The organism is Polaribacter sargassicola (assembly GCF_021991835.1).
GTDB classification, from domain to species: Bacteria; Bacteroidota; Bacteroidia; order Flavobacteriales; family Flavobacteriaceae; genus Polaribacter; species Polaribacter sargassicola.
Map to the genome: position 1 here is coordinate 1 of NZ_JAHDAU010000003.1, position 115343 is coordinate 115343.

Sequence of the window (115343 nt, forward strand, 5' to 3'; positions counted from 1 at the left end):
TAATTAATTTTTACTTCTTTCTAAAATCAAACAAACTCTCAATGAACGATACTAACCTACTCGTATTTCCGTTAGCGGGTGCAAATATACACCTCTTTTTAATAATCACAACACCTTTTTTAACTTTTTTATCCCAAAATGAAATATAAATGTATAAGGTGTTGGAATTGAAATCCTTATAGATTAAAATTTTTTATTTACTATTTACCAAAAAAAACATAAAGAGAACAAATAAAGCTTTAGCAGCTCTTTTATCCCTTTTAGATTAAATCATCTATACTTTAAAAATCTTTGATTATACTATCATATACTGACAAACTAATCAGTTAATAATGTAACTTCTTACAAGTCAAAAAAAATATAATTAATTAAACAACTATATATTGTGTGAAAAATTGTTTTCTAATATCTTTGCTCCCTCAAAATACAATACATTAAATGATTAAAATTACTTTACCAGACGGAAGTATTAAGGAGCTTGCTAAATATAGCACTCCTATCGATGTTGCAAAAAGCATTAGTGAAGGATTCGCAAGAAATGTTATATCCGCAAATTTTAACGGAACAACCGTTGAAACCTCTACCCCACTAACCACCGATGGTTCTTTAATTTTATATACATTTAATGACGCCGCTGGTAAAAAAGCTTTTTGGCATTCTTCTGCTCACGTTTTAGCAGAAGCTATTTTAAGTTTTCACCCGAATGCAAAGTTAACTATTGGTCCTGCTATTGATAATGGATTTTATTATGACTTAGATTTAGGTGATGAAACGCTTTCTGAAAAAGATTTTTCTGCTATAGAAAAGAAATTTTTAGAAATAGCCCGTGGCAAGCACGAATTTAAAATGCGTGAAGTTTCTAAAGCTGATGCTTTAGCTAAATATAAATCTGAAAACAACCCATATAAGGTTGAATTGATTGAAAACTTAACTGATGGAGATATCACTTTTTGTGATCATAGCAATTTTACAGATTTATGTAGAGGAGGCCACATACCAAACACAGGTATTATAAAAGCAATAAAAATAATGAATGTTGCTGGTGCTTATTGGAGAGGTGATGAAAAGAACAATCAATTAACTCGTGTTTACGGAATTAGCTTCCCTAAACAAAAAATGTTAACTGAATATTTAGATTTACTAGAAGAAGCTAAAAAACGTGATCATAGAAAACTAGGAAAAGAGTTAGAATTATTTACTTTTTCTCAGAAAGTTGGTGCAGGTTTACCTTTATGGTTACCTAAAGGAGCCGCTTTAAGACAACGTTTAGAAGATTTTTTAAAGAAAGCTTTAAAAAAAGGAGGCTATGAAATGGTTGTAACTCCACATATTGGTCAAAAAGAGTTATATGAAACATCTGGTCACTATGAAAAATATGGAGAAGATAGTTTTCAACCTATTAAAACTCCAAAAATGGATGAGGAGTTTTTATTAAAACCTATGAACTGTCCTCACCATTGTGAAATTTACAACTTCAAACCTTTTTCTTACAAAGATTTACCTAAACGTTACGCTGAATTTGGAACTGTATACCGTTATGAGCAATCTGGAGAATTACATGGTATGACTCGTGTACGTTCTTTTACACAAGATGATGCACATATTTTTTGTACACCAGATCAATTAAAAGATGAATTTAAAGCTACTATTGATTTAGTCTTGTATGTATTTAACTCTTTAGGTTTTAATGATTTTGTTGCTCAAGTATCTTTACGTGATCCAGAAAAACCAGAGAAATATATAGGTAAAGATGAAAATTGGGTAAAAGCAGAAGCTGCTATTATTGAAGCTGCCGAAGAAAAAGGCTTATCTACAGTTGTAGAAACAGGAGAAGCTGCTTTTTACGGACCTAAATTAGACTTTATGGTTAAAGATGCTTTAGGTAGAAGTTGGCAATTAGGAACAATACAAGTAGATTATAATTTACCAGAACGTTTTGACTTAACATATAAAGGCGCTGATAACGAAAATCACAGACCAATTATGATACATAGAGCTCCTTTTGGTTCTATGGAGCGTTTTATAGCTGTGTTATTAGAACATACAGGTGGTAATTTTCCACTTTGGCTAACTCCAGATCAAGTTATCTTATTGCCAATCAGTGATAAATATCAAAAATATTCAGAAAAAGTTTTAGAATCGCTAGAAAATTCCGAAATTCGCGCCTTGGTAGATAACCGAAGTGAGAAAACTGGTCGTAAGATTCGTGATGCGGAAATTAGTAAAATTCCGTTTATGGTGATTGTAGGTGAAAAAGAAGAACAAGATGGCACAGTTTCTGTAAGAAAACATGGAGAAGGTGATATCGGTACTTTTACTATTGAAGAATTTATTTCTTTAATTAAAGAAGAAGAAAGTAAGACATTAAAGAATTTTTAACTAATTTTGAAAGTTCTTAAAAAAATAAAAGGTTGGAAAACAACTATAAGTTAAATTTAAAATTTATAAGTCATAGCAATACGTAGAAGCAGGTCTAGAAGACCATTAAGAGTAATCAAAGAAGATCAACATAGGATTAATGAAAAAATAAAATATGTTGATGAAGTTCGTCTTGTGGGCGAAAACATAGAAGTTGGTGTATACCCTTTAGCAAAAGCAAAGGAATTAGCCAGAGAACAAGAGTTGGATTTGGTTGAAATTTCACCAAAAGCAAAACCACCTGTTTGTAAAATTATTGATTACAAGAAATTCTTGTATGAGCAAAAGAAACGTGAAAAATCTTTAAAGTCTAAAGCATCTAAAGTGACTATTAAAGAGATTCGTTTTGGACCTCAAACTGATGAGCATGATTATGAATTTAAAAAGAAACATGCTATTAAGTTTTTACAAGAAGGAGCTAAATTAAAAGCATTTGTGTTCTTTAAGGGACGTTCTATTATTTTTAAAGAACAAGGGCAAATTTTATTATTAAAATTAGCACAAGAACTAGAAGAATATGGTAAAGTAGAGCAATTACCTAAATTAGAAGGAAAACGAATGATTATGTTTATTGCTCCCAAAAAAGTAAAATAAGTATTAGAGTTTTTTAGATTAATATCTATAAACTTTAAAACTAAAAATATTAAGCAAGATAAAAACGAAGGAGAAATGCCTAAAATGAAAACAAAATCTAGCGCCAAAAAACGATTTAAAGTTACTGGTACTGGAAAATTAAAAAGAAAGCACGCGTTTAAAAGTCACATCTTAACAAAGAAGTCTAAAAAACGTAAATTAAAGTTAACTCATGATGGTTTGGTACACAAATATGATGAAGCTAACATTAAGCAACAATTAAACTTAAAATAAGTTTAACAAGGGAATTTAATTATTAACCATGGAGTTAGGCCTAAATAAAAGTATTCTTAACAGAATCGCCTACTACAAAACACATTGAAATTATGCCAAGATCAGTAAATTCAGTAGCCTCAAGAAATAGAAGAAAAAAAATCTTGAAGGCAGCAAAAGGTTACTTTGGACGTAGAAAAAACGTTTATACAGTAGCAAAAAATGCGGTTGAAAAAGGTATGCTTTATGCATATAGAGACCGTAAAAACAATAAGAGAAACTTCCGTTCTTTATGGATTACACGTATTAACGCTGCAGCTCGTTTACACGGAATGTCTTACTCTCAGTTTATGGGAAAAGTTAAAGCTAACAATATCGAATTAAACCGTAAGGTTTTAGCAGATTTAGCTGTTAACAATCCAGACGCTTTTAAGGCTGTTGTAGAGAAAATAAAATAAGAATAATAATACTTGCTTATATTAAAAACCCAAACATTTTGTTTGGGTTTTTTTTGTAAATTTACAGCCCAAATATAACATATGAAATTTAAAATATTATTAGCCTTTTTATTAGTAAGTACTTATTCTATATTTTCACAAGAAGTACAAGAAAAAGAAGACAATTCTATAAAAGGACAATTTGATAAAATATATAGAACATCAACAACATACCAAGCTTATAAAGTTATTGATAAAGAAAAGTATCAACTTTTAAAATCAAATGTTCTAGACTCTTTAGATAAATCGCAGAAATTAATTTCTGAAAAAGAAAATTTATTAAAAATTGAGAAAAATAATATTGAAGAAACTAAAAATACTTTAAATAAAACTCAATTAGAATTAAACGCTGCTTTAAAACAAGTTAGTTCTATTTCTTTGTTAGGTTTTGAACTAAGTAAAACCACATACAACCTTGTTTTATGTAGTATTATTGCATTATTAGTATTAGCTTTAACTTATTTTATATTTAAATTTTCTAAAAGTAATGTAATAACTAAAGAGTCTAAAAGTAATCTAGCTGAAATAGAACAAGAATTTGAAAACCACAGAAAAAAGTCTATTGAAAGAGAGCAAAAACTGCGTAGACAATTACAAGACGAGATAAATAAACAAAGAAATATTTAACAAGAATCTCATTTTAAAAGTAGTTCCTATTAATTATTTAACAAAAACCATCTTTTATTAAACTTTTGTAAATAATATATTTCCTGATTAATAATAAATATAATTTTTGTAAATTTAGCTTGAAACAAAAAATTATATTTTGGACATACTACATGTAAGCGCAGAGTGTTATCCTATTGCTAAAGTTGGCGGTTTAGCAGATGTTGTTGGGGCTTTACCTAAATATCAAAAAAAGCTAAATACAACTAGCAGCGTTATAATGCCATATTATAACAATCCCTTTACCCAAAAAAATAATTTTAACGTAGTTTATGAAAATAAGCTTGAAATGGGTAAAGAGTTATTTAGTTTTAGGGTATTAAAACTTTCTAGTAACTCTCTTGAGTTTGATTTATACTGCGTAGACATACCCGAATTTTTATACACAGATTATGTATACTCTTCAAGTGACACAGAAAGATTTTTAGCTTTTCAAATAGCAACTTTAGATTGGGTTTTATCATTAGAAAGAAAACCAGATATAATTCATGTACATGATCATCACACAGGACTAATACCGTTTATGGTTTCTCAATCCTATAGATATGAAACCTTAAAAAATATACCTACAATATTTACAATACATAATGCCCAATATCAAGGTTGGTTTTCCCATAATAAAGTATACTTAATTCCTGAATTTAACTTTACTAATGTTGGTTTATTAGATTGGAATAGTAATATAAACCCTTTAGCTGCAGCAATAAAATGTGCTTGGAGAGTTACAACTGTTTCTCCTTCTTACATGGAAGAGTTAAAACTAAAAGCAAACGGTTTAGAAGATTTATTAATGCATGAAAGCAAAAAATGTATTGGTATTTTAAATGGTATAGATTGGAATGTTTGGAACCCCGAAACAGACAATTATTTAATTGGTAACTACAATAGCTCTAACCCAATTGATGGAAAAAAAACCAATAAACAGTGGTTGTGTAAGGAATTTAATTTAGATGAAAACAAACCACTTTTTGCTTTTATAGGTAGACTTGTTGGTGAGAAAGGAAGTGATTTATTTCCTAAAATATTTAAAAAAGCTCTAAAAGAGAATAATATTTCTATTCTTTTATTAGGTTCTGGTAATAAAGAAATAGAATTTCAATTAAACCAATTACAAGAAGAAAAAAATTATGGTTCTTTTATAGGATACGACGAAAGATTGTCTCACATAATTTATGCTGGTGCCGATTTTTTGTTAATGCCTTCTAGAGTAGAACCTTGTGGTTTAAATCAGATGTATTCTTTAAGATATGGTACAACTCCTATTGTAAATGCAATTGGTGGTCTTAAAGATACAGTTGTAGACATAAATGCTAATGGTTTTGGTATTTGTCATTACGGTGTTACAATAGAAGAAGTAACAAATGCAATAACAAGAGCAAATTTATTTTATCAAAATCAAACTGAATATATACAAAATTCTAAAAAAATAATGCTCATAGATAATTCTTGGACCAATTCTGCTCAAGAATATATAAACCTTTATAAATCTTTAAAAAAATAAACTATGCTAAACAAAAGTGTACTATCAATCATTTTAGGAGGAGGCCAAGGTTCTAGGTTATATCCTTTAACAGCAGATAGGTCTAAACCCGCAGTACCTATTGCTGGTAAATATAGATTGGTAGATATTCCTATTTCTAATTGTATTAATTCAAATATAAAAAGAATATATGTTTTAACACAGTTTAACTCTGCTTCGTTAAATCAACATATAAAAAACACATATCACTTTAGTTTTTTTAGTCAAGCTTTTGTAGATGTTTTAGCAGCAGAACAAACTATGCAAAGCGACAAATGGTTTCAAGGTACTGCTGATGCTGTTAGGCAAAGTATGCATCATTTTTTACAAAATGATTTTGAATATGCACTTATACTTTCTGGAGATCAATTATACAATATGGATCTAGAAGATATGATAGAAAAACATCAAGAAAGAGGTGCAGAAATATCTATAGCAACTTATCCTGTAAACGCACAAGATGCTACCGGTTTTGGTATCTTAAAAACAGATACAGAAAATACAATTACTTCTTTTATAGAAAAACCAGCTGCAGAGTTATTACCCGACTGGACATCTGATGTTAGTGATGAAATGAAAAGTGAAGGTAGAAATTATTTAGCATCTATGGGAATCTATATTTTTAATAGAGATTTACTTGTTAAATTAATGGAAAACCCAGACACTATAGATTTTGGAAAAGAAATTATACCACAATCTATACATAATCATAAAACAGTTAGTTATCAATATGAAGGTTATTGGACCGATATTGGTACCATAAGATCTTTTTACGAAGCAAATTTAGGCTTAACAGACGATATTCCTAAATTTAATCTTTATGATGAAAATAGAGTTTACACTAGAGCAAGAATTTTACCAACATCTAAAATATCTGGAACCGTTTTAAACAAAGCTGTAGTAGCAGATGGATGTATTATTCAGGCAGATAAAATAGAAAGAAGTGTTATTGGTGTAAGATCTAGAATTGGTAAAGCTTCTATTGTTACCAATACTTATATGATGGGTAACGATACTTATGAATCTTTAAAAGATATAGAAGAAAATAATATAGAAAATCTATTGGGTATAGGAGATAGATGCAACATAAATAACTGTATAATTGATAAAAACTCTAGAATTGGAGACGATGTAACAATAAATGGGGGCTCTCATTTAGAAGATACAGAAACAGAAAATTATCTTATAAAAGATGGTATTATAGTTATAAAAAAAGGAGCTACAATTCCTAAAGGAACAAAAATTTAATAGTTACTTTTTAAAATAAATACATGTCTAAAGTTATAGTTTATAGTTTATTTTCAGATTTTGATATTAGTCTTTTCCAAGCAGGTAAACATTACCGTCTTTACGAAAAATTTGGCTCGCATACTACAATTGTAGATGGTGTAGAAGGAACCTATTTTTCAGTTTGGGCTCCTAGTGCTAAATCCGTTTCTGTAATTGGTGATTTTAACTTTTGGCAAGAGAATGAACATCAATTATATGTACGTTGGGATGGCAGTGGTATTTGGGAAGGTTTTATACCTAACGTTAGTAAAGGTGATATTTACAAATACAAAATTAGAAGCTCTCATAATAATGTAGTAACAGAAAAAGCAGACCCTTTTGCTAGAAGATGTGAGCATCCGCCAAAAACTGCTTCTGTAGTTTGGTCTGATGATTACCAATGGAAAGATAAAAAATGGATGAAAAACAGAAAGAAAAACAATGCATTAGATGCGCCTTTTTCTGTTTATGAAGTTCATTTAGGTTCTTGGAAAAAGCAAATTGAAGAAAATAGATTCTTAAGTTATGTAGAAATGGCCGACGAGTTGGTTAACTACGTAGATGAAATGAATTTTACTCATGTAGAATTTATGCCTATTATGGAATATCCTTATGATCCTAGTTGGGGTTATCAATTAACAGGGTATTTTGCTCCAACAGCTCGTTTTGGTTATCCAGATGAATTTAAATATCTGGTTGATAAATTTCACGAAAAAGGAATTGGAGTACTTTTAGATTGGGTACCATCACACTTTCCTTCTGATGATCATGGACTAGGTTTTTTTGATGGATCTCATCTGTATGAACATCCAGATCAAAGAAAAGGTTATCATCAAGATTGGAAAAGTTTAATTTTTAATTACGGGAGAAATGAAGTAAAAGCTTTTTTAATTAGTAATGCTATTTTTTGGTTAGATCAATTTCATGCAGATGGTTTAAGAGTAGATGCTGTTGCCTCTATGTTATTTTTAGATTATTCTAGAGAAGAAGGGCAATGGGAATCTAATAAATATGGAGGAAGAGAATATTTAGAAGCTATAGATTTTATAAAAGAAATGAATATGGCCGTTTATAAATCTTTTCCTGATGTACAAACCATAGCAGAAGAATCTACTTCTTTCCCTAAAGTGTCTAAACCTATTTATGATGGCGGATTAGGTTTTGGTATGAAATGGATGATGGGTTGGATGCATGATTCTTTAGAATATTTTGCAAAAGAACCTGTTTATAGAAAATACCATCAAAACGACTTAACCTTTAGTTTAAATTATGCTTTTACAGAAAACTTTATGCTACCTCTATCTCACGATGAAGTTGTATATGGTAAAAAATCTATAGTTAGCAAAATGCCTGGTGATGAATGGCAAAGATTTGCAAACTTAAGATTACTTTATAGTTTTATGTTTACACATCCTGGAACAAAACTTTTATTTCAAGGAGCAGAATTTGGGCAAACAAGCGAATGGAGTTTTAAGACAAGTTTAGATTGGCATTTATTACAATATGATATTCATAAAGGAGTACAAAATTTAGTAAAAGAGTTGAATCTACTTTATAAAAAAGAACCTGCTTTACATCAAAAGCAATTTTCTTATGAAGGTTTTGAGTGGATTGATCATGGAGATCACCAAAACTCTGTTTTATCATTTATTAGAAAAGGAAATATTGAAAAAGACGATATTATTATTGTTTTAAATTTAACACCTGTACCAAGAGATGGTTATAGAATTGGTTTACCTAAAGAAGGTACTTTAAAAAATATTTTTAATAGTGATGCTATAAAATTTAACGGAACTGGTAATTATAAAAATCAAAATTTAATTTCAGATCAAAAAATATGGAATAATAGAGAGAATTCTGTTGAACTTAATTTACCTCCTTTAGCAATGATGGCTTTTAAATACAAATAATTTTAATTAAAAAAAGAACTCAACTATTTTAAAAAATATTTTTAATAAAAAAAAGGGTTCATTTTTTTATACATCATAATAAAATACATCAATTTTATGAGTTTATAAATTCTTTTATTTTTTTTATAAAAGAATTTATATTCAGCTAATTATTAAATAAATAAGCAATATTTTTGGTTATAGCAGATATTAAAAGTTTTATAATAAGTTAATTCTTTAATATTTAATCATTTTACAAATTTTTTATAAGCTAAAAAACTAACATTTATGATTGTTAATACAGAACTAGAACAAAAAGGCAATTTATTTCCTTCAGAAATAATTGATTATAAAAAGGACGTAGACACCTTATATTTTACAACTAAGAATAATGTTATTTTACAAGTAACCGTTGTTAGAGATAGCGTTATTAGATTTAGATATACTACTACAGGTAAATTTGAAAATGATTTTTCTTACGGTGTTACAATTCATGCCTCTAGAGGTTATAACTTTTTAGAAATATCAGAAGATGAATCTCATTATATAATTACAACTTCTAAATTAATTTGTAAAGTAGAAAAAAGAAGCCTGCAAGTTAGCATATTTGACGCTCTAGATTTAAAATTAATTAATGAAGATGAAATTGGTTTTCATTGGGAAGAAAGTTATGAATACGGTGGAGACATTGTAAAAATGAGTAAAATTTGCCAAAAAACAGAAAGCTACTATGGTTTAGGTGATAAACCTGTAGAAGTTAATATGAAAGGAAAGCGTTTTGAAAACTGGGCTACAGATTCTTATGCGTTTGGTAAACACACAGATCCTATTTATAAAGCAATTCCTTTTTATACAGCTATACAAGACAACAAATCTTACGGTATATTTTTTGACAATACCTTTAAAACGTTTTTTGATTTTGGACAAGAAAGAAGAAATGTAACAAGTTTTTGGGCACAAGGTGGTGAAATGAATTACTACTTTATTTACGGTCCTAAAATGGAAGATGTAGTTGCTAACTATACCGATTTAACAGGTAAACCACATGCTTTGCCTCCATTATGGGCTTTAGGATTTCATCAATGTAAATGGAGTTATTACCCAGAAAGTAATGTTAAAGAAATAACAAAAACATTTAGAGATTTACAGATACCATGTGATGCTATTTATTTAGATATAGATTACATGGATGGTTTCCGTTGTTTTACTTGGGATAAAAATCATTTTCCAGATCCTAAAAGAATGGTTAAAGAATTAGAAAATGACGGTTTTAAAACTGTTGTTATTATAGATCCTGGTATTAAGATTGATTTAGAATATGATGTTTTTAAAGAAGCTTTAGATAAAGATTATTTTTGTAAACGTGCAGACGGCCCTTATATGAAAGGTAAAGTTTGGCCAGGAGAATGTTACTTTCCAGATTATACAAGACCAGAAGTTAGAGAGTGGTGGTCTGGTTTATTTCAAGAATTAATTGAAGATATTGGAGTAAAAGGTGTTTGGAATGATATGAATGAGCCTGCTGTAATGGATGTGCCTAACAAATCTTTCCCAAATGATGTTCGTCATGATTTTGATGGAAATCCTTGTTCACATAGAAAAGCACATAATATTTATGGTACGCAAATGGCACGTGCAACATATCATGGTTTAAAAAAATACGCATATCCTAAAAGACCATTTGTAATAACAAGATCTGCTTACTCTGGTGCACAAAGATATACTTCTACTTGGATGGGAGATAATGTTGCTACTTGGGAACATTTATCTATAGCTAATAACCAAGCACAAAGAATGGCAATGTCTGGTTTTTCTTTTGCAGGAAGTGATATTGGTGGATTTGCAGAGCAACCTCAAGGTGAATTATTTGCTCGTTGGATTCAATTAGGTGTCTTTCATGCGTTTTGTAGAGTACACTCTTCTGGAGATCATGGGCACCAAGAACCTTGGGTTTTTGGAGAAGAAATTACAAACATTGTACGAAAATTTGTAGAACTTAGATACCAACTTTTACCTTATTTATATACCGCTTTTTGGAAATATATAAACGAAGGAACACCAATATTAAAATCGTTGGTTTTATACGATCAAGAAGATATTTCTACACATTACAGAAGTGATGAGTTTATTTATGGAGAAAATATTTTAATTTGCCCTATACTAGAACCAAACTCTAAAGGTAGAAGAATGTATATACCAAGAGGAAAATGGTATAACTTTTGGACAGACGAACTTGTAGAAGGTGGAAAAGAAATGTGGGTAGAAGCAGATTTAGATAGTATGCCTATTTTTATTAAAGAAGGTTCTGTAATTCCTAAATATCCTGTTCAACAATATGTTGGCGAAAAAGATTTTGATGAAATTACCTTAGAAGTTTATCACAAAAAAGGAAAAGAAACATCTCAATTATTTGATGACGCCCATGACGGTTATGATTATAAAAAAGGTAGATATAGTTTGCGTTCTTTTAAACTTACAGGTAAAAAGAATGAATTTATCTTACAACAACATAAAGAAGGTTCATTTGACGCTAAGTATAAAAAGTTTAAAGTAAACTTACATAACTTACCTTTTACAATTACATCTATACAAATAGATAATGTAGAAGTAGAAGTTAAATTAAACGATACCAACAACATACAAACAATTACAGTAGATAAAGAATTTACTGAGTTGCATTTATTTGGAGAATAAAATCCTTGTTTTTAAGGAGCCTTATACCCATTTATAGGTATATAAAATACCCTATAAATGGGTATTGTGTAATATTTGATTCCTATATAAATTTGTAGCATAGAATATAAGTATACAATACCTTATTTGAATTTAAAGACAATTATTATTTCCCCCTAATTATTATAATTGTAATGTTATATTCTAATTCCATTTAATATTTAACAAAAAAAACCTCAAAACTATTTATATGTTTTGAGGTTTTTTATTTAGTAATTTTAGCTTACTAGAATCCGTCTCCTAATTCCTTTAATTTCTCTGTATTCTCTGCCAACATCAATTCATCAATAATTTTTTGAATATCTCCGTTTACAATATTTGGCAAATCATATAAAGACAAACCAATTCTATGATCTGTAACTCTACCCTGTGCATAATTATAAGTTCTAATCTTAGCACTTCTATCTCCAGAAGAAACCATAGAACCACGTTTTAGAGCATCTTCGGCATTTTTCTTTGCCAACTCTAAATCATATAAACGAGATCTTAATACTTTAAAAGCTTTTTCTTTATTTTTATGTTGTGATTTTTGATCTTGACATTGCGCAACTAAACCAGTAGGTATATGTGTTAAACGTACTGCCGAATAAGTAGTGTTTACTGATTGACCACCAGGACCTGATGAACAAAAATAATCTATTCTTACATCTTTAGGATTTATCTCTACATCAAACTCTTCTGCTTCTGGAAAAACCATACAAGTTGCTGCAGAAGTATGAACCCTACCTTGTGTTTCTGTCTGTGGTACACGCTGCACACGGTGTACACCAGCTTCAAACTTTAAAATTCCGTAAACATCTTCACCTGTAACCTCAAACTGAATTTCTTTAAATCCACCATTTGTACCTTCAGAATAATCTACAGTAGAAACTTTCCAACCTTTGCTTTCGCAATATTTAGAGTACATTCTAAACAAATCTCCAGCAAAAATACTCGCTTCATCTCCTCCTGCACCAGCACGTAATTCTACTACCGCATTTTTAGAATCTTCTGGATCTTTTGGTATTAATAAAAATTTTATTTCTTCTTCTAATTCAGGAATTCTGGCATTTGCTTCTTCAATTTCCATCTTAGCCATCTCTGTCATTTCTGCATCAGAACCATCAGAAATAATTTCTTTTGCTTCTTCAATATTATTTAACAAAGATTGGTATTCATCACCTTTTTTAACAACAGATCCTAAATCTTTATACTCTTTGCTCAATTGCGCATAACGCTTCTGATCCATAATGATTTCTGGTTGGATAATTAAATCCGAAACCTCATCATAACGTTGTTTAACAATTCTTAATTTATCTAACATCTTCTATCTTTTCTTGGTCTGCGAATTTACAATTTTTATAGCTATATTTGAACAAAGCCTATCTTTTTTATGAAATTAGTATTATTAATCTTTTGTTCTTTTTTAATTATATCTTGTAGTAATAAAAAAGAAAATATTAAACAACCAGATTTTTTAACAGGAAATTGGATCCGTACAAATGATAAAGACAGCGTTAAAACCTACGAAATTTGGCAAAAAAACTTAACAGGTATAGGTTTTTCTTTAAAAGGAAAAGATACTATTTTCTTCGAAAAAATGGATATTGTAAACATTAAAGACACTTTGTTTTTAAAAGTTGATGGCCCAAATGAAGAACCAACTTTTTTTAAATTTATAAACCAAACAGATTCTTCTTTTGTATGTGTAAATACTTTAAATGAATTTCCTAAAAAAATTAAATATTATAAAGAAAACAATCAATTAAAAGCTATTATTTCTAATGATGATTTTAAAATTGACTTTGTATTTGAGAAAATTAAACACTAAACAAATCTCCCTCTAAAAATGAAAACGCAAACAAAACTACTGACATTTTTATTTTTTATTATTTCTACCTTTATTTTTAGTCAAAAAAACTTCAATGAAAAACTTTTAGATAAAAAATTAACAGCTTTACAAGAAGTTACAAAAACTGTTGGTTTTTCTGTCGCAATTGTTAAAGAAAATGAAGTTATTTATTCTAAAGGGTTTGGATATAGTAATTTAGAAAAAAAAATAAAAACAGACGAAAACACCTTATTTGCAATAGGTTCTTCTTCTAAAGCATTTACAGTTGCCTTATTAGGAATTATGGAAGAAGAAAAAGGTTTATCTTTTAATGATAGTCCTAAAAAATACATACCAGAATTAAACTTTTACAATAAAGAACTTAACAATGAGGTTACCATTTTAGATATGATTAGCCATAGAACCGGTTTACCTCGTCATGATTTTTCTTGGTATCTATTTCCTATAGAAAATAAAGATAGTTTATTAGCTCGTGTAAAATATCATAAACCTTTTACAGGCATTAGAAAACAATGGTATTACAACAATTTTATGTACTTAGCGCAAGGTATAATTACTGAAAAACTAACCAATAAAAGTTGGGAAGAAAATATTAGAGAACGTTTTTTTAAACCTCTTAATATGTCTAGATCTAACTTAAATATTAAAGAACTACAAAACACAACTAATGTTTCTAAAGGATATGTTTTAGAAAACTTCACTACCAATAAAGTAATTCCTTATTATAATATTGCGGCAATTAGTCCTGCTGGTAGTATAAACAGTAGTGCTAAAGAAATGTCTAATTGGTTAAAAGTTTGGTTAAACGACGGTAAGTTTAATGACAATCAAATTTTACCAAAAAAATACATCCAAAAAGCGATGAATCCGTTAATGTTAGTTGGTAGCGGAATTGCTGATGAAAAATTTCCTGATCAACATTTAAACAGTTATGGTTTTGCTTGGTTTACCTCTTCTTACAAAGGTCATTATCGATTAGAACACGGTGGAAATATTGATGGATTTTCTGCAAATGTTGCCCTATTTCCTACAGACAAAATAGGAATTGTAGTTTTAACAAACCAAGACAGCTCTGCTTTACCAACTTTAGTAAGAAATGCTATTTCTGATGAAGTTTTAGATTTAGAAAAAACAGATTGGAAAACATACTACGAAGAAAAAATAGACAAACTAAAACAATCTCAGAAAAAAGCAAAAGAAAATGAAAAATCTAGTATCATTTTAAATACAAAACCTTCTCATAGCTTAATTGAATACGCTGGTAAATACAATCATCCTGGTTATGGAGATTTTAAAATAAAATTACAAAACGATTCTTTATTTGCACATTTCACTATAAAAAAAATGTATTTAAGTCATAAACATTATGATGTTTTTATACCTTATATAATTGAAGATAATAAATTAGATACTATTTCTGATTTAGGAATTTATTTCAATTTTCAAACAAACAATTTAGGTGATATTTCTTCTACTAAGTTAAAATTAGAACCAACTTTAGATGACATTATTTTTAAAAGAACTCCAGAAGAAGTTGATATCACAAAAGAAATTCTAAATAAATATGTTGGTCTTTATTCTCTTTCTGGCACAGAGTTAAAAATCTTTTTAAAAGAAGAAAATTTAATGCTTTTTGTTCCTGGTCAACCAGAATACACTTTAACACCTATAAAAGAAAATGAATTTATGATAAAAGGTTTAACAGGGTATAAAGCAAGATTTGAAGTAAATAAAAGCACTTTAAATTTAGTATTAATTCAACCAAACGGAACGTTTACTGCCATAAAAAAATAAGTCTACAAAAAAGCGGATTAGATCTATAAACATGAAATCAGTTACAGTTGTTGGTTGTGGTATTATTGGTTTAACTACAGCAATACTTTTGCAAGAAAGTAATTTTAAAGTTACTATAGTTGCTAAAGAGCGTTTTGATAAAACACTTTCTAATAAAGTTGGTGCTATATGGTTTCCTTTTGAAATTGAACCTAAAGAAAAAGCCAATTATTGGGCAACAATTGCTTACAAACAATATCAGCAAGAAGTTAATAAAGAAAATGGAGTATCATTTATTCCTTTTATAACAGCATATAATGAAAAAAGTAACACGGATTGGGTTAAATTACTCCCGAAAAAAGCTGTTAGAAAAGCAAAAGGTTCAGAATTACCAACAGGAATTGATAATGCTTATATTTCTGAGGTTCCTTTAGCTGAACCTCTTGTGTATCTGCCTTATTTATTTAATATTTTTATTAAAAATGGAGGTAATTTTATAGAGCAAGATATCCAAAATTTACAAGAGTTATCTTCTTTAGATAAATGGGTTATTAATTGTACTGGTTTAGGTGCAAAAAAAATATGTAAAGACAAGCATTTACATCCTATGCGAGGTCAAATTTTGCGTTGTAAGAAAACAAATATTTCTTCTTTTGCCGATTCTACTAAAAAAGGCGCTTTAAGTTATATTATCAATCGAACTACAGATTGTGTTATAGGTGGAACAGATTATGAGAATGATTGGAACCAAAATATAGAAAAATCTGACACGAATTTAATTTTAAACAGAATAAAAAAGGCAGGATTAAAAGACAAATCACCTGAAATATTAGAAGAAATTGTAGGTTTAAGACCTAAAAGAAATGCTGTTCGTTTTGAGTTTGATAAAAATTTTTCCAATGTTTTTCATAATTATGGTCATGGCGGAGCTGGTTTTACTGTAGCTTGGGGTTGTGCTACAGAACTTAGTAAAATATTTATAAAAATTACTGACAACAAAAACAACATCTCTTCTTTATAAACTAAGAGTTAATTTATACAAATTACATGTAAAACATTAATTTCGTATTTTTTAAATACTACATCAAAAATTTAATATCAATTTAAATTACATGAATAAATATTACATCTTCTTTTTAATGATTTTTACACTTTCTTGCGTTAAAGAAAAATCAACAGAAAAAATTACCTCTAAAAAACCCCAACAAAAACAAAGCATAAAAAATACTTCTCTTATTCTTTTAGGAACAATACAAGATGCTGGTTCTCCACAAATTGGTTGCGAAAAAGATTGCTGTAAAGATCTTTTTAAAAACCCAGATTATAAAAGACAAGTTATTTCTTTAGGATTAATTGATAAGCAAAACAATAAAACTTATTTATTTGATGCTACACCAGATATTAAGACGCAAATGAAAATGCTCTCTAAATACAACAATGAAATAAACAAAGAATTAACTGACGGAATTTTCTTAACACATGCACATATTGGCCATTATGCTGGTTTAATGTATTTAGGCAAAGAATCTATAAACTCTAAAAATGTTACTGTTTACGCAATGCCTAAAATGAAAACATTTATTTCTAATAACGGACCTTGGAGCCAATTGGTTAAAAGTGAAAACATAAATTTGAGCGAAATTAAGAATGAAGAAACAATTCAATTATCAAATAAAATTAACGTAACTCCTATTTTAGTACCACACAGAGATGAATATTCTGAAACTGTTGGTTACAGAATTAAAGGACCAAATAAAAGTGCTTTATTTATTCCGGATATTGATAAATGGGAAAAATGGAATAAAAATATTATTGATGAAATTAAAAAAGTAGACTATGCTTTTTTAGATGCTACTTTTTATAGTGGTAAAGAAATTGATAGTAGAGATATTAGTCAAATTCCACATCCTTTTATTATTGAGAGTTTAGAAAAGTTTAAAGATTTAAGTAAAGAGGAAAAGAGTAAAATTATTTTCATTCATTTTAACCATACAAATCCTGTTATAAACCCAAATAGTAAAGAGAGTAAAACTATAATTGAACAAGGTTACAAAATAGGTAGATTTGAAGATATTTTTGAATTGTAAAAAAAGAAAAAATTATTAATAAGAAACATTAAAATAAATTTCAACAAATTATCTCAATAAAGTTTATCTAATTAAGAATAATTACATATTTGATTTAATTTTTAATTTAAAGTTATTATAGGATATATATTTTTATTGTTTTTAAAACATTAACTTCGCTATTATATGATATCATTATAACAGTTAAACACGTGTATATCATTAAAATTGCAAGTAATTTTTAAAAAAAATATTATGAAAAAAATTAAAATTTTTAGTGTCTTAACACTTCTAGTAATTTCTAACACTTTTGCACAAACAGACTGTTCTGATTTGGAACTTAAAAATGAAAAACTTAACTCTGAATTAGCACAAAAAAAGCAGTTAATATCTCTACAAGTTAATGATATCAAAAAATTAAATTCAGAAATACAATATTATAAAGAGAGCTTAAATTTACTAAATACCAAAAATCAAAAAGAAAGTAATAATATTATTTATAGAATTAATTCTGTAAAAGGAAAATATGATAATGGCACTATCATTGTTGAAGGTTCAATTGAAAACAAAGGATTTCCAACAAAATTTGTAGCACAAAGTATTGATATTTTTGATCCAAAAGGAAACAAATATAAAGCTTCAAAATTTCAAATAGGAAATAGTAAATTATTATTTGTTGGAAAATTAGAAAGAAATTTACCTACTAAATTTATATTTGAATTTAAAGGAATTTCAGAAGAGATTCCTGTTTTAAAAGCACTTATTTTCAATCATTATGAACATACTAAAATGAGTTCTGTAACTTTTAACAACTTAAGTGTTAATTGGGAGTAGAGTAATAAATTAAACTACTTAAAAACCTCTAAATACAATAAGTATTTAGAGGTTTTTTAAGTATAAAATAAAAAATTAACCACATTTAGAAGAGCCACATTCTTGGCAAGTTAAACACCCTTCTTGATAAATTAAATCTGTAGAATTACAATTATCACAAGTTTGTCCTTTCGCTTTTGTACCATCTTCAACATATCGTTTTAATGCTCTTTGCACTCCATTTTTCCATGTATTAATAGATTCTGAATCTAATTGTAAACTTTGTATTAAATCGATAACCTTATTAATTGGCATTCCATGACGCATTGTTCCTGAAATTAGTTTCGCGTAATTCCAAAACTCTGGATTAAATTTATAAGATAATCCTTCTATTGTTGTTTTATAACCACGTTTATTTTTGTACTGAAAATCATAACGTCTTTCTCCTAAATTATTTCTATTTTTTATTATTGCTCCTTTTTCTACCCAACGCGGAATTAAAATACCATCTTCATCATCTGCTAATCCTGTAAAAATTTCATATGGTTTTCCTTCAAACAAACCAACAAAAGCAATCCATTTTTCTTTCTGATTTTGAAAACGAACTACATCTGCTTCTAATATAGATGGACGCTTTTTAGGAAAATTAAAACCTAACGTTTTTTCTTCCGCTTTATCATCCGAAGAAATTAAAACTCCAGAACGAGATCCATCTCTGTAAACCGTTACTCCTTTACAACCAACTTGCCATGCTTTTAAATATAATTCTCCAACTAAATCTTCGGTTACATTATTCGGTAAGTTTACAGTTACGCTGATAGAGTGATCTACCCATTTTTGAATTGCACCTTGCATAGTAACTTTACTTAGCCAATCTATATCATTAGATGTTGCTTTATAATAAGGAGACTTTTTTACCAATTCATCAATTTCTTTCTGAGAAAAATTTTTATTTGTATCAATTCCATTAACGTCCATCCATTGTTTAAAACGATAATGAAAAACAACATATTCTTCCCAAGAATCTCCAACCTCATCTACAAAATCTACACGAACTCCTTTATCATTAGGGTTTACTTTTTTTCTACGTTTGTAAACTGGCATAAAAACAGGTTCAATTCCAGATGAAGTCTGTGTCATTAAACTTGTAGTACCCGTAGGAGCAATAGTTAATAAAGCTATATTTCTGCGTCCATATTCTAACATCTCATAATACAACTTACTATTAGCCTCTTTTAGTCTTAATATAAACGGATTGTTCTTTTCTCTATCTGCATCAAAAATAGAAAACGCACCTCTTTCTTTTGCTAATTTTACAGAAGCTCTGTAAGTTTCCATAGCTAAAGTTTTATGCACCTCTGTAGAAAATTTATTACCATCTGCACTTCCGTAACGTATATTTAAAGCTGCTAACATATCTCCTTCTGCAGTAATACCTATTCCTGTTCTTCTACCTTCGTAAGCTTTTTGTCTAATATTTAACCATAAATTTTTCTCTGTAGATTTTACATTATCTTCTTCTGGATCTGCATCTATTTTTGCTAAAATTGTATCAATCTTCTCTAATTCTAAATCTATAATATCATCCATCATTCTTTGAGCTATTACAATATGCTTTTTAAATAATTTAAAATTGAACACGGCTTTGTTTGTAAAAGGTTGTTCTACATAAGAGAATAAATTTATCGCTAATAATCTACAAGAATCATATGGACATAAAGGGATTTCTCCACAAGGATTTGTGGACACTGTTTTGTAACCTAAATCTGCATAACAATCTGGTATAGATTCATTAATGATTGTATCCCAAAATAGAATTCCTGGTTCTGCAGATTTCCATGCATTATGTACTATTTTTTTCCAAATAGCGCTTGCATCTACTTCTTTTGTATATAGCGGATTTTTACTAAATGTGGGATATTTTTGTGTGTATTTCTCATTTTTGATAACAGCTTCCATAAAAGCATCATCAATTTTAACGGAAACATTTGCACCTGTTACTTTACCTTGTTCTAATTTTGCATCAATAAAATCTTCTGCATCAGGATGATTTACAGAAACCGACAACATTAACGCACCTCTTCTTCCATCTTGCGCAACTTCTCTTGTTGAATTTGAATAGCGTTCCATAAAAGGTACAATACCTGTTGATGTTAATGCAGAGTTTTTTACAGGGGAACCTTTAGGGCGAATGTGCGATAAATCATGCCCAACTCCTCCTCTACGTTTCATTAATTGTACTTGTTCTTGGTCTATTTTCATAATTCCTCCATAAGAATCAGATTCTCCATTGTTACCAATTACAAAACAATTAGATAAAGAACCTACTTGATAAGGATTTCCTATACCTGCCATAGGGCTTCCTTGAGGAATAATGTATTTAAAACCTTTAATTACATCAAAAATTTCGGTTTCAGTCAAAGGATTTTTATACCTCTTTTCTATTCTTGCAATTTCTTTTGCAATTCTTTTATGCATATCATCTGGTGAGCTTTCATAAAAATTTCCTTCAGAATCTTTAAGTGCATATTTATTTAGCCAAACAGTAGCAGCTAATTCATCGTTTTTAAAATAGTTTAATGAGTCTTTAAGAGCTTTTTCTCTTGTTAAGGTTACTTTTGCAGGTAGTATTTTATTAGAATTCATTGTAATTTATATAGGTAATTAAATTAAATAAGGATTCTAAAGTTCTTTAAAAATAGAAGTTTAAAAGATGATAAATGTCATTAAAATTTCACAAACCAAAACTAAAACACTAAAAAACAATTAATTATAATTTTATCAACAAAAAAAAGTTAACAAATAATAAGATTATAAAACAAAAAAAGAGACTAGTATTTACAACACTAGTCTCTTAATATTTTTTAAAAAATTGAATTACAACTGAGCTTCTTTTCTTCTAATTCTAATTTTCATTGTACCTTCAATTGGCTCTTCTGAAACAAGTATTAAATAACCTGCACCACCTGCTCCTGCTAATTTCCATGCAGATGCTTTATTACTATATTTTAAGATTTCCTTTTCAATTTTTTCATTTACCATTTTAGGAAACATCTTAATTTGAGCTTTAAAAGATTTTAAAAATCCTTTAGAAAAGCTATCAAAATCTTTCTCTTTAATGGCATCCCAAACTTCTTCTGCAGCTGTAGTTAATTCTTTAACATTTTCTGTATTAATATAAGTTTCAGTTAATAAATCTAAACCTTTTTCTCTTGGCCATAAAGTAACCATACTTATATGCTTTTCTAACCAATTAAGTGTATCTTCATCGTGTACAGATTCAAATTTTTCTGGCCAATAAGCATTATTATAATAATGTCTAACCAAACCTGGCATACAAATACCTATTGCATCTTGTGCTCCTGAAATTATTTCGGAACCAGGTGTATTTTCAAACTTAAATAAAATTTCGGCTAATTTTTCTGGCTTGTCTATTGGTAAATAATATGGCCAAATTTTCTTTGCGGCATTTCTTGTAGATGTAGACATACCACATCTTTCATTATACTCAAAAATTGGTTCTAAAGATAATGTAATTGCCCAACCTGGATTAAATTTGGAAACATACGGTTGATCTATCCAAGTACCTGCCAAGTCTATTCTATAAGGTAAAGAACAATTGTCTCCAGAACGAATTGCTGTTGTAGATCTTTCTGGTAAATCTGCATCTGGTATTCTGTTTAAAACATGTAATTCTATACCTAATTCTTTACATAAAGTTTCTTTTTCTGATGTGTAACCGTCTTCATTTACAATAAAATAATCTGGTTTTAACTTTATTAGATCTTCTTTAAAATCTAAAATTCCAGAACCTGAGTTTACAAAAGATTTTTTGACATACTTTATGGCATTAATCATATAAATTCTTTCTCTTTCAGAATTTATAGTTTTTCTCCCTTTTAAATCATCTACTGTTGCATCAGAACCAATACCTACATATAAGTCTCCATAAGAAGCTGCTTGCTTAAAAAAAGCAACATGACCACTATGTAACATATCAAAACATCCCGAAACAAATACTTTCTTTGCCATTTATTATTTTTTTTAGTTAATACTCAAATATACCAAATTCACTTTTAATAGTTAACTTCTTTTTTTCTGATACATCTACTCTACCTATAATTTTGGCATTTACATTAAATGATTTAGAAATTTTAATAATATCTTCTGCAATATCAGAAGAAACATACATTTCCATTCTATGACCACAATTAAATACTTGATACATTTCTTTCCAATCTGTTTTAGATTGCTCTTGTATTAATTTAAATAATGGTGGAATTGGAAACATATTGTCTTTTACAATATGTAAATTATCTATAAAATGTAAAATTTTTGTTTGTGCTCCACCAGAACAATGAATCATTCCATGTACTTTATCTGAAGAAAATTTAGACAAGATTTCTTTTATAATTGGTGCATAAGTTCTTGTTGGCGATAAAACTAATTTTCCAGCATCAATTGGTGAATTTTCTACCTCATCGGTTAATTTTGTATTTCCAGAATATACTAAATCACTTGGTACAGCATCATCAAAACTTTCTGGATATTTGTCTGCTAAATATTTATGAAAAACATCATGTCTTGCAGAAGTTAATCCGTTAGATCCCATTCCTCCATTGTACTCTGTTTCATAAGTTGCTTGCCCAAAAGATTCTAAACCAACAATTACATCACCGGCTTTTATGTTTGCATTATCAATAACATCGCTTCTTTTCATTCTTGCTGTTACTGTAGAATCTACAATAATTGTACGCACTAAATCTCCAACGTCTGCTGTTTCTCCTCCTGTTGAATGAATCGTAACACCAAAACCTTTTAAATCTTCAATTAATTCTTCTGTTCCGTTAATAATTGCTGATAAAACTTCTCCTGGAATTTTACTTTTATTACGACCGATTGTAGAGGATAACATAATATTATCTGTTGCACCAACACACAATAAATCATCAATATTCATAATTAATGCGTCTTGTGCAATACCTTTCCATACAGAAATATCTCCTGTCTCTTTCCAATACATATATGCTAAAGAAGATTTTGTTCCCGCTCCGTCTGCATGCATTATTAGGCAATAATCATCATCATTGGTTAAATAATCTGGAACAATTTTACAAAATGCTTTTGGAAACAAACCTTTGTCTATATTTTTTATTGCATTGTGTACATCTTCTTTTGATGCAGAAACACCTCTTTGCGCGTATCTTTTAGAAACTTCTTGACTCATATTCTTATTATGTTGTGTGTTGCAAATTTAACCTTTTGATTAAAAAAACCATTCAAAAACAAAATGAATTTAGTTTAAAAAAATGCAATAAAATTTTTATTTCTATTTTGTAAAAAACAATTCTCTGTATTTAGTTAGTGGCCATAAATTATCATCTACCAATGCTTCTAATTGATCGCAGTGATGCCTTATTTTAATTAAAAATGGTTTTACTTTATTACTACAGTGTTCTGCTAGTTTTAAACCAGAATATTTTTCTGATTTTATTTTTTCTGTTTCCATCTTAACAACTAGAGCATTAATTTGTGTAATATGATTAGAAATAATCATTATCAATTCTAATTGTTCTTTAGCTATATTTTTATATTCATCACTAAAAATTTCTTTTAAATTTTTAGTGTTTTCTAATAATGTATTTTGATAAATAATAGCCGTTGGTACAACTTGATTTCTTGCAATATCTACCAAAACACCTGCTTCTATTAATACCTTTTTTGCATAAGATTCTAAATCAATTTCATAACGAGCTTCTAATTCTACTTTACTCATTACGTCCATTTTCTCAAACAAAGAAATTGCCTTATTTGAAATTTTTTCTTTTAAAGCTTCTGGTGTTGTTTTAAAGTTACTTAACCCTCTTTTTACTGCTTCTTTTTGCCAAGAATCGCAATAACTATCACCTTCAAAACGAATAGTTTTAGAGTCTTTTATATATTCTCTAAGAATATTAAAAATAGCTTCGTCTTTTTTTAGGCCCTTTTTATCTATTAACTCATCAACTTCAATTTTAAACTCTTTTAATTGTTTTGCCACAATGGTGTTTAAAACTGTCATTGGTATTGCACAATTTGTTAAAGAACCTACAGCTCTAAATTCAAATTTATTTCCCGTAAAGGCAAAAGGTGATGTTCTATTTCTATCTGTATTATCTAGTAAAATTTCTGGAATTTTACCAATAATATTCAATTTTAAATCTGTTTTTTCTTGAGGTGATAATTTACCTTTTGTTACATTTTCTAACTCATCTAAAACTGCAGATAATTGATTTCCTACAAATACAGACATAATTGTTGATGGAGCTTCATTTGCTCCTAACCTATACTCATTACTTGCTGTTGCAATAGAAGCACTTAAAATTTCTTCGTAATCGCATACTGCTTTAATGGTATTTATAAAAAAAGTAAGAAACTGCAAGTTTTTCATTGGTGTTTTACCAGGACTCAATAAGTTAACACCTTTACTTGTAGATAAAGACCAGTTATTGTGCTTACCAGATCCATTAATACCAGAAAATGGTTTTTCATGAAGTAATACTTTAAACTTATGTCTTCTAGACACTTTTTGCATTACATCCATTAATAAAGAATTATGATCTACTGCTAAATTTGCTTCTTCAAAAATTGGAGCTACTTCAAATTGATTTGGAGCTACCTCATTATGCCTTGTTTTTACAGGAATCCCTAACAACATACATTCTTGCTCTAAATCTTGCATAAAACTCATTGCCCTTGCAGGGATTGTTCCAAAATAATGATCATCTAATTGTTGCCCCTTTGCAGGCAAACTTCCTAACAAAGTTCTTCCTGTTAGTTGTAAATCTGGTCTTGCTAAAATTAAAGCATCATCAATTAAAAAAAATTCTTGCTCCCAACCAAGCGTTGCTATTACTTTATTGGCATTTTTATCAAAATATTTACAAACAGCCGTTGCATATGTATCTATTGCTTGCAAAGCTCTTAACAAAGGAGTTTTATTATCTAAAGCTTCACCTGTATAAGCAACAAAAATTGTTGGAATACAAAGTGTTGTTTCGTAAATAAAAGCTGGTGAAGTTGGATCCCAAGCAGTATAACCTCTTGCTTCAAAAGTATTCCTTATTCCACCATTAGGAAAACTAGATGCATCTGGTTCTTGTTGTACCAATTGTTCTCCATCAAACTTTTCCATTGCCAAACTACCATTTATAGACTCAAAGAAAGCATCATGTTTTTCTGCCGTTGCACCTGTTAAAGGTTGAAACCAATGTGTGTAATGTGTGGCTCCTTTAGAAATAGCCCAATCTTTCATACTTACAGCAACTTGGTCTGCAATTTTTCTATCTATTTTAGTACCTAAATCTATGGCATTCATTACACTTTCATAAGCAGAACGTGTAAGGTACTGTTGCATAGCATGTTTATTAAATACATTCTGTCCGAAAAGAGTGGATCTTTTATCCTTTTGAATCACTTTTATTGGTTTTCTATTAAGTGTTTCTTGTAGTAAACTAAATCTAATCCTTGACATATTAGTAATATTTTCTTTTTTTTTTTAATTTTAAACAAATATACCCTTTCAAAATTAGGGATAAAATTATTTTTTAAGATTTTTAAACATTTAACCCCTCAATTTTTTGATATCTTCATAAAAAAATCCATTTTTGTAAAAGAAACATCACATAAACAATAATATTATGGCAAAAATTAAATTAGAATACATTTGGTTAGATGGATATTATCCTACTCAAAACTTGAGAAGTAAAACCAAAGTAGAAGAGCATGAAGACTTTAAAGGGACTATTGAAGAATTAGGAATGTGGTCTTTTGATGGTTCATCTACTAAACAAGCATCAGGAGGTTCTTCTGACTGTTTATTAAAACCTGTTGCAATCTACCCAGACCCTGCAAGAATTAATGGTTACTTAGTAATGACAGAAGTTTTAAACGCAGATGGTACTCCTCACGTTTCTAATGGTAGAGCTACTATTGATGATGATGATAATGATTTCTGGTTTGGTTTTGAACAAGAATACTTTATTATGGACAAAACTACTCAGTTACCTTTAGGTTTCCCTGTTGGTGGTTATCCTGCTCCACAAGGTATGTACTACTGTTCTGTAGGTGGTAAAAATACTCATGGTAGAGCTTTAGTTGAAGAGCATGCTGACTTATGTATTGATGCTGGTTTAAACTTTGAAGGTATTAACCAAGAGGTTGCTTCTGGACAATGGGAATTTCAATTATTTGCAAAAGGAGCTAAAAAAGCCGGAGATGAAATTTGGGTTGCTCGTTACTTATTAGACAGATTAACTGAAAAATATGGTTACTACATTGATTATCACCCAAAACCATTAGGTAAAGATATGGACTGGAATGGTTCTGGTATGCATGCAAACTTCTCTAACTCTGTTTTAAGAACTTGTGGTTCTGAAGAGACTTATGGAAAAATTTGTGAAGCTTTTAGACCTGTAGTAGATGAGCACATTGCTGTTTATGGTGAGTTTAACGACCAACGTTTAACTGGTTTACATGAAACTGCTGCTATTACTGATTTCTCTTGGGGAGTTTCTGATAGAGGTGCATCTATCCGTATTCCTATTATTGCAGTAGAAAAAGGTTGGAAAGGTTGGTTAGAAGATAGAAGACCAGCTTCTAACGGAGATCCTTATAAAATTGCTGGTAGAATTATTAAAACTGTTAAATCAGCAAACATATAATTTTACACAATTATTAATAAAATTAAAAAACACTTACATTATTGTAAGTGTTTTTTTTGTGAATTATTATTTTCGGATTAGTCTTATCAGAATAGAAATTACAGAACACAACATTCTTATTATCCTATAATATTTCAACAATAAGCATTTTAATAAAATTCTAACTAAATTTTAATTAAAAATAATACTTTACAGAAAAAGGAAGTAAACTTTTAAAGAAATACATTCAGTGAAGTCAATTTGTTAAATGGTTGTTTTAAAAACTAAATAAATAAAAGCACCATAAGCTAAAAATAGAAACAAACCTTTTAATCTATTTAACTCATATTTTTTAGGGATGAAAACTAACGGTATTAAAATTGCCGCAAAACCAAGCATCCAAAAAATATCTCTTGATAATATTTGAGGTTCTGTTACAGGTATTTCTTTAATTATAGCCGTAACACCTAAAACTGAAGCAATATTAAAAACATTAGAACCTATTAAATTACCCAAAGAAATAGCTTTTTCTCCCTTTATTGCTGCAATTACAGAGGCTGCAAGTTCTGGTACACTTGTACCGATTGCAATCATAGTAATAGATATTACACCTTCACTAACCCCCATGTTTTGGGCAATATCTTTTGCTCCATTAACCAAAAACTCTGAACCAAAATAAAGAGCAACACCCCCAATTATTAACCAAAAAAATATTTTTGCATAACCAACTTCAGCAAGAGCATCATCTAACTCTTCTACATTAACTTCTTCTTTTTTTGCGCTTTTTATCAATACCAATAAAAAAACAATTAAACCAATAAAAAGTATTATTCCTTCTAATTGCGTTAATAAGTTATCGTTTTTTAAAAAATAATATAATACTACAGAAAAAAGCATCATTACAGGCCAATTTAGCTTATAAAAATCTTTACTTACAGCTATGGGACCAATTATTGCAGTAACTCCTAAAACTAAACCTATATTAGCTATATTAGAACCTATAACATTATTTATTGCTATTGCCGGCGAACCATCTATTGCTGCTTGTAAACTAACTAACAATTCTGGTGCAGAAGTAGCAAAAGATACAACTGTCATACCAATAACCATTTTTGATATGTTAAATTTAAAAGACAGTCCTATAGAAGATCTAACTAAAAACTCTCCACCAACAACAAGCAGTGTTAAACCAATAATAACGTAAAAAAAACTCATGTATTTTATTTTTTGACGAAGATACATTTTTATCACACTAAGAAAAAAATAAAAATAAAAAGGCTTTAAATATGCTTAAAAGTAACAGAAATTCCTTTAGTTAAGAAAACTAAACAAAAACTAGTCTTAACATCCTTACATTTTTAAATAAAAAACAAGTATTTAAATTATAAAAATAAACTTAAATATAGTAAAATAGCTTACATATTAAAACTAAAAACATTTTTTATATAGTAAATTGAAAATCATTTTGATTAATAAGTTATTAAGTATTATCGGCGAGTATTAGAAACATTATATATTGAAAAAACAATTTCGAAATTGACTAATATTTCTAACCAAAAAACTATAATTATGATTATCATTTTATTTAAAATTATCTTTTCTATCACAGAAATTATATTTCAAATTTTGTTTTAAAAATTATACGCCACACAACTCAATATTTTAAGTATAGAATTGTTTATATTAGTAAAATTGATGATAAACACAAAAATCTATGAAAAAACAGGTTTTTAAAATTCTTGCTAAAATTAACAAACTGGTTTTACCTTCCTTTACAAAAAAAGGATTAGATATTTCTAAAGCCTCAAAAATACAACTAGCAATTATTGGTTGGAGAGCTTTTGTAACTTTAAACTCACTTGATTAAATTAATCTTAAAAACATGAAAAAAGAACACGTTAAAATATTTTCTAACACTTTTATAATTGTAAAAGGATTACAAAATATCTTAGAAGACAACAAAATATCATCTATAATTAAAGATAGATTTGAGTCTGCAAGGCTTGCTGGTTTTGCTGAAAGCACAAGTACTGTAGAGCTCTATGTATTAAATTTAGATTTAGAAAAAGCTGTAGATTTAACAGAAAGTTATAAAAAAGAAATAAATTCTTAAAAAAAGTAATATAGAATTTCTGTTTTTAAAAAATTACGTTATATTTGCACCCGCTTAAAGGCCATGTGGCGCAACTGAATAGCGCACTTGATTACGGCTCAAGAGGTTCTAGGTTTGAATCCTAGCATGGTCACTACTAAAACCAGTACTTTCCATCAATTTTGGAAATTACTGGTTTTTTTATTTCATCAATAATTCTTCTTCATAAAAAAAGAGTAACCTTTTTCTAGTTACTCTTTTAATTATTTTTATAATTAATCATCAGATTTAAATACTCTTTTTCACTTTTACTCTACGTTGTCTATAATCTTCAAGCTTATTTGTAACTAATTCAGTTAAAAATATTGAAAAAATTATTGAAAAAATTGATAGAAATACACTTGTATAAGTGTTAAATAACGGAACATCTATCCATCTTATAAAATTTAAAACGAGTATATGAGACAAATAAACAGGATAAGATAATTCCCCAATATATCTATCTCTTTTCCATCTTTTTGATAAGATAAATATAAACGGAATACTTAAGAATATACAAAATATATAAAACATTGATTTTAATGGAAAATGAGGATATGTTGGAAAACTACCTATATAAGGTATAAAAGAATAGAACAATGAAAACACAAGTATAAAACCATAAATAATTTTTAATGTTGATGTTTTTATATCCATAGTCTTTACTTTTTTGTAAATATTGTATGAAAGTGTACCTAATAGAAAGAAGAAAATTTCTGATGGAAAAAATCTAAATGCCCAAGGATCTTTTTGATAACCATTTAAGTATAAAACAACTCTAATTGCCAAACTGATAAATAATAAAACCGCTATAAATTTTACTTTTCTTCTAACAATAAAAGGAGCCATTAAATAAAAAATCAACTCTAAGCCAACTGTCCAAGCTTGTGGTGCTAATAAAAAATTATATAATGCTGGTTCTGTTTGCCTAAAATCTTTTGTAAAGAACAGACTACCAGTTACAGTATCTAAACCAAGAAACATTACAATGTCTTGAAAAAATATAATGATGTTTGTTAGTATTAAGAAAAGTAAAGTACCAAAATTCATAGAATCATAATAATCTACATAAGGTTGTAACGGACCAAAACTGTTACCTGTAATAAAATACATTATTACAGAAAATAAAATAGTACACAAAGCAACAACCCAATATATAGGGTACAATCTTAATAATCTATTTGTAATAAACAACTTATACGAATTGTTTTGACCTATATATTTTTCATTTAATATTAAAGCCATATAAAAGCCTGATATTACGAAAAATGAATGAAGTGCTGTTTTACCTGTTACAAGTCCAAAACCAAATATAGCACCAGAATGCGCCACTAATACACATAATGCCAATAATAATCTTAATAATCCCATTTCTTTTTTTGCAATTTTTACTTAATCAATTTTAGAGCCAAATATAATCATATGCTTCGAAACGAAATTAAATAATAAAAATTAAAGAGTAAAAAACTTTATTTAAAAAACTTTGGAGATAATAATACCAGTATTGATTGTCTTAAAGACAAAAATTACAGTAAATATTTTATCCTCTCATTTATTTTTATCAAAACAAAAGACAAAGCAAAAGAAATTGAAATTGTTATAATAGCTAGAAAAACACTGTTAATTTTATAATTCATATTTAAAAAATGCATCACCCAAGGGTGAAGTAAATAAATAGATGTAGAAATTAATGAAATACTTTTTGAATTAAATTTTATGTAACATTGATAATTTATTACATAAATAAAAATTAAAGGACAAAGTAAAATCAGTGAAAATAAATTATCATTTCTATCAAATTTAAAATGATAGTGTAAATAACTTTCAATTAATAAAGTAACTGTAAAAATTAAAATAAATAGGATATTGTGTTTGCCACTTATTTTTGTTTGCCAAGATGTTTTACGAATTAAATAACCTAAAATAAAAAAAGGCAAACCTAAAAACAGAAAGTTTCTATGAGAATAAACATCAAAATATAAAATGTGAATATTTTTTAAAAACTGAATAAGACTTCCTAAAAAGAACAGGATAAATGAAATTAAAAAAAGAAATTTTATTTTCATTTTTTTCATCACATATAAAAGCATACCACATAACAAAAGAGCTTTTATGTACCAAAGGTGATGAAAACCAACAAAAAAATTAATTAGAATAGATTTAACATCTAAATGAAACCATAAAGGCGCATAAATTAACATCCAAACAAAATATAAAATAAACACCCTTTTCATCCATTTTACAATCGTTTTTTTCTCTATTACTTGCGTAAAAAAATAACCATTAATTATAAAGAACACAGGAACAGCTGTTCTAAATAATCCGTTTGTTGTTAAATAGTAAACATCTAAGCTAATATCTTTTAAAAAAAAACAATGAATTAAAACGACAAAAACTGCCAAAATAATTTTAAATAAATCAAGAGAAATATTTCTAGATTTCATTTCTATCCATTGTGTTTTTTTCTTTACTAATACATTAACTTAAATACTGTTTTATCATAATACGATGTTCTGGGATACTCTTATCGTAGTTTTCTACCAATAATTCTAAAATTTCTGGAGGATTAACTCCAATATCTTTTTTATTCTTGTATCTAGAAACATATAGATTGTAAGAGTTAATCTCAAATTTTTCGAATATTAAAAAATGAGTTTCATTTAATTCTGTAAAACTAATCTCGTTTCCAGAAAAAGCATCAGATTTATCTACAAAAAAATTAGAAAACTCATAATACTTAAAAACGTTTTCCATAATTAAACTAGTTCTGCAGATAAACCTAATTGCAATAATTTAGAACATCTTGGTTCTAAATCTTTATATTCTCCAGATTTAACTGTACATTTTCCTTTATAATGTACTAAAGTTGCACATTGCTCTGCTTGTACTAAAGTATGATCACATACGTCTATTAAAGATTCTATTACATGATCAAATGTATTTACATCATCATTATGTAAGATAATTTCATGCTGAAATACTTCTTGTTCTAAAACATCTACTTCTTCTTGATTTTTTTCTTTTGTACTCATAATCATAAAGGTATAAAATATTTTTTATTTTTTACTGTATTTTACGGCAACCCAATTGTTTCTTTCTATAAAGGTTTCTAATTTTAAATTATATTTAGAAACTTCTTCATCTATAATAGAAATATCTTCTTTGTAGAAACCACTTAGCAATAGAATCCCATTTTTATTTAAACAATTTGTATAAACTTCCATATCCATTAACAAAATATTTCTGTTGATATTGGCAATAATAACATCGTATTTTTTATTGTTTAAAAGTGATGAATCTCCTTCGTAAACTGATATATTTTTACAATTATTACGAGCTACATTTTCTAAAGAGTTTTCATAACACCAATTATCAATATCAATTGCATCAATAGGATTTGCTCCTTTCATTTCAGCAAAAATTGCTAAAATTCCTGTTCCGCATCCCATATCTAAGGTTTTTTTATTTGCTAAATCTAAATTGATTAAATGCTGTACCATCATGTGTGTAGTTTCATGATGACCTGTACCAAAACTCATTTTTGGCTCTATAACTATATCGTATTTTAAATTAGGATTTTCATGAAAAGGAGCACGAATACTCACTAGATTATCAACCTGAATAGGTGTAAAATTCTTTTCCCATTCTTGGTTCCAGTTAGTTTGCTCAACTTCCTTTTTATTATATTCTATAGAAAACTCATTAGAATTTAAAACAAAAATATCTTTTAAAACATCTTCATTCCATTCTCCTTTTTGAATGTAAGCTGTTACTCCGCTTTCATTTTCTACAAAACTCTCAAACCCAACATTACCTAGTTCTGCAATTAAAATTTCGGTAGCAGGCTCTTTTGGTGTTACTGTAAAATTGTATTCTATATAAATATTATCCATAAATAAATTGCGTATAAAAAATGCATCAAGATTTTAAATCTCGATGCAAATTTATTGTAAATATCTTTAAATACTATAATTTATATAGCTTTAATAATCCCTGTAAAGTCATCAACTTTTAAAGCTGCGCCACCAATTAAACCACCATCTACATCTGGTTTAGAAAAAATTTCTTCTGCATTGGTTGGTTTTACACTTCCTCCGTATAAAATAGAAACTTCTTCTGCTACTTCTTTATTATATTTTTTTTCTATAATACTTCTAATAAATGCATGCATTTCTTGTGCTTGCTCTGCTGTTGCTGTTTCTCCTGTACCAATTGCCCAAACTGGTTCATAAGCTAAAATGATACTTTTCCAAGCACTAGCATCTAAGTGAAATAATGCATTTGTAAGTTGACTTTCTACAACTGCAAAATGGTTTTCTGTTTTTCTATCTTCTAATAATTCTCCAAAACAAAAGATAGTTTCTAATTCATTTTCTAAAATAGCATCTACTTTTGCTGCTAAAGTCTCATCTGTTTCATTAAAGTAAGTTCTTCTTTCAGAATGTCCTAAAATAACCGTTTTAATTCCGATTGCTTTTAACATATCTGCAGAAATCTCACCTGTATATGCACCACTTTTAGCTTGGTGCATGTTTTGTGCAACAACTTCTATTTTAGAATCATCTGCAGCTGTTATAGAAGCAGAAAGATTTACAAATGTAGGAGCAACAATTACACGAGTATTATTTAATTCTTCTTTCTTAATTGCTTTTTTTAAATCTTTGATAAGCTTTTTACTTTGTTTCTTATCATTATTCATCTTCCAGTTACCTGCTACAATTTTTGTTCTCATAATTCTATTTTTTATTTTCTAAAATATTTGATGTTATCTTACTTTAATTATGTCGTAAATTTAAGAAATGGAAAATCAAATATGGTTGAGAAAATCAAATAGTTACTAAATCGTTATATTTTTTTAATCTAAAGCATCTTTAATTCTTTTATCATATGCTTTTGTTACATTAAAAAGGATGATTTTTCCGTTTTCATCAACAACCAAATATCTAGGAATCCAGCTAACATCTAAAAAATCTACCAAATCTCCTTCCTTCATCCCTTTAGGTAAATTATAATGTACTCCTTTAATATTGTAATGCTCTATTGCTTTTTTCCAATAACTTTTTCTTTCATCAACAGATAAAAATAAAAAAACAACATCTGGGTATGTTCTTTGCAGATCTTTTATTCTTGGCATTCCTTTTAAGCAATCTCTGCACCAACCTGCCCAAATATCAATTAAAATCTTTTTTCCTTTATGCTCTTTTAAAACATCTTTAAAGCTAGATGAAACTCCGTTTAAATTATACACTTTTTCATTGAGTGCTTTTTCTGTAAATTCTGTTGGTTTTTCTAAATTACAACTTACAAAAAGTAGTAAAACAGCTAAAATTGTTATTTTTTTGAACATAATTTATTTTTAATTTGAGTCTTATAAATATTTGAATACTTACAACTACAGATGGTAATAAAAACAAAAATACCTACTTTTGCGTAACTATTAGAAAACAAATGACAACACAAGAACTTATTGCTCAGATAAAAAAGAAAAAATCTTTTTTATGTATTGGATTAGATGTAGATTTAAATAAAATTCCACCTCATCTTTTAGACGAAGAAGACCCTATTTTTGAATTTAACAAAGCAATTATTGATGCAACTCATCATTTATGTGTAGCTTATAAACCTAATACAGCATTTTATGAAGCTTACGGTTTGAAAGGTTGGCAATCTTTAGAAAAAACGATTAACTACCTTAATACTAGTTACCCAGAAATTTATACTATTGCAGACGCTAAACGTGGAGATATTGGTAATACATCTACAATGTATGCAAAAGCATTTTTAGAAGATTTAGCATTTGATTCTGTTACCGTTGCACCATATATGGGTAAAGACTCTGTAGAACCTTTTTTAGCGTTTAAAGATAAACATACTATTATGTTGGCTTTAACATCTAACCAAGGTGCTTTTGATTTTCAAACAAAAGAAGTAGACGGAAAAGAATTATACAAACAAGTTTTAGAAACTTCTAAAAACTGGAAAAACTCAGAAAACTTAATGTATGTTGTTGGAGCTACAAAGGCAGAATATTTTAAAGAAATTAGAAAAATTGTTCCTACTTCTTTTTTATTAGTACCGGGTGTTGGTGCACAAGGTGGTAATTTACAGGATGTTTGCAAATACGGACTATCTGAAAATATTGGCTTATTAATTAATTCTTCTAGAGGAATTATTTACGCTTCTAATAATAATGATTTTACAGAATCAGCCGCTAAAAAAGCAGAAGAACTACAAAGCCAAATGGCAGATATTTTAGATGCTAATTTTTAAAAAAGATTAAACAAATTTCTTTTTCTAACATAAAAAAACCACCTCGAATGAGGTGGTTTTCTAATTATATAAGACTATATGCTTCTAATTCTGATCTGCTTCCGTTAAATTTGGATTTGCATCAATCTCTGCTTGTGGAATTTTCCAAATCCAATCATTATTCAAAGATGGTTTTTCTTGGATAAATCCATCTCTGTATAAATTATCATCAGCTCCAGAGTTTGTTAAATCAATTCCTTGGTCCCAACGAATGTAATCATGGAAACTAAATCCTTCTCCATATAACTCAACAGCTCTTTGCCATTTAATATGATCCATTAATGCATCTTGAGAAGCATATACAGATGCATCATAATCTGTATCTCTTGCACTTCCAAATTCTTGAAGAACCGCTTGTGCTCCTGTAATATCAGACAACATCGCTTTAGCTTCTGCTTCAATTAAATACATTTCTGATGCTCTCATATAAATAACATCATCTGGATCAATAGAACCTGGATTCTTTTGTAAAAACTTAACAGCCATATATGGGTGTGTGTTGTGCCCTGTTGTCATTCCGTATTTAGTAATAATAGCTTCCCATGCATTCCAAAAATCATCTGAATTATCATAATTAGGATCTGTAGTATAACTACCACCTTGTCCGTTAGAAGCAGACGAGTTTGTGTTTGGTGCCAAAGGTAAAGCCATATTAATTCTAAAATCTGTAGACGGAATAGCATCGTACACTTCTTTATCTATTAATTTTGGATTTGTTCTGTTTTGACTACCATTAAACGTAGGACTAATAAAGTAAAAGTAAGATTGGTAATAATTAGTTTCTGCATCAATTACAGTTCCTCCCCAAATAACCTCAGATAGCTCTACTGTATTAAAACCAGATAACCAATCAGACTCATCTAATAAAGGAAAACCTGAACGAGCTAATACAGCAGCGTCAGCAGCATCTTGCCATTTACCTTGAGTTAAATCTATTCTCGCTTTTAAACCATAAGCTGCATTTATAGATAAATGAGATTTATTATCTGGACTAGAAGCACCATCAAAAAAGCTGATAGAGTTTTCTATATCTGCATTAATTTGGTCGTAAATTACTTGTACTGTAGATCTAGGCTCACTCGTATAAGGAGCTCCAGCTTCTAATAATAATGGTACACCAGCATCTGAAGATGGATTTCCAATTAAATACCCTTTAGCAAAAGTTGATACTAATTGATGATATGCCCAAGCTCTATACGCATATGCTTGTCCTAATATATTTCTTACATCCGCATCTGCAGTTGCATAACCATTAACTTCTACTAAATTAATTAAATTATTAGATGTAGCTATAATATGGTAACGCATGTACCAAAAGTTGTTTACTGTTGTAAAATTTGCATTTGTATGTGTTAACCATCTTAACTCACTTGTCATCCAACCATTTCCTGGTGATGAATGAATATTAGTTCCTGCCATTGCATCTAAAGCTGGTATGTAAAAACTTTGTCCACTTCTAGCAGAAGTACCTCCTGGCAATGGGTTTTGAGCATACATAACTCTATGCAATCCATTTAATACCAAAAACATATTGTTTACACTTGCAAAAGCATCTGCTTCTGCAATAGCATCTGTAGGTGTTGTTTCTAAGAAATCTTCTGAACAACTAGAAACAAGTACTACTAGTAATCCTATAATTAATAGGTTAATTTTTCGTAACATAATATAATATTTTTAAATTTTAATAATTTTTAGAATGATAAGTTTAACCCTAAAGTAACTACTCTAGAAGGATTATAATCATTTCCTCCTTGTGTACCTGCTAAATTATATTGAGGATTGATTCCTTTTCTAGCTGCTTTAATAAACATATTTTCACCAGTAAGGAAAAGGCGTAAATTACTTACCCCTAATTTTTCTGATATATTTTTATCAAAATTATAACCTAAGTTTACATTTCTTAGAGCAATATAAGAAGCATCTGTTAAGAAACGAGTAGAACTTGCTACTGTTTGGTTTGGATCTTCATTTTCTAAACGTGGTACATCTGTAATATCTCCTGGAGCTCTCCATGCTTTTTCTGCATCTACATGTATAGATCTACCAAAAGTTCCTGGGTGCATTAAGCTAGAGTAACCTCCATCTAATATTTTACCACCAATACCGTAAGTAAATAATAAATCTAAAGAAAACTGCTTATACCTAAAAGTATTAGAAATAGATCCTATTAAATCTGGAATACTACTATCTCCTGTATAAGCTTCTCCTGCTTCTTGATAGTCATTAGTTGTAGCTTGTGTTCCATCATCATTTAAAACAGCAACTCTACCACCATCATCTGTATCTTCGAACATGTAATATAAAGCATCTCCATTATTTACATCTACACCTGCATAATGATAAATATAAAAATCATATCTAGATCTACCAACTTGCCAACGTTTTGTCCCATTATCAGCAGGACTATCAATTTTTGTGATTTCGTTCTTAAGCGTTGATGCCTGTAAAGTTATATCCCAATTAAAGTCTTTAGTATTTATTAAATGACCTGTTAAACCTAACTCTACACCTTCATTATAAATATCTCCTAAATTTGTTGGAGCTTCGTTTAAACCTTCTGAGATTGGAATTGGTAAATTGTATAATAAATCTTGAGAAGTTTTTCTATAATACTCTAAAGAACCTTCTATTACATTATTAAATAAACCAAATTCTAAAGCAACATCCCAACTAATTTGGTTTTCCCATTCTAACTCGGTATTTCCTGTACTACTCCAAATAATACCTGGTGTTCCTGCATTTGGAATAATTTCATATAATGCTTGAGAAGCGTAATAAGAACCTATTCTTTCATTACCAATTTCTCCGTAAGAAGCTCTTAACTTTAACCTATCTATGAAAGAAATATTTTTAATAAACTCTTCTTGATCTAATCTCCAAGACCCACCTAAAGAATAGAATGTACCCCAACGTGCATCTTTAGAAAACCTAGAAGTACCATCTCTTCTTACAGAGGCACTTAAATAATATTTACTATCAAAATTATAGTTTAATCTTGCAAAATAACCTTCAATTCTATGATCTGTACTATTACCATTTACGTTATCTCCTGATGCAAAATTATCAAACTCATAAATACCTGTTACTGTTTGAGTATTTGCAATACCACCCAATATAGAATAATTTCTATCAAAACTTTCGTGACCTAAGGTAACGTCAAAATTATGAACATCTTTAATTGAATTATTATAAGTTAAGATTTGATTAAAGTTTTGGATAACTCTTCTATATCTATCCTCACTATATCTACCTGATGGAGCACCATCTCCAACTGTTTCATTTTCATAACCTTTAATAATACCATCTTGAATATCTGTACCGTAAGTTATTTTAGCTTTTAAACCTTCTATAATACCTACCTCTACATAGTTTTTAAAACCATATAGGTTTTGTTTATTCTCATCTTCATTTAAAATTAACTCAGCAATACCATGTCTACCTGGGTTATATGGCCTTGTTTGAATATTACTATCTGGATAACCTTCCCCTAAATCATATAATGGATTACCTGATGCGTCATTAATAATATTACCATTAATATCTACTTGATAAACAGGGTAAATTGGCCCTAAATTATTTGCCCAACTAAAAGGATTTCCTGTAGAACTACTACCACCACTTGTTGGCCCATGAGATTTTGTAGTTGTTATATAAACACTACCACCAATAGTAAGGTTTTTTATTGGAGTAAAATCTGCATTTAATCTATTTGTAATTCTTTCATAATCACTTTCAATAACATACCCTTCTTCTTTTAAATATGATGCTGAGTAAAATACAGAATGATTTTCTCCACCAGAAGCAACATTTACAGAATGGCTTTCTCTACTACCAGTTCTTTCTAAATAATCTAACCAGTTTAAAGATTGATAAACAAGTTCTGCATCTGGATTTAATTTACCATCTGTACCAACAATTTGATCATTTGGCACATTAAAAGGGTTGTAACCTAACTGATTAAAAATTGTTGCAGAAGCTTCTGCCGCTGCGTCTGCTCCACTAATAGTGTTTTTGTAAGCTTCCCACATTAATTCATAATAAGAACCAGCGCCTACCATTTCATAATTATCTATAGCTCTTGTAATTACACTATATTGTGTTGATGCACTTACAGTAGTTTTATTCTTTTTACCTTTTTTAGTAGTAATAATTACTACACCATTTGCTGCTCTAGAACCATATAATGAGGTTGAAGCCGCATCTTTTAAAACAGTCATAGATGCAATATCATCTTGGTTAATAGAACTTAAAGAACCATCAAACTGAATACCATCTACAATATACAATGGAGTTGTACTTCCGTTAAGAGTACCAACACCACGAATTACGATACCTGGAGAAGAACCTGGCTGACCTGATGATGCTAAAAATTGCACACCTGTTGCTTTACCTTCAATAGCTGCAATAGGTGATGTTACAGCTCTTAAATCTAAGTCTTTTTGACCTATAACATTTGCTGCACCTGTAAAAGCTTCTTTTGTTGTTGTACCGTAAGCTACAACAATAACTTCATCTAACACACTATTATCTTCAGATAAAACTACATTTATAACATTAGAGTTTCCTATAGTTTTTTCAACCATTTGATAACCTAAGTATCTAAATACTAAAATATCTCCTTTAGTTGCTGAGATATTATAATTACCATCAAAATTAGTTTCTACACCTACATTTGTACCTTTAATTAACACACTTACCCCTGGTAACGGACCTGCATTATCGGATACAGAACCTGATACCGAAATTTTTTGAGCATTAACTAGAGTTATTGCTCCTAAGAGAAAAAATAACAATAGTATTTTTTTGTGAATTTGTTTCATAAATATTTGTTTTGGATTTAAATTAAGAGTCTAAACTAAATGTTTTGTTAAAACAAGAAGCAACCTATCACTCGCTTTAACACTTCTTTAACTTATAATTATTTTTAAAGTTTTATTAAAAAAAACAATAAAAACAAATAAAAAAAACAACAAAAAACATAAAAAAATAAAAAATAACTAACAAAAAAATAAAACCAAAGAACAATACACAAAAAAATAAACAAAAAAAATACTCGATTATGATTAAAATATATTTTTAATTTAACATCATTTTTAATAAAAAACAAACCCTACATTAATAATTAATGTAGGGTTTACAAAATATAATTTGTATCAGTTTCTAGTTATCTTGCAATGCAAAAACTTGTTTTAACAATGCTGTATCTCTTAAACCAACTTTTTCTCTAATTCCTTTTTCTTCAACTTCTATCATTGTAAAAACACCTATTAAAGCTTGTTCTGTTACATATTGTGTTAAATCTGGATTTACTTTCTTTACAAAAGGAATAGAATTATATTTAGTAATTAAATTAGTCCATATTTGATCTGCGCCTACTTTATCAAAAGAACTTTTAATTACCGGACTAAAACTTGCCGTTAAATTTTCTGTAGTTTTTACTTGTAAATATGAAGTAGCTGCATTTTGCTCTCCTAATAAAATATTTTTAGCATCTGCAAAAGTCATGTCTTTTACTGCATCAACAAAAATTGGTGTTGCTGTTTTTACAGCATCTTCTGCCGCTCTGTTTAAAGCCTTAATTCCTTCATCAGCTAAATTACCTAAACCTAATTTACGTAAACCATTATCTACAGCTTGTAACTCTTCTGGTAATACAATTTTTACTAAATCATTTTTATAAAACCCATCGGTAGCTGTTAATTTAGATACTTGGTTTTTAATACCATGATCTAAGGCTTCTCTTAAACCGTTACCTATTTGTGCATCACTTAAAACACCACTAGTAGAAACTTGATTTACCACATTTTGCAATTCTGCACAACCTACAAACTGAAGTGCAACAACTAAAACTAAAATTCTTTTTATCATTTTTATTTATAATTTACCTATTTTATATGAACCTTTATCTCTTTAAAAGTCACTTTTTATTTAAAACTATCTGTTTTTTTATCATAACCATAAGGACAATGTTTACAGCCACTTTTACAACAATAACCTCTTTTTAAATGAAACTTTTCTGTAAAAACCTTATAGCCTTGTTCATTTAAATAGTAATCTCCTTCTTCTAGAGGAATTCTTTGATTAAACATGCGGCAAAAATATCAATTTAATCCATAAAAAAAGCGTTCTTAAGAACGCTTTTTAGTTTTTATTTATTTTCTGAATTTGGAGGAAACTTAGAAATAATTTCATTTACAAACAACTTAATTCTTTCTTCTTTCTTTTCCATGCTTTCATTTCTAAGTGCACCTGTACCTACTCCTTGCCATATCAACTCTTTCTTTTCTTTATCAATAAAATCTACAAAAAGAGTACCTTCTGTATATTGTGTTACATTTACATTGTTATTCATCCCTCTCCAATAAGGACTCCAACCCCAACCCCAACCGTAGCCAAAGTTATTCTGATTTACATTTACTTGGTTTCTAGATCTTGTAAAAATACTAACTAATAAATCCGGATTATTAGAAAGTGTTAATCCTTTAGCTTTTAACTCTGCTTCTACTGCCCTTAAAATTCTTTTTTTATCTAAATCAGAAATTTTTGCTTTATCTATTTCTGGCTTATAAAAACCAAAAGTTTTATATTTATTAAAATCTACTTTTGTATCGTAATCTGTAACAACTTTTATCGAGTTACAAGAAACTAGCAGCAGAACACTAAATAACAACAGAATACTTTTTTTCATAATTATTAGATTTAAGTTATTTTATAATACAGAGAAACATTTACTAAGATAAAGTAAAAATTATAAATCTTTTATTTTTAAATGTTAAACACTCACAAAAGACAAATCAAAAATTATGCCAATCAAAAACAATACTACTAAGTTTTAAAAATTGAGTGTTAAAAGTAATTTAAAAGGTTAAAATCATCATATTTTAAAAAACTTTAATTACTTTTAATGTACTCTTTATGGTAATAATAAAAAGTTTTATTGATTAAAAGTTTAAATAAATTTTGCTTTTGTGCATCTTTTTTAAAAAACTTAAGTCTATTATATGAACTTAAAAATTAAATATCATGAAAAATAATAATTGTACTTGCAACTGTAATGGTTGTAAAGCCGGAAATTGCAAAAACTGTACATGCGAAAATTGTACTTGTACTTCTTGTAATTGTTAATCTAACTATTTACTTAAGCATCGCTAAAAAAAATATTGGCGATAATTAAAATTCATCAAAATATATGACTACAAACCAAGTTTGGACAACATATTCTGAAGATTTAAAATACTTTATCATCAGCAAAGTAAAAGATATTACTATTGCTGATGATATTTTACAGGACACTTTTATTAAAATTCATACAAAATTAAGCTCAGTAAAAGATGACACAAAACTAAAATCTTGGTGTTTTGCAATTGCTAGAAATTCAATTTTTGATTATTGGAAATCAACAAATAAAACTTTTGAAATTTCAAATCTAGAAACTGATACAGAAATTGTAAATAATGAGCATACAGAAAAAGATTGTTTAAGAGGCATCATAAAAAAATTGCCTAAAAAATACAGAGATCCTTTATTTTTATCAGACATAAAAGGATTAAAACAACAAGAAGTTGCAGATCAATTACACCAAAGCTTACCTACAACAAAATCGCAAATTCAACGTGCAAGAAAATTAATAGCAAAAGGCTTTGTAGACTGTTGTGGCTTTGTAATTAATAAAAAAGGAAATTTAGTTGGAGAAATAAAAGACAAAGGAGATTGTAAAATTTGTAGCTCTTAATTTTTAAAAAATATTCCTTTATAACTTAACTTCGTAAATTAAAATTCTTTTCATGAAAAATAATTTAGCTAATATGATTTGTTTAGATTTATTTCTAGCAAATAAAAACAAACAAGATTACGCCTTATTAAAAGAACTGCTAACCCCTTCTAAATCTATAACAACACCTATTATTAGTTTCGATTTTTATATTGATTTTTTTACTGAAGAAATAAAAAATGCGACTAGAAAAAAAGATATTTATGCAGTAAAAGATTTTGCCACAAAATTTAAATGGACAAATAATTTTAATGAAATTTTTAAGAATCAAACTTTTGATGCTATTGTACTTACAAATAAAAAGCAAGAAATTATTTGGGTAAATGATGGTTTTAAAAAGATGACCGGTTACTCTAAAAATTATGCAATTAATAAAACTCCTTCTTTTTTACAAGGTGAAAATACTTGCGAAAAAACAAAAACTTTAATCAGAAAAAAAATAAATACAAATAAGCCTTTTAAAGAAATCATTTTAAATTACAAAAAAGACAAAACACCATATAAATGCGAAATAAACTTTTACCCTTTAACCTATAAAAACACAACACATTTTATGGCTTTAGAAAGGGCTTTGTAATTATTTATTTCCTAAAAAGTAAAGCTTTAATGCTTTATTCTTTATTTATTAACATAATACATCGTTTTTTTTGTTTAATTTCGAATATAACCTAGTAACTATAAATTCAAATAAAATGCAAAAACTTAAAAAAGAAGATATTAATCAAGAAGTATTTGATTTATATGATGATTATGCACACAATAAAATTGACAGAAAAGAATTTATAAAAAAGTTATCTTTATATGCTGTTGGTGCAATTACTTTACCAGCTTTATTAAGTTTTATTTTACCTAATTATGAAGATGCTATTGTTGTAAAACTTGATGACCCAAAACTTAAAAACGAAACAATTTCATACGATTCTCCCAAAGGAGGAAAAATTATAAAAGGACAACTTTCTATCTTAAAAGATACTACAGAAAAGCTACCTGGTGTTATTGTTGTTCATGAAAATAGAGGATTAAACCCTTACATTAAAGATGTTGGTAGAAGAACAGCTCTAGAAGGTTTTATAACATTGGCTCCAGATGCTTTATCTCCTTTAGGTGGTTACCCTGGTAATGATGATAAAGGTAGAGAAATGCAAAGAAAAAGAGATCAAAAAGAAATGTTAGAAGATTTTATTGCTGGTTATAATTACTTAAAATCTCATAAAGATTGTAATGGTAAAGTAGCTGTTGTTGGTTTTTGCTTTGGCGGATGGATCTCTAACATGATGGCTGTAAAAATACCCGATTTAGCTGCTGCAGTACCTTACTACGGAAGACAACCTAAAAAAGAAGACGCTGCAAAAATTAAAGCTCCGTTATTATTACAATACGCTGGTTTAGATAAAAGAGTAAATGCTGGTTGGCCAGATTTTGAAACCATTTTAAAAGCTAATAATATAGAACACGAAGTTTATTTTTATCCAGAAGTAAACCATGGTTTCCATAACAATACAACACCAAGATATGATGAAGAATCTGCGGATTTATCTTGGGAAAGAACCATAGCATTTTTTAATAAACATTTAAAAGGATAATTAGACATTTCTTTGATAGGGTGATATTTTTTTCACTTTAATTTATTTACTTTTATCGTTTAAATTTTTAAAGTGAAAAAGAAACCTCTTATCAGTAAAGAATTAGAAAACTTTTACAATAAAGCTTCTGAAGAGACCAGACTAGAAAAAGGAATGGGAATCTTTGAGTTTGAACGTATAAAACAACTTATAGATTTACATATTAACAAACCCAATATTACCATTGTTGATGTAGGTGGAGGAACAGGTAAATATAGTGAGTGGCTTGCTAAAAAAAATCATACAGTTCACTTAATAGAACCTGTTTTAAAACATATAAAATTAGCAGAAAAAAGGGCAAAAAAATTAAAAAAGCCTTTTTCGGTTACTATTGGTGAAGCTTCAAAATTACCTTATAAAGATAATTCTGTAGATTTAGTTATTTTACACGGTCCGTTGTATCATTTACAAAAAAAAGAAGATAGAGTTTCTGCTATTTTAGAAGCTAAAAGAGTGCTTAAAAAAGGGGGAATTATTTTAGGTTTTGCAATAAATGCTACAGCATCTACCGTTGTTGGTTTAATGAACGGAATGATACATGCAAATTCTTTTTTTGAAATGTGTAAAGAAGAATTAACTACCGGAATTCACAACGCTCCAAAAGATTTTCCTTTTTTACTTGCTGATGCTTTTTATCACAAACCACAAGATTTAAAAACTGAATTTTTAGAGCAAAAACTAAACTTTATAAACATTTTTGCTGTTGAAGGAATGATTTGGTTAGACAACGAATATTTTGCCAACATGTTAGACAAAAAAAAATCTAAAACATTAAAAGCATTGCAAAATCTAACTCAAAACGATGAATATTTATTGCCTTTTAGCCCTCATATGATGATTGCTATTAGCAAGTAAATACAGTTAAAATCTTATTTTCTAACTATCTTTTTCCTTATTTTAATTATTTTTCTAAAACCTTAAAAAGGGACTATAACCTAAAAGAAACAAAAGTTATATTCTTTATTTAAAAAAAATCTTTAAAATATTTACCATTTAAAAAGCAATTACTTTTTCTTAATTATTTCATTTTCTTAAAATTAGAGTTTTATTTTAGTAATTTTTAAAATATTTGCATTAAAAATTATAAAATTATTTATTTCTATTGTTACTTTTTAATATTTAAAGTGTCTAATAAGTATACAATAAAAACAAAAATACAATTATGAAAAAATTACAAATTATATTATCGCTTACATTACTCTTTTTAGCATCTATTTCTTACGCTCAAGACGTAAATTATAAAAACAAAACTTATACTGTTAAAGGGAAATCTATCTATTTAGCTAAAACAGATATAACTGAGCAGTTAAGTGAAGATGATAAAAAAGAAATTTTTGCAAACAATAAAATTAATATAGAAAAGGCTAAAAAAATAGAGAAAGCTAAAAAAGAAGTTAAACTAGCAGAGAAAAAAGCACAAAAAGCAGAAAAAGCTCTTAAGGCAAAAGAAAAGGCTCAAAATAAATTTAAAAAAGCAAAGAAGAAACTAAATAACGCTGTTAAAAAACATCAAAGCCTTAAAATTAAAGGAGATTTATCTCCTAACGATTCTAAAAAGTGGTTAAGTAAAATAGAAAAATACAAAACCGAAGTAGAAAAAGCAGAAAAACGTTTGAAAAAATCTTAATTAATTATAACATTTCAAATAATAAAAAAGGTTTAGATTCTTTACGAATCTAAACCTTTTTTCATTTATAAAATTACCGTTTATCTTCTCCTTTTTTTAGAAGAACTTCTTGTTACTTTCTTTTTTCTTCTATTAAAAGGTACTGCATCATCAAAAGTGTTTTTAGCAGCTTTTGCTTTTTTGTTCTTTTGCCAAGAATTAGTTTCTGGCAACAATACTTTTAACAAATCTTGCCTTCCTACTTTGTTAAGCGTATTACGAATCCAATCTTTGTTTTCTTTTTTATACCAAAAGAAGAATTTATGTTGATCTTCTCGCTCTTTTTTAGTTTTCGGAGTTTTAGTCGGTTTTAACGTATACGGATGATAACCAGAATAATAAATAACCGTTGCAACTGTCATTGGTGTTGGTGTAAAACCTTGTACTTGCTCTAATTGAAACCCCATATCTTTAGTCTCTGCTGCTAAATTTGCCATATCTTCCACTTCACTTGCCGGGTGACTAGATATAAAGTAAGGTATTAACTGAAGGTTTAATCTTTTCTTTACATTTATCTTATCAAAACGCTTTTTAAATAAATGAAAATATTTAAAAGATGGTTTACGCATTAACTTTAAAACCGGATCAGATGTATGTTCTGGCGCAACTTTTAATCTACCAGAAACGTGTTTTGTCATTACCTCTTCCGTGTACGCATCCAATTCTTTTGCATCTGCATTTTTATTGAATTCTGGCACCAACATATCATGTCTAATTCCACTTCCAATAAAAGATTTTTTAATCTTAGGATGTTTATCTACAGCTTGGTATAACTCTGTTAACGGTTTATGTGATGTATCTAAATTAGAACAAATTACTGGCGATATACAAGAAGGAGCAACACATTTGTCGCAAATTTCTTGTACTTTTCCTTTCATTTGATACATATTAGCAGATGGCCCTCCAATATCAGATAAATATCCTTTAAAATCTGGCATATTTGCCACTTTATCTACTTCTTTTAAAACAGATTCTTGACTTCTACTTGCTATAAATTTACCTTGATGTGCAGAAATTGTACAAAAACTACATCCTCCAAAGCATCCTCTATGTATATTTATTGAGAATTTAATCATTTCAAACGCAGGTATTGGTCCACGTTTATCGTATTTAGGGTGTGGTAATCTTGTGTATGGTAAATCGAAAGAACCATCAATTTCCTTTTCGGTCATTGTAGGATAAGGCGGATTTATTACCAATGTATTTTCTCCTATACCTTGTAAAATTCTACGTGCTTTTAATTTATTAGATTCTTGTTCTATTACTTTAAAATTAGAAGCAAATGTTTTTTTATCCTTTAAACAAGCTTCATGAGAGTTAATAGTAACATCTTGCCAATCATTTACAACCGGAATTTTTTCTTGCTTTTGATTGATTAATACAGCTGTCTGTTTAATATTTTTTAAGCTAGAAAAAGGAACTCCTTTTTGCAATAATTCTACAATTTCTCGCAAAGGTTGCTCTCCCATTCCGTACACCAACATATCTGCTTTAGATGTTTCTAAAATAGAAGGTAATAATTTATCCGACCAATAATCATAATGAGTTACACGTCTTAAAGAAGCTTCAATTCCCCCTATTAAAACAGGTACATCAGGAAATTTTTCTTTTAATATTTTAGAATAAACAGAAGTGGCATAATCTGGTCTAAAACCTTTATCTCCATTAGGTGTATACGCATCTTTATCTCGGCGTTTTTTACTTGCCGTATAATTAGAAACCATCGGATCCATACAACCACCTGTAGCAGCAAAAAACAAACGTGGTTTCCCTAACTTTTCAAAATCTTGTAAATTATCATTTACATTTGGTTGTGGTACAATTGCCACACGTAAGCCATAACTTTCTAAAATTCTTCCAATTACAGCTGGTCCAAAAGAAGGATGATCTACATAAGCATCTCCGCTAAATAAAATAACGTCCAACTCTTCCCAACCACGTATTTTAACTTCTCTGTTTGTAGTTGGTAACCAATCTGTTAGTTGATGTTTTTTTGTTTCTTGCATAGTTTGCAAAAATACAAGAATTTTTATTGAATTAAATATTATTTTTATAAATGTATTTTAAGTCTTTAAAACCTATTTTCATTTTAACAAAAGTTTTTTCTTTAACTCTATTATGTTTTGTAGTTTTAACCAAATTAATTTAAATTTTCGATGAAAAAACTATTACTATTAGCCATTTTTAGTATTACTCTTTTTAATAGTTGCCAAAAATCAGCAACAAAAAAAGAAGTAAAAGAAGACACTTTTGTTGTAGATAATTACACAAAAAAAGAAGTAGATATTACCATGAGAGATGGTGTTAAGCTACACACAACAATATACTCGCCAAAAGATACCAGCAAAGAGTACCCAATTTTAATGCAAAGAACACCTTATAGTTCTGCACCTTATGGAGAGGGTAAAATGAAAACCAAAATTGGCCCAAATGTTCATTTAATGAAAGAAATGAATATTGTAGTTTACCAAGATGTACGTGGTAGATGGATGAGCGAAGGTGTTTACGATAACATGCGTGCTTACATACCTAATAAAAAAGAAAACGAATCTGACGAAGTTTCTGATACTTACGATACTATTGATTGGTTGGTAAAAAACGTAGAAAACAATAACGGAAATGTAGGTACTTGGGGTATTTCTTATCCTGGGCATTACGCAACTGTTTCTACAATTGATGCGCATCCGGCTTTAAAAGCTGCTTCTCCGCAAGCTTGTATTGGAGATTTTTTCTTTGATGATTTTCATCATAACGGAGCATTTCTGCTAAGTTATTTTAGAGCAATTTCTTTATTTGGTACTTACAAAGACACGCCAACAGATTCTGCTTGGTATTCTTTTCCAAAAATGGACTCGCAAGATCAATATCAATTTTTCTTAGATAAAGGACCTTTAAAAAACTTAAACGAATATTTTCAGTATGATAAATTAGATGTTAATGCTACAGCATCTAAAGATAAAATTGATGACTTTTTCTGGAAAGAAATTGTAGAACATCCAAATTATGACGAAAACTGGAAAAGCAAAGGTATTATTCAGCATTTAGACAAAGTGCCATCTACAGTAGCAACTATGATTGTTGGTGGTGAGTTTGATGCAGAAGATTTATACGGACCTTTAGAGACTTATAAAGCTATTGAAAAACATGGAAAAGATAATTACAATACTCTTGTTTTTGGACCTTGGGATCATGGAAAATGGGCAAGAAATACTGTAAAAAACACAGTTGGTAATTATTATTTTGGTGATTCTATTTCTTTAAAATTTCAATCAGAAGTAGAAACAAAATTCTTTAATCACTTCTTAAAAGGAAGTGGTGATAAAAACTCTGGATTGCCTGAAGCTTATGTGTTTGATTCTGGTAAAAAAGAATGGAAATCTTATGATACTTGGCCACCTAAAAATGTAGTAAAAGAAGATTGGTTTTTATCTGATAACCAAGAATTAACTTCTACTAAAAAATCTACATCAAAAATTAATTTTATTAGTGATGTTAAACACCCTGTTCCTTATTCTGAAGACATAAAAACAGTCTTTACTCCAAGAAAATACATGACAGACGATCAGCGTTTTGCTGCAAGAAGACCAGATGTTTTGGTTTTTGAAACAGATGTTTTAACCGAAGATTTTACCTTGGCCGGAGATATTTTAGCAAAATTAAAGGTTGCTACCACAGGTACAGCTGCAGATTGGGTTGTTAAAGTTGTAGATGTTCATCCTACGGATACAAAAGAAAATAATGATGCTTTACAAGATCATTTAAAAATGAGCAACTATCATTTAATGGTAAGAAGTGAAGTTTTAAGAGGTCGTTTTAGAAACAGTTTTGAAAAACCAGAACCTTTTGTGCCAAACAAAAAAACGGATGTAAATATTAAATTGCAAGATGTTTTTCATACTTTTAAGAAAGGACATAAAGTACAAATTCAAGTGCAAAGCACATGGTTTCCTTTAATTGATTTAAATCCGCAAACGTATGTAGATAATATTTACAAAGCAGATGAAAAAGATTTTAAAACACAAACTCATACAGTTTTTACAGATTCTTCAATTGAATTTTCTGTCTTAAAATAAGCTACTTAATACACAATAATTCAAAAAAAATCCATCAAGAAAACTTGATGGATTTTTTAATTATATAACTTCTCTTTTTAATACTTTTACTAAATAAGCTAAAATTAAAACACCTATAAAAGCGAAAACTGTAATTGCAATCCAAGTAACATCAAATCCAAATTTGTTTACCATTTGCATACCAACATTATGACTAAAAATATGCGCTAAAGAAAATGCAATACTATATAAAGCCATATATTCTCCTTGGTTTCCTTTTTCTGATCTTTCTACTGCAAAAGAATTAGAAAACGGAAAGGCAATCATTTCTCCTAAAGACATTAGTAAGATTCCTATAATTAAAACACCAACCCAGCCTGTAAGATTTAAAATAATAAAACTAATTCCCACAAAAAAAAGGCCTAAAGCAATTAACTTTATTTTAGATTTTTTTAAATCTTCTAACCATTTAATCAAAGGCATCTCTAATAAAAAAATTACCAAACCACTTAACCCCATTAACAAACCAATATTAAATTCTGATAAAAGTCGGTTCTCACTATAATACAAAGGAATCGTAGAAAAATATTGCATAAATATAAATCCGAAGATAAACATGGCTACAAAAAAGATTAAAAAAGCTTTGTCTTTATAAACAGAAACGGGGTTTAAAACCTTTGTTTTTTCTACAACTTTTACTTTTTTAGGATTTAAAACTTGCAACAACAATAAAGCTGCCAAAACACAAGTAATACCATCTGTCCAGAACAAACCAACATAACCAATTCCTGCAATTATTAAACCACCAAGCGCAGGACCTGCAGAAAAACCTAGGTTAATTGCCAAACGAACTAATGTTACAGATCGTGTTTTATTTTCTGGTTTACTGTAAACACTTAACGCTACAAACATTGCAGGCCTAAAAGAATCTGCAACTAACATAACTATAAAAATTCCGAAACAAAATTGATTAAATGTTGATGCAAATTGTAAGAAAACAAATAAAATACCTGTACCCAATAAACTCACTAACATTACTTTGTAATACCCAATTATATCGGTTAATTTTCCACCAATCCAAGTTCCTACAACAGAACCTAAACCAAAACAAGACATAACCCAACCTACATCTGAAAGTGAAAAGTTTAAACTTTTTGTAAGATATAATGATAAAAATGGAATTACCATGGTACCAGATCTATTAATAAAAGTGATTAATGATAACCACCAAACTTCTGTAGAAAGCCCTCTAAAAGTGTTTATGTAATTTTTAAATAGTGTATTCATTTGGTTTTTGTTGATATTCCGAAAATAAAAAAAGTCCGACTTAACAGTCGGACTTTTTATTTATTTGATTTTATATTGATATAATCAAAACATATAAACATACCGATTATTGTGGTTTATCCACGATAATTTGGTAATACATGTTAAGACTTTTTTCATTATTTACTTATTAATAAATCAAATCTACATAAAATTATTTGAAAGTTGTACTTTTGATTTGTAAATAAATCCTTATAAAATTTTGAAAAGAAATAATTCACTCTCTTTTTTTGTAATCATTTTCTATTTATTAATGTTTGTATCTTGCAATTCTGGTAAACGACCTTCTTTAATAGGAGAAACTGTTTATCAGCAAGAATTAAATGCAAGTTATAAAGACGCCTCTAAATCTCCTTTAAAAAAGAACGATTTAAAAGATTTTAAAGGTTTAGATTTTTTTAAAGTAGATTCTACTTTTATTGTAAATGCTAAACTTACAAGAATAGAAAATTCGCCAATTTTTGAAATGCCAACAACAACAGAAAGAAAACCTTTGTATAAAGAATATGGTTTATTAAACTTTACCTTAAAAGGAAATGATTATGAATTAACTGTTTATCAAAGTCAAGACGATTTGCGTGATGAAAAGTATAAAGATTATTTATTTGTTCCGTTTACAGATCTTACAAGTGGAAACGAATCTTACGGAGGTGGACGTTATATGGATTTAAAAACAACAGATATTGCTTCTGATAATACTCTTTTATTAAATTTTAATAACACTTATAATCCTTATTGTGCTTATAATGATAAATATTCTTGCCCTTTAACACCTAGAAAGAATCACTTAGATTTAGAAGTAAAAGCAGGGGTAAAAGCTTTTAAAAAGCATTAAATATTTAAAATTTTACAAAAAATAAGCAAATAAGTCTAGCCCTGATTGAGCGGTTTGTTTGAGCTCTTTTTGAGATTGGGTTTCATAAAAAGATATTTTTATGAAACCCACATCTAGCGAAGCGTAAAAAAAGCGAGTAGCGAAAGCAGGAAATAGCTACAAAAAAAATTAAGAGATAAAATATATGGATAAAATTAAAAAGTTTTTACGTTCTTTTGAGCAAAGTTTCTCTTTACTTTTTCTTTTAAAATGGACTTTTATCTGTTTATTAATTGGTGCTTTTACCGGAACTGCATCGGCTATTTTTTTATGGTCTTTAGAATGGGCAACCAATTTTAGAGAAGCCAATTTATGGATTATTTGGTTGTTGCCAATTGCTGGTTTTGTAATTGGTTTATCTTATCATTTATACGGTAAAAGCGTGGTAAAAGGAAATAATTTATTGTTAGAAGAATACCATTCTCCTAAAAAAATAATTCCTTTTAAAATGGCTCCTTTGGTATTTCTAGGAACTGTACTTACGCATTTATTTGGTGGGTCTGCAGGACGAGAAGGAACTGCCGTACAGGTTGGTGGCGCAATTTCGGATCAGTTTACCAAACTTTTTAAGCTAAATAATATTGATAGAAAAATAGTTTTAATTACGGGTATAAGTGCTGGTTTTGCTTCGGTTTTTGGTACACCTTTAGCAGGTGCAATTTTTGCTTTAGAAGTAATGATAATTGGTCGTGTTAAATTTGATGCCATTATACCAAGTTTTTTAGCGGCCGTTTTTGCTACTTATTTTTGTGATGTTTGGCAAATTTCTCATCATACACATTATACAATTTCAACCATAGCTGCAATAACACCTGTAACAATTTTATGGTCTGTTTTAGCAGGAATTATTTTTGGTTTGGTTGGTATGTTATTTTCTAAATCTACTCATTTTTGGGGTGTTTTATTTAAAAAACATATTAATTACCCGCCATTAAGACCTGTAATTGGTGGTGTAATTTTAGCAGTTATTGTTTATTTAATGGGCACCACAAAATACATTGGTTTAGGTGTACCAACAATTGTAGATGCTTTTAATATTAATTTAAATTCTTACGATTTTATCTTAAAACTACTTTTTACTTCTTTTACTTTAGGAGCTGGGTTTAAAGGAGGTGAAGTAACTCCGTTATTTTATATAGGCGCTACTTTAGGCAATGTTTTAATTTGGTTTATTCCTTTACCAATGCCTTTATTGGCTGGTATGGGTTTTGTTGCTGTTTTTGCGGGTGCAACCAATACACCAATTGCTTGTACAATTATGGGAATTGAATTATTTGGAATAGAGTCTGGCGTTTTTATTGCCTTAGCTTGTGTTACTGCCTATTTATTTTCTGGACATTCTGGTATTTATGCAGCTCAAATTATTGGTAGCCCAAAAGATGCTTTTTTTAATAACGAAAAAGGATTAACTCTTACTGATGTAGATAATCTACGTAATAAAAGTTAATCCTTTTTTAAGAAATTTTAAAAGAGTAGTTTAAAATTCTAACTCATCTATATCTACCCAATTTTTCTTTTGAGTAACCGTACCTTTATCTAAAATCATAATACCAGGGTTTGCTCTAATCATGGTTTTTAGTGTGGTTTCATCACAAAATAAAAACTCTAATGGTAAATTGTATTTTTCTTTTGCCAAAATTAAATCGTCTGTAAAAGAAGCCGAAACTCCGTAAACTGTATATCCTTTTTCTCTAGCTTTTAACGTAGCCTCTCTAACAGCAGGAAAACCTCTTTCATCTACTTTATCTAAATTATAGATAATTACCAACATTACTTTTTCTTTCTTTAATAATTCTGGCGCTAAATCTGCCTGCTCATCTTCTAGCATAAAATCGTGTACTGGTGGTATTTCTCCATCATCTTTATACTCCATACCTTCAGGAATATTTTTACCAATTGCATACGCTCTAAAATCTATAATTGGTAAATGAGTTAATACATGTTGTACAATAAACATAAAGAAACCTAACGATATTAAAGTAATTAACTTTGGTATTTTTCCTCTAAAAATAGGTTTAATAACGTCTACTTTTATCATTAAAACAATAATTAAAGCTATTAGAATAACATTTTTATAGAAAGTTTCCCAAGTAGATAGTTTTACAGCATCACCAAAACAACCACAATCTGTAACCTTATCATAATAAGCAGAATACCAAGTTAAAAACAAAAATATTAGTGTTAGAAAAAAGAGACTCCAAACTGTAAACTTTGGTTTATAACCAATTATAACCATTACACCTAATAAGATTTCTGCAACAATTAAAACAATTGAAAAAATTAAGGCATACGGAATTAAAAATTCCATATTTAAAACAGATTCAGAAAAATATTCTTGAAATTTATATTGAGAGCCAATTGGGTCTACTAATTTTACAAAGCCAGAAAAAATAAATAAGGCTCCTACTATAATTCTAAATAATTGTACTATTATTTTCATTTTATGGTTTTTTATCTTCTTGTAATGTTATTTATTTTATCATTTACTGTTAAATAATAAATAGCAAAAAATAACCTTCTTTTAATTCCTTTAAATTCTTCTTTTTTAAACTTGTAAAATGCCACAGCGTTCACACTAAAAGAAATTTCATTTGATATATAAAACAGATCATAAAAATCTCTAAATAAAACATCTTCTTCTTTTAAACTTTCTAAAAACTGCATGTATTTACCAAATTGATCTAAATCATAATTCTCTTTTACTACCTTATTTTTCAAGTATTTATCTTTAAAATAAGTTGGATGGCGCCAAATTTCTTTTAAGAAAAGGCTATCAATCTCAGAGTACAGTTCCAGCTGTAATTTATAATCTATTTTAAGATCCAAAGTATTAGTATTATTACCATTAATAGCATTTGTGATTGTTTCTTTATTAAAATTGAAATAACAGGCTTCTTTAGTTATATTTTTTTCTAGGCATAATTGGCTTTCAAAAAAATCTACAATAGTTGATAAATCTTCTAACTCATTATCTGTAAAAAATTCTGACATTGATTTATCAGCTTTCATTTCTTTAAACGTTGATGGTTCTTGACCAAAAGAGTTTATAAAAAATAAAATGACTAATAAAAAAACTAACTTTTTCATATAAACTTATGCTGTTAAATGAATCATCGCAAAAACAGCATAATTAATCATGTCTTGGTAATTAGCATCAATTCCTTCAGAAACCAATGTTTTTCCCTTGTTATCCTCTATTTGTTTTACACGTAATAGTTTCTGTAAAATTAAATCTGTTAAACTAGAAATACGCATATCTCGCCAAGCTTCACCATAATCATGATTTTTATTCATCATTAATTCTTTGGTAATTTTTGCATGTTTATCATACAAAATTGTAGCTTCTTCTGTGTTTAAATCCGGATTTTCTACAACACCTTTTTCTAACTGAATTAAAGCCATTATAGAGTAATTAATAATTCCGATAAATTCAGATTTTTCTCCTTCGTCTACTTTTCTTACTTCATTTTCTTGCAATTGACGGATTCTTTGCGCTTTAATAAAAATTTGATCCGTTAAAGAAGGTAAGCGTAAAATACGCCACGCACTTCCGTAATCACTCATTTTCTTTATAAACAAACTTCTGCATTCTTCAATTACAGCATCGTATTCTTTAGATGTCTTTTGCATTTTATCTTATTAAAAAGTATTGCTCAAAAATACTAAATCCTATATGCTTTTCTTTTATTTTTACCAAAGAATTTTAAAACTCATTAAATTGAAAAGAATTGTTGTTTTTTGCGGATCTAGTATTGGCTTTAATCCTATTTATAAAGAAGCAGCCGTAAAATTAGGAAACTATTTTGTTAAAAATAAAATTGGCTTGGTTTATGGCGGTGGAAAAGTTGGAATGATGGGTGCAATTGCCGACACAATTCTTGAACAAAATGGAGAAGTTATTGGTGTAATTCCTAAATTATTAGAAAAAGAAGAAGTATTACATAGCGGTGTTGAAGAAATGATTGTTTGTAAAACAATGAGTGAACGTAAGGTAATTATGAGCCAATTAATTGATGGTTACATTACCCTACCTGGTGGTTTTGGTACCATGGACGAACTTTTTGAAGCGCTTACTTTAGGACAATTGTATATTGAGCAAAAACCAATAGGAATTTTAAACATAAACGGTTTTTTTGATGCTATTTTATTACAATTAGATAAAATGATTGAAGAAGGTTTTCTAAAACAAACCAACCGAGATATGTTAATTGTTGGTACTTCTGTGGATGAGTTAATACAAAAAATGGACAATTATAAAGCCCCAAAAATTAGTACTATAATTAATAAAGTGGTAAGCTAAAATGACTATAAACTGTAAAGGAAATTTAATCGATTTATCTTCCCCAAAAGTAATGGGGATTTTAAATATTACTCCAGATTCTTTTTTTGATGGCGGTAAATATAAAAATAAAACCGACATTTTACACCAAACAGAAAAAATGATTTCTGACGGCGCAACATTTATAGATGTTGGTGCTTATTCTTCTAGACCAGGTGCAAAACATATTTCTGAAGATGAAGAACTGCAAAGAATAATTCCTGTTATTGATTTATTAATCAAAAAATTTCCTGAAATTATAATTTCTGTAGATACTTTTAGAAGTAAAGTTGCTAAAGAAACTATAAACTTAGGCGCAGCCATTGTAAATGATATTTCTGGTGGAAAAATAGACGAAAAAATGTTTACCACTGTTGCCAATTTACAAGTGCCATATATTTTAATGCACATGTTGGGCACACCACAAAACATGCAAAAAAATCCTGTTTATAATGATGTAACACAAGAAATTATTTCCTTTTTTGCAGCACAAATCCACAAATTACATCAACTAAAATTAAACGATATTATTATTGATGTTGGCTTTGGTTTTGGTAAAACTATTGATCATAACTTTGAAATTCTTAAAAATTTATCGCTTTTTAAAAATTTAGATGCGCCAATTTTAGCTGGAATTTCACGTAAATCTATGTTGTATAAAACCCTAGATATTTCTGCGCAAGAAGCTCTAAACGCAACCACATCTGCAAACACAATTGCTCTTTTAAATGGCGCAAATATTTTACGTGTACACGATGTAAAAGAAGCTGTAGAAGCTGTAAAAATTGTAAATCAGATTTTTTAATATTTTTATTAGAAGCTATTTCCTGCTTTTCGCTATATCTTTTTTCTGCTATTCTCGATACAAATTTGTTCATTCTTCTCAAATTCACTCGAACTGACAGAAAAAAGGATGCCGCTTCAATCAGGGCTAAGCCTACTTACCAACTTTCTGCTTTTAAAAAACTTGGCATTCTTTTTGTTAAAGAAATGTTAACAACAAAACTCCACCTAATCAAACTTTAATAAACTTCTTGATTTTCTTATCAAGAAGAAAAATCAATTTTATTAATTTTTAAAACTAGGTATTATGAGTAGAAAAGAATTACCAGAAATTAATGCAGGTTCAATGGCAGACATTGCATTTTTATTATTAATCTTCTTTTTAGTAACCACAACTATGAATGTAGATTCTGGAATCATCAGAAAAATTCCGGAAAAAGAAAAAATTTCAAGCAACATTCTTATCAAAGAAAAGAACATTTTAGAAGTAAACATCAACCTAAAAAACGAACTTTTTGTTGATGGAAAAATCATTCCTTTATCAAACTTAAAACAAACTGCAATCGATTTTATAGATAACGGAGCTGGTTTAGACAGAAATAAATTGCCTTGTAATTGGTGTAACGGACAAAAAAATCCATCATCTTCAGATCATCCTTCTAAAGCATTTATATCTATAAAAGCAGATAGAAATACCAATTATGAAACATATATTGCTGTTTTAGATCAAATAAATGCTGCATATACGGTTTTAAGAAATCAATTATCTGTAAAATTATATCAACAAAACTACATAAGTCTATTACAAGATTTAAAAAAGTCTAATAATCGTGACAAAAAAATACAAGAAAAAATAAAACTAATTCAAGAAAAATACCCACTTTTATTATCGGATGCAGAAATTAACAACTGATTGTATAATGAATAAATTTATTAGTACTTTAGCTTAAAATCTATCTATTTTCATGTTCGATTTTATTGAATTTTCTTTACTTGATGTACTAGACATTTTATTAGTAGCAACATTACTTTATTATATATACAAATTGTTAAAAGGTACTGTTGCTATTAATATTGTTATTGGTATTGCTCTTATTTTTTTAATATGGAGAGTTACACAAGCTTTACACATGGAAATGTTAAGCGGAATACTTGGGTATTTACTTTCTGGAGGAGTAATTGCCCTAATAATTGTTTTTCAGCAAGAAATTAGAAAATTCTTATTGATGATTGGTACTACAAACTTTACCAACAAAAGAAATTTTTTAAAGCAATTAAAATTTTTACAAACAGAAATTAACACAGATGTAGATTCTGAAATTATTTTAGAAGCATGTAAAAACATGTCTAAAACAAAAACCGGTGCTTTAATTGTTATAGAAAGAACAAATAGTTTAGACTTTTTAATTAACTCTGGCGATAAAATGAATGCACTTGTAAATGAAGCTATTTTACAAAGTATTTTTTATAAAAACAGCCCTTTACATGATGGTGCTGTAATTATTAGAGACAATTTTATTGTAGCTACAAGAGTTATTTTACCAGTATCAGATAGTACTAAAATTCCTTCTAGATTTGGCTTAAGACACAGAGCTGCAATAGGTGTTTCAGAAAAAACCGATGCTATTTGCTTATTGGTATCAGAAGAAACAGGTGAAGTTTCTTATATTAAAGATGGTGGTTTTGAGTTATATTCTGATTATGAAGACTTAAATGAAAAAATGAAAAAAGATTTAGTCTAAAAACGGACTTAAGATGCTTTATCTAAACCAAATTGCTTTTCATATAAATTCTTATAATATCCTTGCTCTTTATCTAATAACTCATTATGAGTTCCTTCTTCAACAATATAACCATTATCCATTACAATAATTTTATCTGCTTGTTTTATGGTAGCTAATCTATGTGCTATTACAATAGAAGTTCTGTTTTTAGTGATAGTTTCTGTAGCATATTGAATCATTTGCTCTGAATAAGAATCTACAGAAGATGTGGCTTCATCTAAAATTAAAATACTTGGTTTGCTAACATATGCGCGTAAAAAAGCTATTAATTGTCTTTGTCCAGAAGAAAGCATTGCACCTCTTTCTTTTACATTATATTGATAACCACCTGGTAGTGTCATTATAAAATCATGAATACCAATTTGTTTAGCTGCTGCTTCTACTTCTTTAAAAGTAATATTATCGTTTTTTAAAGTAATATTATTTAAAATTGAATCTGAAAATAGAAATACATCTTGTAAAACAATGGCTACTTGTTCTCTTAAACTTTCTATTGTGTATTTATCTACAGAAGTATCATCCACAGAAATAACACCACTATCTATTTCATAAAAACGATTTATTAAATTTATAATTGTAGATTTTCCTGCACCAGTTGCACCAACAATTGCCACTGTTTGTCCGCTTTTTACATCTAAAGAAATTCCTTTTAAAACTTCATCTCCTTTTACATAACTAAATCTAACATCTCTAAAAGAAATATCACCTTTTAATTTTTCTGCTTTTATAGATCCATTTTTAACAATGCTACTTTGTGTATCTAACACTTTAAAAACACGTTCTCCAGATACAATACCCATTTGTAATTGGTTAAATTTATCTGCAATTTGACGTAGTGGCCTAAACATCATTTGCGCCATTTGTACAAATGCCATTACAGTTCCTGGTCCTGGAACAGCTCCTGAAATTATTTGTTTGCTACCAAACCACACAATTAACCCAATACCAATTGAAGATAAAATTTCTGCAATTGGAAAGAAAATAGAAAAATACCAAATGGTTTTTACATGAGCATCTTTATGTTTATTATTAATATCCATAAAGTTCTTATACTCAATTTTTTCTCTATTAAAAAGTTGTACAATTTTCATTCCTGTAACACGCTCTTGTACAAAACCATTTAAGTTTGCAACTTGATTTCTTACTTCTTGAAATGTCGCTTTTATAGCTTTTTGAAAAACTCTTGTTGCATAAATTAAAATAGGTAAAACAGCTAATGCGATTAAAGCCAATTTCCAATTAAAATAAAACATTAAAGCTGCAATGGCAAACATTTGTAAAATATCACTTACAATAGTAAAAACGCCGCTACTAAAAAAAGCCGCAATTGTTTCAATATCAGAAACTACTCTTGTTACTAATTTACCAACAGAATTTGTATCAAAATAAGACATTTTAAACTGTAAAATATGCCTAAATATTTTTGCTCTAATATCTCTTATAATATGTTGCCCAACCCAATTTGCATAATATATAAACGAAAAACGCAGTAATACTTCTAAAAACACCACACCAAACATTATTAGAATATTATTGATAAGACCTTGTGTATCTTTTTCTGTAATGTATTTATCTACAGTTTCCTTTATTAAATAAGGGTTTATTAGCGCTACAAAAGCTAATAAAATGGTTGAAAAAACAGCTATAAAAAAATTTATTTTATAGCGTTTTGCAAAAGACATTAGCCTTAAAAAAATCTGTAAATCAAAAGCATTTCCTGTTTTATCTGCCAAACCTAATATTTTATTTTAGTTAAAAATAATCCTTTTGCAGGTACAGATAGCCCTGCATTACCTCTATTTTTACTTTCTATAATTTTTTTAAAATCTTCTTTAGTAATCTTACCCAAACCAACGTCTACTAAGGTACCAACAATTGCCCTTACCATATTTCTTAAAAAACGATTTGCGGTTATATAAAAAGTAAGTTCTTGCCCATCTTGTTTCCAAACAGCTTCAGTAATATCACAATTATATGTATAAACATCTGTTTTTACTTTAGAAAAAGATTGAAAATCTGTGTATTCTAATAACAACTTTGCGGCTTCATTCATTAAATCAACATCTAACGTTTGAGAGTAGATTTGCCATGAAAAATCTAATAAAAAAGGGTTTCTTCCTAACCAGATTTTATACTCATAACTTCTACTAATCGCATTAAAACGCACATGCTTTTCTTTATCTACAGCAAATACATTATAAACCACAATATCTGATGGTAAAAGAGAATTTAACTTATGCGGAATATCTCCTTTTAGTTCTTTTTCTAAATCAAAGTGAGCAAACATTTGCGATGCGTGCACACCTGTATCTGTTCTACCAGCACCAACAACTTCTATTTTTTCTTGAAAAATAGTACTAACAGCAATGTTTAATTTTTCTTGTACTGATATTGCATCTGGTTGAATTTGCCAACCATGATAATTTTTTCCGTTATAAGAAAGCTCTATAAAATACCTCAAAAAATATGTTTTTGTAGATACCAAAATTACGGAATTTATTTTGTTATGATTACATTTGAAATTAACATAGACGTTAATCTTTTCTTACTATTTTTTTAATGAAAAAAATTTTACTTTTATCTGATACTCATAGTTTTATTGATGAACAAATTTTAAAATTTGTAAAACAAGCTGATGAAGTTTGGCACGCTGGAGATATTGGTGATTTAAAAGTTACAGATACTATAAAAAAAATAAAACCTTTACGCGCCGTTTTTGGTAATATTGATAATGCTGATGCAAGAGCTGAGTTTCCCTTAGATGCAAAATTTTCTGTTGAAAATGTATCTGTTTGGATAACTCATATTGGTGGTTATCCTAACAAATATTATCAAAGAATTAGAGAAGAAATAAAATTAAATCCGCCAAAAATTTTTATTTCTGGCCATTCTCACATTTTAAAGGTACAGTTTGATAAGAAGCTAAACTTATTACATCTAAATCCTGGTGCTGCAGGAAATCATGGTTTTCATAAAGTAAGAACCATGTTGCGTTTTGAACTATCTAACGGAGAAATTAAAAATTTAGAAATTATAGAATTGGCTAAAAGAGGTTAACTTCTAATTTTTCTTGAACTGGCAGTTCTATATAAATATCTGTCCCTTCATATAATTCTGAATTCACTTCTAATTTTCCTTTCATCATATGAATTCTTGCTTCTATTTGATTAATTCCTAAACCTCCTTTTGATTTTATTTTTGTTTTATCAAAACCAACTCCATCATCAGAGATTTTTATAATCAATAAATCATTTTTTTCTTTTAGTTTAATTGAAGCATTTTTAGCACTACTATGTTTTAAAATGTTATTTACAAATTCTTGAATAATATTATGCGTTTTAATTTCAAAATTTTGATCATATCTTCTTAAATTCTTTATTTTAGTTTCAATAACTAATTCAGAATTAGAATACTTTTCAGCAATATCTCTAACCGCAAAATTTAATCCAAATTTTAATAAAACAGAAGAAACCAACGTGTGAGATAAATCTCTAATTTTTTGAGAGGCTTCTGTTATTATTTCTTTTGTTTTAATTATTTCTAGAGGCTCTTTACCGTTAAATTGTTTTTTTGTGGCTTGTAAATGTAAATTTGCTGATGATAAAAGTGCGCTTACATTATCATGCAAAGTTTCTGCAATTTCTTTTCTTTCAGATTCTCTACCATTTAAAGTTGCATCTAAAACCCTTGCTTGGGTTTCAGATTTTAATTTATCTAACTTTTGATTTTGTAATAACTCAGACTGAGTTAATTCTAATAGTAAATTTTTTCGTCTATAACTAGAATAACCAATTACAACTAATAACAAAATTAACAGAAATCCACCTACAACAGCACTTGTTATTGTTCTTTCTCTCTCTTTTAAAATCTGCACTTCCTTTTCCCTATCAAACAAGGCTTTTTTTGAATCAAAATTATGTTTAAAACCTAGTTCTTCTATAATTTTTCTTACTTCTAAATCTCTTAAAGAGTCTTTAATGTTATAAGATTGTTCTTGAACAGTATATGCTTCATAATCTTTTAATTTATATAAATTATATGCTAAATTATAATATAAATCTTCCTTTACTCTTAAAGCTCTTTCAGTATTTTCATTTTTAATTAAATCAAGAGCTTCTTTATAAGTAGATTTAGCAGTTTTATAATCATTCAATTCTAAATAAATACTAGCTAAATTTCCAAGAGCTGAGGCTTGAGAAGTATTGTTATTTCTTCTTTTATGAATTTCAACAGCACTCATCGCATATTCTTTTGCTAAACCATATAAAGAATCCTGCAAATAAATTCCAGATAAATTTGATGATGCACTTGCTTGATAAGACAGTGACTTTTCATCTAAAAAACCATCCAATAATACCTTATTATAAAAATGTTTTGCAGAATCTTTTTTGTTTAACCTCAGATAATTATTTCCAAGTTTTAAATAAGTATTTATAACTTTTATATTCTTTGAACTATTATCTTTAAAATCAGTTAAATTTAACTCATCAATTGAAATTAATTTTAATGATTTTTTGTAATAAATTATAGATTTAGAATAATTGTTACTCTTTCTATAAATTTCAGCTATTAAGTAAGTTGTTTTAAACTTAATTTCATTATTTAATTTATTTTTTAACAAATTAAGAGCCTTACTTAAAGCCTCTGGATAGTTATTTTCATTATAAAGTTTCTCAATTTTCACAAACTCTTTTAAACTAATGCTATCTATTTTTTTATATGACAAAAAAGAAACCTTAGAATTTAAGGTTTCTTTTTTTAATATATTGAAAGCATTAATTTTTATAAAACTAAAACTTATAAAAAGAAATATAATTACTTTTTTAAAGATCTTCCCCTTCATCAATAATTATTCTTGGTTTTCTTTCTGTAAATGATTCCATTTCACTTTTTGCATTATAACTAGAGTGATTAACAAAATCAATTTGTAACAATCCTTCATTTTCAAAAGTTCTAAAATAACTATTACTTTCTTGTGATTTTTCAGTTTCTTCTAAATGAATCTCATAAATATCAGTTTCTTCATCGTAAATAAAATCTACAGACACTTTGTTTCTTACTGTAAAATCTAAATCATATAAACCTTCTTCATTTTTAGATATACTATATTCTTTAAGAAACTCATCTGATGTTTTTGCTGTATATAATATGTTATCATCAACAATAGATATACTAGGTGTTTTTCTTGAATTTTCTACTATAAATTCTATTTTAAAGTTTTCGTTATCAAACATTAAATCTGAACTATAGTCTTGTTCTTTACTTAACAAGCTAGTAGAAGACAAGTAAAATTCATTTGTATTATTAGTTGTGTTCTTAACTTTATCTATACTAACATTGTCTTCTACATTTATATCTATAGAGTATTCTCCACTAGCATTTCTTTTTAATTCGTAAGTTTTAAAAGCAACACTATTGTCTTCTAACGTTAAATTTTCATCTTCTGAACAAGACATAAAGGTTGATAGCAATAATACTAAGGTAATTAATAAATTAGATTTTTTCATTTTAATTAGTTTAAGATTAATTTAACCGAAGGTTAGCTAGTGTATGCAGTTTATAAGTTTGGGGGAACTAATAATTATTTATTTTAACAAATTATAAATTGGGGGAAATTTATACTATATTATTTTTTACTGCATACATCGCTAATCCTACTGAATTTTTTACATTTAATTTTTTTAATAATTTTTTTCTGTATGTTTCTACTGTACTAATTGCTATATTTAAAACATCTGCAATCTCTGTAGAACTAAACTCTTTCGTAATTAATTTTAATACTTCTATTTCTCTTTCTGTTAAAGTATCTATCAAGAAACTATTAGGAGTATCACCTACCGCTATATTTTTACTTGTAATAGATTTTAAAAGAATATTTTTAATATCATTACTAAAATATTGCTCTCCATTTGCAACTGCCTTTACAGCATCTACAATATGCTCTCCTGCATTGTTCTTTGTAATATATCCTTTACAGCCAAGTTTTAACATTTCTTGTACTATCTTTATATCATCATAACTAGATAGTATAATAACATTTAGAAAGATACCTTTTTTATTAAAATGTTTTAAAACTTCAAAACCATCTAATACAGGCATTGTAATATCTAATATTAATACATCGGCTTTATTATTTTTATTATCAAACCAATCTACTACTTCTTTGCCTGTTAAAGAATAACCACTTATCTCAATTTCTTTGTCAGTATTTATTACAGCTATAATCCCTTCAATTAAAATCTTGTGATCATCAGCTACATGAACGTATATTTTATCTTTCATTATTTGTTACAAATTTAGATTAGTTTCTAGTACTATACAATCCCCATTTATAGGGAAATTTAGATACCCATTTATGGGTATACGTGTCCCTTTTTCCAAGGAAATAAATAATACAAATGATTAACAATCAACATCTTAAAAAAACCTTTAATTTTTAAAACTTTATTTAAAAAAATAAAAATAAATCTATTATTTCTAAAAAATAAAAAACCGAGAAATAAATTCTCGGTTTTTTTTCGCACTAAATATAACTAAGATGTTAGGTTTATCGCAATCTATCTACAGATTTTACAAGATCTTCATCCTTTTTAATAGCTTTATTTGCCAAAACAACAAGCAAAATAGCTAAAATAGGTAAGAACATCCCAATACCTTTCTCCGAAATCGAAACTTCTCCAGGTAAAGTTAGAGATACATAAACTAATAATCCTAATAAAATAAGATTGATCAATATTACTAAACGCCCAATTACAAACTGCAATTGCCTTTTCTTAAATAAAAATATATCTATTAAAGAAGTTACTGCAGAAAGTAAAAACAAAACTGGAACTATTTTTAAAAGAATTGATTCTCTTAAAAATAAATCTAATATATATACTTTTCCTTTTAAATTTTCCCATAAATCAAAGACAAAAATTAAACCACCAGAAACTAATGATGCTAATAATAAATATATACTTTGTATTCTTTGAATCATTTAAAAAAAATTGGAACACAAAAGTAGAGTTTTCTTTTTTAAAAAGAAAATGAAAAACTTAAAAAAATTGTATATATTTGTCTTACAAAACCGCACAATATTGTTGTATAGTACTATATACAATAAATAAAAACCAAAAAACACAATTAATCTTATTACAACATTTTAAGGTTTACATTTTAACTTAATAAATAACGAATGTTCGAAATATCAGAACTAAAAGCAAAAACTATTGCTGATTTACAGGTAATTGCAAAATCTATAGGTCTTACTAAAACAAGTCAACTTAAAAAATTAGATTTAGTTTATCAAATATTAGATACACAAGCCGCAAACCCTGTAAAAACTTCTACTCTCCCTGAAGCTGAAGTTAAACAGAAAACAGAAAAACCAAAAAGAAAAAGAGTTTCTAAAACAACTACTGCAAAAGCAAAAACAACGACAGAGCCTACTGCAGAAACTACAACTACTAAAACTCCTGCAGCAAAGGCTACAGAAAAGCCTAAGCCAGAAAGAACACCTAGTAAAAGACCAACTAACACTAAAGAGGTAGTTGCTAAAGAAACAGAAACTAAAAAAGAAACAACAACAAATGTTAAAACAAATGTTGTTGCTAAAGTTGATAAAAAGGTTCAAAAACCTGCTGCTAACAATCAAAATAAAACTCAACAAAACAAACCGCAGCATAAAAATCAACCAAATAAACCACAACATAAAAATTCGAATCAGAATAGAGATAAAAACAATTCGAATAGAAATGTTGGTAACAAATCTAATAATCGTTACAAAGATCCAGATTTTGAGTTTGATGGAATTATTGAAAGTGAAGGTGTATTAGAAATGATGCCAGATGGTTACGGATTTTTACGTTCTTCTGATTATAATTACCTTTCTTCTCCAGACGATATTTATGTATCTCAATCTCAAATTAAACTATTTGGATTAAAAACAGGAGATACAGTTAGAGGTAATGTTCGTCCTCCAAAAGAAGGCGAAAAATATTTTCCTTTAATCAGAGTTTCTAAAATAAACGGATTGAACCCTAATTTAGTTAGAGACCGTGTTTCTTTTGAACATTTAACACCTTTATTTCCTCAAGAAAAATTCAATTTAACAGAAAAAGGAAGCTCTTTATCTACTAGAATTATTGATTTATTTTCTCCTTTAGGAAAAGGGCAACGTGGTATGATTGTAGCGCAACCCAAAACAGGTAAAACCATGCTTTTAAAAGATGTTGCTAATGCAATTGCTGCTAATCATCCAGAGGTGTATCAAATTGTATTATTAATAGATGAGCGTCCGGAAGAAGTTACAGATATGAAACGTAATGTACGTGGAGAAGTTGTTGCTTCTACTTTTGATGAGCCAGCAGATAAGCATGTACGTGTTGCAAACATTGTTTTAGAAAAAGCTAAACGTTTGGTTGAATGTGGACATGATGTTGTTATTCTTTTAGACTCTATTACTCGTTTAGCAAGAGCTTACAATACTGTAGCTCCTGCATCTGGAAAAATACTTTCTGGAGGTATAGATGCAAACGCATTACATAAACCAAAACGTTTTTTTGGCGCAGCTAGAAACATTGAAAATGGAGGTTCTTTAACTATTATTGCTACAGCTCTTACAGATACAGGCTCTAAAATGGATGAGGTTATCTTTGAAGAATTTAAAGGAACAGGTAATATGGAGCTTCAATTAGACAGAAACATTGCTAACCGAAGAATTTATCCTGCTATTGATTTAATAAAATCATCTACAAGAAGAGACGATTTATTATTAGATGAAAAAACGGTATCAAGAATGTGGATATTACGTAAATATCTTGCAGACATGAACCCTATTGAAGCTATGGAATTTATTAATGACAGAATTAAATTATCTAGAAACAACGAAGAGTTTTTAATTTCTATGAAAAATTAATAAACTAATTTAAAATATTTTTAAAAAACCTTTTTGATTTCTCAAAAAGGTTTTTTTTTATAAATGATGTTTATTTCGTTTAACAGAATGAATTCAACTAATTATAAAGAACACTATTTACTTTAGTATCCTATTATAGTTCTATTACTTACAATAATTAATTTATCCACTTTAATAAAACAAAAAAATCCGTTCAAAAAATGAACGGATTTTAAATTTCTTATAAGAGAATTAATCTCTAATTACTAACATACATATTAGCTCTATTATCTTCTATATCTGATGCTTTTTTAATTGCCTCATACATAGAAAACGTATTTCTTTTTCTAGCTTCAGAAATAGTTTTTCTTGTTGTTTCGTAGTTAGGCAATGCTGTAGGTAATTCTTTAGCTAATAGCATAAATGCATACACACCTTTGTTTCCTTCTATATTTTTATATACTTTGTTAAGTTCTGCATTATACATTGATCCAACCACTTTTGGCTCAGAACCAGCTCCTGATAAAGTAGGGCTTTTTAAAGTTATTCCGTTAGAAGTTCTAACATTTGTTTTGTTTTCTTTTGCAATTTCTTCTAGAGTACTTGCATTAAATTTATCTGCAATTATCTTTGCCTTCTTTTGATTTATTAAAATTGGCTTAACGGTACCTGTTGCTTTTGCTGCAGGCATTAATCCCTTTTCTGTTTTAGATGTTACAAATGTAACTATATGGCTTCCTTCTAAATCAAAACGTCTAAAATCTCCAGGTTTTGTATCTCCACCAAAAGCCCAAGAAACAATTTGTCTTTGGTTACCTAAACCAGGTACATTTTCATCTAAAACTTTTATACCAACTACAGGTCTTGTTGTATATTTATTTTCTTTAGCTTTTTCAAAAAACTTTTTGTCTTTAGATACTTCTAAAGCAAATTGCTCTGCTTTTTGAAAAACTTCATTTTCTGTTGTTTCTGATGCAATAATTTCTCTACCAAATGTTGCTAATTTTACAACTTTTTGCACATTTTTCTGACCATCTACTTTAATAACATGGTAACCAAATGGTGTTTTTACAACTCCTATTTCTCCATTTTTACTTTCAAAAACAAAATCTCTAAAAGCAGGAGTCATTCTGTTATAACCAAACCAATCATAAAAACCTCCTTTATCTGAAGAACCTTTGTCTGAAGAAAATTCTTTTGCTAAATCTGCAAATTTATTTTTATTCTTTTTTACAACATTCATTAAACTATCTGCTAAAACTTTAGCTTCATCGTCTGTTCTTGTTATGTCTGCTCCAGAACTTTGCGCACCTAAAAACGGAATTAAAATATGACTAGCTTTTGCTGAATCCGGTAAATTTGCTATTTCTGTTATTTTAGAAATTTTAAAATAACCTTGATCTTTATATGGTCCATAAACATCTCCCTTTGCTCCTTCAAAAATTTGTGAAGCGATAGTACTTGTTACTTGGTTTTTAAATTTAAAATTATCATCTAAATTTATATCAGAATCATTTTCACTTAAAAAGTTAGCCTCATTAGATGTTTCTTTAAAATCTTCAATTAAATCTGCAACTTCAGCTTTAATTGTATTCTCATCTTCTGTAGTTGGTTTTATATCAAATTTCACATAAGAAATATCTCTAGATTCTTCTACTTGAAAGTTAGAAGAATTATCTTTAATATAAGCTTCAATTTCAGATTTAGATACACTCACTAAACTATCTGCAACAGATGTATAAGGCACATAAACAAACTTAGCATCTAGTTTTGTATTATCTGCAAAGTATTGAAACTCTCCTTCTTTTAAAGAAGCTCCCAAACCAGCTGTTACTAAGCTATTATATGTATTTCTTGCAGCATTATCTTTTATCTGAGTCATATAATTAGACCAAGCAGCCCACATTTCTGGACTATTTTCTTTTGTATCTGCTAAAAATTGTTTGAATTTAGATTCATCAAAAAAACCTTCAGTTTGAAACTGAGGACTATCTTTTACAGATGGAGCGCTAATTACTTCATTCCAAACATCTGCTTCTCCTACAGTAATACCTGCTTCAGATAATTGGTTTTCGTAAATTTTTTGTCTAACAATATTATCCCAAACAGTTTTTGCTGCTTGCATTTCTGTTACAGTATTACCTGTTTGTTGTTTATATGCTTCTAAAGCTGTAGAAAACTCTTGTCTAGAAACAGACTCTCCATTAATTTCTCCTACTTCATTTACTTTACTTGAGTTGAAAAAATCACCTAAAGTAGATGGATCTAATACAAATGCAAAAAGTGCTAAACCAATTATAATGATTAAGAACATCGAACGTTCTCTAATTTTTGATAAAATTGCCATACGTAATTTATTTAATTTCAGGTGGCGAATATACGACTAGGGATTTAATATTGCAACCGATTTTTTACTTATTAACAGTTGCCTCTAAACTGCCGTTATTGTTGTATATGAATGTGTTAATACTAGTCTTCTTCTGTAACAATTTTTAAGTGTACTTCTTCTATTTTAGCACTACTCATTTTTAATATTTTAATCTGAAAACCTTCTACTTCTAAAACTTCACCTTTTTCTGGTATATTTTCTGTATAATCTATAATAAATCCTCCTAAAGTTTCATATGCTTCTGATTTTGGTATCTCTAAATTATATTCTTCATTTAGATAATCTACTTCTAATCTTGCAGAAAAATTAAACTCATTTTCAGATATTTTTTTCTCTAAAAATTCTTGAGTATCATGCTCATCTTCTATTTCTCCAAAAAGTTCTTCTACAATATCTTCTACGGTTATCATACCAGAAGTTCCTCCGTATTCATCAACAACAATAGCAACACTTTTTCTTTTTTTGATTAAAATGTTTAAAATATCGTTTATCAACATAGATTCCGGCACAATTTCTACAGGCAATAATATAGATTTAATGGTCTTTGGCTTTTTAAATAATTCAAATGCATTTACATAACCAATTGTATCATCTAAAGATATTTTATACACCAACACTTTAGACAAACCTGTTTTTATAAATGTGTTTTTTAAATTAGAAACCTCTTCATGCAGTTCTACAGCTTGTATTTCTGTTCTTGGCACCATAACCTCTCTAGCTTTTACATTGTGGAAATCTAGTGCATTTTGAAAAATTTGGATTTCTGAATCTACATCGTCATCATCATTACCAGTTTCTAATTGCTCGGTAATATAGTAACCTAATTCTTCTTTACTAAACTCAGTTTGTTCTTCTTCTGCATCAGTTTTAAAGAAAACACGAAGAAAAAAATCTGATATAAAAGTTATAGATTCTGATATAAAGTGAAAAAGTACATAAAAAACATATGCTGGTACTGCAAATATTTTAAGTACTTCATTTGCATAAATTCTAAAAATAGCTTTTGGTAAAAACTCTGCTGTAATTAGAATTACTATTGTTGAAATGATTGTTTGAATAAGTAGAATAGAAAAATCATTAAAACTATCTAAAGGGAACATTCTTGCCAAAAATATACCCATGTAATAACTATAAATTACTAATGATATATTATTACCAACCAACATGGTAGTAATAAATTTTGATGATTTTTGGGTTATTTTATTAAGTATTTCTGGTATAAATCCTTCTCGTTTTTTCTCTAATTCTATATGAAGTTTATTTGCAGAGACAAATGCAATCTCCATTCCTGAAAAGAATGCAGAAAGGATTATTGATATAAATATAATTATGACTTCAACTTCCATTAAGAAATTTACAAAACTATTTATTTAAATTATTTCTTTTTTCTACTTTTTTTCTAAAATGTCTTTTAAAGAAAAAAACTAAAGTAATAAAAATAGAAGCACCAATAAATAAATATCCTTTTTCCTTCTCAGAACCAGAACTGATTCTAATAATGCCTTCTATTAAACAAATAACAGCTACTATTAAGTAACCGTATTGAAAAAATTTCCAAATTTTATTCATCCTTAAACTCTTCTGATGTTTCTAACCTTCCGGTTGCTTTTTTTGCTAAATGTTTACTTAAATCCTCTTTACACTCAAAACCTACACCATAAATAGTATCTTTTAATGTTGTTAATGTAAATGGTTTTTCTGAAAAGAAATAATTTGTATTTTGGTCCCAGAATAATTGATCTGTTTCTAGTTTAGATTTATCAGTATGATTAATTACAACCACATTGCCTTCTATTTCAGAAATTAAAGTTTTAGAATAAGATAAAGCATAGTCACCTATTATAGTTACAGAATCTTTCCCTTCTATATTTATAATTTTTATTCCTTCTGGAAACTCACTATAAGGATGTTCACTTCTATTACTAAAATCATACATTAATGGTGTTATTATTTTAGAAGTTATTCTTCCAGAATCCTTATAAACATGATAAGCATTTTTAGAAATACCTATAGGTAAGTTTTTAGAAACTAAAAAGTCTCTAACCTCTTTAGTACTATTAGAACAAGAAAAAAGCACTACTGTAACACATAGTACAGCAATGCTTTTTTTTAATATTTTATTTATTTTTTTCAAAAAATTATTTTGATGGAACTTTTACAGTTTCTCCAATCCAACATTTAATAGCATAACTACTACCTGGATTAACACCTGCTGTAAAAATTACTTTTTGACTAGGTACATTACCTCTATAACTTCTTATATATTTTCCTGCTACTGCAGAGATACTAGGATCTACAGATGCTGCTCTTTGTGCTTTATTTAAAGCTGCAACATAAACCATTCTTTTTTCGAACTCATTTGTACCACAATTATTAGCACTTGATGCATATAAATTAGCAATAAATAAATAAGCTCTACCAGAGTTAGGGTTAAGACTAATAGCCTCTCTAGCTAAAGATCTAGCTTTACTAAATTGTCCTTTAGACTTTGCAGATTGAGCGAATTTTAATTTATACTTAGACTTCTTTAATGGGTCTGTTTCTAAATCAAATGACTTTTGTCTCATTTCATCAGCTCCTGCATTATCACCTGCATCTTCTAACACACTTGCTAAGAATGAATATGCTTCTGGAGATGGAGAAGCTTCTGCATAAGCTCTAACTAACTCTTGATACAAAGGATCTTCTTGACATTCTTTGTTAAACAATCTAGAAACTGCTCTTTTTAACCAAATAGCATCAGATTTGTGTGCTTCAAAATTTCTTTTATATAAAGGTATCAATCTCTCACAAGTTGCAATATCAGAAACAATTGCGTCTAACCCACTTTCTACAGTACCTAATGCTCTAGAGTTTGTAGAATAAGCATGTATTTTCTTTTTATTAGCAACAGAATCTACAGATAATTTTTTTAATTGTACTGCATATCCTTCTAATTTTTTATTTACATTTTCTAATACATCATCATAAGTATCAAAAACTTTTTGAGGATCTGTGTCTTTATTTCTATCGGTTACTCCTTGAAAATATTTGTATAAATTTTTAACTCCCATTTTAGTTGGATCTATACTATATCCTTTTTCTAAAATAGTAAAAATTTCATCTTCTGTTGATAATTTATTATCTGCTAAATAAGTTGCGTAATCACTGTGTACTTTTGCAGGGTTTTGATTTGGAAAAAACTCTAATCTTTGCTCATAAACTCTTTTTGCTAAAGCAGGATCTTTTCTTACATCTTCTGCTAAAGTAGAACCATATTTGTAAACATTTACTGATAAATCTTTACAGTTATCCATTAAATAAATCCAATTCGTATAAGCTTCTTCATACTTTTTAGATTTAAAATCACCTAAAAAAAGATTGTACTTTATTGCACATTCCCTGTTTGCATCATCCTGAGCATTTGTTTTTGCTGTCATTATAAACAATAATGCAGCTAGTAAAAACGTAATTTTCTTCATTTTATTAGTTTTGTGTTAATTTACTTTTCTCTATTGAAAACAATTTACATCTGTCAAAGATAAACTTAATCTAAAATTAAAATAATTTTATAGTCTTAAATTATTATTAGATATTAATTTTTAACAATAATCATATATCTTCAAAAATAATTGCTTCATCGCTAAATCTAAACCAAAAGATGTGCCAAATTAATAATTTACAGAAAAAATTATTTTAATTGAACCTATATAAAAGAATAAAACATATTATATAAATATAGACTCTAATAAAAAAAACAATTCGTTTTTAACTATTTGACAAACTTTTTTTTACTAAAAGAGGATAAAATTATTTCTTTAAACTGTAATTCAAAATTTCATTTAATCCGTTTAATAAAAAATTTTGATCAGCAAATATGCTACTTTTTAATTGTTTTAACAAGAATTTTGTATCTCCACCAGTTAAAACAATTTTTAATTGGGAATATTTTTTTTTATATTGATTAATAACTCCATCAATTTCTTGAATCACTCCATTTACCACGCCAGAATTCATACAATCTTTAGTACTATTACCTATAAAATTACTTACCTCTTCTTTTTCTAAAAGAGGTAATTTTGCCGTAAAATGATTTAGTGCATTAAACCTCATATTAATACCAGGAGATATTGCACCACCTAAATATTCTCTTTCCTTATTTATAAAATCGAAAGTAATGCATGTTCCTGCATCTATTATTAACACATTATTATTGTTGTATTTATTTACAGCAGCCATTATTAAAGCAATTCTATCTACTCCTAAAGTTTTGGGTGTTTTATACAAATTCTTAAAAGGAAGTTTTGTGGAAGAAGAAATTATCTTAATCGGAATTAAATTTTGCAATTCTTTAAGTTGATTTTCTGAAATTGTAGCAACATTAGACATGATTCCGTTTGATATTGAATATTTTTTTAAAATATTTTTCACTTCTAACAAAATATTTTTTTTATCGCACACAACAACCTCCAACAAGCTATCTTTCTCAAAAACAGCCACTTTAATTCTTGTATTACCAATATCAATTATTAAATTCATTTTTCTTTCTTTTATAAATTCAAAAATACAATACATTTTTTAAAATTTTACTTGCAGATATTAAAAAAGGATGTATATTTGCAACCGCTAAGGCAATGGTACCTTAGCTCAGTTGGTAGAGCAAAGGACTGAAAATCCTTGTGTCCCTGGTTCGATTCCTGGAGGTACCACTTAAAACCCTATAAACGTAATGTTTATAGGGTTTTTTCTTTTTAGAATATTAACTAAATATAACTTATTATATAAGCTTTACTGATGCTTTAAAACATTAAAGTTAAAAAATGCAAACCGATAAAATCTCTCAAGTTTTTTACAAAAAGCCAACGAAACTTATTTATCTTAACTAAAAATCATTATTTACTTCAATCCAATAATTATCAGGATCTTGAAAATAGACTTGTTTAATACCGTCTTTTCTAATATAATCTTTGTTTTTAGAGCCAATCCAATCAGAATAATCAATTTTTAATTCTAATAAATGTTTTACAAATGCATCTATATTAATTGTAGATACCGCAAAATGAACAGCTTTATTTGTTTTGATTTCAAAATCAGGACGAGGAATAAGATGCAACTGTTTTCCTTCTCCAATAGACAACCATCTGGTTTTAGAGTTAGATGCAGTATTTTTAATTTCTTCAAATTGGAAAACAGTTTGGTAAAAATTGATAGATTTATCTACATCTTTTACAGAAAGCGCTATGTGGTTAAATAAAAAAGTATGCATTGCTTATTAAAATTACTTTGTAAATATTAATTTAATATTTCTAATTTTTAACGTTCCTTATTATCTTTTAAATTAATAAGGTGTTTTTAGAAATGTAAAAAATAAAAATAATCAAAAAAACAACAATGAATCTTACTCTGCAAAAAAAGAGAATAAGATTCATTGTTATTTATTAGGCAACTTTACCAACTCTAGTTTCTGCAAGAATATTATTGATAATTGTGTTCCATCTTTCTAAAGAATCGTATTCATTTGCCAATTGAAAACTAACATCAGCATTAAAGAATTCTAAAGTAATATTAGGTTCTTTTTTATTAAAAGCACTAAGATTTAAATTTAACTTATCTATAATTTTTTCGTTATTATTTAATGTCTTATTAATGTTATTTATTTCACATTTTTTTACCGAATTAAGATCTACAAATAAAAATTTATTGCTTTCTCTAGCTTTACGCAAAAAGGAAATTGTTTTTTTAGATTCATCTAAGCCGATTGCAAAATACTGATTCACTTCATGTTTAGTTATTTCTGAATTGTTTTGTTTTGCAAAATCTGTAAGAGCATTTAATAATTGTTTTTCTTTTTTCTTTTTGTTTCTGCTTGTTAATACAAAAGGTAATGTACATATTACAATACACACTAAACCTATAATAATTGTTCCTAAATTCATTTTTATTGTTTTAAATTTTGATATAATAATTTCTGTATGAAACGGTAAACCGCAACATATTAATAAGTTAATAGCTATTGTTTAATAGCCTTTAGTATGAAGAAAATATTACCAAAAATTATGAAAAGGAAAGATAATATCAGATTTTCTATATTTAATCCGTGTGTTATCTAATTGGTTAATGTACTGTTTGTACTTAGCATTAAACAGTAATTTGTTTAAATAAGAAGTAGCCAGAATATCGCTAGGAGCGAATAAAAAATTAGGTGTAAAATACTCTAACAACTCACTAACAGAATTTTCTGCTTGTTGAGTATGTGTATAAAGAACTTTAGAAGAAGTAATTAAATATTTTACATTTTCCTGGTTTTCAACAACGTTTTGCTCACCTAAATAAGGCAACGTTTTTGCAGAAAGACCTAACCCAAAACAATAAATTGCAATGAGTAAAAATGCTTTAAATATTTGATGCTTCTGTTTCATTATTTTTTCTAAAAAATAGAAGTTGCAAATTTAGTTTTTTTAAAATAGAATCATTTAAAAAAATACGTTAACATTTTATAGCAACAATCTAAGCAATTTCCCCTCTATGAGGTTTTAATGCATCTTTGTAAATTTTCATATCCTTTTCATCTACAGTTATAAAAGCAGCAAATAACATCGGGTTTTTTTCTTGAATATCGATTTCAAAGAAAGTTAAGTTTTCTAATGTTGCAAATTCTTTTAAATGTATGGTATGATGTTTTGCAGTTTCTTTTGCATCCGGACCTCTAAAATCCCACAATAATTTTATTTTTCTACTCAATTTTTCTGTTTTTAATGGTTGATAAAAATAAACAAATTGCCCGTTTTAAAAGTAATTTTCACTTTATTAGTAATAGCTTTGTTTCTGGTTCCAATTCTTTTTCCTAAAGTTAAATCTTCATTATTTAAAGTATATTGCAAACCTTCTGTTGTAATATTTGTAGCAATATGAAAAGGAACTAAAGAAACTATTTTGCCTTTACAGTTATTAATTTCAATGCTTTTATCTGCTAAAAAATAACGACTGTATTCATCAAAAAAAGTAAGATTCAATTTGTTTTGCCAATGAATTGTAGTGTGTAAATTACCTAGAAAATGATCTTGTTCTTTTCCGCTTCCTCCATAAACATCAATATTTGTAAAACCCTTATCAAACAATATTTTTAAAATCTTATCAAAATCTGTAAAGTTTTGATTTGGTGTATGAATTACCTCAATATCTTTTGGTAAATTTTCTAAAGAATCAAAATCACCACTAATAAAATTGGGTTTAATTTTATGTTTTTTTAAATATTGATAAGCGCCATCTGTTGCACAAATAACAGTGTAACCAGAAAGTTCTGGAAGTTTTTTAGGCGGTTTACCATTTAAAAGTAAAAATACTTTTTGCTTGTTCATAAAACAAAAATACCCATTTCTTAATTAATGAAATGGGTGTTTTGTAATGTTTAAAATAAGTTACGTTCTATTTTTCTCTTAAAATAAGTCCGATAATGCCAAGCCTTGCAATTAAAAAAGTTACTGCCCCAAAAGCAGGAGAAAGTAAAGCTATTTTTAAACCAGTTGCTAATACGTTATGAGAAATTCCTTTAGATACAGAAATTGCATCAAAAGCTCCAATTAAACCAATCATCATTCCTAAAAAACCCCAAACCAAAGCAAACAAACTGATTGATTTTATTAGTTTTAAAGATTTTTCATTTTTATCTCCTTTTAAGAGCGTTTTAATTATTAAAAGAATACAAATAAGAAGTGCAACTAATGTTGTGTACATAAATAACGGGCCACCATCATTTAAAAGATTTAAAGGTAATAATTTCATAATGAGTTATTTTTTAAGATTTATATTTTTCAAAAGTATTTTAAAGTAACTTTTAATAATTAAAAAAATGATGTTCTAAGTGTGTTAAGCTCTAAACTACAAAATTATTACTGCTTTCTACAAAAATGAACTATTTTGGTAGAATAACCACTTTTTTATGAATTTCGCCGTAAAAATATATCTGTTATCATAAAAAATAGGATATTGTACTTTAATGAAAAATATACATCCTTTTATTAAGTTTATTTTAAAAACAGTATTGCATACTTTTTTCTGGGTTGCAGTGTATTTTTTTTATACCTATTTTTTAGGATATGGTAGTAACAATATAAAATATGTAAATGAATTTTCGGCATTTTTAATGCCAACAACAATTATTGTTTCTTATTTCTTTTTGTATTACTTAATCCCCAATTATCTTCAAAATAAAAAATATTTTTTATTTGTTTTATATAGTATTTACACATTTATAATTGCTACATGTTTTTTAATTTTATCAATATTATATGGTTTTATATTATTAGAAAACACAGGTAATCAATCTGTAATTCCTTTAACCAAAAGCTTACCTTTTATAATTTTAGGAGTTTATATGGTGGTTTTATTTATAATAGTAATTGGGTTAATTGGTTATAATTATTTAGCACAGGTTAAAACAGAAGATTTAAAAAACAAGTTTTTAGAAACACAACTACAACTAAAAGAGCAAGAATTAAAGTTTTTAAAAATGCAAATTCACCCACATTTTCTATTTAATTCCTTAAACACAATTTATGGTTTTGCAATTGCTAAAGCAGATGAAGCTCCAGAAATGATTTTAAAATTATCTAATTTGTTAGATTATATTTTATATCAAGTAGAAAAACCAAAAGTGTTTTTAACAGAAGAAATAAATCATTTAGAAGATTATATTTCTTTAGAAAAAATGCGCTTTCACGATACTTTAAAAGTTAATTTTAAAAAAGAAAATATAGGTAATACTTTTCAAATTCCGCCAATGTTGTTAATTCCGTTTGTAGAAAATAGTTTTAAACACGGAGTTTTAATTAATGGAGTTTTAACTGTTGATATTCAGCTAAAAATTGATGAAAATTTTTTGTTTTTTGAAGTAGAAAATTCATCAATAATAAAAGATGAGGCAACAACCGGAATTGGATTAGAAAACATAAAAAAGAGATTAGAAATGTTGTATCCTAAAAAGCATCAATTAGCTATAATTGATAAAAATGATACTTTTAAAGTAAGTTTAAAAATTGAGTTTTAAATTATAAAAATGAATCAAATAAATTGTGTTATTGTTGATGACGAGCCTGTTGCAAGAAAAATTTTAGAAACTTATGTTGCTAAAATACCTAATTTAAACTTGGTTAAAAGTTGCAAAAATGCCATGGAAGCTTTTGAAATAGTAAATTCTGCAAGCATAGATTTATTCTTTTTAGATATTAATATGCCAGATGTTTCTGGGTTGTCTTTAGCAAAATCTATCAATAAAAAATCTAAAATTATTTTTACTACCGCATACAGAGAATATGCTATTGATGGTTTTGATTTGCAAGCAGTAGATTATCTGTTAAAACCAATTGCTTTTGATCGTTTTTTACAATCTGTTAATAAATTTTTTGAAACACAAACTACCGTTTCTAAAAAAGTAAAAACTGTAGAAACTTCTTTAAAAAATAACTACATTTTTGTAAGATCAGAGCGTAAAATGGTAAAAGTAGTATTTGATGAAATACTGTATGTAGAAAGCCTATCTGATTATATAAAAATTTATACAACAGAAAAAGTTTTAGTTACAAGAGAAACCATTTCTAATATAGAAATGAAATTACCTTCTCAACAATTTTTAAGAATTCATAGATCTTATATCGTAAATTTAAACAAAGTAGATTCTTACACCAACGAATTATTAGAAATTGGCAAAAAAGCAATTACTATAAGTAGAACTTATAAAGAAAACGTGCTTAAAAAGTTAACGGATATTTAAATGAAATAGTTTTATCTTTGAGGCAAATTTAATACTTTGAATACATCACAATTTATTGCAAAATCGGTAGAAAAATCAATAGAAAAAGCAACTTTTACGTGGCAAACACCAAGTAATATTGCTTTGGTAAAATATTGGGGAAAAAGCAATCCTCAAATACCAAAAAACGCTTCTATTAGTTTTACATTAAACAATTGCCATACAATCACTACTATAGAGTTTCAGAAAAAAGAAAAGTCTGAAACTGTAGATTTCGATTTGTTTTTTGAAGGACAACAAAAAGAAGAGTTTAAGCCAAAAATTGCTGATTTTTTTACAAGAATACAAACATATTGTCCATATATTTTTGAATATAAAATGATTATTAATTCAGAAAACTCTTTTCCTCATTCTAGCGGAATTGCTTCTTCTGCAAGCGGATTAAGTGCTATAGCTAGGTGTTTAATGAGTTTAGAGTCTGTATTAAATCCAGATTTATCATCAGAAGAAATTAATAAAAAAGCTTCTTTTTTAGCGCGTTTAGGATCTGGAAGTGCAAGTAGAAGTATAGAAGGTCCTTTAGTTGTTTGGGGAAATCATCCAGAAATAGAAGGAAGCTCAGATTTATTTGGAGTACAATTTCCTTATAAAGTACATTCGGTTTTTAACAATTATCAAGATGCAATTTTATTGGTTGATAAAGGAGAAAAACAAGTTTCTAGTACCGTTGGTCATAACTTAATGCACAATCATCCGTATGCAGAAAATCGTTTTAAACAAGCCAATGAAAATTTAGGAAAAATGTCTTCAATTCTTCAAAATGGAGATTTAAAAGCATTTGTTAATTTGGTAGAAAGTGAAGCTTTAACACTACACGCTATGATGTTAACAAGCAATCCGTATTTTATTTTAATGAAACCAAACACGTTAGAAATTATCAATAAGATTTGGGAATATCGCGAAGAAAATAACAGTAATATTTGTTTTACGTTAGATGCTGGTGCAAATGTGCATGTTTTGTATCCAGAAGCAGAAAAAGAAGCTGTAAATTATTTTATAGAAAATAAGTTGGCTAAATTCTGTCAGAAAAATCAGTATATTTGTGATAGTGTGGGCTTTGGAGCAAAAAAAATCTAATTTTCTCTTTTAATTTTTATCAAAAATGAAAATTTTTAACAAATTTATAATTTTATTTATTTTCTTTTTTTCTATCACTATTTCTGCACAAAAAACTACATGGCTTAATGCTGCTTTAAAAGAAACACAAAAAGCAAAAGCGATTTATTATAAAGTGGTTTCTAAAAACAAAGAAAGTGTTACATTTTATTACAAAAGTGGTAAAGTTTTTAGAAAACTAAAGCTTGTAAACGGAAAAGAAATGGGTGCTTTTTCTGAATTTTATGAAACAGGAGAAATTAAAGTACAAGGAAGATATAATAATGGTTTAGAGGAAGGTGTTTGGAAAACGTACGATAAAAAAGGAAAAATTAGAGAAAAAGGAAAATATGATAAAGGAGAAAAAGTAGGTGTTTGGAAAACTTTTTATAAAAATTTTTAAATCAAACTTTTAACATATTTTTTATACTTTTGTAATACTATAAAAAAGAAAAATGAAAGGACCATTATTTTACGCTAAAATTCTTCTTTTTGGAGAATACGGAATTATTAAAGATTCTAAAGGTTTAGCAATTCCGTTTAACGCTTACAGAGGTGCTTTAAAAACTTCATCAAATTTAACAGGCAAACCTAAAATTTCTAATGAAAATTTAGAACGCTTTTATCAACATTTAAAATCTTTAAAAACAAATTTAGTTTCCTTTAATTTAGAGGGTTTTAAAAACGATATTGATAACGGAATGTACTTTGATTCTTCTATTCCGCAAGGTTACGGTGTTGGTAGTTCTGGTGCTCTAGTTGCTTCTATCTATGATAAATATGCTTTAGATAAGATTACAGTTTTAGAAAACTTAACTAGAGAAAAATTATTAAAATTAAAGGAAATTTTTTCTTTAATGGAATCTTTTTTTCATGGTAAAAGTTCTGGTTTAGACCCTCTAAACAGTTATTTAAGCTTACCAATCTTAATAAACTCTAAAGATAATGTAGAACCAGCTGGTATTCCTTCTCAAAAAGAAGGAAAAGGTGCTGTTTTCTTATTAGATTCTGAGCAAATAGGAGAAACAGAGCCAATGGTAAACATCTTTATGAATAAGATGAAAAACGAAGGTTTTAGAAAAATGATTAGTGAAGAGTTTGCTACTACAACAGATGCTTGTATAGAAGATTTTTTACATGGTAATGTAAAATCTTTATTTAGCAATGTAAAATCTTTATCTAAAATTGTTTTAAAGAACTTTAAACCAATGATTCCTACTGCTTTTCATAAAGTTTGGGAAAACGGAATTATTACCAACGAATATTACTTAAAACTTTGCGGTTCTGGCGGAGGTGGTTATATTTTAGGTTTTACAGAAGATTATGCTAAAGCTCAAAAAAGTCTTAAAAACTATAAATTAGAATTAGTTTATAGATTCTAAATTATATGATAAATTTTAAAATAAAAAGGTTTATTTTTAAATTTTTCAGCATACTTTCTGTAATAAGAGGGTATAATATTTTAGTTTTAGTTTTAGCGCAGTATTTAGCAGCTATTTTTATTTTCTCTCCACAAAGCTCTGCAAGAAATATAATTTTAGATAGAGATTTGTTCTATATAGTTTTAGCAAGTATTTGTGTAATTGCTTCTGGCTACATTATTAATAATTTTTATGATGCAAAGGTTGATAGAATTAACAGACCTTTAAAAACGGGTATAGATAATTATGTAAAACAATCTACAAAATTAAAATTGTATTTTACTTTAAACTTTTTAGGATTTGTTTTTGGTTATTTAATTTCCTTAAAAGCAGCCTTATTTTTTGCAATTTATATCTTCGGGATTTGGTTTTATTCCCACAAGCTTAAAAAGTACGCTTTTACAGGCTTAGTTTCTGCAACTATACTTACAATCTTACCTTTTTTTGCTGTTTTCATATATTTTAAAAACTTTTCGAAAATAATTTTTGTTCATGCTATCTTTCTATTTCTTGTATTAATGGTTAGAGAGCTAATTAAGGATTTACAGAACATGAAAGGAGCTATTGTAAATGATTATGACACTTTTCCTGTAGTTTATGGAGAAAAAAAAACAAAGCAATTATCTATTTTTTTATTAATATTAACTGTTTTTCCTGTTGTAATTTTATTCAGTTATCCTGCTTTAAGTTATATGAGATTTTACTTTTATTTTGCTTTTATAGTCTTAATTTTCTTAGGATTTTATCTCTGGAAATCTACAAGAGTAAAACAATATATTTTAATGCATAACATTTTGAAAATCTTACTTTTAATTGGTGTTTTGTCTTTAGTTTTTATTGATACATCACTTATTGTAGAAAAAGTGATAGACCGATTGAATTAAACTTTTTTATGCTTATTTTTGCAAAAATTTTAAGTAATGAAATCAAATAAAAACTCGTCGAGAGGACGACAAGAAGGTAAAAGAAACACTCCTTTAAGCAGAAAAAGTAAACCTTTAGCTAGAAAGAGTCCTAAAAAAACTTTTACTAAAATTAAAGAAACTCAAAAATCTGATGAATCATCAGGAATCCGTTTAAACAAATATATTGCAAATTCTGGTGTATGTTCTCGAAGAGAAGCAGATACATATATAGAACATGGTAGTGTAGAAGTTAACGGAAAATTAGTAACAGAAATGGGCTACAAAGTACAACCTACTGATGTTGTACGTTTTGATGGAACTTCTATTTCTCCTGAGCAAAAAAAATACATTTTACTGAATAAACCTAAAAACTACATTACCACTATGGATGATGATAGAGGTAGAAAAACAGTAATGGAATTGGTTGCTAATGCATCAAAAGAAAGAATTTACCCTGTTGGACGTTTAGATAGAAACACTACAGGTTTATTATTATTTACAAATGATGGTGATCTAGCAAAAAAATTAACACATCCAAAACACAATGTACGTAAATTATATCATGCTTCTCTAGACAGAAAACTAGATTTAAAAGATTTAGAAAAGTTAAGAGGAGAAGTAATAATTGAAGGCAGAAAAGTATTTATTGATGCAGTTTCTTATGTAGACGGGCAACCAAAAACAGAAATAGGAATTGAGATACACTCTGGTAGAAACAGAATTGTACGTAAGATTTTTGAACATGTTGGTTATAAAGTAAATAAATTAGATAGAGTTATCTTTGCAGAATTAACTAAGAAAAACTTACCAAGAGGTAGGTGGAGAGAACTTACTAATTTAGAGTTAGCTAATCTTCAAAAAATGCAATAAACAATTAAAAAACTGCATAAAAACAAAAAACCAGCTTATCTTATCAAAGCTGGTTTTTTTTGTTAGATCTTTTAAACTACTATAAATTAGTCTGTAGTTGCAGGAGCAGTTGTTCCTGTACAAGTTGTAGTAACTTCATAAAGAACACCCTCTACAGTTGTTTCTACAATAGTGTTAGCATAATCACATACAGCTCCTGGTAAGCTAGGAAATGTATTATCAGAAGTTTGCACTATAGTTCCTGTTTCTGTATTTACAGTTTCTTGTGTACAATTACAGTTTTCTGAAGACTCTTCACAACTTGTAAATAAAGTTGCTGATACCATTAGTGCTAATGTTAATTTTAAAATTTTTGTTGTTTTCATTTTCATTTTGTTTATGGTTTAGGGTTCGTTACCTACTTCAAAATTTAGTTGGCTTTTCGGTTAATTCCCAACATAAAATATTAGTCAATTTATTTGATAATTAAATGTTTGCGTTACAAATTAAAGGTATTTAATCTAATAAAGCAATACTTTTTAAAATCTATTTCTAAAAAATTTAACATACTTATTAACAGTTAATTACCGTAATTTTAGTCAAATTCTCCTTTAAAATATGTAATCAATAATTTTACCCTCCTAAAAACAAAAAAAACAAAAAATAATGCTGTTTTATTTTTAAAACAACAAAAACAAAAGAACTTATTATTTTAAATAAGTCACCCTAAAAAAGCATTTTTTTTCTAAAAAAAAATGCATAGCAAAGAATATATCTTATTTTTTTTCTAAAAAAACAAAATGAAATAACCAAATTATGGTTAAAAATGACAAAATTAGACGCTAATAATCTCTAAATTATATCGTCTTTTTAAGATTATCATTTAGCATAATAGTAATTTCCTCTAAAAAATAATCTTTTAATAAATAAGTAAGAAAAATATTATTTCCATTTAATACCACACCCCATACTTGGCTTTTGGCTTTCTATGATGGATTTATTTTCTAATAAATTATCCATAGAAGACCTTAAATCTTTTCCTGTAACGGGTTTTCCATTTCCAGGTCTAGAATCATCTAATTGCCCATGATAAACAGCTTTTAATCCTGCATCAAAAACATAAAAATCAGGTGTACAAGCAGCATCATAAGCTTTTGCTACTTCTTGAGTTTCATCATATAAATAAGGAAAAGGATATTTTTCTGTTTTAGCTAACTCTTTCATTAACTCTGGTGAGTCTTGTGGGTAATTCTCTACATCATTAGAACTTATTGCAATAAAACCAATTCCTTTTTGCTGATATTCATTAGCCATTTTTACTAATTCTTCATTTACATGAATTACAAACGGACAGTGATTGCAGATAAACATAATTACTGTTCCTTTTTCTCCTTTTGCTTCTTGTAAAGTAACTAAAGAGTTATCTACTGTATTTATTAAAGTAAAATCTGGTGCTTTTGTACCAACTGCAAATTCGTTTGATTCTGTTCTTGCCATTATAATTAGTTGTTAGTAGTTAATTTTTGGTTTGTCAGTTCTAGTGATTTCATTTTTTTTTATCAAAATTCTATCGAAAACTTTCATAACGTAAAACTTATTCTCAATACAAATTTAAAAACTTTCATTTTTAAATTCACTCGAATTAACAGTTTTACCAAATCTAGTTATTCTGCTAAAGATTTCGCACAAATAAAACCACTTGTCCATGCATTTTGAAAATTAAAACCTCCAGTAACAGCATCAATATTTAAAACTTCCCCAACAAAAAATAAATTTTGATGCTTCTTACTTTCAAAACGTTTAAAATTAATTTCTTTTAAATCTATTCCGCCAGCAGTTACAAATTCATCTTTAAAAGTGGTTCTTCCGTTTGCGTTAAAAATTCCTTTTGTTAGTTGATTTGCTAAATTTTCTAATTGTTTATTGTTTAAATCTGCCCAATTTTGTGTTTTATTTATTTCTGAAGCAATAACAAAACGTTCCCACAATCTTTTAGAAATCTCAGAAAATGGAGATTTTAAAACAACCGTTTTTCTTGGTTCTTTCTTTTTTAAATTTAAAAGAACATTTAAAACCTTATCTGTTGGTCTAGACAACCAATTTACTTCTACATTATATTGGTAATTTTTATCGGCTAAAATTCTTGCGCCAAAGGCGGATAATTTTAAAACTGCTGGTCCACTCATTCCCCAATGTGTAATTAGTAAAGGCCCAGATGCTTCTAATTTTGTTCCAGAAATAGAAACCGTAGCATCTGGAACAGAAGTACCTAACAAATCTACCAACCTTTTATCATTAATATTAAAAGTAAATAAAGACGGCACAGGTTCTATAATTGTATGATTTAATGTTTTACACATTTCCCACACTTTTTTAGAACTACCTGCTGCAATTACAACTTTATCTGCTTCAAAATTTTGTTCTTTTGTGTTTATAACCCATTTATTATCTTGTTGATAAACAGAATTTACACCACAATTTGTTAATACTTTTATATTTAACTTATCAACAGCATTTAAAAAACAATCTATAATTGCTTGACTAGTATTAGCTTCTGGAAAAACACGATTATCTTCTTCTATTTTTAAAGGTACTCCTCTTTCTTCAAACCACTCAAAAGTATCTCCGGTCATAAATTGATGAAAAGGTCCTAGCAATTCTTTTTTTCCTCTAGGATAAAATTCGGTTAATTCTTTTGGTACAAAACACGCATGTGTAACATTACATCTTCCACCTCCAGAAATTTTTACTTTCTGCAAAACATCTTTTCCTTTTTCAAGGATGATAATATCTAAATCCGGATTATTTTCTTTGGCATTTATTGCTGTAAAATATCCTGCTGCTCCTCCTCCAATAATTACTACTTTACTCATTTCGTATAACTTGTATAAAACCTCTCGACTGCGCTCGAGGAGACATTTAAATCTTTAGTTGTCAGATCGAGCGCAGTCGAGACCTAAAATCTTTATTATAAAACCATTTCTTGATATGTAAGAATTGTTTCAAATCCTTTATTTTTAAAATATGTTGGTGTTGACGTATTACCTGTTACTAACACAAAATCTCCTCCCCAAGCACCCAAACTTTTTATTGCTCCAAAATAATCTGGAAATAACTTTTCTTTTACTGGTTTTAATTTGATTATTGAACTAATTATTTTTTCATGCTCAACAATTAAATTTTCAAATTCTTTTAATGAATCTACTTTTAAAAAAGCATCAGAAATTTCTGAAATTCTTTTTATTTTTCCTTTGATGTCATATTTAGCACAATCAAGATGTTCTCTAAATTTTGCAATTCCTTCTTTAGAATCTTGCTTTTGATTTAAGTGTACAAAAAACAAGTTTTCTTTAAAACTTGGATCAAAATTAACTTGTTGCACTTTTGGTGTCATTTCTAGCGCAGTAGAAAAATCTTTTTCTATTTGATAAAAAATAGGAGTGTTATTTTGCGCACAAGCAATATCATAACCACTTCCTTTAAAAGAATTCCACAACAAGGTAAAAGCATCTACTTGTGCCCAAGTTGCAATAGAGTTTATTAAAGTAGATGAAGTTCCTAATCCCCAATTTCTTGGAAAAGTTAATGCTGTTTTAATCATAAATCCGGTTTCTGATGTTAAAAAATCTGGATTTATTTTTTTTGCTTCCGTTAAAATTTCTAACAAGGTTTCTGCAATAACCTCTCCACTTCCCTCTTTATCAGAATTGTAAGTACAACTTATTAAACGTAGCTTTTTTAAATCAAAAACAGCTTCGAACCAACACTTACCTGTATGCGTAAAACTGCCCCAAATAATTTCTGGTTCTTTTATTTTTTCTATTATTAAATCTTGCCCAAACTTTGTTGGAATTGCCAATGATTTTGCGCCATCTAAAACAAGATATTCTCCTGTTAGTAATAGTTTTCCGTTTGAGTAAAAATTTTTCAAAACAACTTTGTCTGGTCGAGCGCAGTCGAAACCTTTTTATGATAACTCTTTTTTACGACCTCTCAACTGCGCTCGAGAAGACTTTTTTAATTTTATAATTTTCTGTATTTACAGAAAAAAACTAATTATAACACGTTAAATTGTTTAAAGTGATGTGTAAAATGTTTTACTTGAAATTTTTTCCAATACTCAAAATCTAACTCTCCAAAAAACGGATGTGTTATTTTTCTATCCATATCCTCTGTAAAAACTTTTACAAATAATTGTAACTGTTTTTTTAAATCTGCTATTGCTTCATCAATAGAATTAAATTTTAAAGCAACCGGTTCTTCTGATGTAAATGATGATTTAAAACCTAATTCTAATTCGTTTTCAGAATCTAAAAATGGTTTTCTACGCGCAGCTTTTTCATCAGCAACAAAAACATCAACCTTCCAATTTCCGTTAGCAATTTGTGTTACTGCACTTAAATGTTCTATCATTTGTTGTGCATTCATTTTTCCGAAAACAGGTTTTGTATTTAAATTTAAAGTTGATAAACTTGAAGATATTTTATCTAAATTTAAAAAATCTACCCAATTTATTTTCGGTTTTCTTAACTCTTTTATTTTTTCTACAACACCAGAATGTGTTACTGTTTTTTTATCAAAATAAGCTGTAATAATTTCTTTTTCTTGGTCATTTGCATCAAACTGGTTTAAAATATTTTGCAAATGCATTTTCATGTGTCCGTGTTGTATACCTTTAGTAGTTAAAGCTCTTAAGGCTGCAAAGTTCTGAGCCAAACCTGCTGCTGCCATAATTTGCATTAATTCTTTTGCAGATGGTTTTTGCAACATTTCTAAAGACATTTTTGCCATCGGGTGTAAAGCGGTTAAACCACCAACTGTACCTAAAGCCAAGGGAATTTCTATCCAAAATTTAAAAATCCCATCATCAATAGAACAATGAGATAAACTAGCATATTGGCCAGATTTAGACGCATATGCATGTGCACCAGCTTCTATTGCTCTAAAATCGTTACCAGTTGCCAACACAACAGCATCAATTCCGTTCATAATTCCTTTGTTATGTGTTACTGCTCTGTAAGGTTCTATTTCTGCAATTTTTACCGCTTGGTAAAATTTCTCTGCAAATTTCTGCGGATTTTCACCTCCTAAATCTTCAATCTTACAACTAACCTCTGCTCTTACCAAACATTCTGGCACGTAGTTAGAAAGGATGCTCATTACAATCTCAATTTCATCATTTCTAAATTCATTGGCAATTGCCTCTAAACAAGAATTGATAAAATTTGCTCCCATAGAATCTTTCGTTTCAAAGGTTACATGTAATTGGTAATAATTGGCCAATTTATCGGTTTTATCTACCAATTTAATATCTAAAATTCCGCCGCCACGTTTTTCCATATTTTTAGTAATGGAAGCTGTTGCTGCAAATAATTCGGTTTTATTTTTGTTAAAGTAACTTTCTAATTCAGCTTTTTCTCCTGCAAATATAAAATGAACCTGCCCAATTTTTGTAGTACCTAAAACAGTAGTTTTAAAACCACCTTTTGTACTCCAAAACTTACCAACTAAAGAAGCTGCAGCAACTACAGAACTTTCTTCTATAACCATTGGTATTACATATTCTTTATTATTAATTACAAAGTTTGGCGCAACACCAAAAGGCATGTAAAAATTGGTAATTGTATTTTCTATAAAATCATCATGGAGTTGTTGTAAATCTTCATCATCATTCCAATATTGTTTGATAATATTTTTAGTTTCTTTTTGGTTGTGAAAATAATTTTCTGTTAACCAATTAATTTTCTCTGCTTTGGTATACTTAGAAAAACCAGAAATAAGTTTGCTCATTTATTAAGATATAAAACTATAAAGAACAAAGATAAGTGAAACTGCTATAACATTATGTTTTAATCAAGATTTATGCTTTTTTAAGATATTTTTTGCGGTTTTTTCCGTAAACTTGGCAAACATTTATCAAATACTACTATTAGAATGAAAAAAGGAATCCTTTTAACAGCAATATTTTTATTTGCTGGTTTTACAACAACCTCCCAAAATACCACCTTAAAATCAAAAGAGATTACACTAGAAGAAATTTGGAACGGAAGTTTCTCTGCTAAAAGAATGAATTCTTTAAATTCTATGAATGGCGATTTTTATGCTGTTTTAGATTTTAATAGAGATACAAGATCTGTAACTGTAGATAAATACAGTTACAAAACTTTAGAAAAAGTAGAAACAATAGTAAATAGTGCAGATTTAAAAGACTTGCCATCATTTTCTTCTTATAGTTTTAATAATGATGAAACAAAGTTAATTTTAGGTACTAATTTTCAAAAAATATACAGACGTTCATATAAAGGTACTTTTTACGCTTACGATATTGCGTCAAAAGAACTTACTTTAATTGGTAAAGAAATTCAAGAACCTGTTTTTTCTCCTGATAATAAAAACGTAGCATACGCAAAAGACAACAATATTTTTATTAAAAATGTTGCTTCTAATAAAATTACGCAAGTTACTAACGATGGAAAAATAAATGAAATTATTAACGGAATTACAGATTGGGTTTACGAAGAAGAATTTGGTTTTGTAAGAGCTTTTGAGTGGAACAAAACAGGAACTCATTTGGCATTTTTACGTTTTGATGAAACCAATGTACCAACTTATTCTATGGATATTGTTGGTAACGAATTATACCCAACACAACAGGTTTTTAAATACCCAAAAGCAGGAGAAAAAAATGCAGATGTTACTTTACACATGTACACATTATCTAATAACACTTCTAACAAAGTTGCCTTAAAAAACTACGAATACATTCCAAGAATAAAATGGTCTAATGATGCTGCTACTTTGGTTGCTACAACTTTAAATCGTCATCAAAATAATTTAAACTTATATAAAGTAAACGCTTTAAATGCCAATACCGAATTATTATTGAATGAAACAGACAAAGCTTATGTTGATATTACAGACAACTTAACTTTTTTAGCTGATAATAGTTTTATTTGGACTAGCGAAAAAGATGGTTATAACCACATTTATCATTATGATTTTAACGGAAAACTAATCAACCAAATTACAAAGGGTAATTGGGAAGTAACCAAATATTATGGTTTTAACGAAAAGAAAAACACCATTTATTATCAATCTGTAGAAAACGGTTCTATTAATAGAGGTGTATATTCTATCAACATAAAAGGAAAAAACAAAAAAGCTTTAAGTGTAAAAGAAGGTCAAAATACAGCTGCTTTTAGCAAAAACTTAAATTACTTTATCAACACGTATTCTTCTGCAGAAACGCCACCAATTTATTCTTTATACACAGCTAAAGGAAAAATGTTAAAAGTGATTAAAGAAAACTCAGAATTAAAGGACAAATTAGCTACTTATAAAATGAGTCCTAAAGAATTTTCTACCATTAACATCAACGGTAATGATTTAAATATGTGGACTGTAAAGCCTTTAGATTTTGATGAGAATAAGAAATATCCATTATTAATGTTTCAATATTCGGGTCCTGGTTCTCAACAAGTTGGTAATAGCTGGCACGCTAGTAATGATTATTGGCACAATATGTTAGCACAAACTGGCATTATTGTGGTTTGTATTGACGGACGTGGAACAGGATTAAAAGGTGCAGACTTTAAAAAAGTTACTCAAAAAGAATTGGGTAAATACGAAGTTGAAGATCAAATTGCTGCAGCTAAAAAATTAGCAAATCTACCTTATATAGACAATGATAATATTGGTATTTGGGGTTGGTCTTTTGGTGGTTTTATGAGTACAAATGCAATACTAAAAGGTAACGACATTTTTACAACGGCAATTGCTGTTGCACCTGTTACTTCTTGGGCTTTTTACGATTCTGTTTATACAGAACGTTACATGCAAACTCCGCAAGAAAACGCAAGTGGTTATGATGATAATTCGCCAATAAATTATGCAGAAAAACTAAAAGGAAAGTATTTAATAGTTCATGGTACTGGTGATGATAATGTACACGTACAAAACTCTTATAGAATGATAAATTCTTTAATAGAAGCCAATAAACAATTTGATATGTTTATTGTACCAGATAGAACACACGGAATTTATAAAGGAAAAAATACTCGTTTGAATTTGTACACTAAAATGACAAACTTCATTCAAGAAAACTTAAACAACAAATAAGATAAATTAAAGAATAAATATATGTTAGATAAAGGAGTTAGCACAGCTACAGAAGATCCACAAATGTTTGGACATCCAAAAGGATTGTTCTACTTATTTTTTGCAGAATTATGGGAGCGTTTTAGTTTCTACGGAATGAGAGCGTTATTAACGCTTTACATGGTACAAGAAATATTTAAAGCAATAGCAGAAAGAGATACAGCAACTGCTGTAGTTTACGCATCTTACGGTTCTTTAGTTTATGCATCTACAGTTATTGGTGGTCAAATTTCTGATAAAATATTAGGAATGAGATCTTCTATATTTTTAGGAGGTATTTTAATGGCAATTGGTCATTTTGTTTTAGCCATAGAAGATGATATGGCATTTTTTACAGCCTTAGCTTTAATTGTAGTTGGTAATGGTTTTTTTAAACCAAATATTTCAACGTTTGTTGGGGCATTATATAAAGAAGGAGATGTAAGAAAAGATTCTGGTTTTACCATTTTTTATATGGGTATTAATATTGGCGGTTTTGTTGCTCCGCTTTTATGTGGTTGGTTAGCTGCAGAATATGGTTGGCATTATGGTTTTGGTTTAGCCGGAATTGGAATGATGGCTGGGTTAATTTTCTTTTGGAGCGGAATTAAAAAGAACGTTTTTGGTGATAAAGGAATGCCACCATCTCAAGAAGTTTACGAGAAAAAAGTAGTTGGAGTTCCTCAAAAAACATTAATCCCAATTATAGCCGTTTTATTTGTTCCTGTAATTGCTTATTTACTTGCTTCATGGCAAGCAAATTACGTAGGTGTAATTTTTCAATTTATAGGTTTTGCTGTTTTAGCTTACTTAGGTTACATAACGTATAGTTTAGATTCTGTTGCAAGAAAAAAACTAATAATGGCAGTTCTTATTACATTTTTTATGACATTATTCTGGGGATTTCATGAGTTATCTGGAAGTGTAATTACATTATTTGCGTCTAGAAATGTTTCTTTAGATGGTATTATGAGTGCGAGCCAAACAAACGCATTAAACTCTATGTTTATTATTATTTTAGCAATTCCTATTTCTTTACTTTGGGGATATTTATCTAAAAAGAATATGAACCCTAGAACTCCATATAAATTTGGATTAGGATTACTTTTAGCAGGTGCTAGTTTTTATATTTTATCTATTAGCGGTGCTAGTGCAGATGAAAAAGGTATGGTTCCTTTTACTTACTTATTAGTAATGTATTTAATTATTTCTATAGGAGAGTTATTTATGTCTCCTGTAGGTTTATCTAAAATAACAGACTTATCTCCAAAAAACATTGTTGCTTTTATGATGGGAGTTTGGTTTTTATCATCAGCATTTGCTTTTCAAATAGTTGGTTTTATCTCTAAACAATTAGCTGTAGAAAGCACAGATTCTAATGTTGGTGGTTTAGAAACCTTAGGTATTTATACAGATGGTTTTCATTTAATTGCAATGTATGCTTTAGGTGCAGGTGCAATTGTTTTAGTTTTTTCTCCATTAATGAAAAAATTAATGGGTAACGTTCATTAAACAAAAACCTTAATATATTAAAAGCCTTATAAATATAATTTATAAGGCTTTTTATTTTACTACAAACAAAGTTTACTTAAATCATAAAATAAAAGGTTTTTAATATTTTTTTTATAATTTTTATTTAATAAACTTCTTAATAATTCTTATTTTGGTTGTTTTATTTTTTATTTTAACAATATTAACAACAAAACAACTTCATTTTTAATGAAAGTTAACAACTTTTTTACGTCTATATAAACATGAAAAAAACACTATTTTTTTTAAGTATTTTAGTTTACACCATTCAAACTAATGCACAAAAAATAAACTGGATGACTTTAAACGAGGCATTAGAGCTTCAAAAAGAAAATCCTAAAAATATAATAATGGATGTATACACTAATTGGTGTGGTCCTTGTAAATTATTAGATAAAAACACTTTTCAACACAAAGATGTTGCTGCTTTTATCAATAAAAACTATTACGCTGTTAAATTTAATGGAGAAGGAAATGAAATTATTTCTTACGAAGGAAATGATTATGGAAACCCTAACTACGATGAAACTAGAGCTAACAAACGCAACAGCGTTCATCAATTTGCAAACTTTATGGGAATAAATGCTTACCCAACTATTGTTTTTATAGATAATAAAGGGGGTTTAATAATGCCTTTAAGAGGATATTACGGACCAGACTCAATAGAATTGTATTTAAAATTATTTAAAGACGATCAGTACAAAAAAATTACAAACAAAGAACAATTTGACCAATTTAACGCCTCTTTTGTACCAGAGTTTAAAGTAAAAGGCGATTAATATTTTAATACATAAGCTCCATTTTTACCTGTATAATAAAATGGAATTTGTAACTCTTTACAAGTTTCTTCCCAAAAACTTACATAACTTTTATAACTAGAACCATCTGCAATAATTTGCGATGGTTTTATTGTTTTTATCAATCTTGTTAAGTTTATTTTAGGAGAAAATTGCAAAACTACAATAGGTTTCTTTTTGGTAGCAACATTATAAACACCTAAACTATCTACTAATAAAATATCTTTATTAGCGAAATTAGTATAATTTTTAAAAGATATTTTTTCAATTTTATGCACACCTTCCGAAACTTTATAAGAATTTATACTATTATCTTTTATCAACTGTAAACTATCTAAATTACATTCTAAAAAAAAGTTGTCTCCTAACCTTTTTCCTATTACAGAATGTTTATTTTTATGAAATACAATAAGTTCTTTTTTATGTTTTTTATTACTATTTTCAAACAAATAAACACCTTGCAATAAAAATATAGAAACTAAAAAATAAACAAGTTTTTTGTATGATTTTTCTTTAAAAAAAGAAATTCCGAAAACAATAGAAACATACCAGATTAACATCAGTAAAAATGAGATGGAAATTTCTTTAAATAAAAATTGTTCTTGGTGAGAAACCCAACTAATAAAACTATTCATTACAGAAATTATCAATCCATAAAAATCTGCAATTAATTGAGGTAAAATATTTAAAAGTGATAAAATAATTACTAAAAAACCACCTATTAAAATTGCACCTAAAAAAGGAATAATCACCAAATTTGAAACTAAAAATAATCCAGGAAATTGTTGAAAATAATAAATACTTAAAGGTAAAACAGCTATTTGAGCAGCTACTGAAACCGAAAACAATTCCCAAGCTTTTCTATCTAAAAAAAACCTTGGTTTATAAGCTTTATATAATTGTGGCTGAATACTAAGAATACCTAAAACGGCTAAATAACTTAACTGAAAACCAACATCAAACAAAAACAAAGGCTTAAACAACAACAAAAGAAGCATTGATGTTATAACAGAAAATACAGTTATCTTTTTCTTTTTGTAAGACATACCAATTGCTACAAACATAAACATAGTTACAGCTCTAACAACAGAAGCCGATAAACCTGCAATAAAAGCAAACATCCATAATAAAATTAAAATGATTATAACTTTTATAGTTTTACCTTGTTTAAGACGCTCTATCGGTTTAAAAAGAAAATTTAAGATTATTAATATAATACCAATATGCAAACCAGAAATAGCTAAAATATGTACTGCTCCCGCTCTTTGATAATCTCTAATCAGTTCTTTAGAAATGTCTTGCCTTTGCCCTAACAAAAGAGCATTTATAACCGATAATTCATTTTCTTTAAAATGATATTTTTTTATTGCTTCTTCTATTTTAGATCTAAACCTTGCAGATAAACCAACCAGAGTAACAGTACTTTTATTGGTTTTTAAATATTGATTTTTGTCTGTAAACAATTGATGATAAACACCTTGTTTTACTAAATATAATTTATAATTAAATTGATGCGGATTTAAAGGAGGATTTATTTCTTTTAATGATGTGTTTAGCAATAATTGATCATCAACATTAAAAAAAGTAGAAGTACTATCTTTTTTAACATTTAAAAGAACTGTTCCTCTTGTTATCTTTTTATCAACATTTATAATTTTAGCATAATATTTTCGATAAAATTCTCCTGGTTTAAGAACTTTATCAATCTTTAAAACAATAGTTGAGCTCTCTTTAAAGTGATGCTTGTAAAAAGAATCATAATTTCTATCATCATTAAAATAAATGGAAATAACTCCTATAAAAAAGAACAACATTAAAGCCAATGTTGTTCTTAAAATTTTATTCTTCAGTAATAAAATACTTATTGCAATAAGGCTTAAAAATAAGATTGTTTTCAAAAGATTGATGTTCCAAAATTGAGTAAAAAACTGAACACATATTCCAACAATTAAAAACACAACAAAGTGTAATGGTAAATAATTTAGCAACTTTTTCATAGTTAGCTAAATTTACTACTATTTTATCTAAAAACAGACATTGCTTTTACAAAAGTATTTTTCCAATAAGCACTTAATAAAGAAGATATAATAACACCTTTAGAGGTTGTGCTATTTATAAAAAGAATTTCTTCCTCTTTTTTAGAAACCACCAAACCTACATGGTTAATTTTCTTATTAGTTTTCTTTGTATCAAAGAAAAGCAAATCTCCTTTTTTTACTTCATCTAAAGAAACTTCTTTTCCTATTTTAGCCATCTCTCTAGTTACTCTAGGCATTTTATAATTCTGACTTTTAAATGCAACATACACCAAACCAGAACAATCCATACCTTTTTTTGTAGTTCCGCCATATTTATAAGGAACGTTTATAAATTTATAGGCATTTGCTAAAATACTATCTACTTTTACTAAATATTTATCTTCTTTTTGTAAAGTTTTTTCAATTTTGTTTTCTGCTGTAACAACATTTTTTTCTCTTTTTTTAACAACTTTCTTTGTAGAAGAACAAGAAGATATCATTAATGCTACAGCAATCATTAAAAATAATTTCTTTTTTCCCTTTTTCATTTTATGCAATTTTTTACTTCTATATCATTTTTGTTTTTTTAAGTTCGTAACTATTTGTTTAGCTACTTTATTAGATGCTCCTTTGCCTCCTAATTTTTTTTCTAAATCATAATATTCTAAAAACAATTTTTTCCTATGCGTTTCATCAAGTATTTTAATCAATTCTTGCTTTAAGTTTTTATAATTAAAATCATTCTGAATCAACTCTTTAACAACTTCTTTATCCATAATTAAGTTTACCAAAGAAATAAACTTTAATGTAATAATTCTTTTTGCTATTTGATAAGAAATAGTACTCCCTTTATAACAAACAACTTGCGGCACTTTAAACAAAGCTGTCTCTAAAGTTGCCGTACCAGAAGCAACTAAAGCGGCATAAGAAATGCTAAGTAAATCGTATGTTTTATTATTAATAAAGCTTACTTTTTTTGTACCAATAATTTGTTGATAAAAGCTATAATCTTGACTTGGCGCACCTGCTATAACAAATTTATAATCTGAAAAATCATCTAATAAAGACAACATTACAGACAACATTTTTGTAATTTCTTGCTTTCTACTACCTGGTAAAAGTGCTATTATTTTTTCGTTTCCTAAATTATACTCTTTTCTAAATTCTTGGTCATTAACTTGTTTTCTACCAGCAATTCCATCAATTAAAGGATGGCCAACAAAAGTTGCATCGTAATTGTATTTTTTATAAAATTCTTTTTCGAAAGGTAAAATAACAAACATATTATCTACATCTCTCTTAATGTCTTTTACCCTACTTGCTCTACTTGCCCAAACTTGCGGAGAAATGTAATAATTAGTTGTAAAACCTTGTTGTTTTGCCCATTTTGCTACTCTAAGATTAAAGCCAGAATTATCTATAAAAATAATTGTATCTGGTTTAAATTTAGAAATATCTTGTTTACAAAATTTAATAAAACCTAAAACTTTAGAAAGATTTTTTAAAACCTCAAAAAAACCCATAAAAGCTCTTTCTTTATAATGGCTTACCAAAACTCCTCCTACACTTTGCATTAAATCTCCTCCCCAAAAACGAATATCTGCATTTGCATCTTCTTTATATAAAGCTTTCATTAAGTTAGAACCATGCAAATCACCAGAAGCTTCACCTGCAATAATGTAATATTTCATAAATTAGAAAAATTTTAAAATTAAAGTGGTTAATGCTATTAAAATTGTAGCAAACAAAACCCCTTTTGCCCTGTTATCTTGTTTTTTTTTGATGTAAATAAAAAACACAAATAAATTAGGAATTGCGGCTAAAGACAATAATTTACCATACAATTTGCCTTCTTTTACAAAATCTAATGTTTCATAAAAACCGTATCTAGAAAAATATTCTAAATACAAGAAAATTCCGCCAAAAGTTGCTACAAACGAAACTAAAAATCCTATTAAAATTTCTTTTTTTATAGTTCCCAAGAATTCAATTTTTGAATCATGTGATGTGCTGTCATATCAAACTGAACAGGTACAACGGAAACGTATCCACTTTCTAAAGCATACACATCTGTATCTTGTCCTTTATCCTTATTTACAAATTCTCCAGAAAGCCAATAATACTCTTTACCCATTGGGTTTTTTCGTTTATCAAAATCTTCTTTCCAATAACCATTTGCTTGTCTACAGATTTTAACACCTTTTATTTCTTCCTTTTTTAACTTAGGAATATTTACATTTAATACAACTCCGTCTGGTATTCCGTTTAACAATGCATTTAATGTAATATTTTTTACATATTCTTCTGATGCTTTAAAATTTGCATGCCATTTAAAATCTAATAAAGAAAATCCTATTGCAGGAATCCCTTCTATACCAGCTTCTATTGCAGCACTCATTGTACCAGAATATATTACATTAATAGATGAATTAGAACCATGGTTAATACCAGAAACACATAAATCTGGTTTTCTATTTAAAATCTCATTAACAGCTAATTTTACGCAATCTGCAGGAGTACCAGAACAAGTATATTCTAATTGAGGTCCGTCATCAATAGTTATCGGGTTACATGTTAGCATATTATCTACAGTAATAGCATGTCCCATACCACTTTGTGGACTATCTGGTGCTACAACTATAACTTCACCTATTTTATTCATTATCCTAATTAACGCTCTTAAACCAGGAGCCGTTATCCCATCATCATTTGTAACTAAAATTAAAGGTTTGTCTTGCATTTTCTATATTTTAATACAAATATAATTGATTTTATGTGATAATCTTTTTAACACTTTATAAAGAACTTTCTTTGTGTATTTTATGTAATATTGTAGTTCTCTTACCTACTTTTTTATATTAAATTTAAAAAAATATCTATAAAAATCCATTATCTGTGTTAAAAATAACATAAGGTAATACTTAGAAAAAAGTTTGGCATTATTTTAGTAAATTAGCAGGATACTAAGAGAAATTATAGGAAATTAAACAAATTACGACAGAAGATTTATGAAGACGAAATATCAAATAACAACATTCTTAATAGCATTAACTTTACTTTTTAATAGCTTACAACTTAAAGCAACTAATACTATAATAGAACCAGATTCTGATAAAGATAAATTAATTATATATATACTTAGAAACATTCTTACAAGAAGTCATTATGTAGTAAAAGATATTAATGATGATTTTTCTGAATATGTATACAATGAGTTTATTAATGGATTAGACCCAAATAAGAGATATTTTACCCAAGATGATCTTAAAGAGTTTTCTAAATATAAATACAAAATAGACGACCAGTTACTAAATGAGGATATTTCTTTTTACAATCTTGTTTATAGCAGATTTCAGTCTAAAATTAAAAATGCAAAATCTTACTATGGCGGTTTATTAGCACAATCTTTTAATTTTAGAAAAAATGAAAATATTGATGTAGATTATGAAAAAATGCCTTTTGCTAAAAATGAAAACGAACTGATTGACTATTGGCGTAAACAATTAAAATTAAGCACTCTAGCAAGAATTCAAAGTAAAACAGAAAAACAAAATGCAGCGCTAGAAAAAGATCCTAAAACTAAAGTTAAAAGTTTTAAAGAACTAGAAAAAGAATCTCGTTTAGAAGTTCTTAAAAGCATGGATGAATTGTACTACAGAATAGAAGAATTAGAAAATGATGATTGGTTTTCTACGTTTTTAAATAGTGTTGTAGGTGCTTTTGACCCTCATTCAACTTACATGCCAGCTAACATAAAAGAGCGTTTTGACCAAGATATGTCTGGAAAACTAGAAGGAATTGGAGCTAGATTAGTGCAAAAAGGAGTATTTACTCATGTTTACGAATTAGTTTCTGGAGGACCTGCATGGAAACAAGGAGAATTAGAGCCTGAAGATATTATATTAGAAGTTGCTCAAGGCAATGAAGAGCCTTTAGATATTGTAGGTATGCGTTTAGATGATGCAATTAAATTTATTAAAGGAAAAAAAGGAACAGAAGTTAGATTAACTGTTAAGAAAAAACTTGACGGTTCTACCAAAGTAATTTCTATTATTAGAGATGTTGTAGAACTAGAAGAAACTTTTGTAAAATCGAGTATTGTAGAAAAAGATGGTAAAAAGTTTGGTGTTATAGATTTACCTAAATTCTATATTAGTTTTGATGATGAAAACTATAGAGATTCTGCCAAAGATATGGAACAAGAAATTGAAAGATTAAAAGGTGAAGGTGTTACCGGTTTAATAATAGATTTAAGAAATAATGGTGGAGGATCTTTAAAAACTGCAATAGAAATTTCTGGTTTATTTATTGATAAAGGACCAATTGTACAAGTAAAATATAGAGATCAAGATCCTATTATTAAAGAAGATGTAGACCCTAAAGTTCAATGGGATGGTTCTGTAGTTCTTCTAGTGAATGAATTTTCTGCTTCTGCATCAGAAATTTTTGCTGCTGCAATGCAAGATTACGGAAGAGCTGTTGTAATGGGAGGAAATCAAACTTACGGAAAAGGTACCGTACAAAGTGTACTACCAATTAATCAGTTTACTAAATTTGATGAGGATTTAGGAGCTATAAAAATGACTATTCAAAAATTTTATAGAATAAACGGAGGAACTACGCAAATAGAAGGTGTTTATTCTGATATTGCTATGCCTAACAAATATAGTTATATGAAGTTTGGTGAAAGAGATTTAGAGGGAGCTTTGCCTTGGGATAAAGTTAAAAGAGCAAACTACAATCAAACAAATTCATACCAAAATTTTGCAGATGTAATATCTAACAGCAAAAAAAGAATTGCAGAGAATAAAAAATTCAATTTAATTAACGAATACGCTAAGTGGTTAAAAGAAAACCAAGATGATACAGTTTTCTCTTTAAACTATAAATCTTTTGCAGAAGAAAAAAGTAATCAAGAAAAAGAAGTAGAAAAATTTGATACCGTTTTTGATTATACATCAAACTTAACTTTTACATCACCTACGTACGAACTTCCATCGCTTAAAGAAGATCCTGTTTTAGCTGACAAACGTGTTGCATGGCATAAAAGTTTATCTCAAGACATATATATTTCGGAAGCATTAAATGTTTTAAGTGAATTAAAAATGAATAACACATACAATGCAATTGTAAAACATTAATAGTTTACTTTTAAATAACATAATAGTAAAAAGCCTGATAATAAAGTTATCAGGCTTTTTAATTATTTAAACAGTTGTATAAACAATTAAAGAAACCTCTATCATCATAAAAAAAGGGGAACAAACTAGAAGTCTATTTTTTTTATAACAACTCCTTAAAAAAACTGCCCTAGAATAATTTCATTACAAATAAAAACAATCATGTTTTACACATTCAAATACTTACTTCTTCTTTGGATTTAATTTTACAAAAACTTTAAATACATCTATATTAAGAAGATTCATTTTAAGCTTAGATATATTAATTATAAACAAAAAAAATCGTCTAAATTTCTTTAGACGATTTTCAACTAAACGCAATTTGTGGTTCTTACCAAAACAAACAATACAATACAGTTAATAAGATACAAACAACAATAGAACCAATATTAAATAATGGTGAAGTCTTAAATAAATTTTTAGAAATTTCAATTCCTTTCGCATCATCTGCTCCTTTATTTTGTAGGTTACTTAACACCATAATAATTACAATTGTTAAAATGGTAGTTATTCCCATTTGATGCATCCATGGCTCAAATACCGGAATAGGTAAAAACTTTAATGCTAAAGCAATTGGTATTGATAAAATTGCTCCCCAAATTGCAGCATTATTAGTTGTTTTTTTCCAAAATAAACCTAATAAGAAAACTCCTAAAATACCAGGACTTACAACACCCGTATATTCTTGTATAAATTGAAATGCTTGATCAATTCCTCCTAAAAGAGGTGCTACAATAACAGCTATTAACAATGAAACTCCTGCAGAAATTCGTCCAACATTTACAGTAGTTTTATCATTTGCATTTTTGTTAATATATTGCTTATAAATATCCATTGTAAAAATGGTAGATGTAGAGTTTAACATAGAAGCTAAAGAAGAAACAACTGCTGCTGCTAATGCTGCAAAAGCAACACCTTTAAGACCTGTTGGTAAAAATTGTAATAACCAAGGATAAGCTTTATCTGCCTGTTCTGCAGATGGTACATTTAGCATACCAACCTCACCTAAATTAGCCATAATTGATGGATCGTTTACCATTACATAAGCAGCAATACCAGGAATAACAACAATTAAAGGAATAATTAATTTTAAAAATGCTGCCAATAAAATTCCTTTTTGAGATTCTTTTAAAGATTTAGCAGCTAAAGTTCTTTGTATAATATATTGATTAAATCCCCAGTAATATAAGTTAGCAACCCACAAACCACCAACTAATACCCAAATACCAGGTAAGTTTACATAGTTTTCATTTGTTTCTTCTAAAATCATATGAAATTTTTCTGGTGCAGCTTCCCAAACCTTAGAGAATCCTGCTAAAACTCCTTCTCCTCCAGAAACTGTGTTTAAAGCTAAATATGTAGTAATTAATCCTCCTAACACTAAGAAAACAACTTGTATAACATCCGTCCAAGCAACAGCAGATAAACCACCATATAAAGAGTATGCTGCAGCAAAAAGAGCTAAACCAATAATTGCATACATCATATCTATACCCATTATTGTTTCTATTGCTAAACCTCCCAAATACAAAACAGAGGCAAGATTTACAAAGATGTATAACGCCAACCAAAACACTGCTAAAATTGTTTTTAAGTTTGTAGAAAATCTTTTTTCTACAAATTCTGGTATTGTATACAAACCTTTCTCTATAAAAATCGGCAAAAAATATTTACCTACTATTATTAATGTTAAAGCCGCCATCCACTCATAAGAAGCTATTGCAATTCCTAAAGCAAAACCAGAACCAGACATTCCTATAAATTGTTCTGCAGAAATGTTTGCTGCAATTAACGAGGTACCAATTGCCCACCAAGGTAAAGATTTACTTGCCAAAAAGTAATCTTCTGCATTTTTTTGATGCCCGTCTTTATCACGAGAAACCCATAAGCCTACACCTAAAATTAAAATGGCGTAAGCAACGAAGACGACATAGTCCCACATTTCAAATCCTGCTGTCATAATTGTATTTTTTTAGTTAATTAATTATCAAGATTCAAATATAAATAATAATTTATAAGAAATATCAATTTTTAGAAAATATTTTCAAACTAGTAGGGTGTAGTAGGTTTTAAATAAAATACCTTATATTTGTATTGTATTATGATAGAAATAAGAAAAGAAATAGGCGTACCTAAATACAAACAAATCATCAATTCTATTGAAATTGCAATATTATCTGGTGTTTTAAAAAAAGGAGATCAATTACCTTCTATTAATAAAATTAAAAGCGAAAACAAACTTTCTAGAGATACTGTTTTAGCTGCTTTTAATGAGTTAAAAAATAGAGGTATTATTCAATCTGTAGTTGGTAAAGGATATTATGTTTCAAGCGAAAACATTAAAGTGCAACAAAAAATATTTTTACTTTTTGATGAGCTTAATTCTTTTAAAGAAGATTTATACAATTCTTTTTTAGAAAATTTAGATAAAAATATTCAGGTTGATATTTTCTTTCATCACTTTAACGAAACAATTTTTAATAAATTAATTCATGACAATTTAGGTGAATATAATTACTATGTAATTATGCCTGCTAACTTAGAAAAAACAAGCAATAGCATTCAATTATTACCTAAAGACAAAGTTTATATTTTAGATCAAATACATGATGATTTATTAGAATATCCTGCAATTTATCAAAATTTTGAAAAAGCAATATTTGAGAACCTTATGCAAGCTTCTGAAATAGTAAAAAAATATGACAAATTAATCTTTCTTTTTACTGATAACAAGCAACCTAAAACAATGTTAAACGGTTTTAAAAAGTATTGTGAAAATGAAGAAATTTCTTTTGATATTTTGAATAAAATAAAAGATGAACCTCTTAAAAAAAGAGAGTTATATATAATTCCTGATGATAAAGATTTATTAAGAATTATTAAAAAAATGAAAAGTCAAGACCTAACATTAACTGATGATATTGGCGTAATTTCTTTTAATGATACTTTATTAAAAGAAATTGTAGAAGGTGGTATTACAACTATCTCTACAGATTTTAATGAAATGGGTAAAAGGTTGGCAGAAATGATTATCAATAAAGAACATTCTAAAATAGAAAACCCAAGTAAGTTAATTATTAGAAACTCAATTTAAAAAAAATCGTGTACAAAATAAACCACATAAAAGAAACTAATATTTTAGAAATAACAACTACTGATAAAACAGTTTTCGGAAAAATATATCTAAATCAAGGTGCTAGTTTACAAGAATTAACACTTAATAAAAGTGCTATTATTCAAGATTTAACTCCTTTAGAATATCAGACAACTTATGCTTCTTCTATTTTATTTCCGTTTGCAAATAGAATTAAAGATGGCCTTTATTCTTTTGACAACAAAGAATATCAATTAGAAAAAAATCAAGAAGAAGAGCAAAATGCCTTACACGGTTTTGTTTATAATAAGACATTTACAGTTTTATCAAAAGAAGTTTCAAAAACAGAGGCAACTATTACATTAGAATACATAGAAAACAAAAAAACAAAGGGTTTTCCTTACACATATTCAATTTTGGTTACTTATATTTTTCGTAAAGATTCTTTAGCTTTAAAAGTTGATATTAAAAATACAGACTCAAAAACTTTTCCTTTTACCTTAGGATGGCATCCTTATTTTATTAGCAAAAATTTATCTGAAAGTAATTTAAGTTTTGATTGTAAAGAAAGGTTGATTATTGGAGATAGAAATATTACTACTGGTACAGAAAATATTCAATCTAAAATAGATTTAGAAATTAAAGAACAAAAATTAGACGATTGCTGGATTTTAAATACTGATAAAATAGTATTTAACACACCTAATTATCAATTAAATTTTCAATCTTCTGTTAAAGAAAATTTCTTACAAGCTTATACTCCTCCTAGGGCTAATACTATTGCTATAGAACCTACAACAGGTGTTTCTAATAGTTTTAATAATAAAATAGGCTTGCAAACTTTACCACCAAAAAAAGAATATTCCATTACATGGAAAATAAACATAATTAACGATTAACTAAGTTATAATGAGTGCAACACTAATAAAGGATGTTAAAGAAACATTCATCAAAAAATTTAAAACAGAACCTTTATTAATCTTTTCTCCGGGAAGAATTAATATTATAGGAGAACATACAGATTATAATGATGGTTTTGTATTTCCGGCTGCAGTTAATAAAGGAATTGCTGCTGCTTTACAGAAAAGTAATTCTAATTACTCTACAGCTATTGCATTAGATTTAGATAGTACAATAGATTTTGAACTAGATAAAATTAAACCTTCTAAAGAAGGAAGTTGGGAAAACTATGTTTTTGGTGTTGTTGCAGAAATTCAAAATAAAAACAAAGTTATTGGCAATTTTAATATTGTTTTTAAAGGTAATATTCCTGCTGGTGCAGGGATGTCATCTTCTGCAGCATTAGAAAACAGTGTAGTTTTTGGTTTAAATGAATTGTTTGACTTAGGACTTACAAAACATGAAATGATTTTGATATCACAAAAAGCAGAACATAATTATGTAGGTGTAAACTGTGGTATTATGGATCAATACGCAAGTATGTTTGGTATAAAAGACAATGCTTTGCATTTAGACTGTAGAGCTGTAGCATCTAAACCCTACAAAATAGATTTTAAAGATCATCAATTGATGTTGATAAACACCAATGTTAAACATAGTTTATCTGATAGCGCTTATAATGATAGACGTTCTGCTTGCGAAGGAGTTTCTGATTTATTAAACATAAAAGCATTAAGAGATGCTACAGAAAAAGATTTAGAAACCGTTACAGATAAGGTAACACCAACAAATTATCAAAAAGCATTGTACGTTATACAAGAAAACGAGAGAACAATAAAAGCTGCCAAAGCTATAGAAAATAATGATTTAGAATTATTAGGTTCTTTAATTTACAAATCTCACGATGGTTTATCTAATCAATATAAAGTTAGTTGTGATGAGTTAGATTTTCTTGTTGAAAAAGCAAAAGAAAATAAAAAAGTATTAGGTGCCAGAATGATGGGTGGTGGTTTTGGTGGCTGTACTATTAATTTGGTTGCAAAAACTGAAGCAAAATCTTTTGCAGAAACTGCATCTAAAGCATATAAAGAAAAATTTAATAATGATTGTTCTGTGTATTTTATTGAACTTTCAGAAGGAACTCATATCGTTAAATAATCTATTAAAAAATTAAAAATGAGCAATACAAACTTACAAGATTATTCGCACAAGCGATTTAATATTTTAACAGGAGAATGGGTTTTAGTATCTCCTCATAGAGCAAAAAGACCTTGGCAAGGTCAAAACGAAGCTGTTAACAACGAAAAAAGACCTTCTTATGATGAAAACTGTTATTTATGTCCTGGAAATACAAGAATTAATGGTGAAGTAAACCCAAATTATACAGACGTTTTTGTTTTTACAAATGATTTTGCTGCTTTGCAAAACGACTCTCCTACTTTTAATTTTAACGATGGTCTTTTAAAAGCACAAAGCGAAACAGGTATTTGTAAAGTAATCTGTTTTAGTCCAGATCATTCTAAAAGTTTGGCAGATATGACTGCAACAGAAATTCAAAAAGTAGTATTTGCATGGCAAAAAGAATATACCGAATTATCTAAGAATCCTAAAATTAATTACGTTCAGATATTTGAAAACAAAGGAAGTGTAATGGGATGTAGCAATCCTCATCCACACGGACAAATATGGAGTCAATCTACATTACCAAACGAAGTTGATAAAAAAAACACACAACAATTAAATTACTATAACAAAAACAACAGCAGTTTATTAGGCGATTATTTATCACAAGAATTAGAAACAAAAGAACGTATTATTTTTGAAAATGATGGTTTTGTAGTTCTAGTTCCTTTCTGGGCAATTTGGCCTTTTGAAGCAATGATAGTTCCTAAAAAACATCAAGCTAGTATTTTAGAAATGAGTGAAGAAGAAACTTTACAATACGGAGAAGCAATTGCTGTATTAACAAAAGCATACGATAAGATTTTTAATACTTCTTTTCCTTATTCTAGCGGAATTCATCAAGCTCCAACAGACGGAAATGAAAATAAACATTGGCATTGGCACATGAGTTTTTATCCACCTTTATTAAGAAGTGCTTCTGTAAAGAAATTTATGGTTGGTTACGAAATGTTTGGGTCTCCACAAAGAGATATAACTGCAGAACAAGCTGTTAAAATGATAAAAAACTGTTTGTAAAAATTACAAAGAATGAATAAGTAAAAAAGCTTCTCATTTTGAGAAGCTTTTTCTATTTTTAAATGCAACAAAAAGGATAATACTTTTTAGTTTAATATTCTTACCAAAATCAACCTAATTTTAAACAAAAAAAGCTGACTTAAAAGTCAGCTTTCTCTTTATGTACAGGCGGAGAGACTCGAACTCTCACACCTCGCGGCACTAGATCCTAAGTCTAGCGTGTCTACCAATTCCACCACGCCTGCAATTCGGTCTGCAAATATAAACAAACATCTTAAATTACAAAGTAGTTCATAATATTTTTTTATTTTTACTAATATTTAAAACATTTTCAATGAATACTATAAAAGCTTATATAAAAGATAATAAAAATCGTTTTATTGATGAACTTATTGAACTTTTAAAAATACCTTCCATCAGTGCAGATGCTGCTTTTAATAAAGAAATCTTACTTTCTGCAGATTTTGTTAAAAAAAGCTTAGAAAAAGCAGGTTGCGACAAAGTAGAATTATGCGACACTCCTGGAAACCCAATTATTTACGGAGAAAAAATTATCGATAAAAATTTACCAACCGTTTTAGTATATGGTCATTATGATGTACAACCTGCAGACCCAATAGAACTTTGGACTTCTCCTCCATTTGAGCCAGTTATCAAAAAAACAGAAATTCATCCAGAAGGTGCCATTTTTGCTCGTGGCTCTTGTGATGATAAAGGGCAAATGTACATGCATGTAAAAGCTTTAGAATATATGACCTCTACAGGAAATTTACCTTGTAACGTAAAATTTATGATAGAAGGAGAAGAAGAAGTTGGCTCAGAAAGTTTATCTTGGTTTGTGCCAAGAAATAAAGAAAAACTAGCAAATGATGTTATTTTAATTTCTGATACAGGAATGATTGCCAACGATATTCCGTCAATAACAACTGGTTTACGTGGTTTAAGTTATGTAGAAGTAGAAATTACCGGGCCAAATAGAGACTTACATTCTGGTTTATATGGTGGTGCTGTTGCAAATCCTATTAATATTTTAACAAAAATGATTGCTTCTTTACACGATGAAAATAATCATATTACAATTCCTGGTTTTTACGATAATGTAGAAGAATTATCTACCGAAGAAAGATCAGAAATGGCAAAAGCTCCTTTTTCTTTAGAAGATTACAAAGCTGCCTTAGCAATTGATGATGTGTATGGAGAAAATGGTTTTACTACCAACGAGAGAAATGCAATTAGACCCACTTTAGATGTAAACGGAATTTGGGGTGGCTATATTGGCGAAGGTGCAAAAACTGTAATTGCAAGTAAAGCGTATGCTAAAATTTCTATGCGTTTGGTACCAAACCAAGATTGGAAAGAAATTACTAAATTATTCAAAAAGCATTTCGAAAGCATTGCTCCAAAATCAGTAAAAGTAAAAGTAACGCCACATCACGGAGGACAAGGTTATGTTACTCCTATTGATAATATTGGGTATAAATCTGCTAGTAAAGCTTACCAAACTACTTTTAACAAAACACCAATACCACAAAGAAGTGGTGGTAGTATACCTATTGTAGCGTTGTTTGAACAAGAATTAAAAAGTAAAACTATTTTAATGGGCTTTGGTTTAAATTCAGATGCAATACACTCTCCAGACGAACATTTTGGTGTTTGGAATTACTTAAAAGGTATTGAAACAATCCCGTATTTCTATCAATATTTTACAGAATTATCATCAACAGAAAACCAATAACAAATCTATAAATGAAAACAACACACCTAAAATTTATTGCATTTTTTTGCATGTCTTTATTTGTTGTTTCTTGCGCTAAAGAAGAAACACAAAAAGAATTTACCGTTGCCGAATATGAAGCGGCAGCAGCACATATGGATAGAGATTTATATAGTTTAGTTTACAATCAGGTTACAGGAACTAACTTTATAAACAATACAAACTTTATCTACGCAACAACAAGTAAAGACGGAACAAAGTTTCTATTAGTTGATGCAAAATCTAAAACAAAAAAAGAAGCTTTTAACCATCAAAAATTAGCTGAAGTTTTATCTGAAAAATTAGAAAAAGAAGTAAAAGCAAATGCTTTACCATTTAGAAGCGCCTCTTTATCTAACGATTTAAAAACACTTTATTTTAGTGCTTTTAGAAAAAATTTTAGTTTTAATTTAGAAAAAAATGAGCTATCAGAAATAAAATCTAAATTAAAAAGAGCTTCTAGAAACGAGCATGTTTCTCCTAACGGAAAATTAGCTGCTTATATAGATAATTACAATCTTTGGGTACGTAATTTAGAAACCAACAAAAAAACACAACTTACTTTTGATGGAAAACAAGATTACGGTTACGCAACCAATAATGCTGGTTGGATTAAAAGTGACGGAGCTGTTTTAAAATGGTCTCCTAATTCTGATAAAATTGCTACTTTTCAGCAAGATGCAAGAGGTGTTGGTATGATGTATTTAACATCTACAAATGTTGGTCATCCTAAATTAGAAGCTTGGAAACACCCACTTCCTGGAGATGACAAAATTTTTACCATAGAACGTGTAATTATTCATTTAGGAAACAAACCAAAAACAGTGCGTTTAAAAATGGACGCAGATTTTCAAAGAGGAACTACAACAGACCATATTGCAAATAGAAGAAATGAATTGTTAGATGCACAATGGAATAAAGAAGGAACAAAATTTGCTTTTGTATCTGGATCTAGAGATCATAAAGTCGCGCATTTACAAATAGCAGATGCAAATACAGGCGTAGTAAAATCAATCCATAAAGAAGAAGTTGATACTTATTACGAATCTGGTGTAAATAATGAAAACTGGCAAGTTTTATTTGATTCTAATGAGTTTATCTGGTATTCAGAAAAAACAAATTGGGGACATATTTATTTGTATGATTTAGCAACAAAAAAATTAAAAAATCAAATTACAACAGGTAATTGGATTGTTAAACAAGTTAAAAATATTGATGAGAAAAATAGAAAAATCTATTTTGTTGCTGGCGGAAAAGAAGAAGGAAATCCGTATCATAATTACTATTATTCTGTAAATTTTGATGGCTCAAACCTTATCAACTTAACTCCAAGTAAAGGAACACATTCAGTAGTTTTTTCTGATGATTATTCTACTTTTATAGATACTTATTCTACAACTACCATGCCTCCTATTTCTGTTTTAAGAAATAATAAAGGCGAAAAAATAATGGATTTAGAAACAGCAGATATTTCGGCTTTAAAAGCTAAAAATTGGCAAGAACCTGTTGAGTTTTCTGTAAAAGCAAGAGATGAAAAAACAGACTTATACGGAGTAATGTTTTTACCAAGTGATTATGATGAAAGCAAAAAATACCCTGTTTTAAACTACATTTATCCTGGTCCACAATCTGGTTCTGTTGGTAATTATGGTTTTAAACCTGTTTGGAGAGATTTTCAGGCAGTTTCTGAACTTGGTTTTGTTGTAGTTGCTGTAGATGCAATGGGAACACCAATGCGATCTAAATCTTTTCATGATGCTTATTATGGTAATATGGGCGATAATGGTTTACCAGATAACATTACTGCAATTAAACAATTAGCTAAAAAATATAAAGGAATGGATATTGAAAGAGTTGGTATTTGGGGACATTCTGGTGGAGGATTTGCTTCTACAAGAGCTGTTTTTGCATATCCAGATTTTTATGATGTTGCCGTTTCTGGTGCAGGAAACCATGATAATAGAAATTACGAAGCAGATTGGGGAGAAAAATGGCAAGGTCTTTTAGTTGATGGTAATTTAGAAGGAAAAGCAGACGGAACTACAAATTACGACAACCAAGCAAATCAATTAATTGCCAAAGATTTAAAAGGGAAACTACTAATTACACATGGTTCTATGGATAATAATGTTCCGCCTTCTAACACCATGTTAGTTGTAGAAGCATTAATAAAAGCAAATAAAGATTTCGATATGATTTTGTTTCCTAACAAAAGACATGGTTATGCAGATATGAATAACTACATGACACGTAAGCGTTGGGATTATTTTGTAACCCATCTTTTAAACGCAAAACCTGCAAAAGGTTTTAAAATACAATAATTTATAAAATTCCGTTTCTATTTTTTTGAAACGGAATTTTTAACTTTTAAACTCTTATTAACATGAAAAACTGTTTATTTATTATCTTAATAATTACAGCTTTATTTCCTTTAAAATCTTGCTCTCAAGGTTTAATGAGTGAAAAAAACAACTTTACACAACAAGACACACTTAGAGGTTCTATTACACCAGAAAGAATTTGGTGGGATTTAACTTACTACCATTTAGATATAGAAGTAAAACCAGATGAAAAATTTATTTCTGGAAAAAACACCATAAAATACAAAGTTTTAACACCAAACAAATCAATGCAAATTGATTTACAAGATCCATTAACCATTACAAAGGTTACACAAGATGGCAAAGAGTTAAAAGTAATTCATAACGGAAATGCACATTATGTACAATTATTAAAAGATCAAACAATTGGTAACACAGAAAGTATTGTTGTTTTTTATGAAGGAAATCCAAAAGAAGCAAGAAGAGCTCCTTGGGATGGTGGTTTTTCTTGGAAAAAAGATAAAAATGGTAACCATTTTGTTGCTACTTCTTGCCAAGGTTTAGGCGCTAGTGTTTGGTGGCCAAACAAAGATCATATGTATGATGAAGTAGAAAGTATGAGAATTAGCGTTACAGTACCTTCTAATTTAATGGATGTTTCTAACGGAAGGTTAGAAAGTGTAAAAGACAACGGAGCTACAAAAACCTACAATTGGTTTGTAGACAACCCAATTAATAATTACGGAGTAAACGTAAATATTGGTGATTACGCACATTTTTCTGAAGTTTTTAAAGGAGAAAAAGGAGATTTAGACATGGATTATTATGTTTTAAAATACAACCTAGAAAAAGCCAAAGAACAATTTAAAGATGCTCCTAAAATGATGAAAGCTTTTGAGCATTGGTTTGGTCCTTACCCATTTTATAAAGATGGATATAAATTGGTAGAAACACCTTATTTAGGTATGGAGCACCAAAGTTCTGTTACTTATGGTAACAAATTTATGAAAGGATATTTAGGTCGTGATTTATCTGGAACAGGTTGGGGTTTAAAATTTGATTACATCATTATTCATGAATCTGGACACGAATGGTTTGCAAATAACATCACTTACAAAGACATTGCAGATATGTGGATTCATGAAAGTTTTACAGATTATTCTGAAAACATCTTTTTAGATTATTATTACGGTAAAAAAGCAGCTTCAGAATATGTAATTGGACAAAGAAAATCTATTAGAAACAAAGCCACAATTATAGGTAAATACGATGTTAATAAAGAAGGTTCTGGAGACATGTATAGCAAAGGTGCAAACATTTTACACACTTTAAGACAATGGATAGATAATGATGAAAAATGGCGTACTATTTTAAGAAAAATGAACAAAACATTTTACCATCAAACAGTAACTACAAAACAAATTGAAGATTTTTTAAGTGCAGAAACAGGTTTTGATTTAGCTCCTTTTTTCAATCAATATTTAAGAACCATTAAAATACCAACATTAGAGTATAGTATAGAAAACAATACTCTTAAATATCGTTGGACAAATGTTGTAGATAATTTTAAAATGCCTATAAAAATTGATATTGATGGTAATAATAAATGGATTTACCCAACACAAAAATGGCAATCTTTACCTGTTAAAGATAAAAACATTAAAGTTGATGCAAACTTTTACGTTTATACTAAAATCAACTAACTTATTTTAAAATATATGCTTTTTTAATGTAATCTACTTTTGGGTAATTTTTCATTAAAAAAGCATTTCCATATTTATTTATAGAATCTTGCCTTCTACCTAATTTATCTCCGTAACCATCATAAAACTTCAATATATTTTCTTGCCCAGCAATTACTTTTGCAATTACAGGAAACCCTTTTACATCAGAATACTCAATAGTATCTAATCGGTTATTATCTTTTAAATTGATAAATATTTGGTTTGATCTTGTTCTTTTTCCGCCTCTAGCAAAAGAAATTGCCATAGAATCATTTTTTGCCAAAGCAGGCTCATCATCAATTCCTTTTCTCCAACTATTATTTATAATACTATCGTTATGAATACCAAATTGCGCAACAAACTCTGGCACAACTCTAAAAATAGCAACATCTGTATAATAATTATGTTTTATCATTTGATATAACCTATCTACACCTTTAGGAGACCAAGGTCTTCTTGCAACAATATCAAAATTACCTTTTGTAGTTTCAAACCTTGCTTTAAAACTAATTGGTGCTTCTTCCTTTAACCATTTTTCTTTAAATTTAACTGTAGCACAAGAGTTTAACAAAACAAGACTTAGTAATAAAATTATATTTTTCATTGTTGATTTCTTTACGATATTGAAACAAATGTAGACAAAATATCTATTTATTTTAACTCTACATTTGTAGAATATAATTTTTTATTCTATGTTTGTAGAGTAAAAAATAAGAAATCATGCAATTAT

Annotated in this window: 104 protein-coding genes, 3 tRNA genes and 1 pseudogene (1 of these 108 running past the window's edge); 53 read left to right on the forward strand and 55 right to left on the reverse strand. The window is 28.2% G+C overall.

Annotation, left to right across the window (positions count from 1 at the left end; all coding sequences use genetic code 11):
• Positions 1-438 precede the first annotated feature (438 nt).
• From thrS to KI686_RS05865, 9 genes are all read left to right on the forward strand, one after another.
• The gene (gene thrS, locus KI686_RS05825; protein WP_237588333.1) at positions 439-2379 is read left to right on the forward strand and encodes a threonine--tRNA ligase; all 1941 of its coding nucleotides are present in this window, start codon (positions 439-441) and stop codon (positions 2377-2379) included.
• Between the two features lie 114 nt (positions 2380-2493).
• Positions 2494-3012, forward strand: coding sequence for a translation initiation factor IF-3 (infC, locus tag KI686_RS05830; protein ID WP_368735868.1), 519 nt, complete (start codon positions 2494-2496; stop codon positions 3010-3012).
• A 75-nt stretch (positions 3013-3087) separates the two neighbouring features.
• Complete coding sequence (gene rpmI / locus KI686_RS05835; protein WP_237588334.1) at positions 3088-3285, forward strand: 50S ribosomal protein L35; 198 nt, start codon at positions 3088-3090, stop codon at positions 3283-3285.
• A 92-nt stretch (positions 3286-3377) separates the two neighbouring features.
• Positions 3378-3722: a 50S ribosomal protein L20 gene (rplT, locus tag KI686_RS05840; protein WP_237588335.1), complete on the forward strand. Its 345-nt coding sequence runs from the start codon at positions 3378-3380 to the stop codon at positions 3720-3722.
• 81 nt (positions 3723-3803) lie between these two features.
• Positions 3804-4388 carry a hypothetical protein gene (locus tag KI686_RS05845; protein ID WP_237588336.1) on the forward strand — a complete coding sequence of 195 codons (585 nt, stop codon included), beginning with the start codon at positions 3804-3806 and terminating at the stop codon, positions 4386-4388.
• 139 nt (positions 4389-4527) lie between these two features.
• A complete protein-coding gene (locus KI686_RS05850) occupies positions 4528-5928 on the forward strand; it encodes a glycogen synthase (protein WP_237588337.1) in 1401 nt (466 codons plus the stop codon).
• A 3-nt stretch (positions 5929-5931) separates the two neighbouring features.
• The gene (locus KI686_RS05855; protein WP_237588338.1) at positions 5932-7194 is read left to right on the forward strand and encodes a glucose-1-phosphate adenylyltransferase; all 1263 of its coding nucleotides are present in this window, start codon (positions 5932-5934) and stop codon (positions 7192-7194) included.
• A 23-nt stretch (positions 7195-7217) separates the two neighbouring features.
• Positions 7218-9125 (forward strand): 1,4-alpha-glucan branching protein GlgB, encoded by a 1908-nt coding sequence (gene glgB, locus KI686_RS05860; protein ID WP_237588339.1) that lies wholly within the window; start codon positions 7218-7220, stop codon positions 9123-9125.
• A gap of 267 nt (positions 9126-9392) precedes the next feature.
• Positions 9393-11798 carry a glycoside hydrolase family 31 protein gene (locus tag KI686_RS05865; RefSeq protein ID WP_237588340.1) on the forward strand — a complete coding sequence of 802 codons (2406 nt, stop codon included), beginning with the start codon at positions 9393-9395 and terminating at the stop codon, positions 11796-11798.
• A gap of 265 nt (positions 11799-12063) precedes the next feature.
• Here KI686_RS05865 and prfA read toward each other — a convergent pair whose 3' ends face one another.
• Positions 12064-13140 (reverse strand): peptide chain release factor 1, encoded by a 1077-nt coding sequence (prfA, locus tag KI686_RS05870; protein WP_237588341.1) that lies wholly within the window; start codon positions 13138-13140, stop codon positions 12064-12066.
• Positions 13141-13209: 69 nt separating this feature from the next.
• On the opposite strand from prfA, the gene KI686_RS05875 reads away from it, so the two are divergent.
• The 5 genes from KI686_RS05875 to KI686_RS05895 all read left to right on the forward strand — a co-directional run bounded on the left by KI686_RS05875 (position 13210) and on the right by KI686_RS05895 (position 18341).
• A complete protein-coding gene (locus KI686_RS05875) occupies positions 13210-13647 on the forward strand; it encodes a DUF6265 family protein (protein WP_237588342.1) in 438 nt (145 codons plus the stop codon).
• A gap of 18 nt (positions 13648-13665) precedes the next feature.
• Complete coding sequence (locus KI686_RS05880; RefSeq protein WP_237588343.1) at positions 13666-15462, forward strand: serine hydrolase; 1797 nt, start codon at positions 13666-13668, stop codon at positions 15460-15462.
• Positions 15463-15493: 31 nt separating this feature from the next.
• Positions 15494-16462, forward strand: coding sequence for an FAD-dependent oxidoreductase (locus KI686_RS05885; RefSeq protein ID WP_237588344.1), 969 nt, complete (start codon positions 15494-15496; stop codon positions 16460-16462).
• 91 nt (positions 16463-16553) lie between these two features.
• Positions 16554-17528 (forward strand): MBL fold metallo-hydrolase, encoded by a 975-nt coding sequence (locus KI686_RS05890; protein ID WP_237588345.1) that lies wholly within the window; start codon positions 16554-16556, stop codon positions 17526-17528.
• Positions 17529-17762: 234 nt separating this feature from the next.
• On the forward strand, positions 17763-18341 hold the full coding sequence (locus KI686_RS05895; protein WP_237588346.1) for a hypothetical protein: 579 nt from the start codon (positions 17763-17765) through the stop codon (positions 18339-18341).
• 75 nt (positions 18342-18416) lie between these two features.
• On the opposite strand, the gene KI686_RS05900 is transcribed toward KI686_RS05895, so the two are convergent.
• The 4 genes from KI686_RS05900 to KI686_RS05915 form a co-directional block, all read right to left on the reverse strand.
• Entirely contained in the window at positions 18417-20966 is a 2550-nt protein-coding gene (locus KI686_RS05900) for an adenosylcobalamin-dependent ribonucleoside-diphosphate reductase (protein ID WP_237588347.1), read from the reverse strand.
• Between the two features lie 231 nt (positions 20967-21197).
• The gene (locus tag KI686_RS05905) at positions 21198-22352 is read right to left on the reverse strand and encodes an FAD synthase family protein (protein WP_237588348.1); all 1155 of its coding nucleotides are present in this window, start codon (positions 22350-22352) and stop codon (positions 21198-21200) included.
• Positions 22353-22368: 16 nt separating this feature from the next.
• Positions 22369-23547, reverse strand: a complete 1179-nt coding sequence (locus KI686_RS05910; RefSeq protein WP_237588349.1) for an AIR synthase related protein — start codon at positions 23545-23547, stop codon at positions 22369-22371.
• Positions 23548-23649: 102 nt separating this feature from the next.
• Positions 23650-25833 (reverse strand): glutamine synthetase III family protein, encoded by a 2184-nt coding sequence (locus tag KI686_RS05915; RefSeq protein ID WP_237588350.1) that lies wholly within the window; start codon positions 25831-25833, stop codon positions 23650-23652.
• A gap of 166 nt (positions 25834-25999) precedes the next feature.
• Here KI686_RS05915 and KI686_RS05920 point away from each other — a divergent pair, with 166 nt between their 5' ends.
• Complete coding sequence (locus tag KI686_RS05920) at positions 26000-27022, forward strand: glutamine synthetase beta-grasp domain-containing protein (protein WP_237588351.1); 1023 nt, start codon at positions 26000-26002, stop codon at positions 27020-27022.
• A 243-nt stretch (positions 27023-27265) separates the two neighbouring features.
• On the opposite strand, the gene KI686_RS05925 is transcribed toward KI686_RS05920, so the two are convergent.
• Positions 27266-28216 carry a calcium/sodium antiporter gene (locus tag KI686_RS05925; RefSeq protein WP_237588352.1) on the reverse strand — a complete coding sequence of 317 codons (951 nt, stop codon included), beginning with the start codon at positions 28214-28216 and terminating at the stop codon, positions 27266-27268.
• Positions 28217-28715: 499 nt separating this feature from the next.
• Between KI686_RS05925 and KI686_RS05930 the strand changes: the two genes are divergently transcribed.
• From KI686_RS05930 to KI686_RS05940, 3 genes are all read left to right on the forward strand, one after another.
• On the forward strand, positions 28716-28868 hold the full coding sequence (locus KI686_RS05930; protein WP_237588353.1) for an SsrA-binding protein: 153 nt from the start codon (positions 28716-28718) through the stop codon (positions 28866-28868).
• 15 nt (positions 28869-28883) lie between these two features.
• Positions 28884-29114 (forward strand): putative signal transducing protein, encoded by a 231-nt coding sequence (locus KI686_RS05935; protein WP_237588354.1) that lies wholly within the window; start codon positions 28884-28886, stop codon positions 29112-29114.
• A 59-nt stretch (positions 29115-29173) separates the two neighbouring features.
• Positions 29174-29247, forward strand: a tRNA-Arg gene (locus KI686_RS05940).
• 134 nt (positions 29248-29381) lie between these two features.
• On the opposite strand, the gene KI686_RS05945 is transcribed toward KI686_RS05940, so the two are convergent.
• The 7 genes from KI686_RS05945 to KI686_RS05975 all read right to left on the reverse strand — a co-directional run bounded on the left by KI686_RS05945 (position 29382) and on the right by KI686_RS05975 (position 34479).
• A complete protein-coding gene (locus KI686_RS05945) occupies positions 29382-30503 on the reverse strand; it encodes an acyltransferase family protein (RefSeq protein ID WP_237588355.1) in 1122 nt (373 codons plus the stop codon).
• A gap of 155 nt (positions 30504-30658) precedes the next feature.
• Positions 30659-31576 carry an acyltransferase family protein gene (locus KI686_RS05950; protein WP_237588356.1) on the reverse strand — a complete coding sequence of 306 codons (918 nt, stop codon included), beginning with the start codon at positions 31574-31576 and terminating at the stop codon, positions 30659-30661.
• Between the two features lie 34 nt (positions 31577-31610).
• Positions 31611-31886 (reverse strand): hypothetical protein, encoded by a 276-nt coding sequence (locus tag KI686_RS05955; RefSeq protein WP_237588357.1) that lies wholly within the window; start codon positions 31884-31886, stop codon positions 31611-31613.
• 2 nt (positions 31887-31888) lie between these two features.
• Entirely contained in the window at positions 31889-32164 is a 276-nt protein-coding gene (locus tag KI686_RS05960) for an ATP-dependent Clp protease adaptor ClpS (RefSeq protein ID WP_237588358.1), read from the reverse strand.
• 24 nt (positions 32165-32188) lie between these two features.
• Positions 32189-33025, reverse strand: a complete 837-nt coding sequence (gene prmA / locus KI686_RS05965; protein WP_237588359.1) for a 50S ribosomal protein L11 methyltransferase — start codon at positions 33023-33025, stop codon at positions 32189-32191.
• 80 nt (positions 33026-33105) lie between these two features.
• Positions 33106-33864 carry a triose-phosphate isomerase gene (tpiA, locus tag KI686_RS05970; RefSeq protein ID WP_237588360.1) on the reverse strand — a complete coding sequence of 253 codons (759 nt, stop codon included), beginning with the start codon at positions 33862-33864 and terminating at the stop codon, positions 33106-33108.
• A 123-nt stretch (positions 33865-33987) separates the two neighbouring features.
• Positions 33988-34479, reverse strand: coding sequence for a TlpA family protein disulfide reductase (locus KI686_RS05975; protein ID WP_237588361.1), 492 nt, complete (start codon positions 34477-34479; stop codon positions 33988-33990).
• A 101-nt stretch (positions 34480-34580) separates the two neighbouring features.
• Here KI686_RS05975 and pyrF point away from each other — a divergent pair, with 101 nt between their 5' ends.
• Positions 34581-35402 carry an orotidine-5'-phosphate decarboxylase gene (pyrF, locus tag KI686_RS05980; RefSeq protein WP_237588362.1) on the forward strand — a complete coding sequence of 274 codons (822 nt, stop codon included), beginning with the start codon at positions 34581-34583 and terminating at the stop codon, positions 35400-35402.
• Between the two features lie 84 nt (positions 35403-35486).
• Here pyrF and KI686_RS05985 read toward each other — a convergent pair whose 3' ends face one another.
• The 5 genes from KI686_RS05985 to KI686_RS06005 form a co-directional block, all read right to left on the reverse strand.
• Positions 35487-37103 (reverse strand): RagB/SusD family nutrient uptake outer membrane protein, encoded by a 1617-nt coding sequence (locus KI686_RS05985; protein ID WP_237588363.1) that lies wholly within the window; start codon positions 37101-37103, stop codon positions 35487-35489.
• A gap of 29 nt (positions 37104-37132) precedes the next feature.
• Positions 37133-40261 (reverse strand): SusC/RagA family TonB-linked outer membrane protein, encoded by a 3129-nt coding sequence (locus tag KI686_RS05990; RefSeq protein WP_237588364.1) that lies wholly within the window; start codon positions 40259-40261, stop codon positions 37133-37135.
• A 340-nt stretch (positions 40262-40601) separates the two neighbouring features.
• Positions 40602-41309 (reverse strand): DUF4197 domain-containing protein, encoded by a 708-nt coding sequence (locus KI686_RS05995; protein WP_237588365.1) that lies wholly within the window; start codon positions 41307-41309, stop codon positions 40602-40604.
• Between the two features lie 56 nt (positions 41310-41365).
• Positions 41366-41530 carry a C1orf53 family protein gene (locus tag KI686_RS06000; RefSeq protein ID WP_237588366.1) on the reverse strand — a complete coding sequence of 55 codons (165 nt, stop codon included), beginning with the start codon at positions 41528-41530 and terminating at the stop codon, positions 41366-41368.
• Positions 41531-41589: 59 nt separating this feature from the next.
• Positions 41590-42129, reverse strand: a complete 540-nt coding sequence (locus KI686_RS06005; protein ID WP_237588367.1) for a DUF4136 domain-containing protein — start codon at positions 42127-42129, stop codon at positions 41590-41592.
• 501 nt (positions 42130-42630) lie between these two features.
• Between KI686_RS06005 and KI686_RS06010 the strand changes: the two genes are divergently transcribed.
• The 5 genes from KI686_RS06010 to KI686_RS06030 all read left to right on the forward strand — a co-directional run bounded on the left by KI686_RS06010 (position 42631) and on the right by KI686_RS06030 (position 46461).
• A complete protein-coding gene (locus tag KI686_RS06010; protein WP_237588368.1) occupies positions 42631-43173 on the forward strand; it encodes a sigma-70 family RNA polymerase sigma factor in 543 nt (180 codons plus the stop codon).
• A gap of 52 nt (positions 43174-43225) precedes the next feature.
• Complete coding sequence (locus KI686_RS06015; protein WP_237588369.1) at positions 43226-43789, forward strand: PAS domain-containing protein; 564 nt, start codon at positions 43226-43228, stop codon at positions 43787-43789.
• A 115-nt stretch (positions 43790-43904) separates the two neighbouring features.
• The gene (locus KI686_RS06020) at positions 43905-44795 is read left to right on the forward strand and encodes a dienelactone hydrolase family protein (RefSeq protein ID WP_237588370.1); all 891 of its coding nucleotides are present in this window, start codon (positions 43905-43907) and stop codon (positions 44793-44795) included.
• Positions 44796-44867: 72 nt separating this feature from the next.
• A complete protein-coding gene (locus KI686_RS06025) occupies positions 44868-45689 on the forward strand; it encodes a class I SAM-dependent methyltransferase (RefSeq protein ID WP_237588371.1) in 822 nt (273 codons plus the stop codon).
• Positions 45690-45996: 307 nt separating this feature from the next.
• Positions 45997-46461 carry a hypothetical protein gene (locus KI686_RS06030; protein WP_237588372.1) on the forward strand — a complete coding sequence of 155 codons (465 nt, stop codon included), beginning with the start codon at positions 45997-45999 and terminating at the stop codon, positions 46459-46461.
• Between the two features lie 80 nt (positions 46462-46541).
• Here KI686_RS06030 and KI686_RS06035 read toward each other — a convergent pair whose 3' ends face one another.
• Positions 46542-48506: a YgiQ family radical SAM protein gene (locus tag KI686_RS06035; RefSeq protein WP_237588373.1), complete on the reverse strand. Its 1965-nt coding sequence runs from the start codon at positions 48504-48506 to the stop codon at positions 46542-46544.
• A gap of 150 nt (positions 48507-48656) precedes the next feature.
• Between KI686_RS06035 and KI686_RS06040 the strand changes: the two genes are divergently transcribed.
• Entirely contained in the window at positions 48657-50573 is a 1917-nt protein-coding gene (locus KI686_RS06040; RefSeq protein ID WP_237588374.1) for a CocE/NonD family hydrolase, read from the forward strand.
• 60 nt (positions 50574-50633) lie between these two features.
• Here the strand turns inward: KI686_RS06040 and KI686_RS06045 are convergent, their stop codons facing one another.
• Positions 50634-51839, reverse strand: coding sequence for an MFS transporter (locus tag KI686_RS06045; protein ID WP_237588375.1), 1206 nt, complete (start codon positions 51837-51839; stop codon positions 50634-50636).
• 292 nt (positions 51840-52131) lie between these two features.
• Here KI686_RS06045 and KI686_RS06050 point away from each other — a divergent pair, with 292 nt between their 5' ends.
• Both KI686_RS06050 and KI686_RS06055 read left to right on the forward strand, forming a co-directional pair.
• The gene (locus KI686_RS06050; RefSeq protein WP_237588673.1) at positions 52132-52713 is read left to right on the forward strand and encodes a DUF1684 domain-containing protein; all 582 of its coding nucleotides are present in this window, start codon (positions 52132-52134) and stop codon (positions 52711-52713) included.
• A 184-nt stretch (positions 52714-52897) separates the two neighbouring features.
• Positions 52898-54199 (forward strand): voltage-gated chloride channel family protein, encoded by a 1302-nt coding sequence (locus KI686_RS06055; protein WP_237588376.1) that lies wholly within the window; start codon positions 52898-52900, stop codon positions 54197-54199.
• 30 nt (positions 54200-54229) lie between these two features.
• Here KI686_RS06055 and KI686_RS06060 read toward each other — a convergent pair whose 3' ends face one another.
• The 3 genes from KI686_RS06060 to KI686_RS06070 are packed head-to-tail and all read right to left on the reverse strand — an operon-like array spanning position 54230 to position 56382.
• Positions 54230-55192, reverse strand: coding sequence for a DoxX family protein (locus tag KI686_RS06060; protein WP_237588377.1), 963 nt, complete (start codon positions 55190-55192; stop codon positions 54230-54232).
• Between the two features lie 11 nt (positions 55193-55203).
• Entirely contained in the window at positions 55204-55839 is a 636-nt protein-coding gene (locus KI686_RS06065) for a hypothetical protein (RefSeq protein WP_237588378.1), read from the reverse strand.
• A 6-nt stretch (positions 55840-55845) separates the two neighbouring features.
• Complete coding sequence (locus KI686_RS06070) at positions 55846-56382, reverse strand: DUF1599 domain-containing protein (protein WP_237588379.1); 537 nt, start codon at positions 56380-56382, stop codon at positions 55846-55848.
• An 88-nt stretch (positions 56383-56470) separates the two neighbouring features.
• Between KI686_RS06070 and KI686_RS06075 the strand changes: the two genes are divergently transcribed.
• The 4 genes from KI686_RS06075 to cdaA all read left to right on the forward strand — a co-directional run bounded on the left by KI686_RS06075 (position 56471) and on the right by cdaA (position 59595).
• On the forward strand, positions 56471-57052 hold the full coding sequence (locus KI686_RS06075; protein ID WP_237588380.1) for an LOG family protein: 582 nt from the start codon (positions 56471-56473) through the stop codon (positions 57050-57052).
• A 1-nt stretch (position 57053) separates the two neighbouring features.
• Positions 57054-57875, forward strand: coding sequence for a dihydropteroate synthase (gene folP / locus KI686_RS06080; protein WP_237588381.1), 822 nt, complete (start codon positions 57054-57056; stop codon positions 57873-57875).
• A 285-nt stretch (positions 57876-58160) separates the two neighbouring features.
• Positions 58161-58766, forward strand: a complete 606-nt coding sequence (locus KI686_RS06085) for an ExbD/TolR family protein (RefSeq protein WP_237588382.1) — start codon at positions 58161-58163, stop codon at positions 58764-58766.
• Between the two features lie 52 nt (positions 58767-58818).
• Positions 58819-59595 (forward strand): diadenylate cyclase CdaA, encoded by a 777-nt coding sequence (gene cdaA / locus KI686_RS06090; RefSeq protein ID WP_237588383.1) that lies wholly within the window; start codon positions 58819-58821, stop codon positions 59593-59595.
• 8 nt (positions 59596-59603) lie between these two features.
• Here the strand turns inward: cdaA and KI686_RS06095 are convergent, their stop codons facing one another.
• Both KI686_RS06095 and truA read right to left on the reverse strand, forming a co-directional pair.
• Positions 59604-61370: an ABC transporter ATP-binding protein gene (locus KI686_RS06095; protein WP_237588384.1), complete on the reverse strand. Its 1767-nt coding sequence runs from the start codon at positions 61368-61370 to the stop codon at positions 59604-59606.
• Between the two features lie 2 nt (positions 61371-61372).
• Positions 61373-62098 (reverse strand): tRNA pseudouridine(38-40) synthase TruA, encoded by a 726-nt coding sequence (gene truA, locus KI686_RS06100; protein WP_237588385.1) that lies wholly within the window; start codon positions 62096-62098, stop codon positions 61373-61375.
• Between the two features lie 98 nt (positions 62099-62196).
• Between truA and KI686_RS06105 the strand changes: the two genes are divergently transcribed.
• Positions 62197-62694, forward strand: coding sequence for a metallophosphoesterase family protein (locus KI686_RS06105; RefSeq protein WP_237588386.1), 498 nt, complete (start codon positions 62197-62199; stop codon positions 62692-62694).
• Here KI686_RS06105 and KI686_RS06110 read toward each other — a convergent pair.
• The 4 genes from KI686_RS06110 to KI686_RS06125 all read right to left on the reverse strand — a co-directional run bounded on the left by KI686_RS06110 (position 62681) and on the right by KI686_RS06125 (position 66616).
• Positions 62681-64321, reverse strand: coding sequence for a tetratricopeptide repeat-containing sensor histidine kinase (locus KI686_RS06110; protein WP_237588387.1), 1641 nt, complete (start codon positions 64319-64321; stop codon positions 62681-62683). The two genes, KI686_RS06105 and KI686_RS06110, sit on opposite strands and share 14 nt — an antisense overlap.
• A gap of 139 nt (positions 64322-64460) precedes the next feature.
• Positions 64461-65144: a hypothetical protein gene (locus tag KI686_RS06115; RefSeq protein ID WP_237588388.1), complete on the reverse strand. Its 684-nt coding sequence runs from the start codon at positions 65142-65144 to the stop codon at positions 64461-64463.
• 109 nt (positions 65145-65253) lie between these two features.
• Entirely contained in the window at positions 65254-65919 is a 666-nt protein-coding gene (locus tag KI686_RS06120) for a response regulator transcription factor (RefSeq protein WP_237588389.1), read from the reverse strand.
• A 265-nt stretch (positions 65920-66184) separates the two neighbouring features.
• Positions 66185-66616 (reverse strand): DUF4293 domain-containing protein, encoded by a 432-nt coding sequence (locus KI686_RS06125; RefSeq protein ID WP_237588390.1) that lies wholly within the window; start codon positions 66614-66616, stop codon positions 66185-66187.
• A 198-nt stretch (positions 66617-66814) separates the two neighbouring features.
• Here KI686_RS06125 and rho point away from each other — a divergent pair, with 198 nt between their 5' ends.
• Positions 66815-68536 carry a transcription termination factor Rho gene (gene rho, locus KI686_RS06130; protein ID WP_237588391.1) on the forward strand — a complete coding sequence of 574 codons (1722 nt, stop codon included), beginning with the start codon at positions 66815-66817 and terminating at the stop codon, positions 68534-68536.
• A gap of 238 nt (positions 68537-68774) precedes the next feature.
• Here rho and KI686_RS06135 read toward each other — a convergent pair whose 3' ends face one another.
• The 6 genes from KI686_RS06135 to KI686_RS06160 all read right to left on the reverse strand — a co-directional run bounded on the left by KI686_RS06135 (position 68775) and on the right by KI686_RS06160 (position 75422).
• Complete coding sequence (locus tag KI686_RS06135; protein WP_237588392.1) at positions 68775-70862, reverse strand: peptidylprolyl isomerase; 2088 nt, start codon at positions 70860-70862, stop codon at positions 68775-68777.
• 122 nt (positions 70863-70984) lie between these two features.
• Positions 70985-72250, reverse strand: a complete 1266-nt coding sequence (locus KI686_RS06140) for a hemolysin family protein (protein ID WP_237588393.1) — start codon at positions 72248-72250, stop codon at positions 70985-70987.
• Between the two features lie 16 nt (positions 72251-72266).
• The gene (locus KI686_RS06145) at positions 72267-72473 is read right to left on the reverse strand and encodes a hypothetical protein (RefSeq protein ID WP_237588394.1); all 207 of its coding nucleotides are present in this window, start codon (positions 72471-72473) and stop codon (positions 72267-72269) included.
• Positions 72466-73038: an LPS export ABC transporter periplasmic protein LptC gene (gene lptC, locus KI686_RS06150; protein ID WP_237588395.1), complete on the reverse strand. Its 573-nt coding sequence runs from the start codon at positions 73036-73038 to the stop codon at positions 72466-72468. Before lptC ends, KI686_RS06145 begins: the two co-directional genes overlap by 8 nt.
• 4 nt (positions 73039-73042) lie before the next feature.
• On the reverse strand, positions 73043-74365 hold the full coding sequence (locus KI686_RS06155; RefSeq protein WP_237588396.1) for a tetratricopeptide repeat protein: 1323 nt from the start codon (positions 74363-74365) through the stop codon (positions 73043-73045).
• Between the two features lie 328 nt (positions 74366-74693).
• The gene (locus KI686_RS06160; RefSeq protein ID WP_237588397.1) at positions 74694-75422 is read right to left on the reverse strand and encodes a type III pantothenate kinase; all 729 of its coding nucleotides are present in this window, start codon (positions 75420-75422) and stop codon (positions 74694-74696) included.
• A gap of 97 nt (positions 75423-75519) precedes the next feature.
• Here KI686_RS06160 and KI686_RS06165 point away from each other — a divergent pair.
• Positions 75520-75592: transfer RNA gene (locus KI686_RS06165), tRNA-Phe, on the forward strand.
• 173 nt (positions 75593-75765) lie between these two features.
• Here KI686_RS06165 and KI686_RS06170 read toward each other — a convergent pair.
• From KI686_RS06170 to KI686_RS06195, 6 genes are all read right to left on the reverse strand, one after another.
• Positions 75766-76149, reverse strand: a complete 384-nt coding sequence (locus tag KI686_RS06170) for a VOC family protein (protein ID WP_237588398.1) — start codon at positions 76147-76149, stop codon at positions 75766-75768.
• Between the two features lie 172 nt (positions 76150-76321).
• Positions 76322-76819, reverse strand: a complete 498-nt coding sequence (locus KI686_RS06175) for a hypothetical protein (RefSeq protein WP_237588399.1) — start codon at positions 76817-76819, stop codon at positions 76322-76324.
• Between the two features lie 108 nt (positions 76820-76927).
• Positions 76928-77302 carry a hypothetical protein gene (locus KI686_RS06180; protein ID WP_237588400.1) on the reverse strand — a complete coding sequence of 125 codons (375 nt, stop codon included), beginning with the start codon at positions 77300-77302 and terminating at the stop codon, positions 76928-76930.
• 88 nt (positions 77303-77390) lie between these two features.
• A complete protein-coding gene (locus KI686_RS06185) occupies positions 77391-77624 on the reverse strand; it encodes a hypothetical protein (RefSeq protein WP_237588401.1) in 234 nt (77 codons plus the stop codon).
• 11 nt (positions 77625-77635) lie between these two features.
• On the reverse strand, positions 77636-78241 hold the full coding sequence (locus KI686_RS06190) for a thiamine diphosphokinase (RefSeq protein ID WP_237588402.1): 606 nt from the start codon (positions 78239-78241) through the stop codon (positions 77636-77638).
• A gap of 67 nt (positions 78242-78308) precedes the next feature.
• Entirely contained in the window at positions 78309-78665 is a 357-nt protein-coding gene (locus KI686_RS06195) for a MotA/TolQ/ExbB proton channel family protein (RefSeq protein ID WP_237588403.1), read from the reverse strand.
• Between the two features lie 214 nt (positions 78666-78879).
• Here KI686_RS06195 and KI686_RS06200 point away from each other — a divergent pair, with 214 nt between their 5' ends.
• Genes KI686_RS06200 through KI686_RS06230 form a run of 7 tightly spaced genes read left to right on the forward strand, consistent with a single transcriptional unit; the run spans position 78880 to position 84982 of the window.
• Positions 78880-79929 (forward strand): sensor histidine kinase, encoded by a 1050-nt coding sequence (locus KI686_RS06200; protein WP_237588404.1) that lies wholly within the window; start codon positions 78880-78882, stop codon positions 79927-79929.
• 9 nt (positions 79930-79938) lie between these two features.
• The gene (locus tag KI686_RS06205; RefSeq protein ID WP_237588405.1) at positions 79939-80652 is read left to right on the forward strand and encodes a LytR/AlgR family response regulator transcription factor; all 714 of its coding nucleotides are present in this window, start codon (positions 79939-79941) and stop codon (positions 80650-80652) included.
• Positions 80653-80688: 36 nt separating this feature from the next.
• Positions 80689-81768, forward strand: a complete 1080-nt coding sequence (locus KI686_RS06210; RefSeq protein ID WP_237588406.1) for a diphosphomevalonate decarboxylase — start codon at positions 80689-80691, stop codon at positions 81766-81768.
• Positions 81769-81793: 25 nt separating this feature from the next.
• Positions 81794-82189 (forward strand): toxin-antitoxin system YwqK family antitoxin, encoded by a 396-nt coding sequence (locus KI686_RS06215; RefSeq protein ID WP_237588407.1) that lies wholly within the window; start codon positions 81794-81796, stop codon positions 82187-82189.
• 52 nt (positions 82190-82241) lie between these two features.
• Positions 82242-83168: a mevalonate kinase family protein gene (locus KI686_RS06220; RefSeq protein ID WP_237588408.1), complete on the forward strand. Its 927-nt coding sequence runs from the start codon at positions 82242-82244 to the stop codon at positions 83166-83168.
• A 5-nt stretch (positions 83169-83173) separates the two neighbouring features.
• Positions 83174-84091 carry a geranylgeranylglycerol-phosphate geranylgeranyltransferase gene (locus tag KI686_RS06225; RefSeq protein ID WP_237588409.1) on the forward strand — a complete coding sequence of 306 codons (918 nt, stop codon included), beginning with the start codon at positions 83174-83176 and terminating at the stop codon, positions 84089-84091.
• A gap of 36 nt (positions 84092-84127) precedes the next feature.
• The gene (locus tag KI686_RS06230) at positions 84128-84982 is read left to right on the forward strand and encodes a pseudouridine synthase (protein WP_237588410.1); all 855 of its coding nucleotides are present in this window, start codon (positions 84128-84130) and stop codon (positions 84980-84982) included.
• Between the two features lie 86 nt (positions 84983-85068).
• Here the strand turns inward: KI686_RS06230 and KI686_RS06235 are convergent, their stop codons facing one another.
• From KI686_RS06235 to KI686_RS06260, 6 genes and pseudogenes are all read right to left on the reverse strand, one after another.
• Positions 85069-85347: a hypothetical protein gene (locus KI686_RS06235; RefSeq protein ID WP_237588411.1), complete on the reverse strand. Its 279-nt coding sequence runs from the start codon at positions 85345-85347 to the stop codon at positions 85069-85071.
• A gap of 556 nt (positions 85348-85903) precedes the next feature.
• Positions 85904-86458, reverse strand: coding sequence for a thioredoxin family protein (locus tag KI686_RS06240; RefSeq protein WP_237588412.1), 555 nt, complete (start codon positions 86456-86458; stop codon positions 85904-85906).
• Positions 86459-86625: 167 nt separating this feature from the next.
• Positions 86626-87834: a BaiN/RdsA family NAD(P)/FAD-dependent oxidoreductase gene (locus KI686_RS06245; RefSeq protein ID WP_237588413.1), complete on the reverse strand. Its 1209-nt coding sequence runs from the start codon at positions 87832-87834 to the stop codon at positions 86626-86628.
• Positions 87835-87929: 95 nt separating this feature from the next.
• Positions 87930-88892: a GYDIA family GHMP kinase gene (locus KI686_RS06250; RefSeq protein WP_237588414.1), complete on the reverse strand. Its 963-nt coding sequence runs from the start codon at positions 88890-88892 to the stop codon at positions 87930-87932.
• A gap of 125 nt (positions 88893-89017) precedes the next feature.
• Positions 89018-89500 (reverse strand): DinB family protein, encoded by a 483-nt coding sequence (locus KI686_RS17310; protein ID WP_497801188.1) that lies wholly within the window; start codon positions 89498-89500, stop codon positions 89018-89020.
• Positions 89483-90751 (reverse strand): annotated as a pseudogene (locus KI686_RS06260) (hydroxymethylglutaryl-CoA reductase, degradative); the annotation flags it as partial. The gene KI686_RS17310 and the pseudogene KI686_RS06260, both read right to left, overlap by 18 nt.
• Positions 90752-90895: 144 nt before the next feature.
• On the opposite strand from KI686_RS06260, the gene KI686_RS06265 reads away from it, so the two are divergent.
• The 3 genes from KI686_RS06265 (at position 90896) to KI686_RS06275 (ending at position 95406) form a co-directional block, all read left to right on the forward strand.
• Entirely contained in the window at positions 90896-93079 is a 2184-nt protein-coding gene (locus KI686_RS06265; RefSeq protein ID WP_237588415.1) for a S9 family peptidase, read from the forward strand.
• Positions 93080-93100: 21 nt separating this feature from the next.
• Positions 93101-94609, forward strand: a complete 1509-nt coding sequence (locus KI686_RS06270; RefSeq protein ID WP_237588416.1) for a peptide MFS transporter — start codon at positions 93101-93103, stop codon at positions 94607-94609.
• 242 nt (positions 94610-94851) lie between these two features.
• Complete coding sequence (locus tag KI686_RS06275) at positions 94852-95406, forward strand: thioredoxin family protein (protein ID WP_237588417.1); 555 nt, start codon at positions 94852-94854, stop codon at positions 95404-95406.
• Here KI686_RS06275 and KI686_RS06280 read toward each other — a convergent pair.
• The 5 genes from KI686_RS06280 to surE form a co-directional block, all read right to left on the reverse strand.
• Positions 95403-97322: a ComEC/Rec2 family competence protein gene (locus KI686_RS06280; RefSeq protein ID WP_237588418.1), complete on the reverse strand. Its 1920-nt coding sequence runs from the start codon at positions 97320-97322 to the stop codon at positions 95403-95405. The two genes, KI686_RS06275 and KI686_RS06280, sit on opposite strands and share 4 nt — an antisense overlap.
• 122 nt (positions 97323-97444) lie before the next feature.
• Positions 97445-97990 (reverse strand): C40 family peptidase, encoded by a 546-nt coding sequence (locus KI686_RS06285; protein ID WP_237588419.1) that lies wholly within the window; start codon positions 97988-97990, stop codon positions 97445-97447.
• Between the two features lie 24 nt (positions 97991-98014).
• Complete coding sequence (lpxB, locus tag KI686_RS06290) at positions 98015-99133, reverse strand: lipid-A-disaccharide synthase (protein WP_237588420.1); 1119 nt, start codon at positions 99131-99133, stop codon at positions 98015-98017.
• A 3-nt stretch (positions 99134-99136) separates the two neighbouring features.
• Positions 99137-99424: a hypothetical protein gene (locus tag KI686_RS06295; protein ID WP_237588421.1), complete on the reverse strand. Its 288-nt coding sequence runs from the start codon at positions 99422-99424 to the stop codon at positions 99137-99139.
• A complete protein-coding gene (gene surE, locus KI686_RS06300) occupies positions 99412-100182 on the reverse strand; it encodes a 5'/3'-nucleotidase SurE (protein WP_237588422.1) in 771 nt (256 codons plus the stop codon). Before surE ends, KI686_RS06295 begins: the two co-directional genes overlap by 13 nt.
• A gap of 268 nt (positions 100183-100450) precedes the next feature.
• On the opposite strand from surE, the gene KI686_RS06305 reads away from it, so the two are divergent.
• Positions 100451-102583 (forward strand): carboxy terminal-processing peptidase, encoded by a 2133-nt coding sequence (locus KI686_RS06305; RefSeq protein WP_237588423.1) that lies wholly within the window; start codon positions 100451-100453, stop codon positions 102581-102583.
• Positions 102584-102953: 370 nt separating this feature from the next.
• Here KI686_RS06305 and KI686_RS06310 read toward each other — a convergent pair whose 3' ends face one another.
• Positions 102954-104582, reverse strand: coding sequence for a sodium/sugar symporter (locus tag KI686_RS06310; protein WP_237588424.1), 1629 nt, complete (start codon positions 104580-104582; stop codon positions 102954-102956).
• A 141-nt stretch (positions 104583-104723) separates the two neighbouring features.
• On the opposite strand from KI686_RS06310, the gene KI686_RS06315 reads away from it, so the two are divergent.
• From KI686_RS06315 to KI686_RS06330, 4 genes are read left to right on the forward strand one after another with little or no spacing between them, the layout of a single operon-like run.
• Entirely contained in the window at positions 104724-105716 is a 993-nt protein-coding gene (locus KI686_RS06315) for a GntR family transcriptional regulator (protein ID WP_237588425.1), read from the forward strand.
• A gap of 8 nt (positions 105717-105724) precedes the next feature.
• Entirely contained in the window at positions 105725-106615 is an 891-nt protein-coding gene (locus tag KI686_RS06320; protein ID WP_237588426.1) for an aldose 1-epimerase, read from the forward strand.
• A gap of 10 nt (positions 106616-106625) precedes the next feature.
• Positions 106626-107774: a galactokinase gene (gene galK, locus KI686_RS06325; RefSeq protein WP_237588427.1), complete on the forward strand. Its 1149-nt coding sequence runs from the start codon at positions 106626-106628 to the stop codon at positions 107772-107774.
• Positions 107775-107792: 18 nt separating this feature from the next.
• A complete protein-coding gene (locus KI686_RS06330; RefSeq protein WP_237588428.1) occupies positions 107793-108815 on the forward strand; it encodes a UDP-glucose--hexose-1-phosphate uridylyltransferase in 1023 nt (340 codons plus the stop codon).
• A gap of 163 nt (positions 108816-108978) precedes the next feature.
• On the opposite strand, the gene KI686_RS06335 is transcribed toward KI686_RS06330, so the two are convergent.
• Positions 108979-109060: transfer RNA gene (locus tag KI686_RS06335), tRNA-Leu, on the reverse strand.
• An 89-nt stretch (positions 109061-109149) separates the two neighbouring features.
• Between KI686_RS06335 and KI686_RS06340 the strand changes: the two genes are divergently transcribed.
• From KI686_RS06340 to KI686_RS06350, 3 genes are all read left to right on the forward strand, one after another.
• Complete coding sequence (locus KI686_RS06340) at positions 109150-110550, forward strand: dipeptidase (protein ID WP_237588429.1); 1401 nt, start codon at positions 109150-109152, stop codon at positions 110548-110550.
• 11 nt (positions 110551-110561) lie between these two features.
• Entirely contained in the window at positions 110562-112889 is a 2328-nt protein-coding gene (locus KI686_RS06345; RefSeq protein ID WP_237588430.1) for a S9 family peptidase, read from the forward strand.
• A 62-nt stretch (positions 112890-112951) separates the two neighbouring features.
• Complete coding sequence (locus KI686_RS06350) at positions 112952-114592, forward strand: M1 family metallopeptidase (protein WP_237588431.1); 1641 nt, start codon at positions 112952-112954, stop codon at positions 114590-114592.
• A 1-nt stretch (position 114593) separates the two neighbouring features.
• On the opposite strand, the gene KI686_RS06355 is transcribed toward KI686_RS06350, so the two are convergent.
• The gene (locus tag KI686_RS06355; protein WP_237588432.1) at positions 114594-115217 is read right to left on the reverse strand and encodes a peptidylprolyl isomerase; all 624 of its coding nucleotides are present in this window, start codon (positions 115215-115217) and stop codon (positions 114594-114596) included.
• Between the two features lie 116 nt (positions 115218-115333).
• Between KI686_RS06355 and KI686_RS06360 the strand changes: the two genes are divergently transcribed.
• A protein-coding gene (locus KI686_RS06360) for a BlaI/MecI/CopY family transcriptional regulator (RefSeq protein WP_237588433.1) crosses the window boundary here: on the forward strand, positions 115334-115343 show its 5' end (the start). It continues 362 nt past the right edge of the window; 10 of the gene's 372 nt are visible here — the first part of the coding sequence; it begins with the start codon at positions 115334-115336; its stop codon lies off the right edge, out of view.

What these genes read in the sequence shown, in the direction of transcription:
- thrS (WP_237588333.1), top strand. Translation starts at nt 439, where the DNA reads ATGATTAAAATTACTTTACCAGACGGAAGTATTAAGGAGCTTGCTAAA.
- rpmI (WP_237588334.1), top strand. Translation starts at nt 3,088, where the DNA reads ATGCCTAAAATGAAAACAAAATCTAGCGCCAAAAAACGATTTAAAGTT.
- rplT (WP_237588335.1), top strand. Translation starts at nt 3,378, where the DNA reads ATGCCAAGATCAGTAAATTCAGTAGCCTCAAGAAATAGAAGAAAAAAA.
- KI686_RS05845 (WP_237588336.1), top strand. Translation starts at nt 3,804, where the DNA reads ATGAAATTTAAAATATTATTAGCCTTTTTATTAGTAAGTACTTATTCT.
- KI686_RS05855 (WP_237588338.1), top strand. Translation starts at nt 5,932, where the DNA reads ATGCTAAACAAAAGTGTACTATCAATCATTTTAGGAGGAGGCCAAGGT.
- glgB (WP_237588339.1), top strand. Translation starts at nt 7,218, where the DNA reads ATGTCTAAAGTTATAGTTTATAGTTTATTTTCAGATTTTGATATTAGT.
- KI686_RS05865 (WP_237588340.1), top strand. Translation starts at nt 9,393, where the DNA reads ATGATTGTTAATACAGAACTAGAACAAAAAGGCAATTTATTTCCTTCA.
- prfA (WP_237588341.1), bottom strand. Translation starts at nt 13,140, where the DNA reads ATGTTAGATAAATTAAGAATTGTTAAACAACGTTATGATGAGGTTTCG.
- KI686_RS05875 (WP_237588342.1), top strand. Translation starts at nt 13,210, where the DNA reads ATGAAATTAGTATTATTAATCTTTTGTTCTTTTTTAATTATATCTTGT.
- KI686_RS05880 (WP_237588343.1), top strand. Translation starts at nt 13,666, where the DNA reads ATGAAAACGCAAACAAAACTACTGACATTTTTATTTTTTATTATTTCT.
- KI686_RS05885 (WP_237588344.1), top strand. Translation starts at nt 15,494, where the DNA reads ATGAAATCAGTTACAGTTGTTGGTTGTGGTATTATTGGTTTAACTACA.
- KI686_RS05890 (WP_237588345.1), top strand. Translation starts at nt 16,554, where the DNA reads ATGAATAAATATTACATCTTCTTTTTAATGATTTTTACACTTTCTTGC.
- KI686_RS05895 (WP_237588346.1), top strand. Translation starts at nt 17,763, where the DNA reads ATGAAAAAAATTAAAATTTTTAGTGTCTTAACACTTCTAGTAATTTCT.
- KI686_RS05900 (WP_237588347.1), bottom strand. Translation starts at nt 20,966, where the DNA reads ATGAATTCTAATAAAATACTACCTGCAAAAGTAACCTTAACAAGAGAA.
- KI686_RS05905 (WP_237588348.1), bottom strand. Translation starts at nt 22,352, where the DNA reads ATGGCAAAGAAAGTATTTGTTTCGGGATGTTTTGATATGTTACATAGT.
- KI686_RS05910 (WP_237588349.1), bottom strand. Translation starts at nt 23,547, where the DNA reads ATGAGTCAAGAAGTTTCTAAAAGATACGCGCAAAGAGGTGTTTCTGCA.
- KI686_RS05915 (WP_237588350.1), bottom strand. Translation starts at nt 25,833, where the DNA reads ATGTCAAGGATTAGATTTAGTTTACTACAAGAAACACTTAATAGAAAA.
- KI686_RS05920 (WP_237588351.1), top strand. Translation starts at nt 26,000, where the DNA reads ATGGCAAAAATTAAATTAGAATACATTTGGTTAGATGGATATTATCCT.
- KI686_RS05925 (WP_237588352.1), bottom strand. Translation starts at nt 28,216, where the DNA reads ATGAGTTTTTTTTACGTTATTATTGGTTTAACACTGCTTGTTGTTGGT.
- KI686_RS05930 (WP_237588353.1), top strand. Translation starts at nt 28,716, where the DNA reads ATGAAAAAACAGGTTTTTAAAATTCTTGCTAAAATTAACAAACTGGTT.
- KI686_RS05935 (WP_237588354.1), top strand. Translation starts at nt 28,884, where the DNA reads ATGAAAAAAGAACACGTTAAAATATTTTCTAACACTTTTATAATTGTA.
- KI686_RS05945 (WP_237588355.1), bottom strand. Translation starts at nt 30,503, where the DNA reads ATGGGATTATTAAGATTATTATTGGCATTATGTGTATTAGTGGCGCAT.
- KI686_RS05950 (WP_237588356.1), bottom strand. Translation starts at nt 31,576, where the DNA reads ATGAAATCTAGAAATATTTCTCTTGATTTATTTAAAATTATTTTGGCA.
- KI686_RS05955 (WP_237588357.1), bottom strand. Translation starts at nt 31,886, where the DNA reads ATGGAAAACGTTTTTAAGTATTATGAGTTTTCTAATTTTTTTGTAGAT.
- KI686_RS05960 (WP_237588358.1), bottom strand. Translation starts at nt 32,164, where the DNA reads ATGAGTACAAAAGAAAAAAATCAAGAAGAAGTAGATGTTTTAGAACAA.
- prmA (WP_237588359.1), bottom strand. Translation starts at nt 33,025, where the DNA reads ATGGATAATATTTATATAGAATACAATTTTACAGTAACACCAAAAGAG.
- tpiA (WP_237588360.1), bottom strand. Translation starts at nt 33,864, where the DNA reads ATGAGAACAAAAATTGTAGCAGGTAACTGGAAGATGAATAATGATAAG.
- KI686_RS05975 (WP_237588361.1), bottom strand. Translation starts at nt 34,479, where the DNA reads ATGTTCAAAAAAATAACAATTTTAGCTGTTTTACTACTTTTTGTAAGT.
- pyrF (WP_237588362.1), top strand. Translation starts at nt 34,581, where the DNA reads ATGACAACACAAGAACTTATTGCTCAGATAAAAAAGAAAAAATCTTTT.
- KI686_RS05985 (WP_237588363.1), bottom strand. Translation starts at nt 37,103, where the DNA reads ATGTTACGAAAAATTAACCTATTAATTATAGGATTACTAGTAGTACTT.
- KI686_RS05990 (WP_237588364.1), bottom strand. Translation starts at nt 40,261, where the DNA reads ATGAAACAAATTCACAAAAAAATACTATTGTTATTTTTTCTCTTAGGA.
- KI686_RS05995 (WP_237588365.1), bottom strand. Translation starts at nt 41,309, where the DNA reads ATGATAAAAAGAATTTTAGTTTTAGTTGTTGCACTTCAGTTTGTAGGT.
- KI686_RS06000 (WP_237588366.1), bottom strand. Translation starts at nt 41,530, where the DNA reads ATGTTTAATCAAAGAATTCCTCTAGAAGAAGGAGATTACTATTTAAAT.
- KI686_RS06005 (WP_237588367.1), bottom strand. Translation starts at nt 42,129, where the DNA reads ATGAAAAAAAGTATTCTGTTGTTATTTAGTGTTCTGCTGCTAGTTTCT.
- KI686_RS06010 (WP_237588368.1), top strand. Translation starts at nt 42,631, where the DNA reads ATGACTACAAACCAAGTTTGGACAACATATTCTGAAGATTTAAAATAC.
- KI686_RS06015 (WP_237588369.1), top strand. Translation starts at nt 43,226, where the DNA reads ATGAAAAATAATTTAGCTAATATGATTTGTTTAGATTTATTTCTAGCA.
- KI686_RS06020 (WP_237588370.1), top strand. Translation starts at nt 43,905, where the DNA reads ATGCAAAAACTTAAAAAAGAAGATATTAATCAAGAAGTATTTGATTTA.
- KI686_RS06030 (WP_237588372.1), top strand. Translation starts at nt 45,997, where the DNA reads ATGAAAAAATTACAAATTATATTATCGCTTACATTACTCTTTTTAGCA.
- KI686_RS06035 (WP_237588373.1), bottom strand. Translation starts at nt 48,506, where the DNA reads ATGCAAGAAACAAAAAAACATCAACTAACAGATTGGTTACCAACTACA.
- KI686_RS06040 (WP_237588374.1), top strand. Translation starts at nt 48,657, where the DNA reads ATGAAAAAACTATTACTATTAGCCATTTTTAGTATTACTCTTTTTAAT.
- KI686_RS06045 (WP_237588375.1), bottom strand. Translation starts at nt 51,839, where the DNA reads ATGAATACACTATTTAAAAATTACATAAACACTTTTAGAGGGCTTTCT.
- KI686_RS06050 (WP_237588673.1), top strand. Translation starts at nt 52,132, where the DNA reads ATGTTTGTATCTTGCAATTCTGGTAAACGACCTTCTTTAATAGGAGAA.
- KI686_RS06055 (WP_237588376.1), top strand. Translation starts at nt 52,898, where the DNA reads ATGGATAAAATTAAAAAGTTTTTACGTTCTTTTGAGCAAAGTTTCTCT.
- KI686_RS06060 (WP_237588377.1), bottom strand. Translation starts at nt 55,192, where the DNA reads ATGAAAATAATAGTACAATTATTTAGAATTATAGTAGGAGCCTTATTT.
- KI686_RS06065 (WP_237588378.1), bottom strand. Translation starts at nt 55,839, where the DNA reads ATGAAAAAGTTAGTTTTTTTATTAGTCATTTTATTTTTTATAAACTCT.
- KI686_RS06070 (WP_237588379.1), bottom strand. Translation starts at nt 56,382, where the DNA reads ATGCAAAAGACATCTAAAGAATACGATGCTGTAATTGAAGAATGCAGA.
- folP (WP_237588381.1), top strand. Translation starts at nt 57,054, where the DNA reads ATGACTATAAACTGTAAAGGAAATTTAATCGATTTATCTTCCCCAAAA.
- KI686_RS06085 (WP_237588382.1), top strand. Translation starts at nt 58,161, where the DNA reads ATGAGTAGAAAAGAATTACCAGAAATTAATGCAGGTTCAATGGCAGAC.
- cdaA (WP_237588383.1), top strand. Translation starts at nt 58,819, where the DNA reads ATGTTCGATTTTATTGAATTTTCTTTACTTGATGTACTAGACATTTTA.
- KI686_RS06105 (WP_237588386.1), top strand. Translation starts at nt 62,197, where the DNA reads ATGAAAAAAATTTTACTTTTATCTGATACTCATAGTTTTATTGATGAA.
- KI686_RS06115 (WP_237588388.1), bottom strand. Translation starts at nt 65,144, where the DNA reads ATGAAAAAATCTAATTTATTAATTACCTTAGTATTATTGCTATCAACC.
- KI686_RS06120 (WP_237588389.1), bottom strand. Translation starts at nt 65,919, where the DNA reads ATGAAAGATAAAATATACGTTCATGTAGCTGATGATCACAAGATTTTA.
- KI686_RS06125 (WP_237588390.1), bottom strand. Translation starts at nt 66,616, where the DNA reads ATGATTCAAAGAATACAAAGTATATATTTATTATTAGCATCATTAGTT.
- rho (WP_237588391.1), top strand. Translation starts at nt 66,815, where the DNA reads ATGTTCGAAATATCAGAACTAAAAGCAAAAACTATTGCTGATTTACAG.
- KI686_RS06135 (WP_237588392.1), bottom strand. Translation starts at nt 70,862, where the DNA reads ATGGCAATTTTATCAAAAATTAGAGAACGTTCGATGTTCTTAATCATT.
- KI686_RS06140 (WP_237588393.1), bottom strand. Translation starts at nt 72,250, where the DNA reads ATGGAAGTTGAAGTCATAATTATATTTATATCAATAATCCTTTCTGCA.
- KI686_RS06145 (WP_237588394.1), bottom strand. Translation starts at nt 72,473, where the DNA reads ATGAATAAAATTTGGAAATTTTTTCAATACGGTTACTTAATAGTAGCT.
- KI686_RS06155 (WP_237588396.1), bottom strand. Translation starts at nt 74,365, where the DNA reads ATGAAGAAAATTACGTTTTTACTAGCTGCATTATTGTTTATAATGACA.
- KI686_RS06160 (WP_237588397.1), bottom strand. Translation starts at nt 75,422, where the DNA reads ATGAATTTAATAATTGATATTGGTAATACAAGAATTAAAGTGGCTGTT.
- KI686_RS06170 (WP_237588398.1), bottom strand. Translation starts at nt 76,149, where the DNA reads ATGCATACTTTTTTATTTAACCACATAGCGCTTTCTGTAAAAGATGTA.
- KI686_RS06175 (WP_237588399.1), bottom strand. Translation starts at nt 76,819, where the DNA reads ATGAATTTAGGAACAATTATTATAGGTTTAGTGTGTATTGTAATATGT.
- KI686_RS06180 (WP_237588400.1), bottom strand. Translation starts at nt 77,302, where the DNA reads ATGAAACAGAAGCATCAAATATTTAAAGCATTTTTACTCATTGCAATT.
- KI686_RS06190 (WP_237588402.1), bottom strand. Translation starts at nt 78,241, where the DNA reads ATGAACAAGCAAAAAGTATTTTTACTTTTAAATGGTAAACCGCCTAAA.
- KI686_RS06195 (WP_237588403.1), bottom strand. Translation starts at nt 78,665, where the DNA reads ATGAAATTATTACCTTTAAATCTTTTAAATGATGGTGGCCCGTTATTT.
- KI686_RS06200 (WP_237588404.1), top strand. Translation starts at nt 78,880, where the DNA reads ATGAAAAATATACATCCTTTTATTAAGTTTATTTTAAAAACAGTATTG.
- KI686_RS06205 (WP_237588405.1), top strand. Translation starts at nt 79,939, where the DNA reads ATGAATCAAATAAATTGTGTTATTGTTGATGACGAGCCTGTTGCAAGA.
- KI686_RS06215 (WP_237588407.1), top strand. Translation starts at nt 81,794, where the DNA reads ATGAAAATTTTTAACAAATTTATAATTTTATTTATTTTCTTTTTTTCT.
- KI686_RS06220 (WP_237588408.1), top strand. Translation starts at nt 82,242, where the DNA reads ATGAAAGGACCATTATTTTACGCTAAAATTCTTCTTTTTGGAGAATAC.
- KI686_RS06225 (WP_237588409.1), top strand. Translation starts at nt 83,174, where the DNA reads ATGATAAATTTTAAAATAAAAAGGTTTATTTTTAAATTTTTCAGCATA.
- KI686_RS06230 (WP_237588410.1), top strand. Translation starts at nt 84,128, where the DNA reads ATGAAATCAAATAAAAACTCGTCGAGAGGACGACAAGAAGGTAAAAGA.
- KI686_RS06235 (WP_237588411.1), bottom strand. Translation starts at nt 85,347, where the DNA reads ATGAAAACAACAAAAATTTTAAAATTAACATTAGCACTAATGGTATCA.
- KI686_RS06240 (WP_237588412.1), bottom strand. Translation starts at nt 86,458, where the DNA reads ATGGCAAGAACAGAATCAAACGAATTTGCAGTTGGTACAAAAGCACCA.
- KI686_RS06245 (WP_237588413.1), bottom strand. Translation starts at nt 87,834, where the DNA reads ATGAGTAAAGTAGTAATTATTGGAGGAGGAGCAGCAGGATATTTTACA.
- KI686_RS06265 (WP_237588415.1), top strand. Translation starts at nt 90,896, where the DNA reads ATGAAAAAAGGAATCCTTTTAACAGCAATATTTTTATTTGCTGGTTTT.
- KI686_RS06270 (WP_237588416.1), top strand. Translation starts at nt 93,101, where the DNA reads ATGTTAGATAAAGGAGTTAGCACAGCTACAGAAGATCCACAAATGTTT.
- KI686_RS06275 (WP_237588417.1), top strand. Translation starts at nt 94,852, where the DNA reads ATGAAAAAAACACTATTTTTTTTAAGTATTTTAGTTTACACCATTCAA.
- KI686_RS06285 (WP_237588419.1), bottom strand. Translation starts at nt 97,990, where the DNA reads ATGAAAAAGGGAAAAAAGAAATTATTTTTAATGATTGCTGTAGCATTA.
- lpxB (WP_237588420.1), bottom strand. Translation starts at nt 99,133, where the DNA reads ATGAAATATTACATTATTGCAGGTGAAGCTTCTGGTGATTTGCATGGT.
- surE (WP_237588422.1), bottom strand. Translation starts at nt 100,182, where the DNA reads ATGCAAGACAAACCTTTAATTTTAGTTACAAATGATGATGGGATAACG.
- KI686_RS06305 (WP_237588423.1), top strand. Translation starts at nt 100,451, where the DNA reads ATGAAGACGAAATATCAAATAACAACATTCTTAATAGCATTAACTTTA.
- KI686_RS06310 (WP_237588424.1), bottom strand. Translation starts at nt 104,582, where the DNA reads ATGACAGCAGGATTTGAAATGTGGGACTATGTCGTCTTCGTTGCTTAC.
- KI686_RS06315 (WP_237588425.1), top strand. Translation starts at nt 104,724, where the DNA reads ATGATAGAAATAAGAAAAGAAATAGGCGTACCTAAATACAAACAAATC.
- galK (WP_237588427.1), top strand. Translation starts at nt 106,626, where the DNA reads ATGAGTGCAACACTAATAAAGGATGTTAAAGAAACATTCATCAAAAAA.
- KI686_RS06330 (WP_237588428.1), top strand. Translation starts at nt 107,793, where the DNA reads ATGAGCAATACAAACTTACAAGATTATTCGCACAAGCGATTTAATATT.
- KI686_RS06340 (WP_237588429.1), top strand. Translation starts at nt 109,150, where the DNA reads ATGAATACTATAAAAGCTTATATAAAAGATAATAAAAATCGTTTTATT.
- KI686_RS06345 (WP_237588430.1), top strand. Translation starts at nt 110,562, where the DNA reads ATGAAAACAACACACCTAAAATTTATTGCATTTTTTTGCATGTCTTTA.
- KI686_RS06350 (WP_237588431.1), top strand. Translation starts at nt 112,952, where the DNA reads ATGAAAAACTGTTTATTTATTATCTTAATAATTACAGCTTTATTTCCT.
- KI686_RS06355 (WP_237588432.1), bottom strand. Translation starts at nt 115,217, where the DNA reads ATGAAAAATATAATTTTATTACTAAGTCTTGTTTTGTTAAACTCTTGT.